116 protein-coding genes and 3 pseudogenes (1 of these 119 only partly in view) are annotated in these 110,988 nt (G+C 70.7%); 26 read left to right on the forward strand and 93 right to left on the reverse strand.

Translation table 11 applies throughout. From position 1 onward, the window contains the following. Window positions 1-214: 214 nt before the first annotated feature. Both ACZ5TL_RS33890 and ACZ5TL_RS33895 read right to left on the reverse strand, forming a co-directional pair. Window positions 215-1,918, reverse strand: a complete 1,704-nt coding sequence (locus ACZ5TL_RS33890) for an IS701 family transposase (RefSeq protein WP_468594643.1) — start codon at window positions 1,916-1,918, stop codon at window positions 215-217. Between the two features lie 40 nt (window positions 1,919-1,958). Further along, a complete protein-coding gene (locus ACZ5TL_RS33895) occupies window positions 1,959-2,411 on the reverse strand; it encodes a hypothetical protein (protein ID WP_468594644.1) in 453 nt (150 codons plus the stop codon). Between the two features lie 16 nt (window positions 2,412-2,427). Here ACZ5TL_RS33895 and ACZ5TL_RS33900 point away from each other — a divergent pair, with 16 nt between their 5' ends. After that, entirely contained in the window at window positions 2,428-3,081 is a 654-nt protein-coding gene (locus ACZ5TL_RS33900; RefSeq protein WP_468594645.1) for an LAETG motif-containing sortase-dependent surface protein, read from the forward strand. Window positions 3,082-3,173: 92 nt separating this feature from the next. Here the strand turns inward: ACZ5TL_RS33900 and ACZ5TL_RS33905 are convergent, their stop codons facing one another. From ACZ5TL_RS33905 to ACZ5TL_RS33940, 8 genes are all read right to left on the reverse strand, one after another. Beyond that, a complete protein-coding gene (locus tag ACZ5TL_RS33905; protein ID WP_468594646.1) occupies window positions 3,174-4,985 on the reverse strand; it encodes a GMC family oxidoreductase N-terminal domain-containing protein in 1,812 nt (603 codons plus the stop codon). A 75-nt stretch (window positions 4,986-5,060) separates the two neighbouring features. After that, window positions 5,061-6,719, reverse strand: coding sequence for a succinic semialdehyde dehydrogenase (locus tag ACZ5TL_RS33910; protein ID WP_468594647.1), 1,659 nt, complete (start codon window positions 6,717-6,719; stop codon window positions 5,061-5,063). 135 nt (window positions 6,720-6,854) lie between these two features. Then, complete coding sequence (locus ACZ5TL_RS33915) at window positions 6,855-8,603, reverse strand: serine/threonine-protein kinase (protein ID WP_468594648.1); 1,749 nt, start codon at window positions 8,601-8,603, stop codon at window positions 6,855-6,857. A gap of 61 nt (window positions 8,604-8,664) precedes the next feature. Beyond that, entirely contained in the window at window positions 8,665-10,341 is a 1,677-nt protein-coding gene (locus ACZ5TL_RS33920; RefSeq protein WP_468594649.1) for a serine/threonine-protein kinase, read from the reverse strand. A 117-nt stretch (window positions 10,342-10,458) separates the two neighbouring features. Next, complete coding sequence (locus ACZ5TL_RS33925; RefSeq protein ID WP_468594650.1) at window positions 10,459-11,598, reverse strand: serine/threonine-protein kinase; 1,140 nt, start codon at window positions 11,596-11,598, stop codon at window positions 10,459-10,461. A 130-nt stretch (window positions 11,599-11,728) separates the two neighbouring features. Further along, window positions 11,729-13,516 carry a serine/threonine-protein kinase gene (locus ACZ5TL_RS33930; protein ID WP_468594729.1) on the reverse strand — a complete coding sequence of 596 codons (1,788 nt, stop codon included), beginning with the start codon at window positions 13,514-13,516 and terminating at the stop codon, window positions 11,729-11,731. Window positions 13,517-13,763: 247 nt separating this feature from the next. Next, complete coding sequence (locus ACZ5TL_RS33935) at window positions 13,764-16,265, reverse strand: protein kinase (protein ID WP_468594651.1); 2,502 nt, start codon at window positions 16,263-16,265, stop codon at window positions 13,764-13,766. A gap of 153 nt (window positions 16,266-16,418) precedes the next feature. Further along, window positions 16,419-18,482, reverse strand: coding sequence for a serine/threonine-protein kinase (locus ACZ5TL_RS33940; protein ID WP_468594652.1), 2,064 nt, complete (start codon window positions 18,480-18,482; stop codon window positions 16,419-16,421). Between the two features lie 171 nt (window positions 18,483-18,653). On the opposite strand from ACZ5TL_RS33940, the gene ACZ5TL_RS33945 reads away from it, so the two are divergent. After that, window positions 18,654-19,697, forward strand: coding sequence for a serine hydrolase domain-containing protein (locus tag ACZ5TL_RS33945; RefSeq protein ID WP_468594653.1), 1,044 nt, complete (start codon window positions 18,654-18,656; stop codon window positions 19,695-19,697). A 58-nt stretch (window positions 19,698-19,755) separates the two neighbouring features. Here ACZ5TL_RS33945 and ACZ5TL_RS33950 read toward each other — a convergent pair whose 3' ends face one another. Beyond that, a complete protein-coding gene (locus ACZ5TL_RS33950) occupies window positions 19,756-21,462 on the reverse strand; it encodes a glycerol-3-phosphate dehydrogenase/oxidase (RefSeq protein WP_468594654.1) in 1,707 nt (568 codons plus the stop codon). A gap of 271 nt (window positions 21,463-21,733) precedes the next feature. On the opposite strand from ACZ5TL_RS33950, the gene ACZ5TL_RS33955 reads away from it, so the two are divergent. Further along, window positions 21,734-22,942: a nucleotide sugar dehydrogenase gene (locus ACZ5TL_RS33955; RefSeq protein ID WP_468594655.1), complete on the forward strand. Its 1,209-nt coding sequence runs from the start codon at window positions 21,734-21,736 to the stop codon at window positions 22,940-22,942. Between the two features lie 547 nt (window positions 22,943-23,489). On the opposite strand, the gene ACZ5TL_RS33960 is transcribed toward ACZ5TL_RS33955, so the two are convergent. From ACZ5TL_RS33960 to ACZ5TL_RS33975, 4 genes are all read right to left on the reverse strand, one after another. Then, a complete protein-coding gene (locus ACZ5TL_RS33960; RefSeq protein WP_468594656.1) occupies window positions 23,490-24,614 on the reverse strand; it encodes a GuaB3 family IMP dehydrogenase-related protein in 1,125 nt (374 codons plus the stop codon). A 104-nt stretch (window positions 24,615-24,718) separates the two neighbouring features. Beyond that, a complete protein-coding gene (guaB, locus tag ACZ5TL_RS33965) occupies window positions 24,719-26,224 on the reverse strand; it encodes an IMP dehydrogenase (RefSeq protein WP_468594657.1) in 1,506 nt (501 codons plus the stop codon). A 153-nt stretch (window positions 26,225-26,377) separates the two neighbouring features. Beyond that, a complete protein-coding gene (locus tag ACZ5TL_RS33970) occupies window positions 26,378-26,965 on the reverse strand; it encodes a sigma-70 family RNA polymerase sigma factor (protein ID WP_248505684.1) in 588 nt (195 codons plus the stop codon). Between the two features lie 482 nt (window positions 26,966-27,447). Then, complete coding sequence (locus ACZ5TL_RS33975) at window positions 27,448-28,059, reverse strand: response regulator (protein ID WP_468594658.1); 612 nt, start codon at window positions 28,057-28,059, stop codon at window positions 27,448-27,450. Window positions 28,060-28,439: 380 nt separating this feature from the next. On the opposite strand from ACZ5TL_RS33975, the gene ACZ5TL_RS33980 reads away from it, so the two are divergent. Next, entirely contained in the window at window positions 28,440-28,769 is a 330-nt protein-coding gene (locus tag ACZ5TL_RS33980; RefSeq protein ID WP_468594659.1) for a WhiB family transcriptional regulator, read from the forward strand. A 57-nt stretch (window positions 28,770-28,826) separates the two neighbouring features. Here ACZ5TL_RS33980 and ACZ5TL_RS33985 read toward each other — a convergent pair whose 3' ends face one another. After that, window positions 28,827-29,723 carry a LysR family transcriptional regulator gene (locus ACZ5TL_RS33985; protein ID WP_468594660.1) on the reverse strand — a complete coding sequence of 299 codons (897 nt, stop codon included), beginning with the start codon at window positions 29,721-29,723 and terminating at the stop codon, window positions 28,827-28,829. 90 nt (window positions 29,724-29,813) lie between these two features. On the opposite strand from ACZ5TL_RS33985, the gene ACZ5TL_RS33990 reads away from it, so the two are divergent. The 5 genes and pseudogenes from ACZ5TL_RS33990 to ACZ5TL_RS34010 form a co-directional block, all read left to right on the forward strand. After that, window positions 29,814-30,482, forward strand: a complete 669-nt coding sequence (locus ACZ5TL_RS33990; protein ID WP_468594661.1) for an MOSC domain-containing protein — start codon at window positions 29,814-29,816, stop codon at window positions 30,480-30,482. Window positions 30,483-30,576: 94 nt separating this feature from the next. After that, the gene (locus tag ACZ5TL_RS33995) at window positions 30,577-31,350 is read left to right on the forward strand and encodes an SDR family NAD(P)-dependent oxidoreductase (protein WP_468594662.1); all 774 of its coding nucleotides are present in this window, start codon (window positions 30,577-30,579) and stop codon (window positions 31,348-31,350) included. A 206-nt stretch (window positions 31,351-31,556) separates the two neighbouring features. Beyond that, window positions 31,557-32,264: an ester cyclase gene (locus ACZ5TL_RS34000; RefSeq protein ID WP_468594663.1), complete on the forward strand. Its 708-nt coding sequence runs from the start codon at window positions 31,557-31,559 to the stop codon at window positions 32,262-32,264. A gap of 87 nt (window positions 32,265-32,351) precedes the next feature. After that, window positions 32,352-32,597, forward strand: coding sequence for a hypothetical protein (locus tag ACZ5TL_RS34005; protein WP_468594732.1), 246 nt, complete (start codon window positions 32,352-32,354; stop codon window positions 32,595-32,597). Further along, a pseudogene (locus ACZ5TL_RS34010) lies at window positions 32,594-32,941 on the forward strand (DUF7008 domain-containing protein); the annotation flags it as partial. The gene ACZ5TL_RS34005 and the pseudogene ACZ5TL_RS34010, both read left to right, overlap by 4 nt. A gap of 183 nt (window positions 32,942-33,124) precedes the next feature. Here the strand turns inward: ACZ5TL_RS34010 and ACZ5TL_RS34015 are convergent. Continuing rightward, window positions 33,125-33,343, reverse strand: a pseudogene (locus ACZ5TL_RS34015) (transposase); the annotation flags it as partial. Between the two features lie 64 nt (window positions 33,344-33,407). Continuing rightward, window positions 33,408-33,569 (reverse strand): hypothetical protein, encoded by a 162-nt coding sequence (locus tag ACZ5TL_RS34020; protein ID WP_468594664.1) that lies wholly within the window; start codon window positions 33,567-33,569, stop codon window positions 33,408-33,410. A gap of 215 nt (window positions 33,570-33,784) precedes the next feature. On the opposite strand from ACZ5TL_RS34020, the gene ACZ5TL_RS34025 reads away from it, so the two are divergent. The 8 genes and pseudogenes from ACZ5TL_RS34025 (at window position 33,785) to ACZ5TL_RS34060 (ending at window position 39,421) form a co-directional block, all read left to right on the forward strand. Beyond that, window positions 33,785-34,723 carry a hypothetical protein gene (locus tag ACZ5TL_RS34025; RefSeq protein ID WP_468594665.1) on the forward strand — a complete coding sequence of 313 codons (939 nt, stop codon included), beginning with the start codon at window positions 33,785-33,787 and terminating at the stop codon, window positions 34,721-34,723. 137 nt (window positions 34,724-34,860) lie between these two features. Then, on the forward strand, window positions 34,861-35,751 hold the full coding sequence (locus ACZ5TL_RS34030) for a hypothetical protein (RefSeq protein WP_468594666.1): 891 nt from the start codon (window positions 34,861-34,863) through the stop codon (window positions 35,749-35,751). A gap of 91 nt (window positions 35,752-35,842) precedes the next feature. Then, window positions 35,843-36,619, forward strand: coding sequence for a hypothetical protein (locus ACZ5TL_RS34035; protein ID WP_468594667.1), 777 nt, complete (start codon window positions 35,843-35,845; stop codon window positions 36,617-36,619). 85 nt (window positions 36,620-36,704) lie between these two features. Further along, window positions 36,705-36,986, forward strand: a complete 282-nt coding sequence (locus ACZ5TL_RS34040) for a type II toxin-antitoxin system Phd/YefM family antitoxin (RefSeq protein WP_468594668.1) — start codon at window positions 36,705-36,707, stop codon at window positions 36,984-36,986. A 5-nt stretch (window positions 36,987-36,991) separates the two neighbouring features. Next, on the forward strand, window positions 36,992-37,273 hold the full coding sequence (locus ACZ5TL_RS34045) for a type II toxin-antitoxin system RelE family toxin (RefSeq protein WP_468594669.1): 282 nt from the start codon (window positions 36,992-36,994) through the stop codon (window positions 37,271-37,273). A gap of 143 nt (window positions 37,274-37,416) precedes the next feature. Continuing rightward, window positions 37,417-37,581, forward strand: a complete 165-nt coding sequence (locus ACZ5TL_RS34050; RefSeq protein ID WP_468594670.1) for a hypothetical protein — start codon at window positions 37,417-37,419, stop codon at window positions 37,579-37,581. A 109-nt stretch (window positions 37,582-37,690) separates the two neighbouring features. Next, a pseudogene (locus tag ACZ5TL_RS34055) lies at window positions 37,691-38,839 on the forward strand (DEAD/DEAH box helicase); the annotation flags it as partial. 132 nt (window positions 38,840-38,971) lie between these two features. Next, entirely contained in the window at window positions 38,972-39,421 is a 450-nt protein-coding gene (locus ACZ5TL_RS34060; RefSeq protein WP_468594671.1) for a hypothetical protein, read from the forward strand. A gap of 50 nt (window positions 39,422-39,471) precedes the next feature. On the opposite strand, the gene ACZ5TL_RS34065 is transcribed toward ACZ5TL_RS34060, so the two are convergent. The 5 genes from ACZ5TL_RS34065 to ACZ5TL_RS34085 all read right to left on the reverse strand — a co-directional run bounded on the left by ACZ5TL_RS34065 (window position 39,472) and on the right by ACZ5TL_RS34085 (window position 44,747). Then, window positions 39,472-40,524, reverse strand: a complete 1,053-nt coding sequence (locus tag ACZ5TL_RS34065; protein WP_468594672.1) for a hypothetical protein — start codon at window positions 40,522-40,524, stop codon at window positions 39,472-39,474. A 180-nt stretch (window positions 40,525-40,704) separates the two neighbouring features. Further along, a complete protein-coding gene (gene groL / locus ACZ5TL_RS34070; RefSeq protein WP_468594673.1) occupies window positions 40,705-42,330 on the reverse strand; it encodes a chaperonin GroEL in 1,626 nt (541 codons plus the stop codon). 116 nt (window positions 42,331-42,446) lie between these two features. Then, complete coding sequence (gene groES / locus ACZ5TL_RS34075; protein WP_003974211.1) at window positions 42,447-42,755, reverse strand: co-chaperone GroES; 309 nt, start codon at window positions 42,753-42,755, stop codon at window positions 42,447-42,449. 343 nt (window positions 42,756-43,098) lie between these two features. After that, window positions 43,099-43,824: a polysaccharide deacetylase family protein gene (locus ACZ5TL_RS34080; RefSeq protein ID WP_468594674.1), complete on the reverse strand. Its 726-nt coding sequence runs from the start codon at window positions 43,822-43,824 to the stop codon at window positions 43,099-43,101. Next, entirely contained in the window at window positions 43,821-44,747 is a 927-nt protein-coding gene (locus ACZ5TL_RS34085) for a polysaccharide deacetylase family protein (RefSeq protein WP_468594675.1), read from the reverse strand. Before ACZ5TL_RS34085 ends, ACZ5TL_RS34080 begins: the two co-directional genes overlap by 4 nt. Window positions 44,748-44,876: 129 nt before the next feature. On the opposite strand from ACZ5TL_RS34085, the gene ACZ5TL_RS34090 reads away from it, so the two are divergent. After that, window positions 44,877-46,040 (forward strand): THUMP-like domain-containing protein, encoded by a 1,164-nt coding sequence (locus ACZ5TL_RS34090; RefSeq protein WP_468594676.1) that lies wholly within the window; start codon window positions 44,877-44,879, stop codon window positions 46,038-46,040. Between the two features lie 3 nt (window positions 46,041-46,043). Here ACZ5TL_RS34090 and ACZ5TL_RS34095 read toward each other — a convergent pair whose 3' ends face one another. The 4 genes from ACZ5TL_RS34095 to ACZ5TL_RS34110 form a co-directional block, all read right to left on the reverse strand. Continuing rightward, window positions 46,044-47,324 carry an RNA polymerase sigma factor gene (locus tag ACZ5TL_RS34095; RefSeq protein ID WP_468594677.1) on the reverse strand — a complete coding sequence of 427 codons (1,281 nt, stop codon included), beginning with the start codon at window positions 47,322-47,324 and terminating at the stop codon, window positions 46,044-46,046. A gap of 47 nt (window positions 47,325-47,371) precedes the next feature. After that, complete coding sequence (locus ACZ5TL_RS34100; protein WP_468594678.1) at window positions 47,372-47,728, reverse strand: YciI family protein; 357 nt, start codon at window positions 47,726-47,728, stop codon at window positions 47,372-47,374. A 127-nt stretch (window positions 47,729-47,855) separates the two neighbouring features. Next, window positions 47,856-48,893 (reverse strand): LCP family protein, encoded by a 1,038-nt coding sequence (locus tag ACZ5TL_RS34105; RefSeq protein WP_468594679.1) that lies wholly within the window; start codon window positions 48,891-48,893, stop codon window positions 47,856-47,858. Between the two features lie 243 nt (window positions 48,894-49,136). Continuing rightward, window positions 49,137-50,201, reverse strand: a complete 1,065-nt coding sequence (locus ACZ5TL_RS34110; RefSeq protein WP_468594680.1) for a LacI family DNA-binding transcriptional regulator — start codon at window positions 50,199-50,201, stop codon at window positions 49,137-49,139. 183 nt (window positions 50,202-50,384) lie between these two features. Here ACZ5TL_RS34110 and ACZ5TL_RS34115 point away from each other — a divergent pair, with 183 nt between their 5' ends. Continuing rightward, window positions 50,385-52,694 carry a beta-xylosidase/alpha-l-arabinosidase gene (locus tag ACZ5TL_RS34115; RefSeq protein WP_468594681.1) on the forward strand — a complete coding sequence of 770 codons (2,310 nt, stop codon included), beginning with the start codon at window positions 50,385-50,387 and terminating at the stop codon, window positions 52,692-52,694. Between the two features lie 185 nt (window positions 52,695-52,879). On the opposite strand, the gene ACZ5TL_RS34120 is transcribed toward ACZ5TL_RS34115, so the two are convergent. From ACZ5TL_RS34120 to tsaB, 4 genes are read right to left on the reverse strand one after another with little or no spacing between them, the layout of a single operon-like run. Then, on the reverse strand, window positions 52,880-53,137 hold the full coding sequence (locus ACZ5TL_RS34120; RefSeq protein ID WP_468594682.1) for a hypothetical protein: 258 nt from the start codon (window positions 53,135-53,137) through the stop codon (window positions 52,880-52,882). Further along, window positions 53,134-54,243 carry a tRNA (adenosine(37)-N6)-threonylcarbamoyltransferase complex transferase subunit TsaD gene (gene tsaD, locus ACZ5TL_RS34125; RefSeq protein WP_468594683.1) on the reverse strand — a complete coding sequence of 370 codons (1,110 nt, stop codon included), beginning with the start codon at window positions 54,241-54,243 and terminating at the stop codon, window positions 53,134-53,136. Before tsaD ends, ACZ5TL_RS34120 begins: the two co-directional genes overlap by 4 nt. Continuing rightward, window positions 54,236-54,742, reverse strand: a complete 507-nt coding sequence (rimI, locus tag ACZ5TL_RS34130; RefSeq protein WP_468594684.1) for a ribosomal protein S18-alanine N-acetyltransferase — start codon at window positions 54,740-54,742, stop codon at window positions 54,236-54,238. Before rimI ends, tsaD begins: the two co-directional genes overlap by 8 nt. Next, window positions 54,739-55,392, reverse strand: coding sequence for a tRNA (adenosine(37)-N6)-threonylcarbamoyltransferase complex dimerization subunit type 1 TsaB (gene tsaB / locus ACZ5TL_RS34135; protein ID WP_468594685.1), 654 nt, complete (start codon window positions 55,390-55,392; stop codon window positions 54,739-54,741). The genes rimI and tsaB overlap by 4 nt, the downstream gene beginning before the upstream one ends. 112 nt (window positions 55,393-55,504) lie before the next feature. Here tsaB and ACZ5TL_RS34140 point away from each other — a divergent pair, with 112 nt between their 5' ends. Then, on the forward strand, window positions 55,505-56,065 hold the full coding sequence (locus ACZ5TL_RS34140) for a hypothetical protein (RefSeq protein WP_468594686.1): 561 nt from the start codon (window positions 55,505-55,507) through the stop codon (window positions 56,063-56,065). Between the two features lie 38 nt (window positions 56,066-56,103). Here the strand turns inward: ACZ5TL_RS34140 and ACZ5TL_RS34145 are convergent, their stop codons facing one another. The 5 genes from ACZ5TL_RS34145 to ACZ5TL_RS34165 all read right to left on the reverse strand — a co-directional run bounded on the left by ACZ5TL_RS34145 (window position 56,104) and on the right by ACZ5TL_RS34165 (window position 61,131). Beyond that, the gene (locus tag ACZ5TL_RS34145) at window positions 56,104-56,271 is read right to left on the reverse strand and encodes a hypothetical protein (protein ID WP_468594687.1); all 168 of its coding nucleotides are present in this window, start codon (window positions 56,269-56,271) and stop codon (window positions 56,104-56,106) included. A 145-nt stretch (window positions 56,272-56,416) separates the two neighbouring features. Then, window positions 56,417-56,935: a tRNA (adenosine(37)-N6)-threonylcarbamoyltransferase complex ATPase subunit type 1 TsaE gene (gene tsaE, locus ACZ5TL_RS34150; protein WP_468594688.1), complete on the reverse strand. Its 519-nt coding sequence runs from the start codon at window positions 56,933-56,935 to the stop codon at window positions 56,417-56,419. Continuing rightward, the gene (locus tag ACZ5TL_RS34155; RefSeq protein ID WP_468594689.1) at window positions 56,904-58,160 is read right to left on the reverse strand and encodes an alpha/beta fold hydrolase; all 1,257 of its coding nucleotides are present in this window, start codon (window positions 58,158-58,160) and stop codon (window positions 56,904-56,906) included. The genes tsaE and ACZ5TL_RS34155 overlap by 32 nt, the downstream gene beginning before the upstream one ends. Before the next feature lie 125 nt (window positions 58,161-58,285). Further along, window positions 58,286-59,455: an alanine racemase gene (gene alr, locus ACZ5TL_RS34160; RefSeq protein ID WP_468594690.1), complete on the reverse strand. Its 1,170-nt coding sequence runs from the start codon at window positions 59,453-59,455 to the stop codon at window positions 58,286-58,288. Window positions 59,456-59,682: 227 nt separating this feature from the next. Beyond that, entirely contained in the window at window positions 59,683-61,131 is a 1,449-nt protein-coding gene (locus tag ACZ5TL_RS34165) for an NAD(P)H-hydrate dehydratase (RefSeq protein ID WP_468594691.1), read from the reverse strand. A gap of 161 nt (window positions 61,132-61,292) precedes the next feature. Between ACZ5TL_RS34165 and ACZ5TL_RS34170 the strand changes: the two genes are divergently transcribed. Then, complete coding sequence (locus ACZ5TL_RS34170; protein WP_468594692.1) at window positions 61,293-62,447, forward strand: hypothetical protein; 1,155 nt, start codon at window positions 61,293-61,295, stop codon at window positions 62,445-62,447. A gap of 399 nt (window positions 62,448-62,846) precedes the next feature. On the opposite strand, the gene ACZ5TL_RS34175 is transcribed toward ACZ5TL_RS34170, so the two are convergent. From ACZ5TL_RS34175 to ACZ5TL_RS34190, 4 genes are all read right to left on the reverse strand, one after another. After that, window positions 62,847-63,218, reverse strand: a complete 372-nt coding sequence (locus ACZ5TL_RS34175) for a holo-ACP synthase (protein ID WP_468594693.1) — start codon at window positions 63,216-63,218, stop codon at window positions 62,847-62,849. Window positions 63,219-63,228: 10 nt separating this feature from the next. Further along, on the reverse strand, window positions 63,229-63,687 hold the full coding sequence (locus ACZ5TL_RS34180; protein WP_468594694.1) for a hypothetical protein: 459 nt from the start codon (window positions 63,685-63,687) through the stop codon (window positions 63,229-63,231). 3 nt (window positions 63,688-63,690) lie between these two features. Further along, window positions 63,691-64,656, reverse strand: a complete 966-nt coding sequence (locus ACZ5TL_RS34185; RefSeq protein ID WP_468594695.1) for an RpnC/YadD family protein — start codon at window positions 64,654-64,656, stop codon at window positions 63,691-63,693. A gap of 80 nt (window positions 64,657-64,736) precedes the next feature. Further along, window positions 64,737-65,156 (reverse strand): ATP-binding protein, encoded by a 420-nt coding sequence (locus tag ACZ5TL_RS34190; RefSeq protein ID WP_468594696.1) that lies wholly within the window; start codon window positions 65,154-65,156, stop codon window positions 64,737-64,739. 225 nt (window positions 65,157-65,381) lie between these two features. Here ACZ5TL_RS34190 and ACZ5TL_RS34195 point away from each other — a divergent pair, with 225 nt between their 5' ends. After that, entirely contained in the window at window positions 65,382-66,233 is an 852-nt protein-coding gene (locus ACZ5TL_RS34195) for a helix-turn-helix domain-containing protein (RefSeq protein WP_468594697.1), read from the forward strand. An 8-nt stretch (window positions 66,234-66,241) separates the two neighbouring features. Then, entirely contained in the window at window positions 66,242-66,463 is a 222-nt protein-coding gene (locus ACZ5TL_RS34200; RefSeq protein ID WP_468594698.1) for a DUF397 domain-containing protein, read from the forward strand. Here ACZ5TL_RS34200 and glmS read toward each other — a convergent pair. The 3 genes from glmS to ACZ5TL_RS34215 form a co-directional block, all read right to left on the reverse strand. Next, the gene (gene glmS / locus ACZ5TL_RS34205) at window positions 66,424-68,271 is read right to left on the reverse strand and encodes a glutamine--fructose-6-phosphate transaminase (isomerizing) (protein ID WP_468594699.1); all 1,848 of its coding nucleotides are present in this window, start codon (window positions 68,269-68,271) and stop codon (window positions 66,424-66,426) included. The genes ACZ5TL_RS34200 and glmS overlap by 40 nt on opposite strands. 139 nt (window positions 68,272-68,410) lie before the next feature. Further along, the gene (locus ACZ5TL_RS34210; protein ID WP_468594700.1) at window positions 68,411-69,220 is read right to left on the reverse strand and encodes an ABC transporter permease; all 810 of its coding nucleotides are present in this window, start codon (window positions 69,218-69,220) and stop codon (window positions 68,411-68,413) included. Beyond that, window positions 69,217-70,230, reverse strand: coding sequence for an ATP-binding cassette domain-containing protein (locus ACZ5TL_RS34215; protein ID WP_468594701.1), 1,014 nt, complete (start codon window positions 70,228-70,230; stop codon window positions 69,217-69,219). Before ACZ5TL_RS34215 ends, ACZ5TL_RS34210 begins: the two co-directional genes overlap by 4 nt. Window positions 70,231-70,434: 204 nt before the next feature. On the opposite strand from ACZ5TL_RS34215, the gene coaA reads away from it, so the two are divergent. Then, window positions 70,435-71,403, forward strand: a complete 969-nt coding sequence (coaA, locus tag ACZ5TL_RS34220; protein ID WP_468594730.1) for a type I pantothenate kinase — start codon at window positions 70,435-70,437, stop codon at window positions 71,401-71,403. A 102-nt stretch (window positions 71,404-71,505) separates the two neighbouring features. Here the strand turns inward: coaA and glmM are convergent, their stop codons facing one another. The 4 genes from glmM to ACZ5TL_RS34240 all read right to left on the reverse strand — a co-directional run bounded on the left by glmM (window position 71,506) and on the right by ACZ5TL_RS34240 (window position 74,557). After that, window positions 71,506-72,864 (reverse strand): phosphoglucosamine mutase, encoded by a 1,359-nt coding sequence (gene glmM, locus ACZ5TL_RS34225; protein WP_468594702.1) that lies wholly within the window; start codon window positions 72,862-72,864, stop codon window positions 71,506-71,508. 165 nt (window positions 72,865-73,029) lie between these two features. Next, entirely contained in the window at window positions 73,030-73,542 is a 513-nt protein-coding gene (gene rpsI, locus ACZ5TL_RS34230; RefSeq protein ID WP_384150796.1) for a 30S ribosomal protein S9, read from the reverse strand. A gap of 42 nt (window positions 73,543-73,584) precedes the next feature. Next, window positions 73,585-74,028, reverse strand: coding sequence for a 50S ribosomal protein L13 (rplM, locus tag ACZ5TL_RS34235; RefSeq protein ID WP_102912031.1), 444 nt, complete (start codon window positions 74,026-74,028; stop codon window positions 73,585-73,587). A gap of 217 nt (window positions 74,029-74,245) precedes the next feature. Continuing rightward, entirely contained in the window at window positions 74,246-74,557 is a 312-nt protein-coding gene (locus tag ACZ5TL_RS34240) for a hypothetical protein (protein ID WP_468594703.1), read from the reverse strand. Between the two features lie 74 nt (window positions 74,558-74,631). Here ACZ5TL_RS34240 and ACZ5TL_RS34245 point away from each other — a divergent pair, with 74 nt between their 5' ends. After that, window positions 74,632-75,498 carry a hypothetical protein gene (locus ACZ5TL_RS34245; protein ID WP_468594704.1) on the forward strand — a complete coding sequence of 289 codons (867 nt, stop codon included), beginning with the start codon at window positions 74,632-74,634 and terminating at the stop codon, window positions 75,496-75,498. Window positions 75,499-75,520: 22 nt separating this feature from the next. Here the strand turns inward: ACZ5TL_RS34245 and ACZ5TL_RS34250 are convergent, their stop codons facing one another. From ACZ5TL_RS34250 to ACZ5TL_RS34270, 5 genes are all read right to left on the reverse strand, one after another. Beyond that, the gene (locus tag ACZ5TL_RS34250; protein WP_468594705.1) at window positions 75,521-76,606 is read right to left on the reverse strand and encodes an NlpC/P60 family protein; all 1,086 of its coding nucleotides are present in this window, start codon (window positions 76,604-76,606) and stop codon (window positions 75,521-75,523) included. A 40-nt stretch (window positions 76,607-76,646) separates the two neighbouring features. Next, complete coding sequence (locus tag ACZ5TL_RS34255; RefSeq protein ID WP_020276280.1) at window positions 76,647-77,129, reverse strand: poly-gamma-glutamate biosynthesis protein PgsC/CapC; 483 nt, start codon at window positions 77,127-77,129, stop codon at window positions 76,647-76,649. An 87-nt stretch (window positions 77,130-77,216) separates the two neighbouring features. Then, window positions 77,217-78,710 (reverse strand): poly-gamma-glutamate synthase PgsB, encoded by a 1,494-nt coding sequence (gene pgsB / locus ACZ5TL_RS34260; protein WP_468594706.1) that lies wholly within the window; start codon window positions 78,708-78,710, stop codon window positions 77,217-77,219. Window positions 78,711-78,717: 7 nt separating this feature from the next. Continuing rightward, a complete protein-coding gene (locus ACZ5TL_RS34265) occupies window positions 78,718-80,964 on the reverse strand; it encodes a HAMP domain-containing protein (RefSeq protein ID WP_468594731.1) in 2,247 nt (748 codons plus the stop codon). 204 nt (window positions 80,965-81,168) lie between these two features. Then, window positions 81,169-82,326, reverse strand: a complete 1,158-nt coding sequence (locus tag ACZ5TL_RS34270) for a CapA family protein (protein ID WP_468594707.1) — start codon at window positions 82,324-82,326, stop codon at window positions 81,169-81,171. A gap of 110 nt (window positions 82,327-82,436) precedes the next feature. Between ACZ5TL_RS34270 and ACZ5TL_RS34275 the strand changes: the two genes are divergently transcribed. After that, on the forward strand, window positions 82,437-83,357 hold the full coding sequence (locus ACZ5TL_RS34275; protein ID WP_468594708.1) for a hypothetical protein: 921 nt from the start codon (window positions 82,437-82,439) through the stop codon (window positions 83,355-83,357). Window positions 83,358-83,373: 16 nt separating this feature from the next. Here the strand turns inward: ACZ5TL_RS34275 and truA are convergent, their stop codons facing one another. From truA to ACZ5TL_RS34480, 41 genes are all read right to left on the reverse strand, one after another. Beyond that, on the reverse strand, window positions 83,374-84,228 hold the full coding sequence (gene truA, locus ACZ5TL_RS34280) for a tRNA pseudouridine(38-40) synthase TruA (protein ID WP_468594709.1): 855 nt from the start codon (window positions 84,226-84,228) through the stop codon (window positions 83,374-83,376). 143 nt (window positions 84,229-84,371) lie between these two features. Further along, window positions 84,372-84,902, reverse strand: coding sequence for a 50S ribosomal protein L17 (gene rplQ / locus ACZ5TL_RS34285; protein WP_468594710.1), 531 nt, complete (start codon window positions 84,900-84,902; stop codon window positions 84,372-84,374). A 168-nt stretch (window positions 84,903-85,070) separates the two neighbouring features. Continuing rightward, on the reverse strand, window positions 85,071-86,093 hold the full coding sequence (locus tag ACZ5TL_RS34290; protein ID WP_003966937.1) for a DNA-directed RNA polymerase subunit alpha: 1,023 nt from the start codon (window positions 86,091-86,093) through the stop codon (window positions 85,071-85,073). Window positions 86,094-86,299: 206 nt separating this feature from the next. Then, window positions 86,300-86,704 (reverse strand): 30S ribosomal protein S11, encoded by a 405-nt coding sequence (rpsK, locus tag ACZ5TL_RS34295; protein WP_003956432.1) that lies wholly within the window; start codon window positions 86,702-86,704, stop codon window positions 86,300-86,302. A 66-nt stretch (window positions 86,705-86,770) separates the two neighbouring features. Further along, window positions 86,771-87,151, reverse strand: coding sequence for a 30S ribosomal protein S13 (gene rpsM / locus ACZ5TL_RS34300; RefSeq protein WP_003974244.1), 381 nt, complete (start codon window positions 87,149-87,151; stop codon window positions 86,771-86,773). 187 nt (window positions 87,152-87,338) lie between these two features. Continuing rightward, entirely contained in the window at window positions 87,339-87,452 is a 114-nt protein-coding gene (gene rpmJ, locus ACZ5TL_RS34305; protein WP_003974245.1) for a 50S ribosomal protein L36, read from the reverse strand. A 59-nt stretch (window positions 87,453-87,511) separates the two neighbouring features. After that, entirely contained in the window at window positions 87,512-87,733 is a 222-nt protein-coding gene (infA, locus tag ACZ5TL_RS34310; RefSeq protein ID WP_003948620.1) for a translation initiation factor IF-1, read from the reverse strand. Window positions 87,734-87,967: 234 nt separating this feature from the next. Next, window positions 87,968-88,804: a type I methionyl aminopeptidase gene (map, locus tag ACZ5TL_RS34315; RefSeq protein ID WP_468594711.1), complete on the reverse strand. Its 837-nt coding sequence runs from the start codon at window positions 88,802-88,804 to the stop codon at window positions 87,968-87,970. Window positions 88,805-88,938: 134 nt separating this feature from the next. Then, window positions 88,939-89,601, reverse strand: a complete 663-nt coding sequence (locus ACZ5TL_RS34320; RefSeq protein ID WP_468594712.1) for an adenylate kinase — start codon at window positions 89,599-89,601, stop codon at window positions 88,939-88,941. Further along, complete coding sequence (gene secY / locus ACZ5TL_RS34325) at window positions 89,601-90,914, reverse strand: preprotein translocase subunit SecY (RefSeq protein WP_468594713.1); 1,314 nt, start codon at window positions 90,912-90,914, stop codon at window positions 89,601-89,603. Before secY ends, ACZ5TL_RS34320 begins: the two co-directional genes overlap by 1 nt. Before the next feature lie 243 nt (window positions 90,915-91,157). After that, window positions 91,158-91,613 carry a 50S ribosomal protein L15 gene (rplO, locus tag ACZ5TL_RS34330; RefSeq protein ID WP_053846784.1) on the reverse strand — a complete coding sequence of 152 codons (456 nt, stop codon included), beginning with the start codon at window positions 91,611-91,613 and terminating at the stop codon, window positions 91,158-91,160. A gap of 2 nt (window positions 91,614-91,615) precedes the next feature. Beyond that, on the reverse strand, window positions 91,616-91,798 hold the full coding sequence (rpmD, locus tag ACZ5TL_RS34335; RefSeq protein WP_003974250.1) for a 50S ribosomal protein L30: 183 nt from the start codon (window positions 91,796-91,798) through the stop codon (window positions 91,616-91,618). A 2-nt stretch (window positions 91,799-91,800) separates the two neighbouring features. Further along, entirely contained in the window at window positions 91,801-92,406 is a 606-nt protein-coding gene (gene rpsE, locus ACZ5TL_RS34340) for a 30S ribosomal protein S5 (RefSeq protein WP_055622532.1), read from the reverse strand. 41 nt (window positions 92,407-92,447) lie between these two features. Beyond that, on the reverse strand, window positions 92,448-92,831 hold the full coding sequence (gene rplR / locus ACZ5TL_RS34345; protein ID WP_003992369.1) for a 50S ribosomal protein L18: 384 nt from the start codon (window positions 92,829-92,831) through the stop codon (window positions 92,448-92,450). A 3-nt stretch (window positions 92,832-92,834) separates the two neighbouring features. Beyond that, window positions 92,835-93,374, reverse strand: coding sequence for a 50S ribosomal protein L6 (gene rplF, locus ACZ5TL_RS34350; protein WP_030839651.1), 540 nt, complete (start codon window positions 93,372-93,374; stop codon window positions 92,835-92,837). A 24-nt stretch (window positions 93,375-93,398) separates the two neighbouring features. Continuing rightward, window positions 93,399-93,797, reverse strand: a complete 399-nt coding sequence (gene rpsH / locus ACZ5TL_RS34355; RefSeq protein ID WP_030839654.1) for a 30S ribosomal protein S8 — start codon at window positions 93,795-93,797, stop codon at window positions 93,399-93,401. A 213-nt stretch (window positions 93,798-94,010) separates the two neighbouring features. Further along, window positions 94,011-94,196: a type Z 30S ribosomal protein S14 gene (locus ACZ5TL_RS34360; protein WP_003948630.1), complete on the reverse strand. Its 186-nt coding sequence runs from the start codon at window positions 94,194-94,196 to the stop codon at window positions 94,011-94,013. 5 nt (window positions 94,197-94,201) lie between these two features. Further along, window positions 94,202-94,759: a 50S ribosomal protein L5 gene (gene rplE, locus ACZ5TL_RS34365; RefSeq protein WP_003992366.1), complete on the reverse strand. Its 558-nt coding sequence runs from the start codon at window positions 94,757-94,759 to the stop codon at window positions 94,202-94,204. Beyond that, window positions 94,759-95,082 carry a 50S ribosomal protein L24 gene (gene rplX / locus ACZ5TL_RS34370; protein ID WP_003992365.1) on the reverse strand — a complete coding sequence of 108 codons (324 nt, stop codon included), beginning with the start codon at window positions 95,080-95,082 and terminating at the stop codon, window positions 94,759-94,761. The genes rplE and rplX overlap by 1 nt, the downstream gene beginning before the upstream one ends. Before the next feature lie 2 nt (window positions 95,083-95,084). Beyond that, a complete protein-coding gene (rplN, locus tag ACZ5TL_RS34375; RefSeq protein WP_041985720.1) occupies window positions 95,085-95,453 on the reverse strand; it encodes a 50S ribosomal protein L14 in 369 nt (122 codons plus the stop codon). A gap of 102 nt (window positions 95,454-95,555) precedes the next feature. After that, window positions 95,556-95,843 (reverse strand): 30S ribosomal protein S17, encoded by a 288-nt coding sequence (gene rpsQ, locus ACZ5TL_RS34380; protein WP_010036717.1) that lies wholly within the window; start codon window positions 95,841-95,843, stop codon window positions 95,556-95,558. Further along, window positions 95,843-96,067, reverse strand: a complete 225-nt coding sequence (rpmC, locus tag ACZ5TL_RS34385; protein ID WP_003974259.1) for a 50S ribosomal protein L29 — start codon at window positions 96,065-96,067, stop codon at window positions 95,843-95,845. The genes rpsQ and rpmC overlap by 1 nt, the downstream gene beginning before the upstream one ends. Further along, complete coding sequence (rplP, locus tag ACZ5TL_RS34390) at window positions 96,067-96,486, reverse strand: 50S ribosomal protein L16 (RefSeq protein ID WP_059424836.1); 420 nt, start codon at window positions 96,484-96,486, stop codon at window positions 96,067-96,069. Before rplP ends, rpmC begins: the two co-directional genes overlap by 1 nt. Window positions 96,487-96,491: 5 nt before the next feature. Next, window positions 96,492-97,319, reverse strand: a complete 828-nt coding sequence (gene rpsC / locus ACZ5TL_RS34395; protein ID WP_037929573.1) for a 30S ribosomal protein S3 — start codon at window positions 97,317-97,319, stop codon at window positions 96,492-96,494. After that, window positions 97,319-97,666 (reverse strand): 50S ribosomal protein L22, encoded by a 348-nt coding sequence (gene rplV, locus ACZ5TL_RS34400; RefSeq protein WP_006130776.1) that lies wholly within the window; start codon window positions 97,664-97,666, stop codon window positions 97,319-97,321. Before rplV ends, rpsC begins: the two co-directional genes overlap by 1 nt. 44 nt (window positions 97,667-97,710) lie before the next feature. After that, complete coding sequence (gene rpsS, locus ACZ5TL_RS34405; RefSeq protein WP_003992359.1) at window positions 97,711-97,992, reverse strand: 30S ribosomal protein S19; 282 nt, start codon at window positions 97,990-97,992, stop codon at window positions 97,711-97,713. A 12-nt stretch (window positions 97,993-98,004) separates the two neighbouring features. After that, entirely contained in the window at window positions 98,005-98,841 is an 837-nt protein-coding gene (gene rplB / locus ACZ5TL_RS34410; protein WP_010036731.1) for a 50S ribosomal protein L2, read from the reverse strand. 38 nt (window positions 98,842-98,879) lie between these two features. After that, window positions 98,880-99,299, reverse strand: coding sequence for a 50S ribosomal protein L23 (gene rplW, locus ACZ5TL_RS34415; protein ID WP_468594714.1), 420 nt, complete (start codon window positions 99,297-99,299; stop codon window positions 98,880-98,882). Next, entirely contained in the window at window positions 99,299-99,967 is a 669-nt protein-coding gene (gene rplD / locus ACZ5TL_RS34420) for a 50S ribosomal protein L4 (RefSeq protein WP_468594715.1), read from the reverse strand. The genes rplW and rplD overlap by 1 nt, the downstream gene beginning before the upstream one ends. 4 nt (window positions 99,968-99,971) lie before the next feature. Continuing rightward, the gene (rplC, locus tag ACZ5TL_RS34425; RefSeq protein WP_086601018.1) at window positions 99,972-100,616 is read right to left on the reverse strand and encodes a 50S ribosomal protein L3; all 645 of its coding nucleotides are present in this window, start codon (window positions 100,614-100,616) and stop codon (window positions 99,972-99,974) included. Between the two features lie 17 nt (window positions 100,617-100,633). After that, window positions 100,634-100,942 (reverse strand): 30S ribosomal protein S10, encoded by a 309-nt coding sequence (rpsJ, locus tag ACZ5TL_RS34430; protein WP_003948644.1) that lies wholly within the window; start codon window positions 100,940-100,942, stop codon window positions 100,634-100,636. Between the two features lie 463 nt (window positions 100,943-101,405). Beyond that, window positions 101,406-101,918, reverse strand: coding sequence for a hypothetical protein (locus tag ACZ5TL_RS34435; protein ID WP_468594716.1), 513 nt, complete (start codon window positions 101,916-101,918; stop codon window positions 101,406-101,408). Next, window positions 101,906-102,847 carry an RHS repeat domain-containing protein gene (locus ACZ5TL_RS34440; RefSeq protein ID WP_468594717.1) on the reverse strand — a complete coding sequence of 314 codons (942 nt, stop codon included), beginning with the start codon at window positions 102,845-102,847 and terminating at the stop codon, window positions 101,906-101,908. The genes ACZ5TL_RS34435 and ACZ5TL_RS34440 overlap by 13 nt, the downstream gene beginning before the upstream one ends. A gap of 107 nt (window positions 102,848-102,954) precedes the next feature. After that, window positions 102,955-103,119, reverse strand: coding sequence for a hypothetical protein (locus ACZ5TL_RS34445; protein WP_468594733.1), 165 nt, complete (start codon window positions 103,117-103,119; stop codon window positions 102,955-102,957). A 162-nt stretch (window positions 103,120-103,281) separates the two neighbouring features. After that, the gene (locus ACZ5TL_RS34450; protein ID WP_468594718.1) at window positions 103,282-104,118 is read right to left on the reverse strand and encodes a carbohydrate ABC transporter permease; all 837 of its coding nucleotides are present in this window, start codon (window positions 104,116-104,118) and stop codon (window positions 103,282-103,284) included. A 2-nt stretch (window positions 104,119-104,120) separates the two neighbouring features. After that, window positions 104,121-105,110 (reverse strand): carbohydrate ABC transporter permease, encoded by a 990-nt coding sequence (locus tag ACZ5TL_RS34455; protein WP_468594719.1) that lies wholly within the window; start codon window positions 105,108-105,110, stop codon window positions 104,121-104,123. 77 nt (window positions 105,111-105,187) lie between these two features. After that, window positions 105,188-106,531 (reverse strand): ABC transporter substrate-binding protein, encoded by a 1,344-nt coding sequence (locus tag ACZ5TL_RS34460; protein ID WP_468594720.1) that lies wholly within the window; start codon window positions 106,529-106,531, stop codon window positions 105,188-105,190. Window positions 106,532-106,641: 110 nt separating this feature from the next. Next, window positions 106,642-108,156, reverse strand: coding sequence for a glycoside hydrolase family 32 protein (locus tag ACZ5TL_RS34465; RefSeq protein WP_468594721.1), 1,515 nt, complete (start codon window positions 108,154-108,156; stop codon window positions 106,642-106,644). A gap of 492 nt (window positions 108,157-108,648) precedes the next feature. Then, window positions 108,649-109,707, reverse strand: coding sequence for a LacI family DNA-binding transcriptional regulator (locus tag ACZ5TL_RS34470; RefSeq protein ID WP_468594722.1), 1,059 nt, complete (start codon window positions 109,705-109,707; stop codon window positions 108,649-108,651). Between the two features lie 216 nt (window positions 109,708-109,923). Continuing rightward, window positions 109,924-110,571 (reverse strand): hypothetical protein, encoded by a 648-nt coding sequence (locus ACZ5TL_RS34475; protein ID WP_468594723.1) that lies wholly within the window; start codon window positions 110,569-110,571, stop codon window positions 109,924-109,926. A gap of 139 nt (window positions 110,572-110,710) precedes the next feature. Further along, window positions 110,711-110,988, reverse strand: partial view of an MFS transporter gene (locus tag ACZ5TL_RS34480; RefSeq protein WP_468594724.1) — the final stretch only. It continues 1,012 nt past the right edge of the window; only the last 278 of its 1,290 coding nucleotides appear in the window; its start codon lies off the right edge, out of view — the gene reads right to left on this strand; its stop codon occupies window positions 110,711-110,713.

Genomic DNA, 110,988 nt, shown 5'->3' on the forward strand with positions numbered 1-110,988 from the left:
GGTGCCCGGAGACGGGCACGCCGGGTTCGGGAGGCGGCTCGGGGAAACCCACTGGTGGAAACATCAGCAGGGCGCCCCGAGTCGACCTCACCGACCGCGCGGTGTCGCTCGAGGCGGTTGATCCCCACTCGACCACGTGGCGCTCTTTGTAGTCAGCCGTGTCGAAATACCAGGGAGCACCAGCGCGGGTGCGCCAGCGTATGCCGAAAACACCCTAGGCCGAGCGGCGCCGGGCGGCCGACGCATACCCACCAAAACCTGCCGCGGCGAGCCCGTGTCCGCCGCCGCTCGTGAACGCGGGGGCGCCGGACCACACCCCGCCGACCACGGGCGTGCGGTCGGTCTGGCAGGCCTCGGATCGCCGGGCGTTGAGCGCGGCGGACGCGTGGGCGGCGGACGCGAGCGTGACGTGCCGGTGCCAGCCCTGGAACGAACGTCCCTCGAAGTCGCGCATGCCGACCCGGTCGGCTTGGTCGGTGGCGCCGCACTCGATGCGGCGGGACAGATGGGCGATCCGCATCAGCAGGGCCGGCGGGGCGGTGACCATGTCGGTCAGCCAGTACCGCTCGGGCCGTCGACGGGCATCCGTCCACTCGCCAACGAGCAACAGAGGCCTACGGGGCTGGGTGCGGCGGCGGGGCCCCGCCACGGGTTCGGGGAGGTCCACCCGGAGCACGGCGACGAATCCGGTGTGCACGGAACGGTCGGCCCGGTCCTCGTACCGCACCGGGCGCCGCAGCGCCCCGGCAACGTCGATGACGTGGCCGGCCGTGCTCACCTCGGCCGCCGCACCCGGCAGTTGGGGGTCGGTCACCTGGACCGGCGTATCCGGTCCGACCTCCATCAGGAACGGCATGCCGGCGGCGGCGAGATGGGAGGGGATGGTTCCGGCACCCCCCTCGACGGCGTCCACGACGACCGGCAGCCGCGGAAGGGTGCGGGTCTCGGCGAGGTCGAGCACCGCGCGGGCCGCGCAACCCGCGAGCGTGGTCTCGTCCGGCAGGTGCAGCGCCCAGCTGACCGGTACGCTCACGTCCTCCGAGACGGCCCACATACCGAAGGCCTGCTGCCCGGTGACCATGTGCCCCGACCCGGCGTCGAAGCGCCGCTCGACGCCCACCGAGTGCGCCCCGGACTTGGGGATGACCATGGGCTTGACGACCCACGCCTGGAGGTTGAGCAGCCCGTCGAGCTGAGCCGCGAGATTGACGCGCACCGGGCGCCAGTCCCAGGTGGAGCACGCTATGAAGTGATGCAGGCTCTGCTCCCCCGCGGGCATCCCGGCGTGCGCGGCGATGTTGCGCATGGTCTTGCGCCCCCGGGCCGTGAGGAGGCCACGCACGTACAACTCGGCCTTGCGCCGCTGATCGGCCCGCGGCAGCGGCTCGAACACCCCTTGGCACAGCGCGCTCACCGTGTCCCGGGCCGCCCGGCCGCTCTGCGGGCGCGTGAACTGTACGAGTTGCGGGCCCATGAGACCTCGCCCTCCCCCTGAGTCGGTGGCGTCCGTGTCTCGACGAGCCTCCCCCAACCCCGCGCACCCCACGAGGTCCCGCCGGCACACACCGCGCCCCGGGTGGCGGTGCCCCCACCACCACCCCCCGCCCAAATCCCCCTCGATCACCCCTGAATGCCCGCCGGAGAGTGTGCCCGGCCCACACTCCACCGCGCAAACCTGCACGGAAGCGGCGAACCACCCCTCGGAACCGTTGTCGGTGATGTCCGTGTCGGACAGGATGTTGTTCGCGGAGCCGGAGAACCGCCCCCGCAGCTTGCCGTCGGAGTCGATCAGCGGCATGGGCCGCCAGCCGGTCGGGGTGTCGCCGAACTCCGCGTTCTGGTTGGCGACCAGCACGCCCGGGTCGGTGGTCTTGGATCTCAGCCCGATCGGGATCTTCAGGCTTGTGATGCAGGACACATAAGAAGCCTGTTAGGTCCGGTACAACCATTCGCAGTCTTCACGGATCAAACACGGCGAACCACGGGCCACACCCGCGCCCCACACGCGGAGGCCTCCCCCAACGTTCGTACCGCAGCCCGCGGTACACCGGACTCTCCGAGGTCTTCATGAAGCTTCGCCGCGCCATGGCAGCAGCGGCCGCTACGGCGGTCATAGCCCCGGTGGCACTGCTCGCGGCACCGGTCGCGTACGCGACCGACGAAACGACGCCCAGCCCGAGCACGTCCGCGACCGAGTCCGCTCCCGAGACGTCGAGCTCCCCGAGCCCGTCCGCGAGCGAGTCCTCCCCCGAGACGTCGAGCTCCCCGAGCCCGTCCGCGAGCGAGTCCACTCCCGAGGCGTCCGCGTCCGCGTCGGCCAGCGCGTCCACCTCTCCCAGCCCGTCGACGTCTGCCTCCGCAGCGCCCAGCGAGTCCGCCGGTGATGACGACGAGGAGTTCCCGGTCTGCAAGGAGGCAAGCATCTCCGTGGGCCTCTCCGGCTTCCCGGAGAAGATCGTCGCGGGCAGCGGCTGGAAGACGTTCAAGTTCGACGTCAAGAACACCGGTGAGACGGACATCGAGTCCCTGCAGGTCATCGCCACTGCGTTCGTCACGTCGGACATGGACTCCGACGAGAACCAGCTCTTCGACAAGTACGCGCACTTCGAGTACCGCAACCCGAACACCGGCAAGTGGACCAACGACTTCGCGGACACGGGTATCAACAACGGCTTCTTCTTCGGCGAGTTCCCGCTCGACGCCGGCCAGAAGGTCACCATCGACCTGCGACTGAAGATCGACGCCGGTGCGCCCGTGGGTGACAGCCTGGCCATCGCCGCCGGCGGTTACGACACCGCGGATGGCGACTGCTTCGAGAACGGCGACCTGTACCCGTTCCAGATCCTCAAGTCGGGCTCCAGCCCGGGTGATGTGGACGACGCCAAGCCGTCCGGTCAGAAGCCGCCGAAGGACATCAAGCCGCAGGGTGAGGCCAAGCCGATCGAGGTCGAAGGCAATCTCGCCGAGACCGGCTCCAGCTCCGCCCTGCCGATGATCAGCCTCGTCGGCGGTGCCGCGGTCGTCGCCGGTGCCGGCGCGATCTTCGTGGTGCGTCGCCGTAAGGCCGGCGTGGAGGCGTAAGCCGTAGCGCCCGCGGGGCGCGACGCCAAGCAGAAGAGGGACCTGCGCTCGGAGGGGGGCGCAGGTCCCTCTTCTGTGTGGTCGGGCTCCGGCTACTTCTGGGTGGTCGGCTCCGTGTCCTTCTTCGGCGGTACCGCCGGCAGGCCCAGGAACGGCAGCCGCAGCGCGCCGAACGCCTCCGCCGGGACCGCCGGGGCCTTCGGCTCGACCGGCTGGAGACGCTCGTAGGCCGTGCCCTGCTCGGGGCGCTGGTCGGGCTCGCCCTTGTTGGGCCAGAACGACATCGCCCGTTCGGCCTGGGCCGTGATGGTCAGGGACGGGTTGACGCCCAGGTTGGCGGAGACCGCGGCGCCGTCGACGACGGAGATGCCGGGGTGGCCGTAGAGGCGGTGGTACGGGTCGATCACACCGGTCTCGCGGGAGTCGCCGATGGGGCAGCCGCCCAGGAAGTGGGCCGTGAGCGGGGTGCCCATCAGTTCACCGACGTTGGAGCCGGCGAAGCCGTTGATCTCGGCGGCGAGTGCCGACGCGCTCTCCGTGGCCGCCTTGATCTGCTTGGGGTTGGGAGCGCCGTGGCCCTGACGGGCGGTGAGCAGGCCCCGGCCGACGCCCGCCGGCTTCAGGTACGTGGTCAGGGAGTTGTCCAGCGACTGCATCACCAGGCCGATGATGGTCCGCTCCGACCAGCGGCGGTTGGACAGCGAACGCAGCACCAGCAGGGGGTGTTTCGCCGCGTGGGCGAGGAAGCCCAGGACCCGTGAGGTGCCCGAGTTCCGTCCGGCGTAGGGGACCTGGAGGATGGACAGCCCGCCCATGGAGTTGGAGCCCTTGCCGTAGCGGACCGGCTCGATGTGGGTGTTCGCGTCCGGGTGGATGGAGGACGTGATGGCCACGCCCCGCGTGAAGTCGGCCTTCGGCACGCCGTGAGCCTTGCGGTAGCGCCGGTCGTCGGTCTGGGCGCCGACCAGGGCCTCGGAGTTGGTGCGGGTCAGCTCGCCCAGCCGGTCCGAGAGGTGCGGCAACTGCCCGCCCGCCTTCATGCGGTGCAGCAGGGTCTGTGTGCCGTAGGTGCCGGCGGCGAGGACGACCTTGCGGGCCGTGTAGGTGCGGCCCTTCGCCTTGCGGCGGCCGTCGGTGGGCAGAGTGGCGACCGCGTATCCGCCGAGCGAGTCGTCGGTGACGGAGACGACCGTCGTCAGGGGGTGGACGACCGCGCCGGCCTTCTCGGCGAGGTGCAGGTAGTTCTCGTTGAGGGTGTTCTTCGCGCCGTGGCGGCAGCCGGTCATGCACTCGCCGCACTCCGCGCAGGCCTTGCGGGCCGGGCCCGCCCCGCCGAAGTACGGGTCGGGCACCTCCTCGCCCGGCTTCGCCTTCACCGTGCCGTCGGCGTCCTCGCCGTCGCCGAAGAAGACGCCGACGGGCGCGAGGTGGAAGGAGTCGCCGCAGCCCATCCGCTCCGCGGCGGCCTTCAGATGCACGTCGGAGGGGGTCATGGTCGGGTTGAGCCGGACGCCGAGCATGCGCCGCGCCTGGTCGTAGTACGGCTTCAGCTCCTCCTGCCAGTCGGTGATGTCACGCCACTGGGAATCCTCGAAGAACGGCTTCGGCGGGACGTAGAGGGTGTTGGCGTAGTTGAGGGAGCCGCCGCCCACGCCCGCTCCCGCCAGGACCATGACGTTGCCCAGCAGGTGGATGCGCTGGATGCCGTACATGCCGAGCTTCGGGGCCCAGAGGTAGTTCTTGAGGTTCCAGGAGTTCCTGGGCAGGGTTTCGCGGGTGAAGCGGCGGCCGGCCTCCAGGACGCCTACGCGGTAGCCCTTCTCGGTGAGGCGGAGGGCGGTCACCGAACCGCCGAATCCGGAACCCACGACGATGACGTCGTAGTCGTAAGCGTCCTGAGGCACGTGTTCTCCTCGTTGAGTGTCGCGTGCTGGTCTGGTCGTCAGTGGTGGGGCGCGGTTCCCCGCGCCCCTGGGGCATCACCGGAAGCGGAGTGCCTTCATCAGGCGGAGGCTGCGGCTCATGAACGCGGCGTACTTCTCGTCGTCCATGCCGAGCGACGGGGCCATCGGGAGCACCCGCTGGTGCGCCACCGTCTGGGCCTCCGTGTACTTGAGGATGCCCTCGGAGCCGTGGCGGCGGCCGAGGCCGGAGTCCTTCATGCCGCCCATCGGGGACTGGACGCTGCCGTAGGCGGGGGCGTAGCCCTCGTTGATGTTGACCGTGCCGGTGCGCAGGCGGGCGGCGACCTCCCGGCCGCGGCGGGCGTTCTTCGTCCAGACCGAGGAGTTGAGGCCGTACGCCGTGGCGTTGGCGCGCTCGATGACCTCGTCCTCGTCCGTGAAGCGGTAGACCGAGACGACCGGGCCGAAGGTCTCCTCCGCGCAGACGGACATGTCCGTGGCGACGCCGTCGAGGATCGTGGGTTCGAAGAAGTACGGGCCGATGTCCGGGCGCGCCGTACCGCCCGCGAGGACCTTCGCGCCCTTGGCGACGGCCTCCTCGACGTGCCGTGTGACGGTTTCGAGCTGGCGTTCCCCGACCAGGGAGCCCATGTCGGCGCCGTACGCCAGGGACGTGCCGAGGCGCATCGCCTTGGTGCGGGCGGCGAAGCGCTCCAGGAAGGCGTCCGCGACCGACGCGTGGACGTAGAGCCGCTCGATGGAGATGCAGAGCTGGCCGGCGGAGGAGAAGCAGGCGCGGACCGCTCCGGCCGCCGCCTTCTCGATGTCGGCGTCGTCCAGCACCAGCATGGCGTTCTTCCCGCCGAGTTCGAGGGAGACGCCGATCAGCCGGGCGGCGGCGCCCTGCGCGACCTGGCGGCCGGTGCGCGTGGAGCCGGTGAAGGAGACGTAGTCGGCGTGCCGGACGACCTCGGGGCCGACGACCGGGCCGTCACCGAGGACGACCTGGAAGACGTCGGCGGGCAGTCCGGCCTCGATGAGCAGGTCACGGGCCCACAGGGCGGTCAGGCAGGTCTCGGTGTCGGGCTTCATGACGACCGCGTTGCCCGCGACGAAGGCGGGGAGCGCGTCGCCGACGGACAGTTCCAGGGGGTAGTTCCAGGGCACGATCTGGCCTATGACACCGCGCGGGTGGCGCAGTTCGGTGACCTTCGTCAGGGTCGGCATGGCGCCGGCGTGCCGCTTGGGGCGGAGGTACGCGGAGGCCTTGCGGCCGTAGTGCCGGGCGGCGACCGCGACGGCCTGGACCTCCTCGTGGGCGTGCAGCCTTGCCTTGCCGGTCTCCAGCTGGATCAGGTCGAGCACCTCGGCCTGGCGCTCCAGCATCAGGTCGTGGAAGCGGAGCAGCACGGCGGCACGCTGCCGTACGGGGGTCCGCGCCCACACGGCCTGGGCGGTGCGGGCCAGTTCGAACGCCTCGGCCACGTCCTCGGGCGTCGCTTCGGGGAGGTCGGCCAGCTTCTCGCCGGTGAACGGCGTGTGGTTGGCGGTCCGGCCGGAGCCGACCACGCCCTTGGTGAGCTGGGCGACCAGCTCGGGGGTGACCACGTCGTCGGCGGTGCGGGCGCCCTCCGGGGCGGGGGCGAGGGGATTCGTGCCGGTTACTGGGAGGGGCGTACCGGTGAGTGCCGTCCCGGTCTCTTCCGTCTTCTCGGTGGCCTGCGCGTCCGTCATGACGCGCAGGGTATGCCGCGGCGGAGCCTTTGGGTACCCGTCGGTAATACGGCTTCACCGAGTGCACACACGACGCCAGTGGCTGCTGGCAACAAACAACCTGATCAGGGGGTTGGTCAGTGACGGTGCGGTGATTCAGCCTTTTACGATCCCGAGCCGGTCCCGGGCGCCCCGGAACAGCGACGTGCCCTCCTTCTCCTCCGGCGTGCCCCTGGGCATGTCGACGCGCAGCTCGTACATGCGGTCGTCGTCGGTGCGGATCAGGACGCGCATGACCCGCCTGGGGGTCTCGCCGGAGGTGTAGGTGGTGTCGGCGAGGGCGGCGTCGTAGCCCTGGACACGGGTCGGGGTGTACCGCGTGTGCGCCGTCCGCCCCCAGGCCCGGGGCGTCTTGCGGGCCTGGTCCATCGGGGCAACCGGGGCCTTGTCCCAGAGGAGGAGGCGGACCTGGATCGTGCCGCCCCGCTCGTCGCCGTAGAGCGTCGCGCGGGGCCGGCCGGCCGCGCCGCCGGTCCTGTCGAGGACCCGGTAGGGGCGCGGGAGGTGGAGCACGGCCGCCATGCCCGGTTCGCGGTGCGGGGTCCAGGTGTCCCCGGTACCCGGGACGGAACTGGTGCGGGCCGTCTGTTCCGCGCTCTCGGCGCTGCTCGTGTCAGCGAGGTGGGTGGCGGCGCCTACACCGCCGGCGAGCAGTGCGCTGAGGAGGGCGAGGGGGGCGGGGCGGAGGAGCGTGTGACGCTTCGGGGGCTCCGGGGGCTTCGGGGGCTCCATGGAGACGGCGGTGCTGGCTGTTTGCTCTCCGCTGAGGGCGGACTCCCCCTGCCGCGGCGTCTCCCCGGGGGGTGCTTTGGCGCCGGGGCCCTCAGCCGGCTCTTGTGTGACCGTGGGGTGCGCTCCGGTGCCAGGGGCCTCCGCCGGCTCTCGTGTCTCCCCCGCGCGCACTCCGATGCCGGGGGCCGCGGGCACCTGTTGCGCGACCGGCGGCCGTCCGGCCACCGCCTCCAGCGCCTTCTCGACCTCCTCGGCGTCCGGGCGCTGTTCGGGGTCCCGTGCCAGCAGCCGTGCGATCAGCGGCCCGAGCGGTCCGGCCCGCCGCGGTTCGGGCGGCTCCGCGGCGACGATCGCGGCGAGCACGGACTCGGGCGTGGCCCCGCGGAACGGGGACGAACCCTCGACGGCGGTGTACAGCAGGACGCCCAGGGACCACAGGTCGGAGGCGGGCCCCGCGATACGGCCGGACATCCGCTCGGGGGCGACGAACTGGACCGAGTCGGCGAACTCCCCGCTCGCGGTGAGGGACTCCTCGCCCTGCCCGTGGGCGATGCCGAAGTCGGTGAGGACGACCCGCTCGTGCGGACCGAGCAGCACATGGGCGGGTTTCACGTCCCGGTGCACGATGCCCACGGCGTGCGCGGCGCGCAGGGCGCCGAGGACGGCGAGGCCGATACGGGCCGCTTCCCGCGCGTCGACCGGGCCGCGCAGGAGTCTCTCGTGCAGGGACTCGCCCCGCACCAACTCCATGACGATCCACGGGAGTCCGTCCAGCAGCTCGGTGGCGTCGAGTTCGTCGGGGCCTTGCGGCCCGAGGCGTTCGCCCTGCTGCTCCGCCTCGACGACCACGTCGTGGATGGTGACGGCGGCGGGATGGTCGACCCGGGCGGCGGCCCGGGCCTCGCGGTGCAGGCGGTGGGCGGCCCGCCGGTGGCTCTCGCCCTCCGGGTCGCCCGGCAACCGGGGCTGTCTGACGGCGACTTCGCGCTGTACCAGCTCGTCGTCGGCCCGCCAGAGGGTGCCCGTCCCGCCGGAGCCGATGCGCTCGATCAGCCGGTACCGCCCGCCGACCAGCCGGCCCTGGGTGCCCGTCCCGCCCCCGTCGTTGCTCATGCCCCATCAGTACCCCGCGAGACGGGCGCTTGTCGACGCGGGGCGGGGGGCGTACGCCGGTTCAGGCCCCGTCGATGTCCAGGTTCGCGATCGCCGTGCTCGCCACCTCGCGCCCGCGGTCGGTGAAGTCGCCCTTGCCCGGGTAGCTGATGGTGAGCTTGTACATGTCGCCGCCGGAGGTTCTGTAGTAGAAGATCCGGAGCTCGCGAGGGCGGGGGTCCTCGCGGTCGTCGGTGTAGTAGGTGACGGTGTTCTCGGCGGCCTTCTCGTCCCGGTAGGTGGTCACCTCGGGGTCCGTCTTCTCCGGACTCTTCGCCATGTCCAGGTCGTAGCTGCCGCGCTCCTTGAACTTGCTGTCGTCGTCGTACATCTCGGCGGCCGCGGAGCCCGCGATGCCGCGTCCGGTGTCCTCGGCCTTCTTGTCGAGGGTCAGGCCGATCCAGATGCTGCCGCTCCAGTCGGTGTACGTGACCCAGTGCTTCTGGTCGGACTTCCGGTCAGGCACGGTCCGCTGGTAGTCGGCCGGGACCGCCAGCGACGCGGCGAGCCCCTTCTCCTGGCGCGTCTTCCAGCCCTCGGGCAGCGGCCCGGCTGTCGGGTCCGCGATCACCAGGTACGCCGTCACCGCCGCCGCGACGACCGCCGCTCCGAGTCCGATCCACACCGTGCGGCCGATCCGGATGCCCCGGCCCCCCTCACCCCGGCCGGTCGCCCGGACGACCTGCGTGGGCTGAGCGGAGGGCGGGTTCGCGGCCGATTCCAGCAGGTTCCGCACCTGCGCGGCGTTCGGGCGCCGGGCCGGGTCCTTGTGCAGCAGGCCGTTGATGGCCTCGGCGAGCGGGCCCCGGGCGGAGGCGGGCGGCGCGGGCGTGGCGTTGAGAACGGACTGGAGCGTGGCGGGGGTGTTGCTGCGGCGGAACGGCGAGACCCCCTCCGTCGCCGCGTACAGCACCACGCCGAGGGACCACAGGTCGCTGGCCGGACCCGGGCGCTGGCCCAGCACCCGCTCCGGCGCGATGTACTCGGGCGAGCCGACGAAGCCGCCGGTGTCGGTCAGACTGGTCTCGCCCTCGATCTGGGCGATGCCGAAGTCCGTGAGGACGACCCGGTCGTACCGGCCGAGCAGCACGTTGTCCGGTTTCACGTCACGGTGCAGGATGCCCGCCGCGTGCGCGGCCTCCAGTGCGCCGAGCACCTCCAGGCCGATCCGGGCGGCCTCGCGCGCGGACAGGGTGCCCTCCTGGAGCGCGGCGCCCAGCGAGCGTCCCCGCACCAGCTCCATGACGATCCAGGGCCGGCCCTCGACGACCGCGACGTCGTGGACGCCGACCACCGCCGGGTGGTCGAGCCGGGCGGCGGCACGGGCCTCGCGGCGCATGCGCTCGAAGACGTTGGCGCGTTCGCCTTCGGGAAGATGGCCGGGGACTCGGGGCTCCTTGACGGCGACCTCCCGGTCCACCGTCTCGTCCTTGGCCCGCCACACCGTGCCCATGCCGCCGTGCCCGAGCTTGCCGATCAGCCGGTAGCGCCCGGCGATGAGCCTCCCGGCGCCGGGATCCTCGGACGCCGGTTCCTCAGCCGGCGACCGGGGCGGCACGACCTGGGTGGGCGTCGCTGCGGGCGTCGCAGCCGGCGTCGCGTACGGATTGCCCGGTACCGGCGCCGGCGGGTTCGGAGGTTGCAGAACAAAACTCGTCGGCTCTTCGGCCTCGGATCGGGCTCCCCCGTTGTTGCTCATGGGTTCATCCCTATCGCGCCGGGCGCCTCCGTATCCACCACGGACGCGAGCCGGTCACAAACCCGTGACCCAGGGCCGTACTTATCTCCTCTTTGTGGCGGTTCGGGGCGTGGCCGGTCAGGGGGTGGGCGCGGGGGTGCTCGGAGAGGCGGGCCGGGTCGTGGGCGTCTTCGGAGCCGAACTCGTCGGCACGGGACCGCCGTCCCCGGTGCCCTCCTCCCCGAGCAGCGCCGCCGCGGACACCCCCGCCCCCGCCATCGCGGCGACCAGGAGCGCGGCCACGAGCACCCGCCGGGCGGGCTGCCTGAGGAACGGTTCCTCCCCTTGGTCCGGGTCCGGTGCGCCCACCGGCGGCGCGGACGGCCGCGGACCGGCGATGTCCTGCGGCCGTCCGCGCGGCGCGTCCCACGCCGTCGGCCCGTACCCGGGCGGCGGCGACGGCGTCCGGCCCGTTTCACGGAAGGCCCGCAGCATCCACTCCGCGCGGTCCGCGTCCAGCCGCCGGTCGGGGTCGCGCTCCAGCAGGCCGTGCACGACGGGCAGGAGCGGCCCGGCCTGTGCGGGCGGCTGGATGTCGCCGACGACGACCGCGTGCAGGACGCCCCCCAGCGAGTCGCGGTGGAAGGGGGATTCCCCGCTGAGGGCCGCGCACAGCAGCGCGCCCAGCGACCACAGGTCCGACTCGGGCCCGGTCCTGACGCCGGACATCCGCTCGGGCGCGGTGTACTCGGGCGAGCCGACGAAGGAGCCGTTCTCGGTGAGCGTGGGGGCGCCCGCGACCTGGGCGATGCCGAAGTCGGTGAGGACGACCCGGTCGGTGCCGGTCTCCAGCAGCACGTTGTCCGGTTTGAGGTCGCGGTGCAGCACCCCGGACGCGTGGGCGGCCCGCAGCGCGCCGAGCAGGTCGATGCCGATGCGAGCGGCCTCGGCGGCGTCGACCGGGCCACGGGTGGCGAGACGGTCGGCGAGTGAGCCGCCCTCGATCAGCTCCATCACGATGTACGGGCGTTCGTCGTCCGTGACGACATCGTGGACGATGACGATGTGCGGGTGGCTCAGCTGGGCGACCGCCCGGGCCTCGCGCAACGTACGGTCCCGCTGGTGGCGTGCCTCCGACGCGGAGAGCGACTCGTCGTAGGGGAGTTCCTTGACGGCCACGCCCCGGCCGAGCAGTTGGTCGGTCGCCCGCCAGACCACGCCCATGCCACCGCGCCCGAGCCGCTCCTCGAGCCGGTAACGGCCCGCGATGACACGCATGCTGTGCCCCTCGGTCCCCATACGACAATCATGCCCCGTTGGACGGAGCCGCTCCGGTGGGGCCGCCCGGGGTGGCCGAAACACACAGCCCCGGGTCAGGAGTCCCCGCCGGGGCAGAAGTCCCGCCGGGTCAGGCGGTCTTCTCCTGCCAGCCCTGCAGCAGCGCGGTGAACTGTTTGCGCGCCTTCGCCCAGTCCGTCGCGGGCGACGACATGTAGAGCGCGTACTCGGTGCCGTCGCGGGCGACGTACGTCTCCTCGATGGCCCGGCGCGGACCGGGGAAGTCCGTGTCCTTGGGCTGCGCGGTCCAGGTGTACTCCCACAGGGCGCCGTCCCGGTCGCGGTAGACGTTGCGCTCCAGCTTGGCCCGCTTGTAGTCGACCAGCCGCCGGAGCTGCTGCTCCAGATCGAGCTGGTGGGCGTACGGGTCGGCGAAGTCCGGGGAGGTGTCGACGGCGATCCGGACGAAGTGCCGTCCGCCGTCCGGCGTGTAGTCGATCTGCTTGAGCTCGCCCTGCTCGCTGTGGACCTTGCGCTTCCAGCCCTGGGGCAGGTAGAGGCTGAAACCCGCGGGGTCGTCGCGGCGCGTCCAGCCGGCCGGGACCGATCCGCCGGGTTTCTCCGTGGCCGAGGGGCCGGGCGAGCCGGAAGCGGCACGCGGCGTCTGCCGGCCTTCGTTCCACTGCTGCAGCACCACGGCCGTGCCTCCGCCGATGATGGCCGCTAGCGCGACGACGAGGGCGAGGGTGCGCAGCCGGCGGCGCCGTCCCGGGCCGGACGGCTGCGGGCCCGTCGCCGCCGAGCCGATGCTGGTGGCTCCGGTCGCGGGAGAGCCGGCTCCATGGGCTCCTGCCGCACGAGCACCGGCCGCATGGGCACCGGCCATACGAGCTCCGGCCGCATGGGCACCGGCCGTACGAGCTCCGGCCGCATGGGCACCGGCCATACGAGCACCAGCGGCATGGGCACCGGCCGGCCGTGTCCCGGTGGCCGGGGTGCCGGCCGGCGGCGGGAGCGGCGTCCGGGTGTGCGACCCCGGGCCGGTGCCGGACGGGCCCGTACTGACCGCGCCGGTACCGACCGGGCCGGTGCCGCTGCGGGCCTCCTGGTACGGCGGTGACCCCCCGTACTGCGTCGGCACATACGCCTGGGCCCCGTCCGGCCGCCGCCCCTCCGCCGCCTCGGCGAGCATCTGTTCGACCTCGGAGAGGTCGGGCCGGGTGGCCGGATCCTTGCGCAGCAGGGCGGTGATGACGGGGGCGAGGGGCCCGGCGTACCGGAGCTCGGCGGCCTCCTCCTCGACCACCGCCTGCATGGTGGTCAGGGGTGTGGTGCGGCGGAACGGCGACCGGCCCTCCACCGCCGTGTAGAGCGTCGCGCCGAGGGCCCACAGGTCGGAGGACGGGCCGGGGTCGTGGCCGCGCACGCGCTCGGGTGCCAGGTAGTCGACCGACCCGACGACCTCTCCGGTGCGCGTGATGGTCGTGTCGCCCTCGATCTGGGCGATGCCGAAGTCGGTGATCAGGACGCGTCCGTCCCGGCCGAGGAGGACGTTGCCCGGCTTGACGTCGCGGTGCAGGACGCCGGCGGTGTGCGCGGCGCGCAGGGCCCGCAGCACCCAGAGACCGATGCGCGCCGCCTCGCGCGGCTCGAGGCGCCCCTCCTCCTTGACCGCGTCGGCCAGCGAGCGGCCCTCGACCAGCTCCATCACGATCCAGGGGCGGCCGTCGTGCTCCAGCACGTCGTGCACGGTGACGACCGCGGTGTGGCTGATCCGCGCCGCCGCCCGGGCCTCCGCCCGGGTGCGGGCCAGCAGGATCGCCTGCTCGCTCTCGGAGACGTAGAGGGCGGCCGTCAACTCCTTGACGGCGACGGACCGGTGCAACACCTCGTCATGTGCACGCCATACCCGGCCCATGCCGCCACTGCCGATGGATTCGGCGAGCCGGTAGCGGCCCGCGACGAGCAGGCCCTGCGTCTGATTCACGTTGCCCCGCAATGGTCTTGACAGGGTCAGCGTAAGGACTTGCTCTCCGCCGGGGAACAAGCGGGGTGCCACGGTGACCGCACTGTGACGGTTGCAGCCTTCCGGGACAGGAGGGAACTGTGAGGTGAGCCCCAGCGGCCCGACGCGCCGACCAGTGCGCGGCAGTCGGGTCAGCAGGTCATTTCGTCGCCCGGTACGTCGCCGCCGCCTGCTCGTACAGCCGCGTCACCTCGTCCCGCTCGGACTCCGGGCCGCGCACCTGGACCACGTGGTAACGCCCGTCGACCAGCATCGCGAGGTTGCGCACGTACAGCTCGCCCCCGTCCTCGCCGGTCCACGTGAACTGTCCCTCGGCCATGGTCCGTCCGCCCACCTCGATCGTCTTCAGACCGGTGGAGGTGGCCCAGCTGGAGTCGCGGTACGGCTGCAACTCGCGCTCCCGCTCGCGCTGGTAGGCCATCGGATCACTGCCGTGCTCCGAGGCGCTGTCCCGGCCCGGTACGACGATGAGCTCGAAGTCACCCTTGGAGTAGACGACCTGGCCGCTGCCGTTGCGCGGCGCGCGGTCCCAGCCCTTGGCGACGGCGACCTGGAAACCGGCCGAGTCCTTGCGCAGGGTGAAGCCGTCGGCGGCGGCCGGGCCGGTGGTCTGCGTCTCGCTGGAGCCGGCCGACGTCGACGGGCTCTTCTCCGCCCCGGGCGACGTCTGGTCGGGCCGGGGCTCGCTGCTCGCGTCCCGGTCGGGCGCCTGGCTGACCTCTCCGGCGGCACCGGTGCGGTCTGCTCCTCCCGCGCCTTCGGTTCCCGACTTGGGCATGAAGAGCATGGCGTAGGCGATCGCGGCGGCCATCGCGAGCAGGACCAGCACGAGCAGGGTGCGGCCGAGCCGGTGCGGTGACCGGGACTCCTGCTTGGCCCGCTTGTGCCGCCCGTGGTGCGCGGGCAGCCCGGCCCGCCGCCTGCGCACGAGCTCGCCCCGGCGGCGTACGACGGGCAGCCGGCCGACGTCGACGGGCGGTGCCGGCACGACGTGCAGCCCGGCCTCCGGCTCGGGCGCCGAGCGCACCAGCGAACGCAGCCAGCCGCGCACCTCCTCGAAGTCGAGGCGCTCGGTGGGGTCCTGGCGCAGCAGCGACTCCACGACCGGCCGGAGCGGCCCGCACTCCTCGGCGTACGCCGGCGGTTCCGCGCACACCATCTGCACCAGCTCGGCCGTCGACTCCTCCGGGTAGGGCGCGTGCCCCTGTACGGCCCTGAAGAGCAGCGCGCCGAGCGCCCACAGGTCGGTCGCGGGCCCGATCGGCGCCGCCAGCTGCCAGTTCTCGTGCACGGGTCCGGCCTGCTCCGGCGCCCAGCGCTCCGTCACGGGTCCCACCACGGCCATCCGCGCCTGCCGCGCCCGCTCGGCGGCCAGCGCCGTGTCCGGGCCGCGCCGCGGTGCGGGGGTGTGCGCGATCAGGTCGCCCCACCGGGTGGGCTCGCCCGGGGCCGCGATGTCCGAGGCAGGCGGGAGAGCCGCCGGCTCCTGGCCCTGCGGCGACAGTGCGCCGCCGGTTCCCCCGCGGGGGGTCGCGCCGTGCCAGGCCGTCGTCCGGGGGGTGCCCCCCACGCCGTAGGGGTCGGCGACACGCCCCGGCGGGGGTGCGCCCTGCCCGGGGATGTACGGCGACTGCGCCGATCCGTTGCCGTAGGGCGCGGGCCGGCTGTCCGGGGCGGGCCGGGCACCGGGCAGCGCGGCCCGCCCGCTCTGCTGCGCCTCCTGGACCCGTGCCGCGGCCCGGGCACCCGCCCGGTAGGCCGCGATCGCCCCGGCCCGCGCGGACCGGGGGTCCCCGCTGTCGTCGACCGGCCTGCGCGCGGGAACGGCCGCGCCACCGCCCGCCGTGTTCTCCCCGGTCGCGGGCAGCCCCCTGGTCTCCCGCGCCTCTATGGCGGCCCGCCGCGCTGCCTCCGGATCTCCCGCTCCACCGGCGCCTCCCGGCCCGCCCGGGCCCCCGGCGCCGTCGGCCGGCGCGAAGGCACCGCCTTCCCGGCCGGGCCCCTGCCCGGACTCCTCGAAGGCCGGTTCCGGCACCGGGTCGTACCCGCACAACGCCTCTTCCGCCGCGCCCACCGCCAGCCCGGTCAGCATCACCCGGCCGTCGTCGCAGACGAGCACCGTGCGCGCGGTGATGTTCCGGTGCACCCAGCCGTGCGCGTGCAGCACCCGCAGTGCCATGAGGACGTCGGAGGCCACCTCGGCCGCCCGGTACGGCGTCAACGGCTTCTCGGCGAGCAGCGCGGCCAGCGGTCGCGCGGCCACCAGCTCACTGACGATCCACAGCGAACCGCCCTCGGCGAACACGTCGAAGACCTGGTCGAGCCGGGGGTGGTCGGGGATGGCGGCGGCGGCCTGCGCGGCCTCGACCGCGCGCCGAACCACCGGATCGGTGGGCCTGCGAGGGCCCGGACGGCCGCCGGGCCGCCGCGCTCCGCCGTCACGCGCCGTGAAACCGTCGGGCAGTCCTTCGGCGTCGAGGACCTCCGCCTCGACGACCTCCGGCAACGGCACCTGCCTGACGAGGACTTCCTGTCCGCTGTAGGTGTCGAAGGCCCGGGTCTCGGTGAGTTCGTACTCGTCGGACGGCGGCAGCGGCAGGCGGTAGCGGTCGGCGAGTACCCGGCCCGCATAGTCGTCCACGTTGCCTCCCCCGGCAGCCCGGTCGGTCACATCCGTTGGCCCCACGGTCCGTTCCGGCTGCGCACGGTCCGCAAACATTTACGATACGTGCCGCAGGCAACGCGCAACGCGGGGATGCCAGATCTCCCTCCCCAAACCCGGGACGGCTCATGCTCAGGACTTGGGTTCGAAGGTCTTCGTCAGCGTCCGCCAGGTCTCCTTGCGCAGCTTGCCGTCCCAGTCGGCCGCCTTCGCCGTGTACATCAGCGCGTACCCCTGCCGGTCGTCGACGACGAAACCGCGGTCGATCGTCCGGTACTTGGTGCCGCCCTCCGTGTAGGTGAACTCCCAGTCCGCCGTGTTCCAGCCCCGGTAGTCCACCTGTTCTATGCGGATCCTCTTGTACTGGGCGCGCTGCATGTAGCGCTCCTGGTTCTTCCAGTCCGCCACCGGGTCGCCCTTGGGCGTGGACGTCCAGGCGATGAGCAGTTTCTGCCCGTCGGGCCCGGTGAAGCGGTCACCGGCGGCGCCCGTCGACCGGTACTTCCACCCCTTCGGCAGTCCGATGGAGTACCCCTGGTTCCCCTGGTACGTCGACACCGCGGAGGTGCCCTTGTCCTCGGAGCCGTCCCCACCCGCACCCGCACCGGCACCGGCACCGGCACCGGACGAGCCACTCGGCGTCCTGTTCGAAGCGGTCCCGGAGGGCTCGGGCTGAGTCTGCGCGCTGTCCGTGCGCGTGCCGCCCTTCTCGTCGTCCTTGGTGTCGGTGCTGCCCGAAGCGGTGGCGACGGACTTGCCGCCGCCCTCGCCGGAGGCGCCCTTCGCACCGTCGTCGTCGCTGCTGAGCGCGATGGCGAGCACGGCGCCGATCACTGCGAGCAGCACGATCGCCGCGATGATCATCAGGGTCCGGCGCGGCACCACGTCGGTGAGCGGCGCCCGGGGTGCCGGTCGCGGCGGCAGGTCCGGCGGCGGCACCACGGGCCACCCCGAACTCCGGCCTCCGGAGGCCGTCTTCGCCCCCTGAGCACCCCGCTCACCAGCCCCGTCGGCCGCACCCGGGCCCGACGCCGCACCCGACTGGGCCGCGGACGCACCCGCACTCGCGCTCTTGGCCTCGGTCTCGGCCCCGGCCTCGGCCGCACCGCTGTCCGACGCGGAAGCCGTCGTCGCGGGCTCGGACTTGGCGTGGGCGGCGGCCGGTGCCGCGGCAGTGGCCTTGCGCACGGAACGCAGCGCCCCGCGCAGCCGCTCCCCGGCCTCCTCGCCCCGCTTGCTCCCGGCCGGACTCCCCTTGCGCGAGGACTTGTCCGGCTGGGGCGGCAGCGGCACGACCTTCGTCGCGTCCGGGGGCTCCGGCTCGGCCTTCTCGGGCGCGCGGATGACCGAGTTGAGCATCGCCCGGGCACCCGCGTCGTCGAGCCGCTTGGCCGGGTCCTTGGTGAGCAGCCCGTGGATGACGTCCTTCAGCGGGCCCGCGTTCTTCGGCTCCTCCAGCGGCTCGGTCATCACGGCCGTGAGAGTCGCTATGGCCGACCCCTTGTCGTACGGCGGAGCACCCTCCACCGCCGCGTACAGCAGCCCGCCGAGCGACCACAGGTCTGCGGCCGGGCCCGGCTTGTGCCCGCGGGCCCGCTCCGGGGAGATGTAGGAGGGCGCGCCGACGAGCATGCCGGTCGAGGTGAGGGACGGGTCGCCCTCGACCTGGGCGATGCCGAAGTCGGTGAGCACGACCCGGCCGTCCTCCGCGATCAGCACGTTCGACGGCTTCACGTCGCGGTGCAGGATGCCCTCGCGATGCGCGGACCGCAGCACGTCGAGGACGGCGAGTCCGACCTCCGCGGCGCGCTTCGGGTCGAGGAGGCCGTCCTCCCGGATGACCTCGGCGAGCGACTTGCCCTCGACGAGTTCCATCACGATCCAGGGCCGGTCGTCCTCCTGGACCACGTCGTAGACCGTCACGGCGCTGGTGTTGCGGATCCGCGCGATCGCCTTGGCCTCGCGCAGCGTCCGCGTGATCAGCCGCCGCTTCTCCTCCTCGTCGATGTTCGACGGGAACCGCAGCTCCTTGACGGCGACCGTCCGCCCGAGAGTCTCGTCCTGGGCCCGCCACACCGTGCCCATGCCGCCGCGGCCGAGCACTTTGCCCAGCCGGTAACGCCCCGCGAGGAGACGCTCCTTGTTGTCCTGACGAGTGTCCTGACGAGATGTGCCCGCCCGCTCCGCCTCCGACATGCGTCCCCTCATACAACCCGCCCTGACAGAGGCTCCATTGTCTCTCACCCGACAAGTGCCCAGCGCCCAGGGGCCCCCTGCCCCGCGCCCGGGGGCCCGCCCGGCCCGTACCCGGGCGCGGGACACCTCGCGCCGCCTTGCATGATGGGCCCCGAGCAGTGAGGAGTCCGCATGCCGCCGTTCCGGACCTTGCCGGCCCTGCCGGTGGCCGTCGCCCTCCTCGGCCTGCTCCCCTCCGACTCCTCCGCCCTCTCGGTCCCGCCCGCCGACACGGTGCTGCCGCTGCTGGTGACCCGGGGCGGAGCTCCCGCGGCGGCCCTGCTCGCCCAGGAGGGGACCACCACCCGCTATGCCCAGGCCGGGCGGGGAATCGCCCGGTCGGACCACTTCCGCGCCGGCAGCATCACGAAGACGTTCCTCGCGACGGTCGCGCTGCAACTGGCCGCCGAGCAACGGCTGTCGCTGTCCGACACCGTGGAGCAGCACCTGCCCGGCCTGGTGCGGGGAGCGGGCAACGACGGCCGCGCGCTGACCCTGCGCTCCCTGCTCACCCACACCAGCGGCCTGTACGACTACACCGCGGACACCGGCGGGACCGCACCCGTCACACCCCGTCAGGCCCTGAACCTCGCTCTCACCCACCCTCCGGCCCCACGTGGCCGCTTCTCCTACTCGAACACCAACTACGTCCTGCTCGGCCTGGTCATCGAGAAGGTGACCGGCCACTCCTACGCCACCGAGGCCGAGCGCCGCATCATCACTCCCCTGCGCCTGACGGGCACCTCCTTCCCCGGATCCCGTTCCTCGTTGCCCGCTCCGCACGGCCGCGCCTACGCCGCCGACGGAAGCGACGTCACCGCTCTCGACCCGCGGGTGGCCGGCGCCGCGGGCGAGTTGGTGACCACGCTCGCCGACCTGGACCGCTTCTACCCGGCCCTGCTCGGCGGGCGGCTGCTGCCCCCGCGCTGGCTGCGCGAGATGCTCGACACCCGTGCCGCACAGGGCGCGTACGGCATGGGGCTGTTTCCCGAGAGACTTCCGTGCGGCACCACGGTGTGGGGGCACAACGGGCACATATCCGGCAGCTACGTGCGCACCGCAGCCACCGTCGACGGCCGGCGTGTCCTCACTTTCCGCGTGAACACGGACGCGATAGCCGATCCCGGTCTCGAACCCGCGGTGCTCGCGGCCGAGTTCTGCCCCCGCACCTCGTAGAACGACCGGCCCCCGAACGAAGATCCCGCTCCCCGACACCCGTTCGGGTGACAGCGTCCTACAACGGCACGATGTCCGGTGCCCCCAGCCGCGCCGCGTCCGCAGTGAGGTCGTCCGGCTGTCGCTGCGACTCCCGCTCGGCCTCCACCCGCTTCTCGTAGTGCTGTACCTCGCGCTCGGTCTGGTCCTTGTCCCAGCCGAGCACCGGCGCCATCAACGCGGCCGCGTCGCGCGCACTGCGCGTCCCCCGGTCGAAGGTCTCGATCGAGATGCGCGTCCGCCGGGTCAGCACGTCGTCCAGATGCCGCGCCCCCTCGTGCGAGGCCGCGTACACGATCTCGGCGCGCAGATAGTCGTCGGCCGCCGGCAGGGGCTCACCCAGGGACGGGTCGTCGGCGATGAGCGCGAGGAGTTCCTCGGCCATCGTCCCGTACCGGTTCAGCAGGTGCTCCACCCGCACCACGTGCAGTCCGGTCCGGGCCGCGATCCGCGCCCGCGCGTTCCACAGCGCCCGGTAGCCCTCGGCGCCCAGCAGTGGCACGTCCTCGGTGACGCACTCGGCGACCCGCATGTCGAGCCCGTGCACCGCCGCGTCCACCGCGTCCTTGGCCATGACCCGGTAGGTGGTGTACTTGCCGCCCGCCACGACGACCAGTCCGGGCACCGGGTGCGCCACGGTGTGCTCGCGCGACAGCTTGCTGGTTGCGTCCGACTCACCGGCGAGCAGAGGCCGCAGGCCCGCGTACACGCCCTGGACGTCGTCCCTGGTGAGCGGCACCGCGAGCACCGAGTTCACATGCTCCAGCAGGTAGTCGATGTCCGCGCTGGACGCGGCCGGGTGGGCCTTGTCGAGGTCCCAGCCGGTGTCCGTGGTGCCGACGATCCAGTGCCGGCCCCAGGGGATGACGAACAGCACGGACTTCTCCGTGCGCAGGATCAGCCCGGTCGTGGAGTGGATCCGGTCGCGCGGCACGACCAGGTGGATGCCCTTGGACGCCCGGACGTGGAACTGGCCGCGCTCCCCGACCATCCCCTGGGTGTCGTCCGTCCACACGCCGGTGGCGTTGACGACCTGCTTGGCGCGGATCTCGTACTCGCCGCCGCCCTCGACGTCCTGCACCTTCGCTCCGACGACCCGCTCGCCCTCGCGCAGGAAGCCCGTCACCCGTGCGCGGTTGGCCGCCTTCGCGCCGTACGCCACCGCCGTGCGCACCAGCGTCGCCACGTACCGGGCGTCGTCCATCTGCGCGTCGTAGTACTGCAGCGCGCCGACCAGCGCGTCCTTCCTCAAGCAGGGGGCCACACGCAGGGCGTGACCGCGGGTCAGATGGCGGTGCATCGGCAGGCCCCGGCCGTGGCTTCGGGCCATGGACATGGCGTCGTACATCGCGACGCCCGACCCGGCGTACAGCCGCTCCCAGCCCTTGTGCTGCAACGGGTACAGGAACGGCACGGGCTTCACCAGATGCGGGGCGAGCCGCTCCAGCAGCAGGCCGCGCTCCTTCAAAGCCTCCCTGACCAGGGCGAAGTCGAGCATCTCCAGGTAGCGCAGGCCGCCGTGGATCAGTTTGCTGGACCGGCTGGAGGTGCCCGACGCCCAGTCCCGCGCCTCGACCAGGCCGGTGGACAAGCCCCTGGTCACGGCGTCGAGCGCGGTGCCCGCACCGACCACGCCTGCACCCACGACCAGCACGTCCAGCTCGCGCTCGGCCATAGATGCGAGTGACTCGGCGCGCTGCGCCGGTCCGAGTGTCGCTGTCCTCACCGCTGCCTCCCGCTCATCGGTCGCGCCGACCGCACCCGTCGGGTGCAGCCCCGTCCGTATCCCCCTGCCCAAATTCTGACCGCGCTGCCCGACTTCAGCCACCACGGACCCTCGGCCTGTGGACAACGCTCACGGAACACACACCGAAACCCGGGCGGACAATCCCGCATATCGGTCATATTTACTCCTAGTCTGACATTGCGCTCGCCCGTCCTGTCCACAGGGCTTGCGCGTCTGTCCCACTTCGGCTATCGGGAAGGACGGCCACGCCATGCCCGCAGATCTCGCCGTCATCGGACTCGGCCCGTACGGCCTGCCGCTGGCCCAGGCCGCCGTCGCCGCCGGCATCCCCACCCTCGGCTACCGGACCGGCCCCGAAGCCGGCTCCCTCAGCCCCGCCGCGCTGCGCCGGATGCTCTCGGGGGGCTTCCGGCCGACCACCGACCCTGCCGAGCTCGGCAGGGTGCGCACCGCGGTCATCTGCGCGCCGACCCCGCCGGGTGCCGACGGCGGGCTCGATCTCGGCCAGCTGGAGACCGCCGCCCGCACCCTGGCCGCCCACCTGCGCCCGCACACCACGGTGATCCTGGAGTCACCCGTGCCCCCGGGGACGACAGAGGAATTCCTGCGTCCGCTGCTCGAAGAGGGCTCCGGCCTGCGCGCGGGCCGCGACTTCCACCTCGCGTACTCCCCCAGCCGCGTCGACCCCGGCAACCGCGACGTCATGCCCGCCACCACCCCGAAGGTCATCGGCGGCCTCACCCCGGCCTGCACCGAGTCGGCCGCGGCCTTCTACGGACGGCTGACCGACAAGGTGGTACGCGCGCGTGGCCCCCGCGAAGCGGAGACCGTGCAGCTGCTGGAGACCAACTACCGGCACGTGAACATCGCCCTCGTCAACGAGATGGCCGTGCTCTGCCACGACCTGGGCGTCGACCTGTGGGACGTCATCCGCTGCGCGGAGACCAAGCCGTTCGGCTTCCAGTCCTTCCGCCCGGGCCCCGGCGTCGGCGGCCACAGCGTCCCGCAGGACCTGACCGCCCACGGCGGCCGCGGTCTGCGCATGGTGGAGCTGGCCCAGCAGGTCAACCGCCGCATGCCCGGCTACGTCGTCCAGCGCGCCGCCACGCTCCTCAACGAACACGGCAAGTCGGCCCGCGGTGCCCGCGTGCTCCTCCTCGGCGTCACCTACAAGCCCGACCTCGGCGACCTCCAGGGCACCCCGGCCCAGGAGATCGCCCTGCGCCTGATGGAACTGGGCGCCTCGGTCAGCTACCACGACCCCCACGTCCCCGCCTGGAGCGTCCTGGACCGCCCCGTCCCCAGGGCGGACTCCCTCTACGAGGCAGCCGCCGACGCGGACCTGACCATCCTGCTCCAGCAGCACCGCACGTACGACCTCCAGGGCCTGTCGGTGAAGGCACAGCTACTGCTGGACACGCGGGGGGCGGCGCCCACGGGGGTGGCGCATCGGTTGTGAAGGGGGCGCGTGGGGACGCTGAGTCTCCTGGGCTGGTGGCGCGGGGCCACCCCGCCGCCAGTACCTTGGGAGACGACTGAGCCCACCGCAGTGGCCACTGCGGCAGGCTCCTGGATGGATCACGGAGTGTCCGCCCCTAGGTCTCTTGGGGGCGGCCGCTCACCATCCGATTATCCGCAAGATCCACCTCCTCCGGCACTGCACCGTCCGAAGACGGAGTCGGTCCCAGCGGGTGGGCTTGCGGTGGCGTCCCATGGGCGCCCCCTTCCACGACGCCGCCCATCGACCCGGTAGGCGGCACGTCGGATTCGGGCCGGGCCCCGAGGGCCGGGGTCCGGAACCGTGTCCTTGGAAGGTGGCACCCAGAACAACCTGGGCGCCGATCACGGACACCAGCGCCTCGAAACCGCCCCCCACGAGCCCGAACGGCCCGAAGGCAACCGTGCGCCCCCGAGCGGCGACGCGCGCCCCGCTCACACCAGTTGGGCACGCGAAAGGGCCCGGCCACTCCCCCGAGTGACCAGGCCCTTCTCAGCGTCGGGACGGATTACCGCCGGTGCTGGGAGTCCGCCACCGTAACCTCGACCCGCTGGAACTCCTTCAGCTCGCTGTAGCCGGTCGTGGACATGGCCCGGCGCAGCGCGCCGAAGAGATTCATCGAGCCGTCGGGGGTGTGGGACGGGCCCGTGAGGATCTCCTCCAGGGTGCCTACCGTGCCGAGGTCGACCTTCTGGCCGCGCGGCAGCTCCTCGTTCACGGCCTCCATGCCCCAGTGGTTGCCCTTGCCCGGCCCGTCGGTCGCGCGGGCGAGCGGGGAGCCCATCATGACCGCGTCGGCGCCGCAGGCGATCGCCTTGGGCAGGTCGCCGGACCAGCCGACACCGCCGTCCGCGATCACGTGCACGTACCGGCCGCCGGACTCGTCCATGTAGTCACGGCGCGCCGCGGCCACGTCGGCGACCGCCGTCGCCATGGGGACCTGGATGCCCAGCACGTTGCGCGTGGTGTGCGCGGCGCCGCCACCGAACCCGACCAGGACGCCCGCCGCGCCGGTCCGCATCAGGTGCAGGGCCGCGGTGTAGGTGGCGCAGCCGCCGACGATCACGGGGACGTCCAGCTCGTAGATGAACTGCTTCAGGTTCAGCGGCTCGTGCGAACCGGAGACGTGCTCCGCCGAGACCGTCGTACCGCGGATCACGAAGATGTCCACGCCCGCGTCCACGACCGCCTTGGAGAACTGGGCCGTGCGCTGCGGGGAGAGCGCGGCGGCGGTGACGACGCCGGAGTCGCGCACCTCCTTGATGCGCTGCCCGATCAACTCCTCCTTGATGGGAGCCGCGTAGATCTCCTGCAAGCGGCGGGTCGCGGTCTCCGAGTCCAGTCCGGCGATCTCGTCGAGCAGCGGCTGCGGGTCCTCGTAGCGCGTCCACAAGCCTTCGAGGTTCAGGACGCCGAGGCCGCCCAGCTCGCCGATGCGGATGGCGGTGGCCGGGGAGACGACCGAGTCCATGGGGGCGGCCAGGAAGGGCAGCTCGAAGCGGTAGGCGTCGATCTGCCAGGCGATCGAGACCTCCTTCGGGTCCCGCGTACGGCGGCTGGGGACGACGGCGATGTCGTCGAAGGCGTACGCCCGGCGGCCGCGCTTGCCGCGCCCGATCTCGATCTCAGTCACGTCTGTGGCCTTTCCCTGATGCGTTGCAGCGTCTTCCAGTATCGCCGACGGGCACGACGAGGGCGGCCCCGGATGCTCCGGAGCCGCCCTCGGAAGGCCTGGCGCTACTTGCTGCGGCTGTAGTTCGGCGCTTCGACCGTCATCTGGATGTCGTGCGGGTGGCTCTCCTTGAGGCCCGCGGAGGTGATGCGGACGAAGCGGCCCTTGGACTCCATCTCCTCGATGGTGGCGGCGCCCACGTAGCCCATGGTCTGGCGCAGACCGCCGACGAGCTGGTGCAGCACGTTGGCCAGCGGGCCGCGGTAGGGCACCTGGCCCTCGATGCCCTCGGGCACGAGCTTGTCGTCGGAGGCGACCTCGGCCTGGAAGTAGCGGTCCTTGGAGTACGACCTGCCCTGGCCGCGGGACTGCATCGCGCCGAGCGAGCCCATGCCGCGGTACGACTTGAACTGCTTGCCGTTGATGAACTGGAGCTCGCCCGGGGACTCCTCACAGCCCGCGAGGAGGCTGCCCAGCATGACGGTGTCGGCGCCCGCGGCGAGCGCCTTTCCGATGTCGCCCGAGTACTGCAGACCGCCGTCGCCGATCAGCGGCACGCCGGCCGGGCGGGCGGCGAGGGACGCCTCGTAGATGGCGGTGACCTGCGGGACGCCGATTCCGGCGACGACCCGGGTGGTGCAGATCGAGCCGGGGCCGACGCCCACCTTGATGCCGTCGACACCGGCGTCGATGAGCGCCTGCGCGCCGTCGCGCGTGGCGACGTTGCCGCCGATCACGTCGACGCGCACGCTCGACTTGATCTTCGACATCCAGCTGAGGGCGTTGCTGCTGTGGCCGTGCGAGGTGTCGACGACCAGGAAGTCCACACCGGCCTCGGCGAGCGCCTGGGCCCGCTCCAGCGCCTCGGGGCTGGCGCCCACGGCGGCGCCGACGATCAGACGGCCCTCCGCGTCCTTGGCGGCGTTGGGGTACTGCTCCGCCTTGACGAAGTCCTTGACCGTGATGAGGCCCTTGAGGACACCCGCGTCGTCGACCAGCGGAAGCTTCTCGATCTTGTGGCGGCGCAGCAGCTCCATGGCGTCGGGGCCGGAGATGCCGACCTTGCCGGTCACCAGGGGCATGGGGGTCATGACCTCGCGCACCTGACGGGAGCGGTCGGTCTCGAAGGCCATGTCGCGGTTGGTGACGATGCCGAGCAGCTTGCCGTTGCCGTCGGTGACCGGGACGCCGCTGATGCGGAACTTGGCGCACAGGGAGTCCGCCTCGCCGAGCGTGGCGTCGGGGTGGACCGTGATCGGGTCGGTGACCATCCCGGACTCGGACCGCTTCACCAGGTCGACCTGGTTGACCTGGTCCTCGACGGAGAGGTTGCGGTGCAGGACGCCGACGCCGCCCTGGCGGGCCATGGCGATGGCCATGCGCGACTCGGTGACCTTGTCCATGGCGGCGGACAGCAGCGGGATGTTGACCCGGACGTTGCGGGAGATGCGGGACGAGGTGTCGACCGCGTTGGGGAGCACTTCGGATGCACCCGGCAGCAGCAGCACGTCGTCGTAGGTCAGCCCGAGTGTCGCGAATTTACCGGGCACTCCGTCGACGTTGGCAGTCATGACACCTTCCCCAAATGGCCTTGATCGGTGCGGATGTCCATGCTAACGGGAAGCGCGGCTGTCTCATTCCACGGTTCCGCCTGGCTCCGGGCTTCGTATGTTCGTACGGAAACGGTGCGCCGCCTGTTCAACAGAGGGGTTGTTCAAGCAGGGCTACTGCTCGGCCAGCGCCCGCAGCCGGCTCAGTGCCCTGTGCTGCGCCACCCGGACCGCACCGGGTGACATTCCCAACATCTGGCCGGTCTCCTCGGCCGTGAGTCCCACCGCGATCCGCAGCAGCAGCAGCTCCCGCTGGTTCTCGGGCAGGTTGGCCAGCAGTTTCTTGGCCCACTCCGCGTCGCTGCTGAGCAGGGCGCGCTCCTCCGGCCCGAGGGAGTCGTCCGGGCGCTCGGGCATCTCGTCGGACGGGATGGCCGTCGAGCCGGGGTGACGCATCGCCGCGCGCTGCAGGTCGGCGACCTTGTGGGCGGCGATGGCGAAGACGAACGCCTCGAAGGGGCGTCCGGTGTCCCGGTAGCGGGGCAGGGCGAGGAGCACCGCCACGCAGACCTCCTGGGCGAGGTCCTCCACGAAGTGCCGGGCGTCGCCCGGGAGGCGGGACAGCCGGGTGCGGCAGTAGCGCAGAGCCAGGGGGTGGACATGGGCGAGCAGGTCGTGCGTGGCCTGCTCGTCCCCGTCGACGGCGCGGTGGACGAGCGCACCGATCGCGCCCTGGGCATGGGCCGCCTCGTCGTCGCGCATCGGTCCATGGTGCCTTGCGGTCGCCGGGTCCGCGGCACCGCGCCCGTTGTTGTGCACCGAAGCGTTATGAGCAGGTGCGCCGGAACTCATCCTTTGCGCCCTCCCCTTCCGCTCGACCGACTCGTCCCCGAGGAACTCCACACCTTCAAGGATGCGGCATCCGCGGCGAAACGAGCAGCGGGCATCCGGCGGACCCCCGGCCCGCCCCCGCCCACCTGGCATTCCGTGCCCTCACTACGACGGCTGCGACCTGCGGGGCCGCTTCTGGGGCCTGCCGTTCGGATCGTCCCGGGGACGTGGGTCCGCGCGTGCACCCTCCCGAGCTCTCGACGTCGCTCGGGCGGGGAGAGGTAACCCCCACCGCGCTGCCGTCGGCTCCCGCACGCGCGTGTGCGGCCCGCGCGGGGGCATCCGCGTGCCCCCGCTCACCGGCACTGACAAGGTGCCGTCGGATTCCTGCGGCCTGATCCAAACGACAGGCCCTAGCGCACCAGGCCCCACCGGAAGCCGAGCGCCACGGCGTGGGCCCGGTCCGACGCGCCGAGCTTCTTGAACAGGCGCCGGGCGTGCGTCTTGACGGTGTCCTCGGAAAGGAACAGCTCGCGGCCGATCTCCGCGTTGGAGCGGCCGTGGCTCATGCCTTCGAGTACCTGGATCTCGCGCGCCGTGAGCGTGGGCGCGGCGCCCATCTCGACCGAGCGCAGCCGGCGCGGGGCGAGCCGCCAGGTCGGGTCGGCCAGGGCCTGCGTCACCGTCGCGCGCAGTTCCGCGCGGGAGGCGTCCTTGTGCAGATAGCCGCGGGCACCGGCGGCCACGGCGAGCGCCACACCGTCCAGGTCCTCGGCGACGGTGAGCATGATGATGCGCGCACCGGGGTCGGCGGACAGCAGCCGCCGGACCGTCTCGACGCCGCCCAGTCCGGGCATGCGTACGTCCATCAGAATCAGGTCCGAGCGGTCGGCCCCCCAGCGGCGGAGGACTTCCTCGCCGTTGGCCGCCGTCGTCACGCGCTCTACGCCGGGCACGGTCGCCACCGCACGACGGAGCGCCTCTCGGGCAAGCGGGGAGTCGTCGCAGACGAGGACGGAAGTCATGACCGCCCTCCGCAGCTGATGCGCGTCACCTTGAGCCTCCAGGCTGGTACGAAATCGTCACCTGTGCGGTCGACCGTCTCGGACGCCTGCCCGAGCGCTTGTTCCTTCAACCGCCTCGCACTCTCAACGACGGTCACTCGAAAGAGTTACGGGTGCGGCTGCCCTCTTCGGCACTCTACGTGAGGGGGCGGACACGGTGCCGATATGCGCAACAGACCCTCGAACTTTCATCACAACCTATGCCCCATTCAGACCTATTTCTTCCGCTTTGCCAGTGTCTGGAGCTAGATTCGCAATGAGTCATATTTTCATCTCCTTAGATCGTAGTTGTACGGTCGTAGACACCGGATCCGCCCAGAACGGCAACAAGGGGTCACGTAATGGCAGATTTCTCCCGCCTTCCCGGACCGAACGCGGACCTGTGGGACTGGCAGCTGCTGGCTGCCTGTCGCGGGGTGGACAGCTCGCTCTTCTTCCATCCGGAGGGCGAGCGGGGTGCGGCGCGGAGTGCTCGCGAGAACTCGGCCAAAGAGGTCTGCATGAGGTGCCCGGTACGCGCCGAGTGCGCCGCCCACGCACTGGCGGTGCGTGAGCCGTACGGCGTGTGGGGCGGGCTGACCGAGGACGAGCGCGAAGAGCTGATGGGGCGGGCACGCAACCGGCTGGTGTCGGCGTCGGCATCCGGCGGGCACACTGCCCCGGACAACTGAAGGAACGTTTCTTCGAACGGGCACGCGCACGCGTGCCGTTGGTTTTTGGCGCCGGCGCTAACGGTGGGCGGCCCGTGCCAGCTGGTCGAGTGTCGCCGCAACCGCCGGGACCTGGGCGAGGTCGGGCAGGGTGAGCGCGACGATCTCCCGCCGTACCGCCGGTTCCAGCGTCACGGTGCGCACCCCCCGGGGCCGGACCGACTCGACCGCCAGCTGGGGCAGCACGGCCACGCCGAGGCCGGCGCCGACGAGGCCGACCACCGCCGGGTAGTCGTCGGTCGCGAAGTCGATGCGCGGGGTGAAGCCGGCGGCCGCGCACACCTCGGTCAGCTGGCCGCGGCAGCGCGGGCAGCCCGCGATCCACGGTTCCCCGGCGAGTTCGCCGATCGCGACGGACGCCGCACCGGCGAGCCGGTGCCGCTCGGGCACGAGCGCGACGAGCCGGTCCGACAGCAGCGGACGTACGACGAGGTCGTCCCACTCCTCGGCGCCCGCAGCCCCCTCGTAGCGGAAGGCGAGGGCCACGTCGCAGTCGCCCTCGCGCAGCAGGCCGACGGACGCTGGGGGTTCGGCCTCCTCCAGGGAGACCCGGGTGCCGGGGTGCGCCGCGCGCAGGGCGGCGAGGGCCGTGGGGACGAGTGTGGAGCTGCCGCTCGGGAAGGACACGAGCCGGACCCGGCCGGCGCGCAGCCCGGCGATGGCGGCGACCTCCTCCTCCGCGGCCGTCAGCCCGGCGAGGATCCCGGCGGCGTGCCGCACCAGTGCCTCACCGGCCTGGGTCAGGCGCATCTCGCGTCCGGTGCGGATCAGCAGAGGGGTGCCGACGGATGTCTCCAGGGCCTTCATCTGCTGACTGACGGCGGGCTGGGTGCAGCCCAGTTCCCGCCCGGCGGCGGAGAAGGAGCCGGTGGCCGCGACGGCGCGCAGGACGCGGAGATGACGAGCTTCGATCACCCTTCGAGGATAAGCGAGGATAAGCGAACCTTTGACCGCGCTGTGAATAATGCGTCGACGCTTTGGGGTCAGGTCCCTTACCGTGCGGGCATGAAGCTTCTGTCAGTGAACCTGGGCCGTGCCAGGGCTGTGGCGTACACGGACAACCCGGAGGGCGTGACCGGCATCGACAAGCGCCCGGCGGACGGGCCGGTGCGGGTGTCCGCGCCGGGGCCGAAGGGCATCGGCGGGAGCGGGCTGGCCGGGGACGCGGTGTGCAAGCTGGAGCACCACGGCGGCGACGACCAGGCCGTGTACGCGATGGCGCGCGAGGACCTGGACGAGTGGGAGCGCGAGCTGGGCAGGACTCTGGCCGACGGTGCGTTCGGCGAGAACCTCACCACCCAGGGCCTGGACGTGTCCGGCGCGCTGATCGGCGAGCGCTGGCGCGTCGGGCCCGAGGTGGTGCTGGAGATCACCTCCGGCCGGATCCCGTGCCGCACCTTCCAGGGCCACATGGACGAGAAGGGCTGGGTGAAGCGGTTCACGCGGCGGGGCGCGCCGGGGGCGTACCTGCGGGTGATCGAGCCCGGGGAGATCCGCGCGGGCGACGCCGTCGAGATCGTGCACCGGCCGGGCCATGACGTGACGGTGGCCTTGCAGTTCCGGGCGGTGACGACCGAGCGGACACTGCTGCCGCGCCTGCTGGCGGCGGGTGAGGCACTGCACCCCGAGCTGCTGAGGACGGCGCGGGAGTACCAGGAGAAGTACGGGGCCTGATGACGGCTCACCACGCCGGTCTCCACCGACTCTTCACCTCGGAAGGCCCTCCGGGGAAGCGGATGCACGCGGTCCGGGTCACTAACCTTCTGCCATGACAACGGCTCTGATTACGGGATCGACGGCAGGCATCGGGGCCGCGTTCGCGCGGCGACTGGGGGCCGACGGGCACAACCTGGTGCTGGTGGCCCGCGACACCAAGCGGCTTCGGGAGCAGGCGACCGAACTGCACGACCGGCACGGCATCGAGGCGGAGGTGCTGACGGCCGATCTGGCGGAGGACAGGGGCATCGAGTCGGTGGCCGAGCGCCTCGGCGACCGCAGGAACCCCGTCGACCTGCTGGTCAACAACGCCGGGTTCGGCAACAAGGGCCGCTTCCTCGACGTCTCCATGGCCGATGAGCTGCGGATGCTGAAGGTGCACTGCGAGGCGGTGCTGCGGCTGACGTCGGCGGCGACGGAGGCCATGCGGGAGCGCGGCCGCGGCGGTGTCGTCAACGTCGCCTCAGTGGCCGCGTTCGTCCCGCGGGGCACCTACGGTGCCTCCAAGGCCTGGGTCGTGCAGTTCACCCAGGGTGCGGCGCGCGACCTGGCAGGCAGCGGCGTACGGCTGATGGCGCTGTGCCCCGGGTTCGTCCGCACCGAGTTCCACGACCGGGCCGGCATGGGCACGGACAACATCCCCGGCTGGATGTGGCTCGACGCGGACAAGCTGGTGGCTGCGGCGCTGCAGGATCTGGCGCGCGGCAAGACGCTGTCCGTTCCGGACCCGCGCTACAAGGCGCTGATGGGGGTAACGAAGCTGGTGCCGCGCGGGATGCTCGGGGCGGTGTCGTCGAAGACGGGGCGGAAGTACGGCCCGCAGTAGCGGACGTACGGCCCGCGGTAAGGGAAACGGACGGCCCAGCCGTACGCGACGCGGTCGGCCCAGCCGCGCGCGGCGTGGTCGGCCCAGCCGTGCGCGACGTGGTCGGCCCGGTCGGCCCCGCCCGCCGGAGCCGGGAGGCATCCGGGCGCCCCGCTTGGGATGATGGAGCTGTTCCACCGGACACAGGGGGGCCCGGAGGCGAGGCCATGACCTTCGTACAGCTCATCGAATGCAGGACCAGCCGGCTCGACGAGGTGAACCGGCTGATGGACAGGTGGGTCGAACAGACCAAGGGGAAGCGGACCGCGACGCACAGCGTGGTGGCGAAGGACCGGGCCGACTCCTCTCACATCATCGAGATCGTGGAGTTCCCGTCGTACGAGGAGGCGATGCGCAACTCCGGGCTCCCGGAGACCGACCGGATCTTCCAGGACATGCTGGCGATCTGCGACGAGGAGCCCACCTTCACGGACCTGGACGTGGTCCGGGACGAGCAGCTGAACGCGGCCACCGCGCGCAGGTTCTTCGAGCTGGCGCCCGGCCAGGGAGCGGCGCCCGCGTTCAACGACGTGTTCATCGAGGACTACCACGACCACGATCCCGCCAATGTTCAGGACGTCATCGGGCTGGACGCGGCGCGGCGTGAGGTCGAGGAGTGGCGGAGCGGGTTCGACTTCTCGTTCACCATCGAGGACCAGATGGCCGAGGGCGACCGGGTGTGCACCCGGTGGACCTTCCACGGCCGGCACAAGGGCGACTTCCTCGGGATTCCGCCGACCGGGCGGGACGTCACCATGACGGGGACGACCGTCCACCGCTGCACACCGGACGGCAAGATCGCCGAGGGCTGGTGGCAGTACGACCGGCTGGGGCTGATGCAGCAGCTCGGGGCGCTGGAGCCTACGGAGCTCTGACCTCGCGGGGCTCCTTCGGTCAGCCGATACGGCCGGCGATGGTACGCGGCGGCGGTCGCACGCAGCCGGGCCGAGGACATGTCGTTCGTGATCGATGGACTGACGGGCCGACGACGGACGAAGGTGCTGTCCTACGCGATCGGCACGGCCCGGATCGGCATCGCCGGGTACTCGATGGGAGGCTCGGCCGCCGCCGCAGCGAACATGGCTGGCGACCACCGTGTCCGGGCCGTGGCCGACCTGGACGGCGACACTGTCCCGGGCCTGCCACGGCACGGCTCGGCCGGCGGCTGTTTCGCGCTCGACAGCGAGTCAGCCCTGGCAGCGCGATGAGCGACTGGTCCGAGGCACGGCCGCACCCCTTCCTCGACCTCCACCTGCGGTGGCATGCCGCAATTCCTCCGGGAGGGCTCCGTGGCCACGTATCTCGAGGTCGAGTCCCGGCAGCCGGGACCGGGCGAGCCGCTGATCGCCGTGTCAAGGACGACCCCCGTTTCGTACCGCTCCTCGCCGGTCTGCGCGAGGTTCTGCCCTGGGTGCACCAGTGGTACGGCGAGTACGACGAGGAGTGGGAGGGCAACCCCGCCGAAGAGTTCCAGGCCGCCCTCGACACCGGCCGCGCGGAGCGTGAGCTGTCCGAGGCGGATCTCGTCAACTGGCGTCCCGAGAAGAAGGTGCGCGGTCGTACTGGCGCAGAGCACTTGTTCCGCGGCTGCCGTATTCCTAGGCAAGGAGCTCAGGCAGCTGTCCCTACGTGGCCCTACAAACCCGGGGAAATCGCTGGCCGGGCCAGCCTCCCGCGTTCGTGGCCCACCTTTTTTCAAGATTTCGATCGTCTTCTGCTGCTCGGCGTTCTGCCTGCGCAGCTGCCTGAGCTCCTCGCGCTCGGCGCTGGTCAGCTCGCCTGCCCCGCCCTGCCCGCGGTCGATCCGGTCACGCTTGACCCAGCCGCGCAGGCTCTCCGGACTCACGCCCAGATCCCGCGCGACCTCCGTGATCGTCTTGTCGGAGGAGCGGGCCAACCCGATCGCGTCCCGCTTGAACTCCTCCGAATACCGCTTGGAGTACTGACTACCCACCTGGCACTACTTCCTCTGGAACCTCATGTCCCAGTCTCCAGGTGTCCAGTCACAAGGGGAAGCTTCACATGGGTGCATCCCCGAGTTCGTGGACCTCCAGTTCGTGCTCGTTCCGGAGGAGGGTGCGGCACGCACCGGCCCCACGGCTCTCCCGTGTGAAGCTGTTGACCAGTGCGCCGCCACCCGGCAGCCTCATCGAGTCGCGCAGTTGTGCGGTGATCGACATGGGCCGAAGGCAGCGGGCCCTACTGACAGGGCGATCGCCCTCACCCGAAAGCTTTCTTCACTCAACGCGTCGATCCACGCACGGAGCGTGCGGTAGCGTCGCCTCGACATCACGTCTTCCGCGTGCCACGCCGGGCGCGGAACGAAGACGGCCCCCGCGACGGTTGCAGCCGTCCGCGAGGGCCTGAACCACCAGTGGAAGTAAGGGCTCCCACCGTGATTTACCGGCACCATATCGCGCCCCCGCGCGCCTTCACGCAGTTCTCCCACGACCTCATCCGGCACCCCCGGCTGTCCTCCGACGCCGTGCGGCTGCTGACCTGGCAGCTCTCGCTCCCGGAGGGGGCGCGCGAGTCGTTGTCCCGTACCGCCGAGCGCGCCCGCATCGGGGCGTGCGCCTTCACGCGGGCCAAGCGGCAGCTGAAGGAGGAGGGCTTTGTGCACGAGCGGCGGGTCCAGGGGCCCGGCGGTCGCTGGGTGACCCAACAGCTTGTCTCTAACGTGCCGTTGAGCGAGGCCGAGGCCGCCAAGATCCTCGCCCGGATGCCCGTACACGTGCCCGACGCCCCCGCGTCGCGCCAGCTCGCCCCGAGTGCCCGCGTTCCGGCCGTCGGTGCTCCGACCCGTCCGCCCACCGACGGTCATCCAAAGAAAGACCCCGGGAAAAACACCTCCCACCGTCCCGCCCGGCCGGAGTCGGAGGCGAGGGCAGAGCCCGCCCCGGACCCAGCCGAGATCCCCGAAACCGCCCGCGCCCTCGTCACCGCGCTCCCCCACCTCTCCCCCGACCTCCGCCGCATCCCCCAAGGCATGCACGACGAGCTGGCCCGGCTCGTCTCCCGCTGGCTCTCGGCCGGTCACACCCCCACCGCCATCCGCACGCACATCCTGCGCGGCCTCCCCGCCGACGGCACCCCCGTCCACCGCCCCGGCGGCCTCCTGCGCTACCTGCTCCGGGACATCCCACCCGCGCCCACCCCGACCAGCAGCGTTCCGACCTCCGAACCACCCGCCTCCACACGCCCCTCCAGCCGCCTCGCCGCCCTCCGTGAATGCGAGGGCACCCACGTACAGGCGACCCTCTTCCGCCCGACCGGCGACGAAACCCTCTGCCGCCGCTGCCTCACCTCACCACCCACCGGTCAATGGGTCTGACGGAGCCGGGGACGGCCCCGGACGGCTACCGGAAGGCCGGCCGCAAAATCTGAGGCCCGTCCCAGTCCGATTGCTACGCGGAGTCGGATAGTTCAAGCCGCCCACACCACTTCCCCGGCTGCTGTAGGTTCCCGACCATGGCCGCGAGCAAAGAGATCGAGAACCCGGAGTCGCGCTTCTCCGCAGTGCTGGCCAGTGCCGCCAGGCTTCCGGGTGTGCGTATCCACAGGGAGGAATACCTCCGAAAGGCGCTGACCCGCTATTGCTCCGAGGACGAGATCCGGAGGGCGATCGAGGAGACCCCCGCAGCGGCAGGCATCTCTCTCGATGTTCTGAACAAAGCGGCCAACGACTCCATCAACTACGAAGCCGCCAAGGCCAGTGCCCTCTCCGCGGCTGCCGGGATACCCGGCTTCATCGCCCTTCCCGCCACTGTGCCCGCCGATACGGCCCAGTACTTCGGCCACATGCTGCGCATCGCGCAGAAGCTGGCCTACCTCTACAGCTGGCCCGATCTGTTCTCCGACGACAGCGACGACCTCGACGACGCGACCAAGGGGGTGCTCACGCTCTTCTTCGGCGTCATGTTCGGCACCCAGTCGGCGAACGCCGCCGTGGGGAAGGTCGCGGGGATGATGTCGAAGCAGGTCGCCAAGAAACTCCCGCAGAAGGCACTCACCCAGGGCGTCATCTACCCCATCGTGAAGAAAGTCGCGGGCTACCTCGGCGTTCAGATGACGAAGCAGACCTTCGCGAAGTCCGTCTCCAAGGCCATCCCCGTCGTCGGGGCCGTTGTCTCCGGCGGGCTCACTCTCGCGACCTACCTCCCCATGGCCAAGAGGCTGAAGAAGCACCTCTCCAGCCTGGAGCTGACGAAGCCGGCGCACCGGGTCGTCGACGAGGAGGTCATGGACGGGGAGGTCGTAGACGGGGAAGTCGTGGAAGGGCACGAGTCCTCCGCCACGATCCCTGAGCAGCACGACGCGGACGACACCGCCGTCAAGCTGGAGAAACCGCACTCGTCCTAGGGGGTGTCCGCCCGTAGGAGAAAAAGCATCGGCCCGGAGCGGCCGGGGCGCGCGTCCGGCGTCGTCAGTGACGCCTGACAGGATGCCCGCCATGGCATCGCGAGGCGACAGTGACGAGGCGTACGTTGTCGGCCTGTGCAACCGGGTCCTCGGCGAAGAGGCCCTGACCCAGCACAAGTTCGACTGGCTGCTGGGCGACCCGGGGACCGGGGGCCGACAGGTCAGGTTGCCGGTCGACGCGTACTGGCCCGGTCACCGACTCGTGGTCGAGTACCGGGAGCGCCAGCACGACCAGCCGGTGCCACACTTCGACAAGCCGGACCGGCTCACCGTGAGCGGTGTGCACCGGGGCGAGCAGCGGGCTCTGTACGACGCCCGCCGCGACACCGAGATTCCCGCTCACGGACTGCGGCTGATCGTGGTCCGGCCCGCCGACCTCGACGCGGACGGGCGCGGGCGGCTGCGGCGCAACGAGGAGGCCGACCTGGCGGCGCTGCGGAAGATCCTGACCCGGGACAGCGACGAGGACCGGGTCACCGACGCCTTCCGTGCCTGGCTGCTCGGTGAGGGGTGGACACCCGTCGAGCCCACGGACCGCTGGACCGACCTCGAAGCCGTGCGCGGCGAGGAGCGGCTGATCTGCGAGGCCAAGGGCCGCACCAAGGAGAAGGGCATCGACGCGGACATCGCCTACGGGCAGTTGCTGCGCCGCATGACCAGGCAGGACGCACGGATACGGTACGCACTCGTCGTGCCGTCCTCGTCCGTCAAGGCCGCCGAGCGGGTTCCGGCGCCCGTCCGTGAGCTGCTGCGGATCGACGTGTACGAGGTGACGGACGACAACGGGGTGCGCCGGCTGCCCGCGTGATGTGCGCCGAGCCGACGGACCTCAGTGCCCGTCGGTCGGCCGCCGGAAACCCGATGCCTTCATGTACATCTGCTACATTCGTGACATGAGCGAACCGGTAGTCGAGTCCATGGCCGAGGTCCGCAGTCACCTCGCCGACGTCATCGACCGCGCCCGCCGCGACGAGACACCGACGATCATCACCCGGCGCGGCAAGCAGGAAGCCGTCGTGATCGACATCGAGGAGTACCAGCGGCTGCGCCAACTCGCCGAGGACGCCGAAGAGGCATGGCTCAACCGGCTGGCCGACGAAGCCGAGTCCGAAGGCACCGACGGGTCGGTCTCGCTCGAAGAGATGGCAGCCCTGCTCCGCGACCGGCGGGACTGACGAGCATGGGGTACGTCACGCGCTTCACCCCGCACGCCCAACGGGACATGCTCAAGATCCCGCGCCCCGACGCCCTGCGCATCCTGCACCGGCTGACCGAACTCCAGAAGGCGATGGACGCGGGTGACACGGCGGCGTTCGACGTGAAGGCCCTCCGAGGGCACAATTCCCGGTGGCGACTCAGGGTCGGTGACTACCGGGTCGTCTACACCGTCGAGGACGGCCGACTCGTCGTGTGGGTCCTGACCGTGGGCAACCGGCGGGAGGTCTACCGCCAGATTCTCTGAGGCGTCAGCGCCTCGCACGGTCCGCGCCGGACTGCCCGGAGGTCACCCCCGACAAGCCCGACGCCGTCACCCCTCGCCCCGACAGACAACCGCCGTAGGGGCGTCGTCTGGTGGGCAGGGGTGTGGGCGCGGGATCTTCAGGCATGACCACTTCCCCCCGCCAGGAGCGGCGGTCCGCGCTGCCGCCGTTCCCGCTCGCCGATCAGACGGTGTTCTCGTTCCGCTTCACCGCGTCCCCGCGCGGTGCCCGGCTCGCCCGCCGGCTCGCGTCCTGCCAGATGGACGGCGTCGAGACGTACAGCGGATGAGTGGGGCGCACCGCCGAGCTGTGGCACGGCGACATCGCCTCCACCCGGCGCCGCCGCATCCTCGCGCAGCGCCCGGACGTGCTGCTGACCACGCCCGAGTCGCTGGAAGCGGGTGATCCAGCTCGACGCCCCGGCGACGGTCGCTTCGTTCCTGCAACGGCTCGGCCGCACCGGGCGCCGCCCCGGCACTCGGCGAAACTGCCTTTTCCTGGCCCTGAGCGACGAGGGTTTCCTGGCCGCCGCGGCTCTGCTGCTGGCCTGGTCGCGCGGCTGGGTGGAGCCGGTGACCGCGCCTCCCGAGCCGCGGCATCTGGTGGCCCAGCAGCTGCTCGCGCTGTGCCTCCAGGAGCACCGGGTAGGGGAGAACCTGTGGCAGGAGTGGTGGGGCGGCCTCGGAGTGTTCGGCACCGCCGCCGAACCCGTCGTGCGACACCTGGTGGAACAGGGCTACCTGGAGCGTGACTCGGGCACCCTGTTCATCGGGCCGGAAGCCGAACGGCGTTTTGGGCGGCGGCACTTCATGAACCTGACGGCCTCCTTCACCGCGCCGCCCGAGTTCACCGTGCTCAGCGGACGGACGGAGATCGGCCGCACCGACCCGGACCTGCTGACCGAGGAGACCGACGGCCCGCGCAAGCTGCTGCTGGCGGGCCGCAGCTGGCTGGTGACGTACATCGACTGGCGGCGCAGGCGCTGCTTCGTGGAACCCGTGGACCAAGGCGGGCGCGCCAAGTGGAGCGGCTTCGGGGCACATCGCGTCCGGTCGTTCACGCTGGCCCGTGCCGTACGGGACGTCCTGCTCGGCGGGGACCCGCCCGTGTCTCTGACCCGCCGGGCGGAGGCGAAGCTCGCGGCGGCCCGGGAGAGGTATCTGGACGTGGTGCATCCGGCCGGCACCGTCATCACCCGCCGGGGCGACAGCGACGTGCGCTGGTGGACCTGGGCCGGGCACCGGGCGAACGCGACCCTGGCCGCTTCGCTTCCCTCGGTCGTCCTGCGGCACCGGCTCCTCGACGACCGCTTCATCCGGCTGCGCGACGACGTCACCCCGCAGTCGTGGCGGACGGCGGTGGCGGACGCCGCTACGGGCCTGACGCTGCCGGACGTGGACCCGCACGCCGTGCGCGGTCTGAAGTTCGCGGAGGCACTGCCCGTGCGGCTCGCGGGGGCCACGCTCGCCGCGCGCCTGGGGGACGCTGACTTGGCACGGGCGGCGTTGGCGGAGCCGGTCCGGTTTCTGCTGAGTCGGGACGGCTGAAGAGGCCGCCGAGGCGCCTGCCTTCCGTCCTCCCTGCCGACACCCGTCAACCGTCAACGCGCATGTCGCACCAAAAGGGTTTATACATGTCATTAACCGTCAAAGGGGCAGGCTATGAGGAGACCCGGTGTTGTGGCCGCCTGTGTGGCAGTGGTCATGGTGGGCGGACTCGTCGTCGCCGGTTGTGCAGCCGAGGACGACAGCTCCGCTCCCGTCCCGGACAAGGGCACCCCGACCGCGGAGAAGGCCGAAGGGCAGGGCGAGGAGCCGCAGGGCGGACGGTCGGAGGCCGCGGGCATCGAACGCGACGACCTCGTCAGCTTCGAGATCGACGACCGCTCGCAGGCTGGATTCGAAGACATCTGGGTCACCTGGACGATCAGAAACCGGAGTTCGGAGAAGTCGGACTACACCTGGGAATGGGAAGCCGTGGCCTCGGACGGCAACAGGCTTTACAACTCCACCGAGTTCGCCACCGATGTACAGCCAGGACAGACGGCCAAGGGTGAATCCCCCACCACGCTCAAGACTCCGAACGTGAAGATCAACGTCACGGAGTTCGACCGTAGCAAGTCCTGGTGAGCCGCCGGGCGAAGGTCTCAGGACGCGGAAGGGGTAGGGCCGCCGGACGGCTAGTCGCCTCCGCCACCGCCCCCTCCGTCCCCACCGCCGCCGTCACTGCCGCCCCCGCCCCCGTCACCCCCGTCCCCGCCGTCGCTGCCCCAGCCGTCGCCGCCACCGGGTTCGTTGTCGTCGCGGTCCCTGCCGAGGTTGCTGAACCAGGGGTGGTCCCAGGTGTCCTCGTCCGTGTCCCGGCGGCGTTTCACGGCGCGGAATCTGGCCAGGCCCGTCGTGTCGCCGAGGCCGAAGGACACCGCGACCGCGTGGGCCATGACGGCGTCCAGGGGGTCGGGGCTCTCGTGGTGCACGTCGGCCAGCGGCAGCAGCACCGAGCCCGGCGGGGGGCCGGGCCACCGCGAGGGGCGGGTCAGCAGCGCGACCCGCTGGTCGTCGCGCAGCAGCCACGAACTCTCGGCGTTCTCGCGACGCAGGGTCCAGAGCCGGTCCGGCAGGCGGATCTCGACCTTGCTCTTGGACTTGCGCACCTTCTTGCGCAGTTCGAGCCGTGCGGTGGTGTCACCGATGGTCATGACCAGGCCATTGGCCCGGTCGGCGGTGTCGGGGCGGTAGCCGTACGGTGCCCACAGGCGCACGGCGGGGGCGTGCGGGCCCCAGACGTCCACGCGTACCGAGCGCCGGTCCACGGCGACGGTCACCCGTCCTGCGGGGCCGGGCGCGTGGCGGCGCGCGATCCACAGCGGTACGCCCTCCGCCCGCGCCCGTGCGGCGAGGTCGGCCACGTGGTCCGGCCCGCCGCACCCGCGCACCGCCAGTTCGCCCAGCGCGCGGGCGAAGTCGGCAGCCTGACGGGCCTTCAGGGGAGTGGTGGTGCCGGTCACACGGGTGACCGGGACGACGCCGGGGCCCTGGGGCAGCCTCCCCAGGGGGCGCTCGGTGCCCCCGCCGCCGAGCCAGCAGCCCCGCAGGAACGCTTCTGCCATGGCGGCGAGGTTCAGCTCGTCCAGCGGGGTCGTCCTGCCGCCCCTGCGCAGTCCGTCCTCGGTGAGCCGCACCGTCCGCGCCAGCGGGTTGCGGGACCGTTCCCCGTAGAGCACCTGGTTCATCCCTACCCCCTTGTGATCCGCCTGCTCTGCGGGGAGACCGTCGCCGGCCCCTGCGCGGTTCCCGACCGGCGGAGAACGGCATACGGCGAAGGCCCGGCAGCCCCGTCTCCGGGGTGCCGGGCCTTCGCTCGGGCTCGGGCGAGCTGACGCCGTCAGCCCTCAGCCGTCATGCCTCATGCGTCAGTGGGCGTGGCCGTGGCCGTGGCCCGCGGCGGCCGGCTCCTCCTCTTCCTTCTTCTCGACGACCAGGGTCTCGGTCGTGAGAAGGAGGGAGGCGATGGAGGCGGCGTTCTCCAGGGCGGAGCGGGTGACCTTGACCGGGTCGATGACGCCGGCCTTGACCAGGTCGCCGTACTCGCCGGTGGCGGCGTTGAAGCCCTGGCCCTTGTCGAGCTCGGCGACCTTGGAGGTGATGACGTAACCCTCCAGGCCGGCGTTCTCGGCGATCCAGCGCAGCGGCTCGACGGCGGCCTTGCGCACGACGGCGACACCGGTGGCCTCGTCGCCGGTCTTGCCGAGGTTGCCCTCGAGGACCTTCACGGCGTGGACGAGCGCGGAGCCACCACCGGAGACGATGCCCTCCTCGACCGCGGCGCGGGTCGCGGAGATGGCGTCCTCCAGACGGTGCTTGCGCTCCTTGAGCTCGACCTCGGTGGCCGCACCCACACGGATGACGCACACGCCGCCGGCCAGCTTCGCGAGGCGCTCCTGGAGCTTCTCGCGGTCCCAGTCGGAGTCGGTGGACTCGATCTCGGCCTTGATCTGGGCGACGCGGCCCTGCACGTCGTCCTTGTTGCCGGCGCCGTCGACGACCGTGGTGTCGTCCTTGGTGACGGTGACGCGGCGGGCGGAGCCGAGGACGTCCAGGCCGACCTGGTCGAGCTTGAGGCCGACCTCCTCGGAGACGACCGTGGCGCCGGTGAGGACCGCCAGGTCCTGCAGCATCGCCTTGCGGCGGTCGCCGAAGCCGGGGGCCTTCACCGCGACGGCGTTGAAGGTGCCGCGGATCTTGTTCACGACGAGGGTGGACAGGGCCTCGCCCTCGACGTCCTCCGCGATGATCAGCAGCGGCTTGGAGGCGTTGGACTGGATGACCTTCTCCAGCAGCGGCAGGAGGTCCGCGATGGCGGAGATCTTGCCCTGCGTGATCAGGATGTACGGGTCGTCCAGGACGGCTTCCATGCGCTCCTGGTCCGTCACGAAGTACGGCGACAGGTAGCCCTTGTCGAAGGCCATGCCCTCGGTGAAGTCCAGCTCCAGACCGAAGGTGTTGGACTCCTCGACGGTGATGACACCGTCCTTGCCGACCTTGTCCATCGCCTCGGCGATGAGTTCGCCGACCTGCTGGTCCTGGGCGGACAGACCGGCGACGGCGGCGATGTCGGACTTCTCGTCGATCGGGCGGGCCGACGCGAGCAGCTCCTCGGAAACAGCGGCGACGGCGGCGTCGATGCCCTTCTTCAGGGCGGCCGGGGAGGCACCGGCGGCGACGTTCTTCAGGCCCTCGCGCACGAGCGCCTGGGCGAGCACGGTCGCGGTGGTCGTACCGTCACCCGCGATGTCGTTGGTCTTGGTCGCCACCTCCTTGACCAGCTGGGCACCGAGGTTCTCGTACGGGTCCTCGATCTCGACCTCGCGGGCGATCGTGACACCGTCGTTGGTGATGGTGGGGGCGCCGAACTTCTTGTCGATGACGACGTTGCGGCCCTTGGGGCCGATCGTCACCTTCACCGTGTCGGCAAGCTTGTTGACGCCGCGCTCGAGGGCGCGACGGGCGTCCTCGTCGAACTTCAGGATCTTCGCCATGGGAGCGTGAGCCCTCTTCCGGAATCTGGGTTAACGGCACTGCGCCCCGGGCGCCCGGCTTCTTATCGATCGCGGGGGGCCAGGGGCGCAGCTCAAAGCAGTGTGCTTGGGGTGAATTACTTCTCGACGATCGCGAGCACGTCGCGGGCCGAGAGGACGAGGTACTCCTCGCCGTTGTACTTCACCTCGGTGCCGCCGTACTTGCTGTAGAGCACGACGTCGCCGACGGAGACGTCGAGCGGAAGACGGTTGCCGTCCTCGAAGCGGCCCGGGCCCACGGCCAGGACGACGCCCTCCTGGGGCTTCTCCTTGGCGGTGTCCGGGATGACCAGGCCAGAGGCGGTGGTCTGCTCGGCGTCGAGCGGCTGGACCACGATGCGGTCCTCGAGCGGCTTGATGGCAACCTTGGAGCTGGTGGTCGTCACGATCCGACCTCCCCCTTCGGAGATCTCACGGGGTTAACTGTCTGAGGTGGCGACCAGGTGGATCCGTCGTCGCGGGTGCCGGACCTGCCCGTCGCTGTGTTGGCACTCTCCTGTGTCGAGTGCCAGAGCCGAGACTATGACCGCGATTAGCACTCGGTCAAGCGGAGTGCCAATTGCCGACGGCGCGTCGGCCGGATCCCGGTGTCGGAGTGCGTCCCTGCGGTGCTCGGCATTGGTGCCCTGGCCCTCTGGGGGCTGCCGCTCCCAGACCCCCGCTTCGGCCTGGACGGCCTCGTCCTCAAGCGCCGGACGGGCTGGGTTTTCGCCGCTCGGCACCAAGACGTCAGAGGTAGTCCTCCAGCCGTCCCACCCGCAGCCCCCGGTCCTCGATCTCGCGCAGCAGCCGTAGCGTCCGTTCCGTCAGGGTCAGGGACCCGGTCGCGCCGGACGGCACCGAGACGATGTCGCCGGGGCGCAGGCCGGGGCTGCCCCGGGTGTAGGTCAGGTCGCCGTCGGTGGTCAGGGAAGCGCGCCACAGGACGACCGCCGTGATGCCGCAGTCGGCGGCGGCACGCAGGGTCGTGGTGTCGTACCGGCCGTAGGGCGGGCGGAGGAGACGGGGGCGGATGCCGAAGCGGGAGTGGAGTTTGTGCTGCTGGCCGCAGATCTCGGCGCGCTGGCCGGCGTAGGGCAGGCCGCGCAGGGCGGGGTGGTCGAGGGTGTGGTTCTGCAGGGACGCGCCGACCGCGCGGAGCCGGGCGAAGTGTCCGTAGCCGGGGCCCACGACGCTGTCCGTGAGGAACATGCTGACCGGGAGCCGCCGTTCGCGGACGAGGCCGACGAAGCGGGGGTCGCGTTCGGCGCCGTCGTCGTAGGTGAGGAAGACGACCGGATCGCGGGTGGCGACGTGGTCGACGACGGGTGGGAGGGGGCGGCGGTGGCTCGCGGCGCGCGCGGGGTCCTGGGCCCGGCCGTCGGCCGTTCCCGGCCGCTGACCCGCCCCCTGGGCGCAGCCGGTCAGCAGGACCACGCCCGCGCACAGCGCGGCGGCGACCGGCCGCCGCCTCACAGGTAGTCCTCCAGCCGCCCCACCGCGTACCCCTCGGCCGTGACCTTGTTCAGGAAGCGGCGGATCATGTCCGGCATCGTGCCCTTCCACTGGTCGCGGCCCCGGAAGTGGGTGAGGACGATGTCGCCCGGGCGCAGCTTCCGGTCCCCCTCGCGGTACTCCCAGCGGTCGGCGAAGACCTCCGCGTTCCAGAGCGGGACATACGCGATGCCGCAGGCCTTGGCGGCGCGCAGGGTCGCCCGGTTGTAGCTGCCGAAGGGCGGGCGGAAGAGGGTGGGGCGCTTGCCGAAGCGCTTCTCCATGTAGCGCTGCATGCCGCAGATCTCGCGTTTCTGCGCGCGGTAGGACAGGCCCGGCAGGTAAGGGTGGTGGAGGGTGTGGTTGTTGAGGACCACACCCCTGGCCTGCATCTTCCGGAAGTAGCGGGGGTTGTCCTTCACCAGGTAGCCGCTGAGGAACGCGGTGTAGGGGACGTCCAGGTCGCTCATCATCCGCAGGAACGAGCGGTCCTTCTCGGCGCCGTCGTCGATGGTGAGGAAGACGACCTTGTCCCGGGTGGGGACCGTGGTGAACACGGGCGGGAGGCCCGACGCGCGGTGGCCGTCCACCTCGAAGCCCTCGCGGGTCTTGATCCTGGGCTTGTGCGCGGGGGCCTGCGGGGCGGGCAGCGGGACCCTCTTCAGCTCCCAGCGGTGCGCCGCGGCGACCCGGGCGGCGTGCGCGGCGCGCAGCCTGGTGGCGTAGGAGTCGAGCGCGCGGGCCGGAGGCTGGTCGAGGGGCTGCTGGCCGCCGGCCGGGGTGACCTGGTCGCTGCCGCCGCCCTGCGTGCAGCCCAAGGCGATGGCGGCGAGGGTGAGCACGACGAGGCCGATCCGCACACCGCCAGATGCCCGACTCTTGTCATTTTGTACGACTGCTCGCATGGTGCCGGATCCTCGCAGCCCGCCCCCGCGAACCCGCCCCGACACCGCGGCCGACGGCCCACCGTCCACCGACTGGCCCACACACCTCCCGCACGACGCGGCGGCCGGCCCGTGGCCGACAATGATCCGGTGAACGACCTCGCCCTCCTCCTGACTCCCGAAGGCCGCGCCCTCCTCGACGAGGTGCGGGACACCGACCCGGCGCGGGAGCTGGCCGTCGCGACCCGGCTGCGCCGCGAGCACTCCGCGGAGCTGGTGTCGGCGGCGCTGGGGCAGGCGCGGCTGCGGCAGCGGGCGGCGGTGAAGTTCGGGGCCGAGGACGCGGGGCGGATGTTCTTCACGCCGAACGGGGTGGAGCAGTCGACCCGGGCGAGCGTGGCGGCCTACCGGGCGCGGCGTATGGCGGAGTCGGGCGTGATCTCCGTGGCCGACCTGTGCTGCGGCATCGGCGGTGACGCCATCGCGCTGGCCCGGGCCGGGATCCGGGTGCTGGCCGTGGACCGGGACCCGCACACGGCCGCCGCGGCCCGGGCGAACGCCGACGCGCTGGGGCTGGCCGGCCTGATCGAGGTGCGGGAGGCGGACGTCTCGGACGTGGACACGGCCGGCTACGACGCCGTCTTCGTCGACCCGGCCCGACGCGGCGGCCGGGGCCGGATCTTCGACCCCGAGGCCTACTCGCCGCCCCTGTCCTGGGCCGTCGCCGCCGCCCGCCGGGCCCCCCGCGCCGCCGCGCTGAAGATCGCCCCCGGCATCCCGCACGAGGCGGTCCCCGAGGACGCCGAGGCCGAGTGGATCTCGGCCGCCGGGGACGTGAAGGAGGCGGTGCTCTGGTTCGGCACCGATCCGGGCGCGGTCCGGGCCACCCTGCTGCCGGGACCCCGCACCCTGCTCTCCCGCGGCCTGCCCGACCCACAGGTCCGCCCGCCCGGCCGCTACCTGTACGAGCCCGACGGCGCCGTGATCCGCGCCCATCTGGTCGCCGAGGTGGCCGACCAGGTCGGCGGCGGCCTCCTCGACGCGACCATCGCGTACGTGACGGCCGACGCCCTGCGGCCGACGCCGTACGCCACCGCCTACGAGATCACCGACCATCTCCCCTTCAACGTCAAGAAGCTGAAGGCGCTGCTGCGGGAGCGGCGGGTCGGCACGCTGACCGTGAAGAAGCGGGGCTCGGCGGTCGAGCCGGAGGAACTCCGCAAGAAGGTCAAGCCCCAGGGGCCGCACGCGGCGACGGTGTTCCTGACCCGGGTCGCGGGAGCGCCGGCGATGCTCGTCGGGCGCCCGGCCTGACGGTCAGGGCTGTTCCGCCGCGCGCCGCAGCAGCAGGCCCCGCTCCCGTTCGTTGCGCGTGAGGGACGCCGCCCGTTCGAACTCGGCCCGGGCCTCCGTGGTACGGCCGAGGCGGGCGAGGAGGTCACCGCGGACGCTGGGCAGCAGGTGGTAGTCCCGCAGGGCGGGGTCGTCGCCCAGAGCGTCGATGAGGGGCAGGGCCGCCTCGGGGCCCTCGGCCATCGAGACGGCCACCGCGCGGTTCAGCTCCACCACCGGCGACGGGGAGCGGGAGGCCAGGAGGCCGTAGAGGGTGGCGATGCGGGGCCAGTCGGTCTCCTCGTAGGTGTACGCGTGGGCGTGGCAGGCGGCGATGGCGGCCTGGAGGAGGTACGAGCCCGGGGCGCCGGAGGAGGCGGCCTCCGCCCTGCCCAGTGCGGCGACGCCGCGGGCGATGAGCATGCGGTTCCAGCGGGAGCGGTTCTGGTCCTTGAGGAGGACCGGTTCGCCGGAGGGGCCCGTGCGGGCCGCCGTACGGGACGCCTGGAACTCCAGGAGGGCGGTCAGGCCGTGCACCTCCGGCTCCTTGGGCATGAGCGCGGAGAGCACGCGGGCCAGGCGCAGGGCGTCCTCGCACAGGGCCGGGCGGAGCCAGTCGTCGCCGGCCGTGGCGGCGTACCCCTCGTTGAAGACGAGGTAGATGACGTCGAGGACGGAGCCGAGGCGGGCCTCACGGTCGGGGCCGTAGGGCACCTCGAAGGCGATGTTCCTCGTGGCCAGGGTGCGCTTCGCGCGGACGATGCGCTGCGCGACGGTCGGCTCGGGGACCAGGAAGGCGCGGGCGATCTCGGCCGTCGTCAGGCCACCGAGCAGGCGCAGGGTGAGGGCCGTGCGGGCCTCGGTCGACAGCACCGGGTGGCAGGCGGTGAAGACCAGGCGCAGCAGGTCGTCGTCGATGTCGTCGGGGTCGGCGGGCTCCTCCGGGGGCGCGACGGCCGGCAGGTCGCGGCCGATCTCCGCGAGCTTGCGGGCGTAGTTCTCCCGGCGGCGGACCAGGTCGACGGCCCGGTTGCGGGCGGTGGCCATGAGCCAGGCGCCCGGATTGCCGGGCACCCCCTCCCGCGGCCACTGCTCCAGGGCCGCGACCAGCGCGTCCTGCGCGAGTTCCTCGGCGATGCCGACGTCCCGGACGATCCGGGCGACGCCGGCGATGATCCGGGGCGACTCCATGCGGAAGACGGTCTCGACGATCTCGGTGGCCCCGTCGGGGCGGGGCGCCGGGGAGGCGGGGGGCTGCGGTGTCACAGCCCACCATCAGACACCCGAGGCGCCGCCCCGCCAAGGCGGACCGGTCAGCCCTCGGCGATCTGCCGGACCTCCGCGGTGATCGTCCAGTACTCCTCGTGCAGCGACAGGAAACGCTTGGTCCACTCGATCGCCTCGGCCTTGTCCTTGCACTGGCTGATCGAGTAGCCGCCGATGACCTCCTTGGTCTCGGTGAACGGCCCGTCGGTGACGGACAGCTGCCCGCCGTCCCAGGTCACCCGGCTGCCGTCCGAGGTCGGCGTGAGCCCGGCCGTGTCGAGCATGACCCCGGCCTTGGTGATCTCCTCCAGAAGCTTGCCCATCCGCTCCTGGAGCTCGGGGCTCGGGCCCTCGGCGGGGGCGTTCTTCTCGTCGATGCGGATCAGGGTCAGAAAGCGCGGCATGGTGACTCCTCGGGTTCCCGGAGCGGGTTCCTGTCCCGCTCTCACCCCTGCGTCGATCGGGAGACCGCCGGATCGACACACTCGCCGGATTTTTCTCCGCGAATTTCCCGGAGCGCGTCTTCGCAGGTCAGCGCAGCGACTCCCACAGCTTCCGCGCCTCGGGCTCTTCGGCCACCACCCGGTTGGGGTCCGACGGGGCCCGGACCACCGGCATCGTCACCGTCCGCACCCCGCTCGCCGACAGGCCTTGCAGGCTCTGGCCGAGGCGGGTCAGCTCGGTGAGGGAGTCGAGGCCGGTGTCGGTGGTGAGGCCGGCGGTCACCGCGTCGACGACACGGTAGAGCTTCGCCGGGTCGGTGAGCAGGTTCTGGGCGGCGATCTGCTCCAGCAGGGCCGTCACCAGCTTCTGCTGGAGGCCTATGCGGCCGAGGTCGCTGCCGTCGCCGATGCCGTGCCGGGTGCGGGCCAGCGCGAGCGCCCGGGTGCCGTCCAGGTGGTGGGTGCCCGCCTTCAGGTGCAGGTGGCTGTCGTCGTCGGCGATGTCCTCGTCCGTGGTGACGGTGACGCCGCCGAGGGCGTCGACCAGCCTGGCGAAGCCGGAGAAGTCGATCTCGAGGTAGTGGTCCATGCGGACGTTCGTCATCGACTCGACCGTCTTCACCGCGCAGACCGGACCGCCCACCGCGTAGGCGCTGTTGAACATCGACCGGTGGGCGACCGCCGTCGACCCGCCGGAAGGGCGCGGGCAGGACGGGCGGGTGACCAGGGTGTCGCGCGGGATGCTCACCACCGTCGCGGCGGTCCGCCCGGCGTCGAGGTGGACGACCATCGCCGTGTCGGAGCGGGCCCCGGAGCTGTCGCCGCCGCCGAGCTTCCGGTTCTGCTCGCCGCTGCGCGAGTCCGAGCCGAGGACCAGGATGTTGAGGGCTCCGCCGGGCAGGGCGGAGGCCGAGGGCGACGGCGTGCTCAGCGGCCTGTGCGGGCGGTCGTCACCGAGCGCGTTGTCGATGTCGACGCCGGTGATGTTGCTCTCGAGATGCCGGTAGGCCCAGCCCGCCGCTCCCGCGCCCAGCACCAGCACACCTGCCAGGGTGAGGCCGGCGGTCTTCAGCGCTGTCGATCGCCGGCCCACTGCGTGGCCCTCGTCCCCGTCGCGTCCCGTCACGGGCAGGAACGTAAGTCCGAATTATTACGGGCAGGGAGCCCAGGGCGCCTTTTCTTCGGAAATTCTCAGATTCGGGGCCGACTTGAACCGGACTCACCGCAGCACTTCATGGCGTTGCTGGGGGTGAGCCAGTTGAACTCGCGTCCGGTGACGGCGGCGTCTGCGGGTGCCGCCGAAACTTTCGACGGTACAACCGATTGGCTTCGGTGGAGTGTGGAGACATCCGCCCCACCCGCCAATACGTCATCCTCCGGTCACGGGCGCCGCGGTACTGCTGCGCACCACCAGGCTGGTCGCCAGTTCCACGCGCGTCGCCGCCGCCCCCTCGTCCCGCCCGAGGTCGAGCACCAGCCTGGCCGCCGCCTCGGCCATCTCCGTCAGCGGCTGCCGTACGGTCGTCAGCGGCGGCCCGACCCAGGGGGCCACCGGCAGGTCGTCGAAGCCGACCACGCTCAGGTCCTCGGGGATGCGCAGCCCCAGCTCCCGGGCGGCCTCGTACAGTCCGAGCGCCTGCAGGTCGTTCCCGGCGAAGACGGCGGTCGGCCGGTCCGGGCGGCGCAGCAGTTCGAGGCCCTTGCGGTGGCCGGTCTCGTGGTGGAAGTCCCCGGCCGCGATCAGCGACGGGTCCACCGGCAGTCCGGCCGTCTCCAGCGCGGCCCGGTACCCGTCGACACGGGCGCGGCTGCACATCATCTGCGACGGGCCGCTGATCGCCCCGATCCGGCGATGCCCCAGCTCCACCAGGTGCCGGGTGGCCGCGAGCCCGCCCTGCCAGTTGGTCGCGCCGATCGAGGGCACGTCGGCGCCCGGGTCACCGGCCGGGTCCATCACCACGAACGGGATCGAGCGGCTGGTCAGCAGCGCCCGCTGCGACGCGTCGAGCCCGGACAGCACGAGGATCACGCCGTGCGGCCGGCGCGCGGCGACCTGGTCGGCCCAGGTCCGCCCGGGGGTGAGCCGCCCCGCGCTCTCCGAGAGCACGACGCTGAGCCCGGCGTCCCGAGCCACGTTCTCCACGCCCCGGATGACCTCCATCGCCCAGGCGCTCTCGAGTTCGTGGAAGACCAGGTCGAGCAGGGGGGAGCGGGTCGCCTCGGCCCGCCGGCGCCGGTAGCCGTGGGCGCGCAGCAGTTCCTCGACGCGGGCCCGGGTGGCCGGGGCGACGTCGGCCCGGCCGTTGAGGACCTTCGAAACAGTCGGCGCCGACACACCAGCCTCACGGGCGATCTCGGCGAGCGTCGCGGCCCGCGCGGTGCGCCCCCGCGTCCGGGTCTGCGTCCCGCTTTCAACGGGCTCCGGGGATGTCATGGCGGCGATCGTATCCCTGCGGGCCCCCTTGACGAAGCCCTCGGGGCACCATAGGTTCCCGGAACATTCGGCGTAGATATCGAAACATTCGGAGAAGCGGGTGCGGGAACCGCTGGTCAGCATCGTTCGCGCGCTCGTCAGCACCGTTCGAGAGGGCCGTCCCGTCCACCCGACAGGAGCTTCATGACCACCGCGCCCTGGCGTGACCCCGCGCTGCCCGCCACCGCCCGCGTCGACGACCTGCTCTCCCGGATGACCCTGGAGGAGAAGACCGCCCAGCTGTACGGCGTGTGGGTGGGCGCCGCCACGGACGGCGACGGGGTCGCTCCGTACCAGCACGACATGACCGTCGACTACGAGTGGGACGAGCTGATCACCCACGGCCTGGGCCAGCTCACCCGCTCCTTCGGCACCGCACCCGTGGACCCGGCGCTCGGCGCGCGAGCCCTGGCCCGCGCCCAGCGGCGGATCGCCGGGGCCGGCCGCTTCGGCATCCCGGCGATGGCGCACGAGGAGTGCCTGGCCGGCTTCACCGCCTGGCAGGCCACGGCCTACCCGGTCCCGCTGGCCTGGGGCGCGACCTGGGACCCGCCGCTGGTCGAGGAGATGGCCCGCCGCATCGGCGACGACCTGCGCGCGGCCGGCGTCCACCAGGGCCTCGCGCCCGTCCTGGACGTCGTACGCGATCCCCGCTGGGGCCGCGTGGAGGAGACCATCGGCGAGGACCCGTACCTGGTCGGCACGGTCGGCACCGCGTACGTGCGGGGCCTGGAGGCGGCCGGGGTCGTCGCCACGCTCAAGCACTTCGCCGGGTACGCCTCCTCGGCCGGTGCCCGCAATCTGGCCCCCGTGCGGGCGGGCATCCGCGAGTTCGCCGACATCACCCTGCCGCCCTTCGAGATGGCACTGCGCGAGGGCGGGGCCCGTTCGGTGATGGCCGCCTACACCGAGACGGACGGCGTCCCGGCCTCCGCGGACCCCGAGCTGCTGACCCGGCTGCTGCGCGAGGAGTGGGGCTTCACCGGCACGGTCGTCGCCGACTACTTCGGCATCGGCTTCCTGCAGACCCTCCACCGCGTCGCCGGCACCCCGGCCGAGGCGGCCCACGCGGCCCTCGCCGCCGGCATCGACGTCGAGCTGCCCACCCTCAAGTGCTACGGCCGGCCGCTCCTGGACGCCGTCCGGTCGGGCCAGGTCCCCGAGGAACTCGTGGACCGCGCGGCCCGCCGCGTCCTGCTGCAGAAGTGCGAACTGGGCCTGCTCGACGAGGACTGGGCACCCGAGCCCACGGCTTCGGTCAACCTGGACTCCACGGGCAACCGCGTCCTGGCCCGCCGCCTGGCCGAGGAGTCGGTGGTCCTCCTCGACAACCCCGACGGCCTGCTGCCGCTGGCCCCCGGCACCCGGATCGCGGTGGTCGGCCCCCGGGCTGCCGACGCCCTGGCCATGCTGGGCTGCTACTCCTTCCCCTCCCACGTCCTCACCCACCACCCCGACGTGCCGGCCGGCATCGAGATCCCTACGGTCCTCGACGCCCTGCGCGCCGAACTCCCCGACGCCAAGGTGACGTTCGCCGAGGGCTGCGACGTGACCGACCCGGACACCGCGGGCTTCGAGGAGGCCATCGCCCGCACCGCCGAGGCCGACGTCTGCGTGGCGGTGCTCGGCGACCGGGCGGGCCTGTTCGGCCGCGGCACCTCCGGCGAGGGCTGCGACGCGACGGACCTCGGCCTGCCGGGCGCCCAGGGGGCACTGCTGGACGCGCTGGTCGCCACCGGCGTCCCCGTGGTGCTGGTCCTGCTGACCGGCCGCCCGTACGCCCTCGGCCGCTGGGGCGGCCGCCTGGGCGCGGTCGTCCAGGCCTTCTTCCCGGGCGAGGAGGGCGGCCCGGCGGTCGCGGGCGTCCTGTCGGGCCGTGTGAACCCCTCGGGCCGCCTCCCCGTGAGCGTCCCCCGGGACCCCGGCGGCCAGCCCTGGACCTACCTCCAGCCGCCCCTCGGCCTCGCGGGCGAGGTCAGCAACCTCGATCCGACCCCACTCCACGCCTTCGGCCACGGCCGCTCGTACACGGCGTTCACCTGGGAGGACTGCTCCACGGCCGAGCCGTCCGAGATCGGCACGGACGGCTCCTGCGACCTGTCCGTGACCGTCCGCAACATCGGCGACCGCGAGGGCGCCGAGGTCGTGCAGCTGTACCTGCACGACCCGGTGGCGTCGGTGACCCGCCCCGACATGCGGCTGATCGGCTACCAGCGGGTGGAGCTGGCCCCCGGCGAGGCGGCCCGGGTCACGTTCCGCTTCCACACGGACCTCTCGGCGTTCACCGACCGTTCGGGCCGCAAGGTGGTCGAACCGGGCGCCCTGGACCTCCGGTTGGCGGCGTCCAGCACGGACGTACGCCACACGGCACACCTCACCCTGACGGGTCCGGTCCGGGTCGCCGGAGCCGGCCGGCGGCTGCGGTGCGAGACGGAGGTGTCGGGGGTGGGATGAGCCTCCGCGCGGGGGACACGGGGGACGCCGTGAGCCCCCGCGCGGGGGACACAGGGGACGCCGTGAGCCTCCGCGCGGGGGATACGAGGGGCGGGGCCCAGGTCGCGGCGCCGCCCGCGGGGAGGGAGGGCACGGCCTGCTGCCATGGCGGGGCCACGTCGAGAGCAGGCCGTGGGAGCTCTCGGTCAGCCGGCGCCCATCGACTCGAACCGCCACCGGTGCACGGCCCGCGTGACCAACTCCCCGTCCGGCTCGGGAAGTTCCGGCAGCTCGGCGTCGTAGGGTGCGTCCCACCAGGTGATGACGAGGACGCGGTCCTGGGGAGCGCGCAGGGTCTCGCGGCGCAGCGGCTCACGCGGCAGCTCCTGGCCACGGGCCCAGGCGAGCAGGTCCGCGCCCCGCCCGGGCACGGCCCGCGCCTCCCACATCAGGGCGACCGTCACGAGTAGAGGTTCTCCTTGCTGACCTCGTGCACACGGTCGTGGTCCTGGTCGTGGTCGTGGTCGTGGCCCGGGACGTGCGGCTCGGTGACCGGCAGGGACGAGTCCGCCGACAGGTCCCAGCTCGACGCGGCACGGTTCCGGGCGACCATCTCGGCGCCGAGCGCGGCGACCATCGCGCCGTTGTCCGTGCACAGCTTGGGCCGCGGCACCCGCAGCCGGATCCCGGCCGCCTCGCAGCGCTCCTGGGCCAGGACGCGCAGCCGGGAGTTGGCGGCCACGCCGCCGCCGATCATCAGGTGGTCGACGCCCTCGTCCTTGCAGGCCCGGACGGCCTTGCGGGTCAGCACGTCCACGACCGCCTCCTGGAAGGAGGCCGCCACGTCCCGCACCGGGACCTCCTCCCCCGCCGCCCGCTTCGCCTCGATCCAGCGCGCCACGGCCGTCTTCAGCCCCGAGAAGGAGAAGTCGTAGGCCGGGTCGCGCGGGCCGGTCAGGCCCCGCGGGAACGCGATCGCGTCCGGATCGCCCTCCCTCGCGTACCGGTCGATGACCGGGCCGCCCGGGAAGCCGAGGTTCAGTACCCGGGCGATCTTGTCGAAGGCCTCGCCGGCCGCGTCGTCGATGGTCGCGCCCATCGGGCGGACGTCGGAGGTGATGTCCGAGGACAGCAGCAGCGAGGAGTGGCCGCCGGAGACCAGCAGCGCCATCGTCGGCTCGGGCAGCGCGCCGTGCTCCAGCTGGTCGACGCAGATGTGCGAGGCGAGGTGGTTCACGCCGTAGAGGGGCTTGCCGAGGGCGTACGCGTACGCCTTCGCCGCGGAGACGCCGACCAGCAGGGCACCGGCGAGACCGGGACCCGCGGTGACGGCGATGCCGTCGAGGTCGCGGGCGCTGACGCCCGCCTCCTTCAGCGCGCGGTCGATGGTGGGGACCATCGCCTCCAGGTGGGCCCGGCTCGCGACCTCCGGGACGACGCCGCCGAAGCGGGCGTGCTCGTCGACGCTCGAGGCGATGGCGTCGGCCAGCAGGGTCGTGCCGCGCACGATGCCGACGCCGGTCTCGTCGCAGGAGGTCTCGATTCCCAGAACGAGGGGTTCGTCAGCCATTGATCTCGGTTCCTTGTACGGATTTCTCGGGGGTGGTCAGGCGCATCACCAGGGCGTCCACGTTCCCCGGCTGGTAGTAGCCGCGCCGGACACCGATGGGCTCGAAGCCGAACCGCTCGTACAGCTTCTGCGCGCGGACGTTGTCCACACGGCACTCCAGCATCACCTCGGCGCACTCGAAGGCCGTGGCCGCACTCAGCAGTTCGGCGAGCAGGCGCCCGCCGAGACCGGTGCCCCACAGCTCGCGGGCGACGGCGATGGTCTGCACGTCCGCCTGCTCACCGGAGGCGACGAGACCGGCGTACCCGACGATGCGGGAGCCGGACTCGGCGACCACGTACCTCCGGTTGGCCTCCGGCCCGCGCGCGTGGGCCAGTTCGGACCAGAACATGCCCCGGGACCAGGCGTCCTCGGGGAACAGGTTCCGCTCCAGCTCCAGCACGGGGTCGATGTCCCACCAGCGCATCTCGCGCAGCGCACACGTCACGGGTTCGGTCACTTGGGGGTGACCACCTTGTAGTTCTTGGGGACCTGGGCGTCGGGGCGGCGCAGGTACAGCGGCCGGGGCGCGGGGAGTTCCTCGCCCGCCGCGAGCTTCTCCGCGGCCAGCCGGGCGAGGGCGGCGGCGGAGACATGCTCCGGCTCGTGCGCCTGGGGGAAGGTGTCCGGGTACAGCAGCGCGCCCGCGCCGACCGCGGGCAGCCCCTTCACCTGCTCGGCGATGTCGGCGGGCCGGTCGACGGCCGGGCCGGTGACGCGAGTGCGGGAGTCGGCGTAGCGCGCCCAGTACACCTCCTTGCGGCGGGCGTCGGTCGCCACCACGAACGGGCCATCGAGGTCGGCGGAGTACGCGAGGCCGTCCAGCGTGCACACGCCGTGCACGGGGACGCCGAGCGCGAGCCCGAAGGTGTCCGCGGTCATCAGACCGACGCGCAGCCCGGTGTACGGGCCCGGGCCGGTCCCGGCGACGATCCCGGTGACGGCGTCGAGCCGCAGACCGGCCTCGGCGAGCACCCGGTCGATCGCCGGCAGCAGCAGTTCCCCGTGCCGCCGCGCGTCCACCTGACTCGACGAGGCGACGACGTCGCGCCCGTCGTGCAGCGCGACGGTGACGGCGGGTGTGGCGGTATCCAGAGCGAGCAAGAGCACGCAAACAGCCTACGGCTCCCCGGAGCCCGTGTCGGACGCACCTGCCGGGCCGTCACCTGCTGCTACCGTCACCTTCCGTCACGACAGGGACGTACGACGTGAGGTGGATGCCGTGGCAGTCAGCAGCTCGGGAATCGTGGCCGGGCTCACCGCCGCGGCCCTCGCGACGGTCGGCTACCTCGCCCACCAGGCGGCACAGACCGTCCCGGCCGGCCAGGGCAGGACGGCGCCGCCGGGCGCCGCACCGGCGGCCGGTACGTCGAAGGCGCCGCAGGTCAAGAGGGACCCCACGGCGCTGCCGAGCGGGTCCGGCGAGGGCGCCCGGGTCGTGTACTCGCTGCGCGGTGACCGGGTGTGGCTGGTCGGCCGGAACGGCAAGGTCGCCCGGACGTTCGAGGTCGACCCCAGTGCGGTGGACCCCGCCCCGGGCAGTTACGCGGTGACGTCCCGCTCGAACGCGGTCACCGGTTCCGACGGCATCCCCGTCGAGCACGTCGTTCGCTTCACCAGCGTGGACGGCGTGGTGGTCGGCTTCAGCGCGGCCGTGGCCGGCTCGGCGGCCCCCGCGCCCGACCCGAAGCTCCGCACGGGCGGCATCCGGGAGTCCCGCGCGGACGGCGAGGCGATGTGGACCTTCGCGACGATCGGCCGCAAGGTCGTGGTCGTCCGCTAGCGGGCTCTGAGCAGGGCGGGCCCCGAGCAGAGCAGGCCCTAGGCGGCCTCGCGGTGGTCCGTCACCGGCTCCGGGAAGTCCGGCTCGGGGGCGCGCGGCGGTGTGGAGATCAGCGCCGCCGCCTCGCCCGCCGACAGCAGGTCGCGCATGGACAGCCCGGCGACCGCGAACGGCAGCGGCCGCCCCTTGCTCTCTGTAGCCGACATGGACGCCTCCTGAAAGGCCGGGGGCGGACGTAGTTAGGCACACCTAACTACGGACTGGATACCATGTGACCACGCACAAGACGCCGAACGCAACATCTTGCCGACGTCTTGTCGGAACGTTCATCAAAAGACCGCAAGACGGGACCTACGCCGCCAGCACGCTCAGGTCGGCCGACGCCCAGCGCTCCCCCACACCGGTGATCGTCATCTGCCGGACCTCGTCGGTCGTGTCGCCCACGGCCCGGTGGATCGCGACCTGGAGCCGGTCCTCGGTCAGCTCCTCGACCTTGCCCTCGCCCCACTCGACGACGACCACGGACTCCGGCAGCGAGACGTCGAGGTCGAGGTCCTCCATCTCGTCCAGCCCGCCGGAGAGCCGGTAGGCGTCGACATGGACCAGCGGCGGCCCGTCGCCCAGCGAGGGATGCACGCGGGCGATCACGAACGTCGGCGAGGTGACGGCCCCGCGCACGCCGAGCCCCTCGCCCAGCCCACGGGTCAGCGTCGTCTTGCCCGCCCCGAGCTCCCCGCTCAGCATCACCAGGTCACCCGCGCGCAGCAGTTTCGCGAGCCGGCGGCCCAGCTCCCGCATCTGCTCGGGGGACGTGACGACGATCTGGACGGAACCGGGCTCAGCCGGGCTGTGCGGTGCTGGTGCTTCCATAGCCCTTCACGGTAGCTCCTGCGGGCACGGCACCCGTGCGGGTGAGCAGGTCGGCGAGGCGGTCGGTGACCACTTCCGGGTGTTCCAGCATCACCAGGTGCCCCGCGTCCGGTACCAGCACCATCTCGGCGTCCGGCAGCACATCGGCGATGGCCTCGCTGTGCTCACTCGGCGTGACCAGGTCCTGCACGCCCGCCAGCACGAGCACCGGCAGGTCCGCGAAGCAGGGGAGCGCCTCGGTCTTGTCGTGGTCGTTGAACGCCGGGTAGTACTCGGCGACCACGTCGATCGGCGTGCTCTCGATCATCCGCTCGGCGAACCGGGCGATGGCGGGGTCGACGTCCCGGGACGCGAACGAGTACCGCTTGATGACCCCGGCGAACAGGTCCGCGGTCGCCCGGCGCCCCTTCTCCACCAGCTCCGCCCGCTGCCCCAGCAACTTCAGCACCCCGGGCAGCACCCGCCGCACCGCGTTGACCCCGGCGACCGGAAGGCCGTAGTTGACCTCGCCGAGCCGCCCCGACGACGTCCCGACGAAGGCGACCCCGACCACCCGCTCGCGGATCAGCTCCGGGTACTGGTCGGCCAGTGCCATCACCGTCATGCCGCCCATGGAGTGCCCGACCAGCACGATCGGCCCCTCGGGGACGGTCGCGTCGATGACGGCCTTCAGGTCACGGCCCAGCTGCTCGATGGTGACCGGCTCGTCGTCCCGTACCTGCGCCACGCCCCGCCCGGACCGGCCGTGGCTGCGCTGGTCCCAGTGCACGGTCCGTACGACGCCCCGCAGGGCCGCCCGCTGGAAGTGCCAGGAGTCCTGGCTGAGGCAGTAGCCGTGACTGAAGACGACGGTGACGGGCGCGGGTGCCTTGCGGCCGAAGAGCCTACGGCGGCGCGAGCCGGTGGCCGGTGCGGGCTCCGGGTCGAGGTCGTCGACCTCGTAGTACAGCTCCGTGCCGTCGTCTGCGAACGCCTTGCCGGGCATGCCGCGCAGCGAACCGTAGGGCCCCGCCGAGTCCAGGGCGAGCCGGGCCTTCTGGCGCATACCCCGGCCGACCGTCATCCGCTCCAGGGCGACACCGGCGGCCGCGCCCGTGGCCACCACGCCTATCGCCACGCCGGCGATACCGGTCGCCCGGCGCCAGCCTCCCGCCGCCCCCGCGGCGGAGGCCGCGACGGCCGCGGAGGCGACGTCCGCGACGACCTCCGCGCTGCTCTCGCTCACGTACCGCTCCTCTTCGCCGGGCTGCTGACCGGGTGACTCGCTGAATCGGATGATTCGATGACTCGGATGATGCTGGTGGTGCCGGAGTGCCTGTCGTTCCTCGCGTGACCGGTCTCCTGTGCGAGTTACCCGTCCTGTTCCTCATTCACATAGACGCGTGGAACGCGCGTTCCGATCCGGGTCACGATCTCGTAGGCGATGGTTCCGGCCGCCTGGGCCCAGTCCTCGGCGGTGGGCTCCCCGCGGTCCCCGGGCCCGAAGAGGACCGCCTCGGCTCCCGGCTCGGGCGCGTCACCGCCCAGATCCACCACGAACTGGTCCATGGCGACCCGCCCGGCGATCGTGCGCCACTTGCCCTCGACCAGGACCGGCCCGGCCGAGGAGGCGTGCCGCGGGATGCCGTCCGCGTAGCCCAGCGGCACGAGGCCCAGGGTGGTCGCGCCGGGTGTCACGTACCGGTGGCCGTAGCTGACGCCGTGCCCGCCCGGGACGTGCTTGACCAGGGCCAGCGAGGCGGACAGCGTCATCACCGGGCGCAGTCCGAAGTCGGCCGGGGTACCGAGCTCGGGGCTGGGCGAGATGCCGTAGGTGGCGATGCCGGTGCGGACCAGGTCGAAGTGGCTCTCGGGGAGGGTGAGCGTGGCCGGCGAGTTGGCGATGTGCCGGACCTCGGGCCGGACGCCCTGCCCCTCGGCGTACGCGACCATGTCCCGGAACACGCTGAGCTGGGCGGCGACGGAGGGGTGCCCGGGTTCGTCGGCACAGGCGAAGTGCGACCACAGTCCGGTGACGCGCAGCAGCCCCTCGGCCTCGGCCCGCAGCGCCTGCCGGACGAGCGCGGTCCAGTCCTGACCGGGCGGGCAGCCGTTGCGCCCGAGGCCGGTGTCGGCCTTGAGCTGCACGCGAGCGGGCCGGTCGGTGCCGCGGGCCGCCGCGATGACCTCCTCCAGCGCCCACATCCCGCTGACGGACACGTCGAGGCCGGCCTCGATCGCCTCCCGCCAGGGCCCGCCGGGCGTCCACAGCCAGCACATGATGCGGCCCGGCAGCCCGGCGGCACGCAGGGCGAGGGCCTCCTCGGGCGTGGCCGTGCCCAGCCAGGACGCCCCCGCGGCGACGGCGGCGCGGGCGCACGGCACAGCCCCGTGGCCGTACGCCTCGGACTTCACCACGGCCATCACGGCCGCGCCCGGGGCGTGGGCACGCAGGGCCCGCACATTGGCCCGCAGGGCGGCCAGGTCGATCTCGGCGCGGGCCCGCAGGGGCGCGGTCCGCGGGGCTGTTCTCTCGCTCATCGCGCCCAGTGTCTCAGAGGGCCCCGGCACCCTCCGGGGCAGCGGCCCCGCCGGCACTGGTGACAGCGGCCGGCAGGAGGGCGAGGACACGGCCTGCGGTACGTCTGCGAGTCATGCGGATCAGACAAACGCCGGGCCGGAGCGGACAAGGCGCGCCGCGCGGCACGGGTCACCCGGAGGCATCAGCCCCGGCTGTACGGCGGAACAGACGACTTCCGGGCCCCAGCTCACCCCAGAACATTCCGCCAGGCCTCCGGAATGGCCGCGGCCACATCGTGCGCCCCCGCCGGCGCCCCGTCCGCCGCCAGCCTCCCGGCCAGCCCGTGCACATACGCCCCCGCACTCCCCGCGTCCACCGCGGAAAGCCCCGCCGCCAGCAACGACCCGGCGAGCCCCGACAGCACGTCCCCGCTCCCCGCCGTGGCCAGCCACCCGGTCCCGGTCGCGTTCACCCGCACCGCCCCACCGCCCGAGTCGGCCACCAGTGTCGTGGACCCTTTCAGCAACACGGTCGCCGCATACCGCCGGGCCAGCTCCCGCGCCGCGGCCAGCCGGCCCTCCTCCACCTCGCCCCGCTCCACACCCAGCAGCGCCGCCGCCTCTCCCGCATGGGGCGTCAGCAGCGTCGGTGCCCGGCGCGCCCGCACGACGTCCGCGTCCGCCAGCCGCAACCCGTCCGCGTCGACCAGCACCGGCACATCCGCCGCCAGCACCTGCCCCACCGTCGCCGCGTCGTCCCCGGCCCCCGGTCCGACCACCCACGCCTGCACCCGCCCGGCGTGCTTCGGCCCCTGATCCGACACCAGCGTCTCGGGGAACCGCGCGATGACCGCGTGTCCGGCCGGCCCGACGTACCGCACGGCCCCGGCCCCGCCCCGCAGCGCCCCCGAGACGGCCAGCACGGCGGCCCCCGGATACCGCGCCGACCCGGCGGCGATCCCGACGACCCCCCGCCGGTACTTGTCGCTCTCGGCCCGCGGCACCGGCAGCAGCTCCGCCACGTCCGCGTGCTGCAGCGCCTCCAGCTCCGGCTCGACCGGCAGCTCCAGCCCGATGCCGACCAGCCGCACCGACCCCGCGTACTCCCGCGCCGGGTCGATCAGCAGCCCCGGCTTGTGCGTCCCGAACGTCACGGTCAGATCGGCCCGGACGGCGACGCCCCGCACCTCCCCGGTGCCGGCGTCCACGCCACTGGGCAGATCGACCGCGACCACGGCCCCCCGGGACCGCTCGGCGGCAGCGGCCAACGGCACCGCCTCCGGCCGCAACCCGCCTTTCCCGCCGATCCCGACGATGCCGTCGACGACGAGATCGGCCCTCTCGACCAACGCCTCGGCCCCACCCGCCCCGACGGCCTCACCGACCCCCACGGCCCGTCCCCCGGCCCGCCGCAACGCCGCGAGCCCCGCCGCGTGCGCCCGCTCCGGCGCGAGCAGCACCGCCGTGACCCCGGCCCCGCGCCGGGCCAGCCGGGCCCCGGCGAACAGCGCGTCACCTCCGTTGTCGCCGCTGCCGACCAGCAGCACGACCCTGCTCCCGTACACCCGCCCCAGCAGATCGGCGCAGGCCGCGGCGAGCCCGGCGGCGGCGCGTTGCATCAGCGCCCCCTCCGGCAGCCGCGCCATCAGCTCCCGTTCGGCGGTCCTGACCGTCTCCACGCTGTACGCAGTACGCATGCGGTCGAGTTTCCCGTACGACCGCCCGGTCACTCCCGTGCGTCCGGGGCGACTCCTTTCCGTGTCGCGTCCATTGACGCTCTGCCGTCCCTTTGCAAGACTCCCGGCCGCGCAGAAAGCGCTTGCACACCCCCCCACGTTCGACGAAACCGAGGCCCCCCATGGGACGCAGAGCCGCATTACTCGCCGCCGCCGGTGCCACCGTCCTCCTGACCGCCGCCGGCACCCTGTCCGCCCCCGCCACGGCCACCCCCACGCGTGCGCTGGCCTGCGGAGACGGCTCCTTCCGGGCCGAGGCCGTGCAGAGCGGCAGCAGCTGGACCGCCCGGCGCGGCGGCAGCACGGTCTACACCGGCACCGACATGCGCGCCGCGGTCCAGGCGGCCGTCAACAGCCTCACGTCGGGCCGCACGTCGAAGGAACGGGTCGTGGTCCGCGGCTCGGGCTCGATCTCGGCGGGCTCACGCATCTCGCTGCCGAGCTACACCGTCCTCGACGTCTGCGGCACCATCAACGTCACCGGCAGCGGCTCGGGCGACCAGGCGCCGGTCTACTCGCGCGGCACCCGTGACGTCGAGGTCCAGAACCTCAAGCTCACCGGCACCCCGCTCTACGGCATCTTCCTGCGCAACGTCCAGAACGTCGTGCTCGGCCAGATCGACATGCGCCTCTCCCGCGGCCTGGGCGTCCGCATCGACAACCGCGGCAACACCAGCCAGTGGACGCGCAATGTCCGCATCGACAACGTCTACGTCTCCGGTGCGTCCAGCCACGCGGTCGAGACGTACGGCGTCGACGGCCTCACCATCGGCACGGTGACGGCCCGCAACGTCGGCGAATCGGGCCTCCTCCTCAACCAGACCATCAACGCCAACGTCACCAGGGTCGACGCGGAGAACGCGGGCACGGGCACCGGCTACGCGGCCTTCCGCATGGCCAACCGCAACGGCCGGGTCGGCAGCGGCTACCCGACCAACATCCGGGTCGGCGAGGTCGTCGCGCGCGGCGGCGGACGCGGTGTGTTCTGCGTGTCGGAGAGCGGCGGGGCCGTCATCAACAAGGTGACGCTCTCCAACACGGGCAACAACTCGGTCCTGATCGAGAACTGCTACAACGTCAGCCTCGCGGCCCAGAGCGGCACGATCACGGGCGGCGGAGAACTGCGCCTGGCCGCCCGCTCGGAGTTCCCGAACAACAAGGACATCACCATCCAGAACCTGACGGTCACCAACTCGGCCATCAGGGAGAGCCCGTGCGGCGAGAACACGACGTTCCGCAACATCACGCGCGTGAACAGCAGCCAGTCCATCTGCTGACACCCACGCCCCTCGAAGCCCGCGCCCTCACCCGATGCTGTGGGTGAATGCGGCGGACGGCGGGCAGGCGGACAGTCGACGAGTGGTGCGAGAGTCCCAGCGACACGCCGTGCACGCGGCGTGTCGCTGGGACCGTGCGGACACTTGGCTCCCGGCGGTGGCTTCACCGCCGGGCAGCTCAGCGCCTTCCTGGCCTCGCGTCCGATGCGCGCGACGTCGCTGAGGACGGCGCCTACCGTCTGAGGCACTGCCTCCTGGGCGCGCCTCCGCCGGACCGACGAGGCAGGCCTCACGCGGACCGCATGTGCACAGCGCCGACGGACACGACCCTCGGCGCCGTGGGCTTCATCCACACGGCCACGCTCCTGTGGTTCATGGCGTGGTTCCCCGGCCCCCGGGTCACCCCTCCGCGATCACAACAGCCGAGGCGACACCCGCGTCATGACTCAGCGACAGATGCCAGGACCGCACCCCGAGCTCGGCGGCCCGCGTGGCCACGGTCCCGGTCACCCGCAGCCAGGGCTGCCCACTGTCCTCGACACACACCTCGGCATCGGTCCACAGCAGCCCGGGCGGAGCCCCGAGCGCCTTGGCCAGGGCCTCCTTGGCGGCGAACCGGGCAGCGAGGGAGGCGACACCCCGGCGCTCCCCACTGGGCAGCAGCAACTCCCGCTCCACGAACAGCCGCTCGGCCAGCGCGGGCGTCCGCTCCAGCGACGCCGCGAACCGCTCGATCTCGGCGACATCGATCCCGACCCCGATGATGCTCATGCGCAGCACCCTACGGGCCGTCCGGCGCCCGCGGACCCGGCTCCCCGGCGACCACGTCGGCTTCGTGAGTCGCGGTGACGGCACGGTCGAGAAAGCGAGTGAGCCTGTCCGCGTCGGAGCACAGGTGAAGACCGCGGTGGAGGTGCTTCGAGAACTCGACACCGCGCGTCTCCAGGACACGCAGGACCGCTGCGGCCCAGGCCGAGTGGTACCCGGCGGTGAAACCCGCCGCCCACCGCTCGGGGTGTTCGTCCTCGCCCGCCGCGCGTGCGTGCACGAGGGCCAGGTCCTCCAAGGGGACGACTCCGCGCTGTCTGAGCCCCTCCAGCCCGAACCGGAAATCCCCGGCCACCTTGTACGGGGGGATGCCCAGCGCAAGGCACACAGCCGTGAACCTGTACAGGTCGAGCAGCTCTGAGGGCCCGTCCGGCTGACTGTCCTGCTGCTGACTGTCCTGCTCGTCGGCCAACGCTCAGACCCGTCCGGATCCGGCCCCCGGGACCTCCGGGTCCTCGACGAACAGGTCCTCCGCGCGCGCGACGGTGCGGGAACGCTCCAGCCACGCGTCGAGATGCTCCAGGTCCGTGCAGGTCGTGATGCGCTCGCGCACGGAGTCCGGTACGGGGATACCGCGCACCTCCAGTACGTACAGGATGCCCTTGGCCTCCCCCTCGGCCTTGCCTTCTGCCTTGCCTTCTGCCTTGCCTTCTGCCTTGCCTTCTGCCTTGCCTTCGAGGTAGGCCGTCTCACGGACCGTCCCCCGGCCGGGGAAGTAGTTGACGAATGACATGATTTCCTTCAGTTTCTTTCCGGCTGGGCTGTTGCCCAGGCTGATTTCCAGGAAGTCGTAGAAGTAGTCGGCGGTTTCAGGGTCCGTTTTGCGCGTCTCATGTAGGGCGGTTGTCAGCGCCTTCAGTATGGCGTCGGAGTCGGCACTGCGGGCGTGCGCCAGGGCGGAGAGTACGGCCAGCGCGAGGTTCTTCGCCGCGGTCCGGGCGTCGGTGATCACCGGCAGGTTCTCCGGCCCGACGACCAGTGGGTGGGTTCGCTGTGCCGTCCAGCCCCGCGTGCCGCAGTCGAAGGGACCGGCCGCCCACTTGGCTGTGACTCTGTCCTGGCAGACCACGAGAAGCAGGACGGGCAGGCCGTACTTCGCCTGGAGAAAGGCGACGTAATACGCCCAGCTCCGCTCCTTGCCGGCGACCTTGCCCGACTGCGACTCGATGGCGAGCAGGAAGTCCTCGCCATCGGACGGGCCGACTCGCAGCACGGTGTCCACACGCCGCTCCAACGGCCGGGCCTCCGTCACGTCGGTCGTGACAGCGTCCACGGTCGCCTTCGCGGAGAACGGGACACCCAATACCCCGAACACGGGAGCCAGGATCTCGGGCCGCTCCTGGAAGATGCGGTGCATGCCCTCGTGAGCTGATGTGACCATGTGTGCAACCTAGAGAGACCAAGAGGCGGTTTGCCTGGGCAAAGGGGATGGGTTCACTCTTTCGAGGGTCGAGAAAACGTTCATGCCGCCGAGGTCAGCTCGCACCACACGTACTTGCCGCGATTGCCGTCCCTCGTCAGCGGCTGCCAGCCCCACAGATCTGAACAGGCCCGGACCAGCGCGAGCCCCCGCCCCTCCTCCAGCTCGGCATCCCGCTCGAACGGCCTTGGCGGCTCGGGCGGCTCCGGGTCGGCATCCCACGCACCGACCCGCAACACCCCGGCGGACCAGCGCACTCGCAGGGCGGCAGGCCCCTTGGTGTGGCGTACGGCGTTGGAGACCAGCTCGGTCGCGAGCAGTTCGGCGGTGTCGACGAGCCCGACCAGCCCGTGCATGGTGAGGATCAGACGGAGAGTACGGCGACTGACCGTGACGGCACGCAGGTCGTTCGGGATGTACAGGGTGTACTCCCAGGGCTCGCTGGACTCGCATTCGGGCATGCGTGAACTCCCGTTCGACGGTGTGAGGTTGAGGTCATCGGGCGGTGTCATTGCCGCAGCCGTCATGACAGGACGGGGCGGTGCACTTCCGAACTCCCGACGTTTCCGCAGCGTGTTCGCCACATCACTGACGGTAGGGCTAACCTGTCATACCGAGCAAGTCGATCGCGTAATCTGACCCCGAAAGAGTCGCGCCGACAGGCGTGCCGAACGGAGGAGCAATCGATGGTCCTGCGGCGCGAACCAACGGCACGTCAGGTGCGCCTGGGAGCCGAGTTGCGCAGACTCCGCGAGGCGGCGGGACTCACCGCTCGGGAGGCGGCAGCCCTGCTCGGAACGGGCCGGGTACAGATGAGCCACATCGAATCCGGCCTCGCGGGTGTGAGCGAGCAACGGCTGCGTCGCCTCGCGGCCCACTACATGTGCACAGACGAGGCGCTCATCGAAGCACTCGTCGCCATGGCAACCGATAGGACACAGGGCTGGTGGGAGGAGTATCGGGGCCTGCTACCCACACCGTTCCTCGACCTCGCCGAACTGGAGCATCACGCCACGTCCCTGCGAGAAGTCCAGTTCCTGCACATCCCCGGTCCGCTCCAGACGGAGGAGTACGCCCGCGCCATCTTCTCCGACAGGATTCCTGTCCTACCCGAAGACGAGCTTGAGCTGCGTGTCCGGCACCGGATGCAACGCAAGGTGGTCATCGAAGCCCCTGCCTCCACCTCGTACCGAGCAGTCCTCCATGAGGCGGCGCTGCGCATCCGGGTCGGCGACCGTGCCACCTCACGGGCTCAGTTGGTCCACCTGGTGGAGGTTGGCGAAGCAGACAATGTCACCCTGCGAGTCATCCCCTTCGACCTGGACGGCCTCGGGGGCTCCTGGACCGCGATGATGCTGGCGGGCGGTTCCGTATCCAGGCTGGACACGGCTGTGAGCGATGCACCTCACTCGGCCACGTTCGTCGATTCCGAGGCTCAACTCGGCGTCCTTCGCGCACTTTTCCGTAGAGTAGAGGCGGTGTCATTCGACCCCGAGCGGTCGCGCGACTTCATCCACAAACTGGCCGAAGATCTGTGAGGCAACCCATGGACTCCCCCGGAAACTGGCGTAAGTCCTCGCACTCCGGCGCCGGCGACGGCAACTCCTGCGTCGAGATCGCAACCGCCCCCACCCACATATCCATCCGTGACTCAAAAGCCCCGGCCAGAGCAACCCTCACCGTCCCGGCCGGAGCCTTCACCGCCTTCGTCGACGCGCTGAAGGGCGGCTACTCCACCGTCACCGACTTCGCCAGGTTCCGGGGCTGATCCACCTCGTTCCCCCGGGCCGTCGCCAGCTCGCAAGCGAACACCTGGAGCGGCACCGTCGCGACGAGCGGCTGCAGCAGAGTCGGTGTGACGGGAATCCGGATCAGATGGTCGGCGTACGGCACCACCGCCTCGTCCCCCTCCTCCGCGATCACGATCGTCCGCGCCCCCCGCGCCCGGATCTCCTGGATGTTGGACACGATCTTGTCGTACAGCACCGACCGCCCGCGCGGCGACGGCACGACCACGACCACGGGCAGGTCCTCCTCGATCAGCGCGATCGGCCCGTGCTTCAACTCCCCCGCCGCGAACCCCTCGGCGTGCATGTACGCCAGCTCCTTGAGCTTCAACGCGCCCTCCAGCGCCACCGGATACCCCACATGCCGGCCGAGGAACAGCACCGTGTTCTTCGAGGCGAGCGTGCGCGCCAGTTGCCGCACCGGCTCCATCGTCCCCAGCACCTGCTCCACCGCACCGGCGATCGAGGACAGGTCGCGGATCACCGCCCGGATCTCGTCGCCCCACTTGGTGCCCCGCACCTGGCCCAGATACAGCGCGACCAGATAGCACGCGACGAGCTGCGTCAGGAACGCCTTGGTGGAGGCGACGGCCACCTCCGGCCCGGCGTGCGTGTACAGCACCGCGTCCGACTCGCGCGGGATCGTCGAGCCGTTGGTGTTGCAGATCGCCAGGACTCTGGAGCCCTGCTCACGGGCATGGCGGAGCGCCATCAGCGTGTCCATGGTCTCGCCGGACTGGGAGATGGCGATGACCAGGGTCTGCGCGTCCAGGATCGGGTCCCGGTAGCGGAACTCGCTGGCCAGCTCCACCTCGCAGGGGATCCGCGTCCAGTGCTCGATGGCGTACTTGGCGATCATCCCGGCGTGGAAGGCCGTACCGCACGCGACGATGACGACCTTGTTGATCTCCCGCAGCACCCGTGGGGAGATCCGCACCTCGTCCAGGGTCAGCGAACCGGAGCCGTCGATACGGCCCAGCAGCGTGTCGGCGACCGCCTTGGGCTGCTCGGCGATCTCCTTGAGCATGAAGTAGTCGTAGCCGCCCTTCTCCGCGGCCGACGCGTCCCAGTCGACGTGGTACGAACGGACGTCGGCCGGGCGGCCGTCGAAGCCCGTCACCGTCACGCCGTCCCGGCGCAGCTCCACCACCTGGTCCTGCCCCAGCTCGACCGCGGACCGCGTGTGGGCGATGAACGCGGCGACGTCCGAGGCGAGGAATGCCTCCCCTTCTCCGACGCCCACCACCAGCGGCGAGTTCCGCCGGGCGCCCACCACCACGTCCGGTTCGTCGGCGTGCGCCGCGACCAGCGTGAACGCGCCCTCCAGCCGCCGGCACACCAGCCGCATCGCCTCGGCGAGATCCGCGCAGGACGAGAACTCCTCGGCCAGCAGGTGCGCCACGACCTCGGTGTCGGTCTCGGAGGTCAGCTCGTGGCCGCGCTCCTCCAGCTCGGACCGCAGCAGGGCGAAGTTCTCGATGATGCCGTTGTGGACGACCGCGACCCGTCCCGCGTTGTCGATGTGCGGGTGGGCGTTGGTGTCGGTCGGGCCGCCGTGTGTGGCCCACCGGGTGTGGCCGATGCCCGTCGTGCCCGTCGGCAGCGGTCTGCCGTCCAGTTCCTTCTCCAGGTTGAGGAGTTTGCCGGCCTTCTTGGCGGCCGCCAGCCCGCCGTCGGCCAGGACGGCGATGCCCGCCGAGTCGTAGCCCCGGTACTCCAGCCGCTGCAGCCCGGCCATCACGACATCGAGCGCCGACTGCGGCCCCACGTATCCCACGATTCCACACATGTGCGGCAGCTTAGGGTCGATTTCCGCGCCGAACCGGCCTCAGCGTGCCCGAAATCGGAAATTCCCACCGGGGCACGAAGGGCTGCACACGAAGGGCCGTGCACGAGCGGCCGAGCCCGCGGTGCCGGGCCCTCCGCCCTCACACCTTCGCCCGATAAGCCCGCATGGCCAGCGGATAGAACACGACCGCGATCCCCGCCGCCCACACCAGCGACCACAGCACCGGCTCCGTCACCGGCCCGCCGAGCAGCAGCCCTCGGAACGCGTCGGACAGGTGCGTGACCGGGTTGACGTCGCTCCACGCCTGGAGCCAGCCGGGCATGGTGTCGACGATGACGAACGCGCTGCTGGTGAAGGTGATCGGGAAGATCAGGCTGAAGGCGAACGCCTGCACCTTCTCCGCGTCGCCGGCCAGCATCCCGATCAGCACCGCGCTCCAGGAGACGGCCGCGGCGAACACCACCACCAGCAGCAGCCCGAGCAGGAACCCGCCGAAGCCGCCGGTGACGCGGAAGCCGAGGGCGAGTCCGAGGCCGATCATCAGCAGCATCGCCCACACGTGCTTGGCGAGGTCCGCGGTGATCCGCCCGATGAGCGGCGCCGAGCGGGCGATGGGCAGGCTGCGCAGCCGGTCGAAGACGCCCTTGGTGAGGTCGGTGTTGAGCGCCATCGCCGTGTACATCGTCATGAACAGGGTGTTCTGCACGATGATCCCGGGCAGCGCGTACTTCAGATACGCCTCGGGCGAGCCGGCCATCTGCCCGCCCAGCACGTAGGTGAACAGGAACACGAACATGATCGGCGTGATGCTGTAGTCGACCAGTTCGAGCGGGTTGTGCTTGACGGCGACCAGGCTCCGCCAGGCCATGGTGAAGGTCTGCCGCACCCCGGCCAGGGCCGGCACCCTGCCCGACGAGGTGACCGGTGCCGTGAGGGTGGTGGCGGTCATGAGCGGCTCACCGCCTCCTCCAGCTCGCCGTCGTCCCGGACGGCCGCGGCACCGCCCTCGCCTTCCTCGGGTCCGCCCGGTTCGGCGCGGTGGCCGGTCAGGGCGAGGAACACCTCGTCGAGCGAGGAGCGGCGCAAGGCCAGCTCCCCCACCGCTATCCCCTCCCGGTCGAGCGCGCGCACGACGGCCGGCATCAGCTCGGGATCCTTCACCGGCGCGGTGACCGTCTCGCCCTCGATCCGCGCCTCGGGCCCGGCGGCCCCCGCCACCAGCGCGTGCGCCCGTACGAGGTCCTGTGCGAGGATCGGCCGCAGCTCCAGCACCTGCCCACCGACCTGCGCCTTCAGCCGGTCGGGCGGGCCCTCGGCGATCACCCGGCCCTTGTCGATCACCACGATGTCATCGGCGAGCACATCGGCCTCGTTCAGGTACTGCGTGGTCAGCAGGGCGGTCGCCCCGTCCGCGACCAGGCCGCGCAGCAGGTCCCACAGCTCACCACGGCTGCGCGGGTCCAGACCGGTGGTCGGCTCGTCGAGGAAGAGGATGCTGGGCCGTCCGACGAGGCTGGCCGCGAGGTCCAGGCGCCGCCGCATGCCGCCGGAGAACGTCTTGACGGCCCGCCCGGCGGCGTGGGTCAGCTGGAAGCGCTCCAGCAGCTCACCCGCCCGCGCCTTGGCCTCCCGCCTCGGCAGGCCCAGCAGCCGGCCGATGAGCAGCAGGTTCTCGGTGCCGGTCAGGTTCTCGTCGACCGCCGCATACTGCCCGGTGAGCCCGACGAGGGAGCGGACGACCCCCGCCTCCCGGACCACGTCGTGGCCCGCCACCCGGGCCCTGCCTCCGTCGGGCCGGAGCAGCGTCGCGAAGATCCGCACCGCCGTCGTCTTGCCCGCGCCGTTGGGGCCCAGCAGCCCGAGCACCGTGCCCTTACGGGCCGCCAGGTCGACACCCGCCAGCGCCTCGGTATCCCTGAACCGTTTGACCAGGCCTTCCGCCTCTATCGCATACGTCATGGGGCACCCCTGGGGTTCGTGGACCCCGGCTTGGGCCCACCCTCCCCACAACTGTGACGCACGCCACTGACATTCCTCCCCTTGGCCGGACTTCTCCCCAATGGGGCGGCAGCGGAGCGGCGTGCAGGGCGCGCGTGACGGATCCCACCTCACCGTCCGTTCGTACGCCCGTCACAATGGACTGTGATCTCTCCGGCCTCCTCGATGCCCCGGAGCGCCCACCGGCCCCGCCCGGAGGCGACTCCCTACGTCGACCTCACCCGAGCCGAGTGGAGCGCGCTGCGTGACAAGACGCCGCTGCCGCTGACGGCCGAGGAGGTCGAGAAGCTGCGCGGTCTCGGCGACGTGATCGACCTGGACGAGGTGCGGGACATCTACCTCCCGCTGTCCCGGCTTCTCAACCTCTACGTCGGCGCCACGCACGGCCTCAGAGGCGCGCTCAACACCTTCCTCGGCGAGCAGGGCTCCCAGTCGGGCACCCCCTTCGTCATAGGGGTCGCCGGCTCGGTCGCCGTGGGCAAGTCGACGGTCGCCCGCCTCCTGCAGGCCCTGCTCTCCCGCTGGCCCGAGCACCCGCGCGTCGAACTGGTCACCACCGACGGCTTCCTGCTCCCCACTCAGGAGCTCCAGGATCGCGGCCTGATGTCGCGCAAGGGCTTCCCGGAGTCCTACGACCGCCGCGCCCTGACCCGCTTCGTCGCCGACATCAAGGCCGGCAAGGACGAGGTCACGGCACCGGTCTACTCCCACCTGATCTACGACATCGTCCCCGACAAGCGGCTCACCGTCCGCCGCCCCGACATCCTGATCGTCGAGGGGCTGAACGTCCTCCAGCCCGCCCTGCCCGGCAAGGACGGCCGCACCCGGGTCGGCCTCGCCGACTACTTCGACTTCAGCGTGTACGTCGACGCCCGCGTCGAGGACATCGAGCGCTGGTACCTCAACCGCTTCCGCAAGCTGCGCGCGACCGCCTTCCAGAACCCGTCCTCGTACTTCCGCAAGTACACCCAGGTCTCGGAGGAGGAGGCCCTCGACTACGCCCGGACGATGTGGCGCACGATCAACCGCCCCAACCTGGTCGAGAACATCGCCCCCACCCGCGGCCGCGCCGCCCTCGTCCTGCGCAAGGGCCCGGACCACAAGGTGCAGCGCCTGAGCCTGCGCAAGCTGTGATGTGCCGGGCGGCATTCCTCAGGGGCGCGGGGAACTACGCGCAGGGCCGCGTTCGACCCGCGGCCCGCCGTCAACCTCAGTCCCCGCCCCCGGCCCGGTTCCTCAGCCGAGCGCGGACTTCACCGCATCGGCCAGCCGCCCGGCGACAGACCGGGCCTGCTCGATATCGGCGGCCTCGACCATCACCCGAACCAGCGGCTCGGTCCCGGAAGACCGCAGCAGCACCCGCCCGGTCGACCCGAGCTCCCGCTCCGCGTCGGCGACGGCCGACGCGAGCTCCGCGGACGTCTTCACGCGGGACTTGTCCACGTCCGGCACGTTGATCAGCACCTGCGGCAGCCGCTTCATGACGGCGGCCAGCTCCCGCAGCGGACGCCCGCTGCCGGCGACCCGGGCCGCCAGCAGCAGCCCGGTCAGCGTCCCGTCCCCGGTCGTCGCGTGGTCGAGGATGATCACATGCCCGGACTGCTCGCCGCCGAGGGCGAACCCGTGCTCCTTCATCTCCTCCAGCACGTACCGGTCACCCACCGCGGTCTGCACCAGCCGGATGCCCTCCCGCTCCATGGCGAGCTTGAACCCGAGGTTGGACATCACGGTGGCCACGACCGTCTCGGACCGCAGCGTGGAGCGCTCCCGCATGGCCAGGGCGAGCACGGCGAGGATCTGGTCGCCGTCCACCTCCTCGCCCGTGTGGTCCACGGCGAGGCACCGGTCGGCGTCGCCGTCGTGCGCGATGCCGAGATCCGCCCCGTGCTCGACGACGGCGGCCTTGAGCTTGTCGAGGTGGGTGGAGCCGCACCCGTCGTTGATGTTGAGCCCGTCGGGATCGGCCCCGATGGTGACGACCTCGGCACCGGCCCGCTGGAACGCCTCGGGCGAGACCCGGGCGGCGGCGCCGTGCGCCTCGTCGAGGACGACCTTCAGCCCCTCGAGCCGGTTCGGCAGGGCACCCAGCAGATGCGTGACGTAGCGCTCGAGGCCCTCGCCGTACTCGCGCACGCGGCCCACCCCGGCGCCGGTCGGCCGGTCCCACGGGGCGCCGGTGCGGTGCTCCTCGTAGACGGACTCGATCCGGTCCTCCAGCTCGTCGGCGAGCTTGTGCCCGCCGCGGGCGAAGAACTTGATGCCGTTGTCGGGCATGGCGTTGTGGCTCGCGGAGAGCATCACGCCGAGGTCGGCGCCGAGTTCCCCGGTCAGGAACGCCACGGCGGGCGTCGGCAGCACACCGACCCTCAGGACGTCCACGCCGGCGCTGGCCAGGCCCGCGACCACGGCGGCTTCCAGGAACTCCCCGGACGCGCGCGGGTCACGCCCGACGACCGCGGTCGGCCGGTGCCCCTCGAACGTGCCCGCCTCGGCCAGTACGTGCGCCGCGGCGACGGAGAGGCCCAGCGCCATCTCCGCAGTCAGATCCGCGTTGGCGACACCGCGCACGCCGTCCGTGCCGAAGAGTCGTCCCACTGTGCTGTCCTCCGAAATTGCTGAAGAGAGTGCGGCTCACGTCCCCAAGTACATCCCTGAGACTGTCCGGGGTGACAGGGGGTGTGTAAACGAACCGCCCCGGCAGCACAGTCCGTGCCGCCGGGGCGATCGTTGCGAAGCCAGTCGCAAGGACAGGCGACGCGATTAGCGCTTGCTGTACTGCGGGGCCTTGCGGGCCTTCTTCAGACCGGCCTTCTTGCGCTCGACCGCACGGTCGTCGCGCTTGAGGAAGCCGGCCTTCTTCAGCGGGCCGCGGTTGTTGTCGACGTCCGCCTCGTTCAGCGCGCGGGCGACACCGAGACGGAGCGCACCGGCCTGGCCGGAGACACCGCCACCGGAGATGCGGGCGACGACGTCGTAACGGCCCTCGAGCTCGAGAACCTTGAACGGCTCGTTGACTTCCTGCTGGTGCACCTTGTTCGGGAAGTAGTCCTCAAGGGTGCGACCGTTGATCTTCCACTTGCCGGTGCCCGGGACGATCCGGACGCGGGCGATGGCGTTCTTGCGACGGCCCAGGCCGGCGGCCGGCTGGGGCTCGCCGAAGCGGGAGGCCATGGACTCCGAGGTGTACTCACCCTCGACGGGGACCTCGGACTCGGTGGTGTAGCTGTCGATGTCGATCTCTTCGAGCGGCTGCTCGGCAGTGGTCTCGGCCACGATGCTCCTCAGATTCTCTTCAGTCTTAGGGGGTGGCCGGACTTACTGCGCGACCTGGGTGATCTCGAACGGCTGCGGCTGCTGCGCGCCGTGCGGGTGCTGGTCACCCTTGTAGACCTTCAGCTTCGAGAGCATCTGACGGCCCAGCGTGTTCTTGGGGAGCATGCCCTTGATGGCCTTCTCGACGGCCTTCTCGGGGTTCTTGTCCAGCAGCTCGTCGTAACGGACCGAGCGCAGACCACCCGGGTAGCCGGAGTGGCGGTACGCCATCTTCTGGGTCCGCTTGTTGCCGGAGAGGTGCACCTTGTCGGCGTTGATGATGATGACGAAGTCACCAGCGTCGACGTGCGGCGCGTAGATCGGCTTGTGCTTGCCCCGGAGGAGCGTCGCGGCAGTGGTGGCGAGACGGCCCAGGACAACGTCCTGAGCGTCAATGACGTGCCACTGGCGCGTCACATCGCCGGGCTTGGGGCTGTACGTACGCACGGTTCGTAGCCTTCGCTTCGAGTGAATGGTCCATAACTGGTCACCGAAACGATCACGACAGCCTGGACCGCACGGCGGCGACGCATACCGCGTACGTGGGGTCGCTGGTCATCGGCCCGGTGGACCGGTGTAAGGGCCCGTCCCGTGAGAATGAGCAAGCCAATACACAACGAACCAGCAGGATACCGGGGCTCAGCACAGGGGTCAAAACGCGGGATCAGCACCGCCGGGCGCGTCTCTGCGCGCACAGGGCGGCACACACCGTGACGGCTCTCCACAGGGCCCGCCGCCGGACCGGCCGCACAGCCGGGAACACGGTCGAGAGCAGCACCTCGACCGCCGTCCCGGCGCACCAGCGCACGACCGAACCGCCACCGCGCGGTCGCCGGCAGGCCCGCACCGCCCCGACCACGACGGACGGCCAGAGGCCGGCCCCGAGCAAGGGCCCGGAGAGCAGGAACAGCAGCAGCACCACGGCCGGCAGCGCTCGCCCCAACCACCCGCAAATGTCGCCTTTGCCCGTCCGCATGGGAGGAACGCTAGGGGTTCCAGGGCCCGTCCAGGCGGACCAGCACACCCCTTGTCCCGTCTAAGATGCGCCCCATGAGCTTTGGGCAGGGGGGACCTCAGTCACAGTGGGATCCCTGGAAACCGCAGTCGCAGCAGCCTTGGAACAGCGGGGGCGGCCACTCTCCGGACTGGGCGGCGCTCGCTGAAGCCTCCGAGGCCCGCAACAGACGCCGTCGGCTGCTGCTGATCGGCGGCGGGGCGTTCGCCACCGTCGCGATCGGCACCGCCGTCGCCGTGGCCGTCGTCTCGGCGGGCGGCGACAAGCGGGGCACCCCTGCCTCCCTGCCGTCGACCGACATCCCGAGCCAGTCCGCCTCGGCCCCGTCGTTCGCGCCGACCAGCGCCCCGCCCCCGCTGGACCCCAAGGACTTCATCGCCAGCGCGAAGAAGGACAAGGCCCCGCTCGGCCCGGAGACGCTCTTCTCGGGCACCCAGCTGACCATGGGCGGGACGGTGTACAAGAAGGGTCCCACGGCCGACACGAGGAACTGCGCCTCGGCGGCCGGCGGCACGCTCCCCAAGGCCCTCACCGCGAACGACTGCACACGCCTGATACGCGCCACCTACGTCAAGGACGGCATCGCGGTGACGGTCGGCGTGGCCGTCTTCGACACCGAGGCCCAGGCCCTCAAGGCCAAGGGCGCGGCCGACAAGAAGAGCTTCGTCAGGTCGCTCTCGGGCGGCGGCGTGAAGGGCTTCTGCGAGTCCGGGGTCTGCCGCACGACCAGCAACTCCTACGGCCGCTACGCCTACTTCACGAACGCCGGCTTCACCAGTGGCAAGGACGTGACGACAAAGGACACCGCGGTCTTCAAGACCGGCAACGACCTGGCCCAGTTCACGGCCGACCAGATCCACCGCCGCGGTCAGGCCCAGGCGTCGGCGGCGGCCAACGGGTGACCGGCCGCCGCCGCGCGCCCGGTCACAGCCTCTTCGCGCTGCGCAGCGTCTTGGCGTAGTAGCCGTTGCCGTCCAGCCGGGACACTCCGCCGACATCACCGATGGTCGGTCCGTTGACCTCCTCGCGGCTGGAGACGAACAGCAGGTGGCCCTCGGTGTCGTAGCCGAGCACCATGCCCACGTGGTCCAGGCGCTGCTCGGTGCGGGCGTCGAGCTTGAAGAAGACGAGGTCCCCGGGCTGGAGCTGGTCGATGCCGGAGGGCCGGTCCTTGGGCGAGACGCCGGTGAGCGGCAGGATGTCGGCACCCTCCTCGGAGCGGGCCATGCCGTTGGCGGTGCGCGGCAGGCCGTCGCCCGACTTGTCCGAGGACATGAGCGGGTAGCGGGCGCGGTAGCCGAACACCATCCGCATGTAGCCCGAGCAGTCGATCGACCGGGCGCGCGCGGTCTCCGGCTGCCCGGTCACGCCGTCGCGGAAGGGGTACGGGAGGCCGAGGTAGTCGTAGAAGTCGGACTGCTCCAGGCGCAGGTCGCCGCCCTCGGCCCCGCTCGTGTTGAGGGGGCCGAAGTTGGCGTCACCGGCGTAGACGGTGCCCTGCTCGTCCTTCTTCTGCTTGGCGCCCGCGACGTACTGGAAGGCGATGGCCAGCAGGTCGTCCTCCTTGCCGGTCTCGTGCTCCGCGTACCAGTCCTTGAACCACTTCTGCTTCTCCGCGCCCTTCTTCCAGGGCTCGGGCATGAGGCGGACCCAGTCGGTCGTGGAGACCTTTGAGCTCGTCGACGAGGGCTCGGCGAAGGTACGGGCCGGTCCGGTCAGGGTCGCGGTGCGCGCCCCGTCGGTGAACACCGCCCTGACCTGGCCGTCGGACCCGCGCAGCACGGAGCGGGCGGGGTTCTCCAGCCGGGACCAGCTCTCGGCGCCCTTGTCCCGGGCCTTCGTCGCGCCGCCGGCCCGGTCCGAGCCGTCCAGCACGCCGACGTTCGTGATCTCCGGGACGCCCTTGTCCTCCTGCTTGCGGAGCTCGACGGTGAGGTAGCCGGAGGTCGCGACGAGCGCCAGCACCACGAGGCCGGAGAGGACCGGCCGCGATTTCTTCTTCCCTGCCATGTGTTGTCTCCTGGGTTCTCGGTCGCCGGGACGCCGGTGCTCAGACGGTGGGCATGATGCCGAGCAGCAGTCCGGCGGCGACGACGATGTAGGCCATGAGCGAGACGGTGCCGGTCGCCAGCAGCGTCGCCCCCTTGGGCTGGCGGACCATCTGGTACGCGATCAGGCCGGGCACGATGAAGCCGAGGGTCTGGTTGCCGTAAAGCAGCGGGAACTCGATCGAGAGCACGATCATCACGGTGGCCTGGAGCAGCACGCCCAGCAGGACCACCGCGGCGAACAGCCGCTTGCCGTAGAGGATCACCAGCCGCTGCATGACCTTGGTGCCCGCGTAGGTGAGGGCGGTGACGCCGACCACCATGGCCGCCCGCTGGAGGTCCTCGATGAGGGTCAGGGCGAGCCAGCCCGGCGTGATCATGCCGCCGGGCGACAGGTTGGTGGTCAGGTAGCACAGCAACGAGAAGAACAGGCCGATGGCGATGCCGAGGGCGGCCATCTCGGGGGTCAGGGCTGCGGTGGTCAACGAGGTCTCCGGGCACGGGATACGGGTGCGGGTTCGGTGCGGGGCGATCGGCGGTCCTGCGGGCGGCGCCCGCCCCGCCCGTGGACGTCAGGAACGGGGAGGCTGTCCCCCGTCGTCGGCCGGGGCGTACCCGTAGGGCTCGTCGGCGTACTGCCACGTCTGCTGGGCCTCAGCGGCGTACGGTCCCTGCTGGTGGGGAGCCGGGCCGGGGTGTCCGGCGCCGGCGTACGGCCCCGACGGCTGGGCGGGGATGCGGACCACCGGGATCTCCTGGGTCTGGGAGGCCTGGTAGCGCTCCTCATAGGCCATGGGGTACGAGGCGTAGGGGTCCAGGCGCGCCGGCTGGGCCGGCACGGCCGGGTCCGAGGACCGCGCGGCGTCGGCGTCGGCGGGGGCCAACTCGTCCGCCGGGAGTTCGGCCAGGTACTCCAGCAGTTCCTCGCCCTGGCCGTGGATGTTGCCGATGGCGACCAGGGAGGAGTCGGCGGCCAGGCGGTCCAGCAGGGCGGGCATGAACTCCTCGGCCGACCGCCGTTCGCCCCCGAGGTCGATCGCGCGGTCGCGCCACTCGGCGGGGATGGCGTCGATCGCGCTCTTGGACGGGTGCCCGATGACGAAGACGTGGTCCGGCTGGAGGTCGGGGATGATCTCGCCCATCTGCCCGTTGCGCTCCACGCGGTCGGGCCGGCAGTTGATCACGACGTTCAGCGGCCGGTGGATGGCTCCGAGGTCGAGCAGCTGGTTGATGTTCATCAGCGTCGACTCGGGGTCGTTGGCCGCGAAGACGTTGGCGAAGGCGAGCCGCTTACCCTCGGGCGTCGCGTAGCGCTCGACGGACAGCACGCCCGGGTCCGGCGGGGCGTCGTACATGCCCTGCAGGGCGACCCGCCGCTCCACGCCGAGCAGTTCGGCGACGACGAGGGCGATAGCGACGTTCTCCTTGAAGGTGAACCAGCTGAAGCCGCGCAGTTCCTCGTCGGTGACGGTCTCCGGGTCGGCGTAGACCAACTGGCAGTTACGGGCGTCGGCCTCCTCCTGAAGGATGTGGAAGCGCTCCTTCTCGGCGGTGACGCAGATGCCGTCCTCCGGCATGGAGCGGCACAGCGAGCGGGCCACGTCGTCGAGGGTGGGTCCCATCTCGGCGAGGTGGTCCTCGCGGACGTTGCACAGCACGCCGATCGTGGAGCGGATCAGCTTGCTCTGGTTCACCTCCTGCAGGGCCGGCATGACGGCCATGCACTCGATGACGAGGGCGTCGGGCCGGTAGGTGGCGGCCCGGCGCACGATGCCGATCTGCTCCACAACGTTGGCGATGCCGAACTTGCGGTACACCGGTTCCTCGGTGGCGTCCGGGTGGATGAACCGGGCCGCCGTACCCGTGGTCTTCGCCACGGTGACCAGGTCGCCGCCGCGCAGCGCCCCGGCGCACAGCCGGGTGATGGAGGACTTGCCGCGGATGCCGTTCACGAGCACGCGCGACGGGATGCTGTGCAGGCTGGCGTAGTGCCGGCGCTGTTCCACGATGCCCGCCACCAGCAGCAGCACACTGCCGGTGAGCAGGACGAAGTACAGATAGAGCACGGCTGGGTCACCTTCCCCGAACGCCGGCCTCCGGCTCCGCGAGCCGGCGCGCCTGGGTCTGCTTACGGGCCTGGAGTTGCTGGCGCAGCAGTTCGAGGCTGCGTACGACCGCGCCGACCTCGTCCTGGTAGCGGGGGTACTGCACGGACTTGAGGTCGCCGTCGGCCAGCTTCTCCGCGCTGGCCGCGAGGGCCCGCATCGGCCGGGCCACGACCAGGTACACCCAGCCGAGGCAGACGACGATCAGGGCCAGACCGAGCAGTCCGGCCAGGACGCTGCGGTCCTCGCGCTGGTACGGAGTGATCTGGAAGTCCTTGGCGTTCTGCCAGCTGACCACGGTCCAGCCGAGGTCGGCCGCCACGCCGCCGCCGGAGAACGGGGCGGCCGCGGCGACCGTGGTCCCGCGGCCTTCGCGGATCAGCAGCCCGTTCTCGACGGGACCGGCGCCGACGTGGACGCTGCCGGCCCGGACGAGGTCGGCGAGCGCGTCGCGCGGCAGTTCCTCGAAGGCCAGGAAGCCGTCGCTGGCGGCGAGGGTCTCCGCCTTGGCGTCCACCACGCGGACCTCGCCGAGTCCGGGCCGCTTCAGCAGCGAGTTGAGGAACTCGATCCGGACCTCGCCGACCAGGGTCATGCCCTTGTGGTCCGGCAGGGGCGCCCCGGCCTGGACGACCGGCTTCCTGCCGCCCTTGCCGCCGACGCGGACCAGCGGCTGCTCGTCCGTGTCGGCGAACCCGGCGCGCGGCTCCTCGCCGGCGCGGGCGACGACCTCGCCGTCCTCGTCGAGGAGGTACAGCGCCTGATAGCGGGTGTGCTCGCGCAGGGTCTTCTCGAGCAGCGCCCGGCCGGAGCCGGCGTCGTCCGGGTCGATCAGCCGGGACGTGGAGACCAGGTCCGCCTGCGCCTCGTTGAGCGCCCGGCGCACCCGGTCGGCGACCAGGTCGGTGCGGTCGCGCTGGTCCGCGACCATGCTGGCCGGGATGCTGACGGAGTCGTCGGTGCGGTTCAGCAGGAGGCCGACGGGCACGCACCACAGCAGCAGCAGCACGGCGGTCAGCGCGAGCGGCCCGCGCACCCCGAACCGCCCCTTGACGCGCTGACGCCCGCCGGAATCAACGGCCCGGCCGCCCAGCTGGGCGCGCAGCTTCTCCAGTGCGGAGCCGACGCGCGCGGCCTCTCCCCAGCGGGGCACGTCCACCGGGCGGGTGAGGTCGCCCCGGGCCAGTCGGCGGGACTCCAGGAACAGCCGCAGCAATGGCCGCTGCACGGTCGCCCACAGCACGCCCGCGGCGAGCAGTCCGAGCACCACCAGGGCTCCGGCCGCCAGCAGTCCGTACAGCTCCCGGCCCGGAGCGGTGGCCTGCTGCTGGACCACGGGCAGCAGGGCGACGACGGTGAGCCCGAGGCCCGCGCCGACGCTCTTCTTCTCCTCCGGGTCGGCGGAGGAGAGGGAGGCGTAACCGGCCGTGGCGATACGGCCGTTGTAGGTCCCGCCGACCAGGGACCCGCTCACACCGGGGTAGCCGCGGGAGCCCGGCTCCCTGGCGCTGACCGGGTCCTGCTCGGTCTCGCGTGCCGCCTGGGCGGACAGCCCGCTCATCTGCTTCTGGAGGAAGCCCAGCTCCTTGCGCTCCTGGTCGGAGTTGAGCGCCTCGGACTGTTCGAAGCCGGCCGTGGCGAGGATCTCCCCGCCGGTGGCGACGACCGCCATGGAGCGGAACTGGCCCAGGTTGATGGCGGGCACGGACAGGCTGTTGGAGGCGAGCAGCAGTTGCTGCGGCCGGTCCTCGAAGTCGAGGACCGCCATGGTCATCAGGCGTACGTCGCCGGTCTCCAGCCGCACCATGCGGGGCTTGAGAGCCGTTTCCCCGGTGAGGACGTCCTTGTCCAGCCATCCGAGGGGAATCGTTTCACCCCTGGCGGCCAGCACTTTGCCGCTCTCCAGGTCCAGGACCGTGGTGCCCGTCCACTTCTGGTAGGTCTTCCCCAGGTCGGACAGGACGCGCTCGGGCTTCACCGGTGACCCCGCGTTCAGCGCGGCGGCGGTGCGGTTCAGGTCGGTGACCCGCTCGTCGATCGAGGCGCGCAGGGCGATGGCGCCGTCCTCCGCGAAGTGCCGCTGCGAGGAGAGCACCGCCTGCGGTACGGCCTGCTCGCCGGCGGGGCCGAGCACCTGGGCGGTGAGGCCCGCGAGGGCCAGCACCAGCACGCACAGCAGCGCGATCGGGGGACGGACGCCGCCCAGCAGCGGCATGTCCGCGCGTCTCCGGCTGCGCCGCCGTCCTCCCTTCACGGGGCGCACGGCGCGGGTGGGTGTCACCGGTGGTCTCCTCCGGCCTCTCTGGGTGAAGAACGGCCGCGCAGAACACCGCTCCCGGGGGAGGGGCACGGACCGCCGTATACAAGACTGTCGGGGAGGGCCGAGGTTGTGCCGCTCGCCCCCCTGTGCGCTGTGGCGCTAGTCACGCTGCAGCGTGAGCTCCTTCAGGCCGTCGCCTCCCGGCGCCCCGCGGTTGTAGAGGAAGCCACGTGTACGGTCGGCCGCCAGCCGGTAGCGGGCGAGCCGCTCCTCGGAGAGGTCGCCCGGCGCGTCGAGCGCCCGCCGCACGTCCACCACCCGGTGGTCCTCGACCGCGCCGGCGGGCGGCTTCTCACCGGCCTCCACCTCGGGCGGGATGTCCACCAGCGTCGTGGCGTAGCGGGCGGAGACGTCCCAGCCGTCGGTCGCCTCGCGGAACTCGAACCAGCCGATCACGCCCTCCTCGGTGAGCCCGGTGGGCGAGGAGTGACGGGCGACCTGGTTGCCCAGGCTGTAGGCGACCCAGGTGCCGTTCACCTTCTGGATCGGCTGCACCACATGGGCGTGGTGCCCGATCACCAGGTCGACCCCGGTCTCCGTGGTGAGCCGCTCCGTCAACTGCAGCTGGGGAACACTCGGTTCGTTGTAGTGCTCGAGCCCCCAGTGGACCGAGAGGACGACCACCTCGGCGCCCTTCTCGCGGGCCCGGGCCTCAGCGTCCTTGATCGCGTCCGTGCCGAGCTGGTTGAACGCCCACTTCTCCTTCTCCGGCGTCGGATTCAGGAACGACATCCAGGAGAACGAGAGGTGAGCGACCTTGACGCCGTTGACGTCACGGATGCTGATCCGTTCCGCCTCCTCGGGCGTGCGGGCGGAGCCGGTGTGCCCGAGGCCGGCCTTGTCCATGGCGTTCAGGGTGCGCCGCACGGCCCCCAGGCCGTGGTCGTAGGTGTGGTTGGAGGCCGTCGAGCAGGTGTCGTAGCCCACGTCCTTGAGCGTCGTCAGGATCTGCGGCGGGACGAGGAACTCCGGGTACCCCTCGAAGGGACCCTGCGGCTTTCCGACGGGCGTCTCCATGTGACAGATGGCCAGATCGGCCTTGCTGACGACCGGCTTCACCCCGGCGAGCAGCGGCCCGAAGTCCAGCCCGGCCTCTCCTTCACCGGTCTTCTTGGCATCCTTGGCAGCCTGGTCGACCAGCTCGGGGTGGATCAGCACGTCACCGGCGGCGGCGACGGTGAACGAGCGCCCGTCCGGCTTCACCTGCGGCGCCGAGGCCGCGGAGGTGCACGCGGTCGCCACGGCGACGGTGGCCACGAAAGCGGTTGCCGTCCGGGCGCCCCGGAGAGGATTACGAAGTGTCACCGCATCATATTCACATGAAGCACACAAGCACCACGGCCGTTACCGTCACAAGACAGTCACACTTGACGCGTATTCTGGTCCAATTCGGACTTGTTCTCGCCTTGTTCGGCTGTCAGTCGGCACCAGACCGGTCAACGGACGACCCCACCCCGCACGCCCGGCAGCTGGTGGACCTCCGCGACAGGATCCTCACGTACACGGCCGGCCTGAAGCCTGACGCCGCGTACACCCCACCGGACGACACCCAGCGTGAGCGCGTCGCCGAGAGCGTCGGCCACCTCCTGGACGGCGACGCCGCGCAGGCCGAACGACTGCTCACCCCCCTCGGCCTCAGGCTCACCCGCCTCACCGACACCGAGTCCGGCCGCAGGTACGACGAGATCGCCGCCGCCCGCCCGGGCCGGGCCGCACGCTGGGGACGCCTCTACCTGACCGCCGACTCCGATGTCCGCTGGAACGCCCAGGTACCGCACCCGGTCTCCGACCGGCACACCGAACACCTCGGCGTGCGGCTCCTGGAGGACAACCCCGGCGGCTCGCTGGTCGTGGCCGGCGCGCACCGCAGAGCGGGCCGGGGCGACGCCGCCGACGTCGCCCACCGGGAGGACAGCCTCTTCCACGCCATCGTCGTGGAGCTCCAGAAACGCGACGTCCCCGGCGTGCAACTGCACGGCTTCGGCAAGGACTCGGACCATCCCTACGAGGCCGTCCTCTCCACCGGAGCCGCGCGGAGCACCCTCACCGAGGCCGCCGCCCTGGCCGACGGCATGCAGGCCGACGGGCTGCGGGTCTGCCGGGGCTGGTCGGCCCGCTGCCCCCTGGAAGGCACCACGAACGTCCAGGGCAAGGCCGCGGAGCGCCACCACGCCACGTTCCTCCACGTGGAACTCTCCCCTGACGCACGCGGCGACGGCTCCGACGCCGACGCCGCCGCCACGGCCCTCTCGGGGCTGGTCGCCACCTGGAACTCGGCCCGCCGCTGAGGACGGTGAGAGCCCGTCAGCAGCACCCCGCCGACGGCAGGGACCGCTTGTTCCGCGCCTCCTTGCTGCGCGCGGCGAGCAGTTCGTCGGCCGGGTAGCCGACCTCCTCCAGCGTCAGCCCGTGCGGCCGTACGACGTGCACGGCCGAGTCCCGTACGCCCGCCGCCAGCACCTTCGCGGGCCAGTCGGGCGGCCGGTGCCCGTCCCCCACGAACAACAGCGCCCCGATCAGCGAGCGCACCATGTTGTGGCAGAAGGCGTCGGCCCGCACGGTCGCGGTGATGATCCCGTCGTCGCCCTTCACGAGACTCAGCTCCTGGAGCGTACGGATCGTCGTCGCGCCCTCCCGCTTCTTGCAGTAGGCGGCGAAGTCGTGCTCGCCGAGCAGCCGCCGCGCGGCCTCGCTCATGGCGTCGACGTCCAGGGGCCAGTCATGCCACAGCACATGGTTCCGCAGCAGCGGGTCGACGCCCCCGGGGTTGTCGGTGACCCGGTACGCGTACCGCCTCCAGACCGCCGAGAAGCGCGCGTTGAACCCACTGGGCGCCTCCCTGAGTGCCCAGACCCGCACGTCCCTGGGCAGCCGGCCGGCGAGCCGCTTGAGCAGCTTCTGGCTGTGCTCGGCCCACACCTCACGCGGCAGGTCGACATGCGCCACCTGCCCCCGCGCGTGCACCCCGGCATCGGTACGCCCCGCCACGGTCAGCTCGTACGTCTTGCCCGACCGCGTCACGGTGCGCAGGGCGTCCTCGATCTCCCCCTGCACGGTCCGCCGCCCCCCGGCCTGCTTGGCCCACCCGGAGAACTCGCTCCCGTCGTACAACAGATCGAGCCGGACCCGGACGTGGCCGGCCTCTACTTCGTCACTCACCCCAGGATCCTCTCACCCACGCAAAAGGCGGGCCCGCCCCTGGAAGGGAACGGACCCGCCAACGCCCTCTCAGGGGGCGCGGGGGAACTGCGCGACAAGCCACGACGGGCCGCAGCCGCCGACGAGCAGCCCCCGGTGAACGCTTACGCGTCCTTCGACTCCTCGGCGGAAGCCTCGGCGGCCTCGTCGGCCGGCTTGGCGTCCTCGGCGGCCTCGTCGGACTTGGCCTCGACGGCCTCGTCCTTCTTGAGGGCGTCTTCCTTGACCGCACGCTTCGTCGCGGCCTCGGCCTCGCCGGTCGCCTCCTGCGCCACGGTCAGCCCCTCGACCAGCTCGATGACAGCCATGGGCGCGTTGTCGCCCCGGCGGTTACCGATCTTGGTGATGCGGGTGTAGCCACCCGGGCGGTTCTCGTAGCGCGGGCCGATCTCGGTGAAGAGCGTGTGGACGACGCTCTTGTCCGTGATGACCTGGAGCACCTGACGGCGGTTGTGAAGGTCGCCCTTCTTCGCCTTGGTGACCAGACGCTCGGCGTACGGGCGCAGCTTGCGCGCCTTCGCCTCGGTGGTGGTGATCCGGCCGTGCTCGAACAGCGCCTTCGCCAGGTTCGCGAGGAGCAGCTTCTCGTGCGCGGCGCTGCCGCCCATACGGGCACCCTTGGTGGGCTTCGGCATGGTGTTTCTCCTAGGTGTCTGCCCCGGCCGTATCAGGTACCGGGGTCAGTATCCGAGCGAGCGGTTGCCCGTCGGAGATCCGGGAGCCCTTTCGGACTCCCGGAGGGACCGCGCCCCGAAAGGGGCGCGGGGAACTGCGCGACCAGCCACGACGGACCGGCAGCCGAATCAGTACTGCTCGGTCTCCACGAAACCGGCGTCAGCGTCGTCATCGGCACCGAACGCGTCGGCGGCAGCCGTCGGGTCGAATCCGGGCGGGCTGTCCTTCAGGGCCAGGCCCATGCCGGCCAGCTTCGCCTTGACCTCGTCGATCGACTTCGCACCGAAGTTGCGAATGTCGAGGAGGTCGGCCTCGGAACGCGCCACGAGCTCACCCACGGAGTGGATGCCCTCGCGCTTGAGGCAGTTGTACGACCGAACGGTGAGCTCGAGCTCCTCGATCGGCAGCGCCAGGTCGGCGGCCAGGGCGGCGTCCGTGGGGGACGGGCCCATGTCGATGCCCTCGGCGTCGATGTTCAGCTCGCGGGCGAGACCGAACAGCTCGACCAGGGTCTTACCGGCGGACGCCATGGCGTCACGCGGCCGCATGGCCTGCTTGGTCTCGACGTCGACGATCAGCTTGTCGAAGTCGGTCCGCTGCTCGACACGCGTGGCCTCGACCTTGTACGTGACCTTGAGCACCGGCGAGTAGATCGAGTCGACCGGGATCCGGCCGATCTCCTGGCCGACCTGCTTGTTCTGCACGGCGGAGACGTAACCGCGGCCACGCTCGACCGTGAGCTCCATCTCCAGCTTGCCCTTGCCGTTGAGCGTGGCGAGGACCAGGTCGGGGTTGTGCACCTCGACACCGGCCGGCGGCGCGATGTCGGCGGCGGTGACCAGACCCGGACCCTGCTTGCGCAGGTACATCACGACCGGCTCGTCGTGCTCCGAGGAGACGACCAGCTGCTTGATGTTGAGGATCAGGTCGGTGACGTCCTCCTTGACGCCCGGCACGGTGGTGAACTCGTGCAGGACACCGTCGATGCGGATGGACGTGACCGCCGCACCCGGGATCGAGGAGAGGAGGGTCCGGCGCAGGGAGTTGCCGAGGGTGTAACCGAAGCCCGGCTCCAGCGGCTCGATCACGAACCGGGAGCGGAATTCGTCGACGACCTCTTCGGTCAACGAGGGACGCTGAGCGATCAGCATGTGTGGATCAGATCCTTCAGTCGTGGGCGCCCGCTATTTGACGCCCGACGGGAACCGCCCCCGACACGAAGAGGCGGGTACTGCAAGGGTACGGGCGATACGGCCCTTTTACGGAGCCGTACCGCCCGGCTGTTACATGTGGGGGACAACCCCCACACCCCCGGCCGGAAAGACCGGAGGCACAGCAAGCCCTGGAAGCGCTCGCGTCAGACGCGGCGGCGCTTCGGCGGACGGCAGCCGTTGTGCGGGGTCGGGGTGACGTCCTGGATGGAGCCGACCTCGAGGCCCGTGGCCTGCAGGGAGCGGATCGCGGTCTCACGACCGGAACCCGGGCCCTTCACGAACACGTCGACCTTGCGCATGCCGTGCTCCTGGGCGCGGCGGGCGGCCGACTCGGCGGCCATCTGCGCGGCGAACGGCGTGGACTTCCGGGAGCCCTTGAAGCCGACGTGGCCGGCGGAGGCCCAGGAGATCACGTTGCCGGACGGGTCCGTGATCGAGACGATCGTGTTGTTGAACGTGCTCTTGATGTGCGCGTGGCCGTGAGCGACGTTCTTCTTTTCCTTGCGGCGCACCTTCTTGGCAGCGCCCTGACGACCCTTGGGGGGCATCTATAACTCCTACGGGAGGTGGTCGGTCCTACAGCGAAGACCGCTGGACGGCGAGTCCGCTGCGGACTACTTCTTGCCCGGCTTCTTCTTGCCGGCGATGGCGCGACGCGGGCCCTTGCGGGTACGGGCGTTCGTGCTGGTGCGCTGACCGCGGACGGGCAGGCCGCGACGGTGACGCAGACCCTGGTACGTACCGATCTCGACCTTGCGGCGGATGTCGGCCTGGACCTCGCGACGGAGGTCACCCTCGGTCTTGATGTTGTTGTCGACGTACTCGCGGATCGCGACGAGCTGCTCCTCGGAGAGGTCGCGAACGCGGGTGTTCGGGTCGACGCCGGTGGCGGCCAGCGTCTGCTGCGAGAGGGTCCGGCCGATGCCGAACACATAGGTGAGGGCGATCTCCACGCGCTTTTCGCGCGGGATGTCAACACCGGAAACGCGTGCCATTCAATGGCTCCAGTTGCTTGACGGAGGTCTTCCGCAGAACCGACTCCCAGCCGCCGTACGAGGTACGAACCGGGTCCCCGGCCTCCGACCGGGGGTGTCAGACCCGAGGGTCCGGGCTCTGCGTATGAACATATTCAGCTTGCGTCGCGCGAATCCCTGCGAGGAATGCAGAGGGATCGGTCGTGCGTCAGCCCTGGCGCTGCTTGTGGCGCGGGTTGTCGCAGATGACCATGACCCGGCCGTGACGGCGGATCACCCTGCACTTGTCGCAGATCTTCTTGACGCTCGGCTTGACCTTCATTGGGTGAGGTTCTCCGGGTCAGTGCCACCACCCCGCCGGAAGCGGGATGCGGGCAAGATCTACTTGTAGCGGTAGACGATCCGGCCACGCGTCAGGTCGTACGGAGACAGCTCCACCACGACCCGGTCGTCAGGGAGGATGCGGATGTAGTGCATGCGCATCTTGCCGCTGATGTGTGCCAGGACCTGGTGGCCGTTCTGGAGCTCGACCTTGAACATGGCGTTCGGAAGAGACTCGACGACAGTGCCCTCGATCTCGATGGCACCTTGCTTCTTGGCCACGCTTCGCCCTTCGAATCGACTACCTTGATCGACTCCGTGCGGGCGCATGCAGGCATGCGGGTACACAAGAGCCGACGAGTCAGTCTACGTCAGAGCCCTCGGAAACACGAATCGAGAAGTCTGCCCCAGCGCGGAGATCCTTAAGCGCCCTGTCAGGGGCGCGGGGAACCGCGCGACCGGGCTCCCACGGCCCGCAAGCCGCCGACCGTCGCGACCGGGCTCCAAGGAAGGCGCTCAGCCCAGCGGATCGGGAGCTGCTGTGATGCCCAGCTCCGCGAGCTTCGCCTTGCCCCCGTCGGGAGACGTCAGCACCAGCAAGCCCTCTTCCGTCAGGGCCACGGAGTGCTCCCAGTGGGACGACCAGGTGCCGTCCGTGGTGACGACCGTCCAGTCGTCCTCCAGGACCTCCGTCTTCGGCGTCCCCAGGGAGACCATCGGCTCGATCGCCAGGCAGAACCCGGGCACCAGCTTGGGGCCCTTGCCGCGCCGCCGCTCGACGTAGTTCAGCAGGTGCGGGTCCATGTGCATCTCGGTACCGATGCCGTGGCCGCCGTAGTCCTCGACGATCCCGTAGCGGCCGCCGCCGGGCTTGGGCTGGCGGCGGATGTACGTCTCGATCGCCCGGGAGACGTCGACCAGCCGGTTGCCCTGCTTCATGGCCGCGATGCCGGCCCACATCGACTCCTCGGTCACCCGGGAGAGCTCGACCAGCTCCGGGGCGTGGCCGGAGCCGACGAAGGCCGTGTAGGCGGCGTCGCCGTGCCAGCCGTCGATGATCGCGCCGCAGTCGATGGAGATGACGTCCCCGTCCTTGAGGACGACGTCGTCCGACGGGATGCCGTGGACGACGACCTCGTTCACCGAGGTGCAGATGGTCGCGGGGAAGCCGCCGTAGCCGAGGAAGTTCGACTTGGCGTCGTGCTCGGCGAGCACCTTGCGGGCGACCTGGTCCAGATCCCTCGTCGTGGCCCCGGGCACGGCGGCCTCGCGGGTCGCCGCGTGAATGGCGGCGACGACCAGCCCCGCCTCACGCATCCTGGCGATCTGCTCGGGGGTCTTGATCTGCACCATGGGGGCTACGGCCTTTCTGGACCGGAGGGTGTACGGACGCCTTCAACGATACGGGGCCGTTCGGCCGGCCCCGCCCACACAGCGGCCGCGGCTCCCCCCGGGGGGAACCGCGGCCGGTAGCTGCGTACGGACGACTACTTGTCGTCCTCGCCACGCTTCAGCGCCTCCATGGCGCGGGTCGTGACGTCCTCCACCTTGCCGAGCGCCGAGATCGTGACCACCAGGCCCTGGGCCTTGTAGTAGTCGATGATCGGCTCGGTCTGGGTGTGGTAGACCTCCAGCCGCTTGCGGACGGTCTCCTCGGAGTCGTCGTCGCGCTGGTAGAGCTCGCCGCCGCAGACGTCGCAGACGCCCTCCTTGGCCGGCGGCTTGTACGTCACGTGGAACACGTGCGCCGACTCGTTGCGGCAGACACGGCGGCCGGCGATCCGCTTGACCACCTCGTCCTCGGGGACCTCCAGGTCCAGCACCGCGTCGAGCTGCATGCTCTCGGTCTCGAGCAGCTCGTCGAGCGCCTCGGCCTGGGAGACGTTGCGGGGGAAGCCGTCCAGCAGGAAACCGTTCTCGGCGTCCGGCTGCTCCATGCGGTCCTTCGCCATCGCGATGGTGACCTCGTCGGGCACCAGATTGCCCGCGTCCATGTAGGACTTCGCCAGTTTGCCGAGTTCCGTCTGCCGGCTGATGTTGGCCCGGAACAGGTCGCCCGTGGAGATGTGCGGGATCGACAGGTTCTTGGCCAGGAACGCGGCCTGCGTTCCCTTACCGGCACCCGGCGGCCCGACGAGGACGATACGCATCAGCGGAGGAACCCTTCGTAATTGCGCTGCTGGAGCTGGCTCTCGATCTGCTTCACCGTCTCGAGACCGACACCCACGATGATCAGGATGCTGGTCCCGCCGAACGGGAAGTTCTGGTCTGCCCCGAAACCAGCCAACGCCATCGTCGGCACGAGAGCGATCAGCCCCAAGTACAGCGAACCCGGCCAGGTGATCCGGTTGAGCACGTACGACAGGTACTCAGCGGTCGGTCGGCCAGCCCGGATGCCCGGGATGAAGCCACCATACTTCTTCATGTTGTCGGCGACTTCTTCGGGGTTGAAGGAGATGGCCACGTAGAAGAAGGCGAAGAAAATGATCAGGAGGAAGTAGAGGACGATGTGCATCGGGGCGCTCGGAAGCGCGAGATTCTTCTCGATCCAGATCTTCCAGCCGGAGTTTCCACCGGCGAACTGCGCGATCAGCGCCGGGATGTAGAGCAGCGACGAGGCGAAGATCACAGGGATGATGCCGGCCTGGTTGACCTTCAGCGGAATGTACGTCGACGTACCGCCGTAGGACCGGCGGCCGATCATGCGCTTCGCGTACTGGACCGGGATGCGGCGCTGGGCCTGCTCGACGAAGACCACCAGGCCGATCACGACGAGACCGACCGCGATGACGGTGCCGAACTCGATCCAGCCGCCGGCCAGGGAGCCCTGCGACTTGATGGCCCACAGGGCGGACGGGAAGGTGGCGGCGATCGAGATGAACATCAGGATCGACATGCCGTTGCCGATGCCGCGGTCGGTGATGAGCTCGCCGAGCCACATCACGGTCGCCGTACCGGCGGTCATGGTGATGACCATGGTGACGGTGACGAAGATCGACTGGTCAGGGACGATCTGGCTGGCCACCGGGCAGTTCTGGAACAGGGCGCCGCTGCGGGCGGTGGCGACGAGGCCGGTGCCCTGGAGGATGGCGAGGGCGATCGTCAGGTACCGGGTGTACTGGGTGATCTTCGCCGTACCGGCCTGGCCCTCCTTCTTCAGGGCTTCCAGACGCGGGATCACCACGGTCAGCAGCTGCAGAATGATGCTCGCCGTGATGTACGGCATGATGCCCAGTGCGAAGATCGTGATCTGCAGCAGCGCGCCGCCGCTGAACATGTTGACCAGACCGAAGAGGCCTTGGTTCGCCTCGGCTTGGTCGATGCAGGTCTGGACGTTCCGGTAGTCGACGCCCGGGATCGGGACGTGCGTACCCACCCGGTAGACCACGATGATGAAGAGCGTGAAGAGCAGCTTCTTGCGCAGGTCGGGCGTCTTGAACGCCCGGGCGAACGCGGTGAGCACGGTGCCTCCTGCGACCCCCGCGCAACTGCGTCAAGGGTGACGTCTTGAGAGTCCAATGGAACAACGACATAGGTAACGGTCAACTGCCGCTCAGAGTGCCCGAAGTGAAGCACCCTGTGAAAGTGGGCAGTGCAGGCCACCTTACCGGCGAGACTGCCGCCCTAGGAACGACCAACCGGGGATACCCCATATGTGGGGTATCCCCGGTCGGGATCGCTCAGGTCATCGAGACGCCTGTCGAGTTCAGACGAGCTCGGTGACGGTACCGCCGGCGGCGGTGATCTTCTCCTTGGCGGAGCCGGAGACGGCGTCGACCGTCACCTGCAGCGCCACGGAGATCTCGCCCTGGCCGAGGACCTTGACGAGGCTGTTCTTGCGAACGGCCCCCTTGGCCACCAGCCCCTCGACGGTGACCTCGCCACCCTCGGGGTAGAGCGAGGCCAGCTTGTCGAGGTTCACGACCTGGTACTCGGTCTTGAACGGGTTCTTGAAGCCCTTCAGCTTCGGGAGACGCATGTGGAGGGGCATCTGGCCACCCTCGAAGCGCTCCGGAACCTGGTAGCGGGCCTTCGTGCCCTTCGTACCACGACCGGCCGTCTTACCCTTCGACGCCTCACCACGACCCACACGGGTCTTGGCGGTCTTGGCGCCCGGGGCGGGACGGAGGTTGTGGATCTTGAGCGGGTTGTTCTCCGCCATGATCAGTCGACCTCCTCGACCGTCACGAGGTGGCGGACGGTGTGCACCATGCCGCGGAACTCGGGGCGGTCCTCCTTGACGACCTGCGTGTTGATGCCCTTGAGACCAAGGGAGCGCAGGGTGTCACGGTGGTTCTGCTTGCTGCCGATGTAGGACTTGACCTGCGTAATCTTGAGCTGCGCCATGATTACGCACCCGCCCCGGCACGCGCACGGAGAAGAGCCGCGGGGGCGACGTCCTCGAGCGGCAGACCACGGCGGGCCGCGATCTCCTCGGGACGCTGCAGGCCCTTCAGGGCCTCCACGGTCGCGTGCACGATGTTGATGGCGTTGTCGGAGCCGAGCGACTTCGACAGCACGTCGTGGATACCGGCGCACTCGAGCACGGCACGCACCGGTCCACCGGCGATCACACCGGTACCGGGCGACGCGGGCTTGAGCAGCACGACGCCGGCAGCCTTCTCACCCTGGATGGGGTGCGGGATGGTGCCCTGGATCCGGGGGACCTTGAAGAAGTGCTTCTTGGCCTCCTCAACACCCTTGGCGATGGCGGCCGGCACCTCCTTGGCCTTGCCGTATCCGACACCCACGGTGCCGTCACCGTCGCCCACCACGACCAGCGCGGTGAAGCTGAAGCGACGACCACCCTTCACAACCTTGGCGACGCGGTTGATCGCGACAACGCGCTCAACGTACGCGGTCTTCTCGGCGGCGGCGTTGCCACCGTCGCGACCCTTCCGGTCCCGCCGCTCGCCGCCACCGGCACCGCCACCGCGGCGCTGGGGTCCAGCCATTGGAATTACCTCTCTCTGTTTCCGCTAGCTACGGAACCGACTCAGAACTTGAGTCCGGCCTCGCGGGCGGCGTCCGCCAGGGCGGCGATGCGCCCCGCGTACTGGTTACCACCACGGTCGAACACGACGGCCTCGACACCGGCGGCCTTGGCGCGCTCGGCGACCAGGGCGCCGACCTGCTTGGCCTGCGCGGACTTGTCGCCCTCGCCGCCGCGGATCGAGCTGTCCAGGGTGGACGCCGACGCAAGGGTGTGACCCTTGATGTCGTCGATCACCTGGGCCACGATGTGGCGGTTCGAGCGGGTAACGACCAGACGCGGACGCTCCGCCGTACCGTTGATGTGCTTACGGATCCGGATGTGGCGGCGCTTGATCGCGGCGCGCTTGTAGGCGTCGCCCTTAAGGATCTTCTGTCCGTATGCCATGGCTTACTTACCCGCCTTTCCGACCTTGCGGCGGATGACTTCGCCCTCGTACTTGACGCCCTTGGCCTTGTACGGGTCGGGCTTGCGCAGCTTGCGGATATTGGCCGCAACCTCGCCGACCTTCTGCTTGTCGATGCCCTCGACCGAGAAACGGGTCGGGGACTCCACCTTGAAGGTGATGCCCTCGGGGGCCTCGACCAGGATCGGGTGGCTGTAGCCCAGGGAGAACTCCAGGTTGGAGCCCTTGGCCACGACACGGTAACCGACACCGCTGATTTCGAGCTTCTTGACGTATCCCGTGGTCACACCGGTGATCATGTTCGCCACCAGCGTGCGGGACAGGCCGTGCAGGGCCTTGCTCTGCCGCTCGTCGTTGGGCCGGAGCACCTGAAGGGTGCCGTCCTCGGCCTTGGCGATGTCGATCGGCGCGATGACGGTGTGGGTCAGTTCGCCCTTGGGGCCCTTGACCGCGACCGTACGGCCGTCGATGGTGACGTCCACGCCGGCGGGAACCGGGATGGGGAGCTTGCCGATACGCGACATTGCTGTCTCTCCTCCGTTCCCGAATTACCAGACGTAGGCGAGGACTTCCCCACCCACGCCCTTCTTCTGCGCCTGCTTGTCGGTCAGGAGCCCGTGCGACGTGGAGATGATGGCCACGCCCAGGCCGCCCAGAACCTTCGGCAGGTTGGTGGACTTCGCGTACACCCGGAGACCGGGCTTGGAGATCCGCTTGATGCCCGCGATGGAGCGCTCACGGTTGGGGCCGAACTTCAGCTCCAGGACGAGGTTCTTGCCGACCTCGGCGTCCTCGACCTTCCAGCCCGTGATGAAGCCCTCCTGCTGGAGGATCTCCGCGATGTGCGACTTGATCTTCGATGCCGGCATCGTCACGGAGTCGTGGTATGCCGAGTTCGCGTTCCGCAGACGGGTCAGCATGTCTGCGATCGGATCAGTCATGGTCATGAATTGGCCTTCGGCCTCTCTCGCCGGGGTTTCCTGGTGCGCCATCCCTCTCCCCGATCCGAGACGGGACGGGTGCGGCGCGGTGGACCTACGGCGTAGTAAGTCGTAAGGGCGGCGGCAGACGCCCAACCCCACAAGCCTAAGGCATGTGAGCTGGACGTCCTGCCGCCCCAGATGCTTACCGAGAGCCCTGCGAATCCCTTGTTAGGGGGATTACCAGGAGCTCTTGGTCACGCCCGGCAGCTCGCCACGGTGAGCCATCTCACGAAGGCACACGCGGCAGAGGCCGAACTTGCGGTACACGGAGTGCGGGCGGCCGCAGCGCTGGCAGCGGGTGTAGCCACGCACACCGAACTTGGGCTTGCGAGCAGCCTTAGCGATCAGAGCCTTCTTCGCCATCTCGCTCACGCCTCCTTGAAGGGGAAGCCGAGGTGACGAAGGAGCGCGCGGCCCTCAGCGTCGTTGGTCGCCGTGGTCACCACGGTGATGTCCATACCCCGGGTGCGGTCGATCTTGTCCTGGTCGATCTCGTGGAACATGACCTGCTCCGTGAGACCGAAGGTGTAGTTGCCACGGCCGTCGAACTGCTTGGGGGACAGGCCGCGGAAGTCGCGGATGCGCGGCAGCGCGAGCGACAGGGTGCGGTCCAGGAACTCCCACATGCGGTCGCCACGGAGCGTGACGTGGGCACCGATCGGCTGGCCCTCACGCAGCTTGAACTGCGCGATGGACTTGCGGGCCTTGGTGACGGCCGGCTTCTGACCGGTGATCGTGGTGAGGTCCTTGATGGCACCCTCGATCAGCTTGGAGTCGCGGGCGGCGTCACCCACACCCATGTTGACCACGATCTTGACGAGACCGGGGATCTGCATGACGTTCTCGTACTTGAACTCGTCACGCAGCTTGCCCGTGATCTCCTCACGGTACTTCTGCTTCAGACGCGGGCTGGTGGTGGTCGTCATCAGATGTCCTCACCCGTCCGCTTGGCAACGCGGATCTTGTTGCCTTCGTCGTCGAAGCGGTAACCGACGCGGGTCACGACCTTGTTGCCGTCCTTCTCCACGACCAGCTGGACGTTGGAGACGTGGATCGGCGCCTCGGTGGTGACGATGCCGCCGGCCTGCGAACCGCGAGCCGTCGGACCGGCCTTGGTGTGCTTCTTGACCCGGTTGACACCCTCGACCAGGACGCGGTCCTCGCGGGGGAAGGCCGCGATGACCTTGCCCTGCTTGCCCTTGTCCTTGCCGGTGATGACCTGGACCAGGTCGCCCTTCTTGATCTTCATGCTCACAGCACCTCCGGCGCGAGGGAGATGATCTTCATGAACTTCTTCTCGCGCAGCTCACGGCCGACCGGGCCGAAGATACGGGTGCCACGAGGGTCGCCGTCGTTCTTGAGAATGACGGCGGCGTTCTCGTCGAAGCGGATGTACGAGCCGTCCGGACGGCGGCGCTCCTTGACGGTGCGAACGATGACCGCCTTGACGACGTCACCCTTCTTCACGTTGCCACCGGGGATCGCGTCCTTGACGGTGGCGACGATGACGTCACCGACACCCGCGTAGCGGCGACCAGAGCCACCGAGCACACGGATGCAAAGGATCTCCTTAGCACCAGTGTTGTCGGCGACACGCAGTCGCGACTCCTGCTGGATCACGTCTATCTCCTGATTGTCTGCCGGTTCCCGGGGCGGGTGCGACAGTTGCACACCCACCCCGAGCCTGGCGGAACGGTGCCTAGGGGGTCCCCCTAGGAGGGATTACTTGGCCTTCTCGAGGATCTCGACGACGCGCCAGCGCTTGGTCGCGGACAGCGGCCGGGTCTCCATGAGGAGGACGCGGTCGCCGACACCCGCGGCGTTCTGCTCGTCGTGGGCCTTGAGCTTGTTCGTACGGCGGATGACCTTGCCGTACAGCGCGTGCTTGACGCGGTCCTCGACGGCGACGACGACGGTCTTGTCCATCTTGTCGCTGACGACCAGACCCTCACGGGTCTTGCGGAAACCGCGGTCCGTCTTGGTCTCTTCAGTCACGTTGCTCTCGCTCATCAGGCACTCTCCACCGTCTCGATGCCCAGCTCGCGCTCACGCATCAGGGTGTAGATCCGCGCGATGTCCTTGCGGACGGCCTTGAGCCGACCGTGGTTCTCGAGCTGACCCGTCGCCGCCTGGAAGCGGAGGTTGAACAGCTCTTCCTTGGCCTCGCGGAGCTTCGCCAGAAGCTCCTCGTTGCCCAGCTCGCGCAGCTCCGACGCCTTGGTACCGGCCGACATCACGCTTCACCTGCCTCGCGCTTGACGATCTTGCACTTCATCGGCAGCTTGTGAGCCGCACGGGTCAGGGCCTCGCGCGCGATCTTCTCGTTGGGGTACGACAGCTCGAACATCACGCGTCCGGGCTTGACGTTGGCCACCCACCACTCCGGCGAACCCTTACCGGAACCCATGCGGGTCTCGGCCGGCTTCTTGGTGAGGGGGCGGTCCGGGTAGATGTTGATCCAGACCTTGCCACCACGCTTGATGTGACGCGTCATGGCGATACGAGCGGCCTCGATCTGGCGGTTCGTCACATAGGCCGGGGTCAGCGCCTGGATGCCGTACTCGCCGAACGCAACCTGCGTGCCACCCTTGGACATGCCGCTGCGCTTGGGGTGGTGCTGCTTGCGGTGCTTGACCCTACGGGGGATCAGCATGTCGGTCAGGCCTCCGTTCCGGTGCTCTCAGCCGGAGCGGCGGCGGGAGCCTCGGCCTTGGGGGCCTCGGCAGCCGGAGCCTGCTGCGGCTTACGACCGCGCCCGCCACGCTCGCCACCACGGCCACCACGGGCCGGGCGGTCAGCGCCACCACGGGCCGGGCGGTTACCCGCACGGGCGGCGGCGTTCTCGGCGCGGACCTCGGCGATGTTCTTGACGTCGCCCTTGTAGATCCAGACCTTCACACCGATGCGGCCGAAGGTCGTCTTGGCCTCGAAGAAGCCGTAGTCCACGTTCGCGCGGAGCGTGTGCAGGGGCACACGGCCCTCGCGGTAGAACTCCGAGCGGGACATCTCGGCGCCACCGAGGCGGCCACCGCACTGGATCTTGATGCCCTTGGCGCCGGCCTTCATCGTGCCCTGCATGCTCTTACGCATGGCGCGACGGAAGGAGACGCGGGAGGAGAGCTGCTCGGCGACGGCCTGGGCAACCAGCTGAGCGTCCGTCTCGGGGCTCTTGACCTCGAGGATGTTCAGCTGGACCTGCTTGCCGGTGAGCTTCTCGAGGTCACCGCGGATGCGGTCGGCCTCGGCGCCGCGGCGGCCGATCACGATGCCCGGACGCGCGGTGTGGATGTCCACACGCACACGGTCACGGGTGCGCTCGATCTCGACCTTGGAGATGCCGGCGCGCTCCATGCCGGACGTCATCATCCGACGGATGGCGACGTCTTCCTTGACGTAGTCCTTGTACAGCTTGTCGGCGTACCAACGCGACTTGAAGTCGGTCGTGACACCGAGCCGGAACCCGTGCGGGTTTACCTTCTGGCCCATTACCGGGTTCCTTCCTTGCTGCTGACGACCACGGTGATGTGGCTGGTCCGCTTGCGGATCCGGTAGGCACGGCCCTGGGCGCGCGGCCGGAACCGCTTCAGGGTCGGGCCCTCGTCGACGTAGGCCTCGGAAATGAAGAGGCTGTCGACATCGGTGTGGTCGTAGTTGTGCGCGGCGTTGGCGATGGCGCTGTCCAGCACCTTGCCGACCGGCACGCTCGCGGCCTGCGGGGCGAAACGCAGGACCGCCTGAGCCTCCGTGGCATCCATGCCACGGATGAGGTCCACCACGCGGCGGGCCTTCATGGGCGTGACGCGGATGTACCGCGCCTGGGCCCTGGCTTCCATGGTTGTCCCTTCAGTGTCTGTCATGGTCGATTGCACCCCGCCGACTAGCGGCGCTTCGACTTCCGGTCGTCCTTGACGTGGCCCCGGAAGGTGCGGGTCGGCGAGAACTCGCCGAGCTTGTGGCCGACCATCGACTCGGTGACAAACACCGGGATGTGGGTCTTGCCGTTGTGCACCGCGAGCGTGTGGCCGAGCATGGCCGGCACGATCATCGAGCGACGGGACCAGGTCTTGATGACGTTCTTGGTGCCGGCTTCGTTCTGGGCGTCCACCTTCTTGATCAGGTGGTCGTCGACGAAGGGCCCCTTCTTCAAGCTACGAGGCATCTCAACCCGTCCTTAGCGCTTCTTGTTCGTCTTGCGGCGGCGGACGATGTACTTGTTCGACGCCTTCTTGGGCGAACGAGTACGGCCTTCCTTCTTGCCCCAGGGGGACACCGGGTGGCGACCACCCGAGGTACGGCCTTCGCCACCACCGTGCGGGTGGTCCACCGGGTTCATGACCACACCACGCACGGTCGGGCGAACGCCCAGCCAGCGCTTACGGCCCGCCTTACCCCAGTTGATGTTGCTCTGCTCGGCGTTGCCGACCTCGCCCACAGTGGCGCGGCAGCGGACGTCGACCAGGCGGATCTCACCGGACGGCATGCGCAGGTGGGCCATGGAGCCCTCCTTCGCGAGCAGCTGCACGGAGGCGCCGGCGGAGCGGGCGAACTTCGCGCCGCCGCCCGGACGCAGCTCGATGGCGTGCAGCGTGGTACCGACCGGGATGTTGCGCAGGGCAAGGTTGTTGCCCGGCTTGATGTCGGCCCCGGGACCGTTCTCGACGCGGTCGCCCTGGCTCAGGCCACGCGGCGCGAGGATGTAGCGCTTCTCGCCGTCCGCGTAGTGCAGGAGCGCGATGCGCGCGGTGCGGTTGGGGTCGTACTCGATGTGCGCGACCTTCGCCGGCACGCCGTCCTTGTCGTGACGACGGAAGTCGATCACTCGGTAGGCGCGCTTGTGGCCACCACCCTGGTGGCGGACGGTCACACGACCGGAGTTGTTACGGCCACCCTTGCTGTGCAGGGGGCGGACCAACGACTTCTCCGGCGTGGACCGCGTGACCTCGACGAAGTCGGCGACGCTGGAACCACGACGGCCCGGCGTAGTCGGCTTGTACTTGCGGATTCCCATTTCTCAGTCCTCGTCCGATATCGGACGATCCGACCCGCTTACGCGGTCGGACCGCCGAAGATGTCGATACGGTCGCCCTCGGCGAGGGTCACGATCGCGCGCTTGGTGGACGCACGCTGGCCGAAGCCCGTGCGGGTCCGCTTGCGCTTGCCCTGGCGGTTGATCGTGTTGACCCCGGTGACCTTGACCGAGAAGACCGCCTGGACGGCCTGCTTGATCTGGGTCTTGTTGGCGCTCGGGGCGACGATGAACGTGTACTTGCCCTCGTCGAGGAGCGCATAGCTCTTCTCGGAGACGACCGGCTTGAGCAGCACGTCACGGGGGTCCGTGAAGGACTTGCTCTGCGGGGTCTCGACCGTGTTCTTGCCCTCGGCGGCGTGACGGCGCGCCTTGGCGACGCGCGCGGCCTTGGCCTTCTTCGCCGCCTTGGAGGCGATTGCGGGGTGACGGATAGCCATCAGACCTCGCTCCCTTCGGTGTCATTGATCCGCTCGGCACTAGGCGTGCCGGACACGAAGGACTCGAAGGCGGCCTTGGTGAAGACCACGTCGTCCGAGACGAGAACGTCGTACGTGTTCAGCTGGCCCGGCTCCAGGATGTGGACCTGGGGCAGGTTGCGGGCGGACAGCCACGCGGCCTCGTCGGCGCGGTCGACGACCAGGAGCAGGTTCTTGCGCTCGCTGATCTTGCCGAACAGGCTCTTGGCGGCCTTGGTGGACGGGGTCTCGCCCTCGACCACGCCGGAGACGACGTGGATGCGGTTGTGGCGGGCCCGGTCGGTGAGGGCGTGACGCAGAGCGGCAGCCTTCATCTTCTTCGGGGTCCGCTGCGAGTAGTCACGCGGCTGCGGGCCGTGGACGACGCCACCGCCGGCGAACTGCGGCGCGCGGGTCGAACCCTGACGGGCGCGACCGGTGCCCTTCTGGCGGTACGGCTTCTTGCCACCGCCGCGGACCTCGCCACGGGTCTTGGTCTTGTGCGTGCCCTGGCGGGCAGCGGCCAGCTGTGCGACGACGACCTGGTGGATCAGCGGAATGCTGACCTTCTCGACGTCGAAGATCTCCGCGGGGAGCTCGACGGAACCGGCCTTGTCGCCCGCCGGCGAAAGGATGTCAACAGTGCTCATTACCTCAGGCCCCCTTGGCCGCGGTGCGGACCAGGACGAGGCCGCCGTTCGGACCGGGAACCGCGCCCTTGATGAGCAGCAGACCCTTCTCCGCGTCAACGGCGTGGACGGTCAGGTTCTGGGTGGTGACCCGCTCGTTGCCCATGCGACCCGCCATGCGGAGGCCCTTGAACACACGGCCCGGGGTGGCGCAGCCACCGATGGAACCGGGAGAGCGGTGCTTGCGCTGGGTGCCGTGTCCGGCGCCGAGGCCCTTGAAGTTGTGACGCTTCATGACACCGGCGAAGCCCTTGCCCTTGCTCTTGCCGGTCACGTCGACCTTCACGCCGGCCTCGAACACCTCAGCGGTGATCTCCTGGCCCAGCGTGTACTCGGAGGCGTCCGCGGTGCGGATCTCGACGAGGTGGCGACGGGGAGTGACGTCGGCCTTGGCGAAGTGGCCCTTGAGGGGCTTGTTCACCTTGCGCGGGTCGATCTCGCCGAAGGCGATCTGGACGGACTCGTAGCCGTCGACATCGTTCGTACGGACCTGGGTGACGACGTTGGGCCCGGCCTTGACGACGGTGACGGGGACGACGCGGTTGTTCGCGTCCCACACCTGCGTCATACCGAGCTTCTCGCCCAGGATGCCCTTGATCTGCTTAGCCATCTCTCAGATCACCGGCCTCAGAGCTTGATCTCGATGTCGACACCGGCCGGGAGGTCGAGTCGCATCAGAGAGTCAACGGTCTTGGGGGTGGGGTCGAGGATGTCGATCAGGCGCTTGTGGGTGCGCATCTCGAAGTGCTCGCGCGAGTCCTTGTACTTGTGCGGCGACTTGATGACGCAGTACACGTTCTTCTCAGTGGGCAGCGGCACCGGGCCCGCGACCGACGCACCAGTACGCGTCACCGTCTCGACGATCTTCTTCGCCGAGGAGTCGATGACCTCGTGGTCGTAGGCCTTGAGCCGGATGCGGATCTTCTGTCCCGCCATGGCTACTCAGCAGTCCTGTCTCTCGTAACGCTCTGGAACCCGGCGTTCCAGCCCTTCTGTCCGACCCACGCGGTCGGGCGTGTCGCTCTTCCGCTGACACAGATGTCCCTTGTTCGAACATCCCTGCAGGGAATGCGCACGGCCCCTCCGGAACCGCAGACCGGGACCTAGAAGGCCACCGGGTGCCTGGCCAGTGCCGCACTGACGCTTCCCGAAAGATTCCCGTACGTCCGCCCCAGCGCTGCCGTGTGGCAGTTGGGACGACGAGTACTGTGGGACTCGCTTCCGGTCCTCCCGGCGGGAGGCGCGCAGCATCAACACTCGACCGAGCAACTCGGACAGTCTGCCATACGGGGCAGGGGCGACGCCAATTGAGCCGGAGAGAATACCCGGAGGGTGACGTAGGTCAAACACAAGGCCGGGCGCCCCCTTCGGAGCCGCCACAGGATGCCCGCTGGGCGCGTCAGAGCCACTCCCCGTCTTCATCCTCCTCGCCCGCGCCGTATGCACGCACCACGACCACCAGCTGAACCGGTGCCTCGGTGTCGTCATGCTTGACGCCGGCCAGGAGGACCTTGTCCGAAATCCGCCACGCGATGTGGTCGATGTAGTCGGCCCCGCCCGTCAGGTCCTCGTCGACTGTCTCGAGTCGCGCCCCGAGCGCTCCGGATTCCAACTGGTCGACAACGCGAGGGAGCTCGGCGGAAGCCGCGCCGTACAACTGGTCGATGTAGGTGTCCGGGTCCGGCCATTCGTCTTCGACCTCCCGGTACCAGAGCGTGAACTCCACCTCCACGGGGCCGTCGCCCTGGATCCACGCGTGCGCGTCGTCGCGACGCCACGTCGTCGCCCATTCCTTGGCCGGATTCCTGCGTTCACCCTCCCAGCCCGAGGCGTCGAGAACGGCGGCCGCCGCCGGGCCGGTGAGTTCGTCGAGTTCGGACAGCTGACCCAATTCCGCACTTACGTCAACCATTTACTCATTCCGCTCATACCATTGCCGGGCACATGAAAGACCGACAGCGTACCATTTGTCATCGCTTCCGGAAAATGAGTTCCGAGCACTTCTCGGAAATGGGCCGCGCCCGCCTCGTTCGAAATTGCGTAGCGCACGCCCTTCCCGCCCAGCTCCTCATTCATTTGCAGAAGCTTGGCGGCCTGATCGGTGATCTTCTTCTCGTTATAGAGAGAGCTCTCGGGATTGTAGGCGGACTTGGCCCACTCACTCTCCCGCCCTCCGGTGAACTTGGCTTCCATGATCCAACCGTTCGTGGGGCCGCCGTCCATGTGCACGGCCCGGCCGTCGGAGAGCTTCCAGATCTGTTCGTAGTCCACGCCGGACACGACCCGCTGGTACCTGAACGAGGGACGCTTCAGCATCTTGTCGGTCAGCCAGGCGAGCCCCTTGAAGGTGGGGCAGGACTGGAGCCCCAGAGGGTCGGACCAGACCAGGGGGTTGACCACGTACGCGTAGTGATCGGGACCGGCCGTGAGCCCCAGCGGGTCGGGCGAGATGTATCGGGCCGAGTACGGATCGTAATAGCGGAAGCAGTTGTAATGGAGTTCACTCTCGGCATCGAAATACTGGCCGGGAAATCGAAGACGGCAGTCTTCTTCCGCTGTCTGCGCACCGCCTTGCGCGCCCCACAAGTGCGACCTGTTCTTCCAGGTCGTCCCGCCGTCCGGCGAGAGCATTTCAAGCGGGCTTCCCGCGAGATCGCTCACTATGAGCCGGAATCTTCGGTCGACCTCGTCCTGCGGCACATCACGAAGCCACTCACGACGGCTCTGGGCTATCGCGCGGTGACTGTCGGGCGAGTACTCCCAGGTGACGGTGATGCGGTCACCGGACCCGGAGTGGCGTATTTCCTCCGCCAGCCGAGTGCCGTCCCAGACGAAGAACACGGCCTCGACGACTTCTCCGGACGAGTCAAGGTGCTCCTTGGAGATCCGGCGTCCGAGGGGGTCGTAGGTGTAGCGCCAGATCGTTCCGTCCGGGGTGACGAGGGTGGTCAGCCGGTCGTCGGCGTTCCCTTGACCAGACGCAACGCGTCGGAGACATCGTCGGCGAAGTCGTGCAAGTGCTTCGCGAGTGTGCGCACGCGCTGCGGGTCGCCCGGGGTCGGGTCCTTGTCCAAGTCCAGGACATGCCAGTCCGTCGGCCTGTGACCCGCCATACCGCAACCCCCGTCACGCGCACATCCACGTCAACAACCGTATGCACACGTGAACTTACAGGGCACAGGCATTCGATGGAGCGCGGGATCCCACGTCACGGAGCGTGCCTGCGCGCGACCGGTTTCCCGCTCCCCGAGTAGCGAGCCCTTGGTGAAACAGGTTCAGCCCTTGACCGCCGAGCTCGCGACGCCCTGGACGAACCACCGCTGGAAGAACGCGAAGACGATCAGCACGGGGAGGACCAGCAGGACGCCGAAGGCGAGGACCTGGCCCCAGTCCACCGGCTGCTGGCCCTGGAAGACGCTCATCTGCAGGGGCAGGGGGCGTACGGAGGGGTCGGAGACCATGAGGACCGGCCAGAGGAAGGAGCTCCACTGGATGAGGAAGGTCAGGATCGCGACCGAGGCGTACACCGGCTTGGACATCGGGACGATGATCGCGAAGAAGGTGCGCCAGGGGCCGGCGCCGTCGATGCGGGCGGCTTCCTCGATGCTGGGCGGGATCGCGCGGAAGAAGGTGGCGAACTGGTAGATGGAGAAGGCGTTGGCGATGAAGGGGAGGGCCTGGATGTAGATGGTGTTGCGCTGGTCGTTGAGCATGTAGAACAGCGGGACGGCCACCGCTTCGAACGGGACCATCATGAGCAGCAGGACGAGAGTGAAGACGGTGCCCTGGCCACGCCACCGCAGTCGGGAAAGCCCGTACGCGGCCATGGAGTTGATGATCAGGCCGCCGAAAACCACGACGGTCGACAGCAGCACCGAGATGCCCATGAAGCGCCAGAAGTAGCCGGTGGCGTCGGAGTTGAAGGTACTCAGGACGGCGCTGTAGTTGTCCAGGGACAGGTGGGTGGGCAGGAAGCCGGTCAGGCCGCTGAGCACTTCGTCGGAGGGCTTGAAGCTGCCGAGGACCAGGTAGAGGACGGGCAGCACGAAGATGAAGGCCAGCACGCTCAGGACGGCGTAGTCGAGGAAGCGGCGCAGGGGTGTGCGGGTCATGGTCAGTCCTCGTTGCCGGTGCGGACGACGCGGCGCTGGATGAGGGTCAGGGCGACGACGATCAGGAAGAAGACGACGGTGATCGCGGACGCCTGGCCGATGTTGTTCTGGTCGAAGGCGGTGGTGACGGCCTGGTACATCACGGTGCGGGTGGCGCCCTCGTCGAGTCCGCCGCCCTTGACGAGGATGTAGACCTGGTCGAAGACGCGGAAGGACAGCACCGAGGTGAGCGTGGCGACGAAGACGAGGGTGCCGCGGATGCCGGGCAGGGTGACGTGGCGGAACTGCTGCCAGCGGGAGGCCCGGTCGAGCTGGGCGGCCTCGTAGAGTTCGCCGGGTATCTGCTGGAGTCCGGCGAGGAGGATGACCATCTGGAAGCCGACGCCCTGCCAGATGGACAGCACGATGATCGAGGCCATGGCGGTGAGTGAGTCGCCGAGCCAGTCGAAGGCGCCCCAGTTGCCGAAGCTCACGGCGTCGAGTGCGGAGTTGAGGAGGCCGTCGCCGCTGCGGGCCAGGATGAGCCGCCAGATGACGGCGACCAGGGCCATGGGGAAGATGACCGGCATGAAGAACAGGGACCTGAACAGGCCGATGGCCTTCAGCTTGCGGTTCAGCAGGATCGCCAGCGCCAGTGCCAGGCCGGTCTGCACGGGGACCACGACCGCGGCGAAGGTCAGGTTGTTCAGCAGGGCCCGCAGGAACGGGCCGGACAGGTCGGGGTCGGTGAACAGGCGCCGGTACTGTTCCAGGCCGAAGAAGGTGGGCTCCAGCGGGGAGCCGAGCCGGACGTTGTAGAAGGAGAGCACGACCGCGTAGACGAACGGCACGCCGACGAAGGCGATGAGGCCGCCGAGGGCGGGTGCGGACATCAGCAGTCCGTGCACCCAGTCGCGGTTCCGGTACCCGGACCGTTTGGGCTTGGCGGAGGTCGGTGGCGGGGACGGCTCCCGCCCGGCGGGCGTGGCGGGTGCGGGGTTCACGGTGGTCACGGTAGGAGTCCTCTTCCCGGCCGGGAGGGACGGGCATGGTCAGGGTGTGCCCGTCCCTCCCGGCTGCTGGATGCCGGCTACGGCAGCTTGTAACCGGCGTTGTCCGAGAAGTCCTGGTCGATGGCGCGTGCGGCCTTCTCCAGGGCGGTCTGCGGGTCGGCCCCGCCGTAGATGTCGCTCAGCGCCTGGCTGAACTTGGCGGTGACCGTGGGGTATCCAGCGGTGACCGGGCGGGTCACGGCCACGCAGGACTTGTCGATCGTGCTGTCGCCGCAGGGCTTGGCGAGCTGGTCGGCGAAGAGCTGGAGCGGGCTGCCCTGCTTGTACAGCTCACTCTTGGCGAGCACGGACTTGGTCCCGGGAGGGGCACCGTTGGCCTTGGTCATCGCGGCGACGTTGGTGTCGTTCAGGAGGGTGTCGAGGAAGGCGCCGGCGGCCTTGGCGTTCTTGGTGTTGGCGCCGATGCCCCACTGCCAGGAGCCCTGGCCGGTCTTGGGACCGTTGCCGAAGTCGGGCAGGGGCAGCACGACGAGGTCCTTGCCGAGGGCCTTGCTGTACGTGGGGTACATCCAGTGCCCGACCCAGCTCAGCGCCACGCGGCCCTTGGCGAAGGCGTTTCCGTCGGTGTTGGGGTCGGTGTACTTCTTCCAGCCCTGGAAGGTCTTCAGCGCCGACGCCACCTCCGGGGTGTCCAGGTGGCCTTCGGCCTTGCCCTTCTCCAGGAGCGAGCCGCCGGCCGACCAGACGACCGGGGCGAAGCCGTAGGTGCCCCACTCGGTGGCGTAGCCGTTGTTCTCCTGCAGGTCCAGGCTCTTGCCGTCGGAGTCCTCGGCGGCCAGCTTCTTCACGGCCGCGGTGAACTCCTCCGCGGTCCAGGCGTCCGACACGCTGGTGGGGTACTTCACCCCGGCCGCGTCCAGCAGCTTCTTGTTGCCGTAGATGCCGAGCCCGGAGTCGAACATGCCCAGCCCGTAGTGCCGGCCGTCGATCTCGCCCTGCGCCTTGATGGCGTCCGTGGCGTTGGCCAGGGTCTTGCTGGAGACGTAGTCGTCCACCGGGGCGAGCTTCTTGTTGTAGACGAAGTTCGCCATGGTCGGGCCGTCGAACTCCATGACGTCCGGCAGCTTGGAGGCGTCGGTGGTGGTGATGGTCTTGGTGTAGTCGTTGTCGGGGATCAGGGTCAGCTCGGCCTTGATCTTGTCCTGCGAGGAGTTGAAGGACTTCACCGCGCTCTGCATGGCGGCGGCCTCGCTCGCCTGACCCTGGTGGGCCCAGACCGTGATGGTGCCCGTACCGCTGCCTTCCTCGGCGGAGGTGTCGGTGGTGCCACCTCCCCCACAGGCGGCCAGCGCGGCCAGGGGAAGGACGAGGGCCAGGGATATCGAGAGGGTCCGGCGGGACCTTCTGCTTCCGGCGTTCATGGTGGGTGCCTCCGGTATGTGGTGCGGGTGAGGGTGGGTGGTGCGGAGGTGCATTGGGGGGATTCGGGATCGCCACGGGCCTTGGCCACGGCGGCGTGGCGATGGATCCGTCATGTGGACTGCCCTCGCGGCAGTTCGGTGCCGGTGCTCGGCTCGTCGACCGTGAGAGGCAGCAGCTCCCAGACGTCGACCGCGTAGCCCAGGGGCGCGTCGGTCGCGCTGCGGGCCTGCAGCCGCCACGGGCCACCGCCCGTCGGGTAGAAGCGCAGGGTGAGCACCTGTCCGGTGGTGGTGAGGAAGACTTCGGCGATGGAGTGGTCGACGATCACGCGCAGCTCCACCGGCTGACCGGAGGGGCAGGGCATACGGTAGGAGCCGCCCTGGGCGCGCGGGTCCAGCGAGGCGTGGTCGCGGTCGACGACCAGTTCGCCGACGGCGGCGTCGAGCCGGATGTCGAGGTACTCGGAGCCGTCCGGGGTGGTCAGCAGCCGCAGACCGGCCTCCGTGGTCGGCTCCAGACGGGCCGTCAGGTCGAAGGCGCGGCCCACGCTGCCGAGTTCCACCGGTTCCGGGCCGTGGGCGACGCCCGCGGCGTGGACGGTGTGTTCGCCGCGCAGGGCGAGCAGTTCGGCGGCGGGCTGCTGCCGCAGCGTGCTGCCGCTGGCGCTGCCGACGTAGCCGGCTCCGTCGCCGTCGCCGTCGCCGACGGAGATCTCGCGGGGAAGGGTGAGCACGCCGGCCCATCCGTCCGCCACCGCCCAGGATTCCTCGCGGGCTTCCGGGGCCCAGCCCCACAGCAGCCACCGGCCGTCCGGTGCGGGCAGCAGCGCGGGGGCGTAGCACTCGGGGCCGTGGTCGGCGAAGACGGGCGGGCCCGCCTTGAAGGTGTTGCCCTGTTCCTCGCCGATCAGGGCGGTGACGCAGCGGGCGCCCTCGTGATCGTTCCACGCACTGAAGATGAGGGCCCCGGGCCGTCCGGACTGCGCCGGGAGGTACTGGGGGCACTCCCAGCCCTCACCGGTGTGCAGGTCGGTACCGCCGACCGGCTCCTGCTCGCGGGCGTCGAAGAGACCCAGGTAGGTCCAGGTCTCCAGGTCGGCCGACTCGTACAGCAGAGCCGCGCCGCGGCCGTCCGCGAGGGCGGCGCCGACCAGCATCCGCCAGCCGTCGCCGTCCTGCCAGACGTACGGGTCGCGGTACATGGTGCAGTCCTCGGGCCACTCGGGGATGAGCAGGTCCCCGCGCGAGGTGAAGGTCCGGCCGCCGTCGAGGGAGGTGGCGGTGGTGACCGGCTGGTGCTGGGGCGAGCGGTCCCAGCGGTTCGCGGAGTAGAAGGCGATCAGCCGGTCGCCGTCGGATACGGCGTTGCCGGAGAAGCAGCCGTCGGCGTCCTCGCCGCCCGGGGCGGGGGACAGCGCGATCGGCAGCGGTTCCCAGCTCAGCAGGTCGGGGCTGCGGAAATGGCCCCAGTGCATGTTCGCGTGGGTCGCACCGTAGGGGTTGTACTGGTAGAAGACGTGGTAATGGCCATCGTGGAAGACCAGCCCGTTGGGGTCGTTGATCCAGTTGCGGGGCGGGCGCAGGTGCGCGACGGGCCGGTACGGATCACGGGGCGCGGTGGACACACACGTGCCTTTCGGTATGTACGGAGAGCGTGCGAAGGGCCGTCGGCGGACGGCGCCGGTCGCGATTCCCTCGTGGGAGAAGGTGGCCTCCACCGGTACTCGCGGCGCGCACGGTGGATGGAGCCCGTGGACCCGATCGCGATCACATGACGACGGGAGCACGGTCCGGCGCGAGGCCGGCGGCGCGCTGCGGCAGCGGCTCGGTGACGGGCGCGGCCGTCGTCCGGCCGGTGAGGAGGCGCGGCTCAGCGCCCTCGCACCGAAGAGGCCAGGGAGGTGGTGGAGCCGGAGGAACGCGCGGAGGCAGGCTCGCCCGCGCCCACCCGTCCGGCAGAGGCGCCGGCGGATATCAGCAGGCCGGGGCGGCTCGACGGCTCATTGAAAATCTCAGGGGACATGTGTGTACCCTCACTGTGTTCCAAGTACTGACAGGGATGACGACCGGTCGCAACGGTCGCCTGTCATGGTGTGAATTGCTTCGCCGTCCCGGGGTCAGAGCCGGGGCGGCGGAGCGACCGATGCCCGCGCCACCAGCGGGCAAAGCAGCATCTCGTGATTGTCCGGGCCCGGTGGCCGGCCCGGAGGCTTGGTGAGCGCGAGCAACCGGGCCACGGCCCGTGCCCCCATCTCGTAGTGCGGAAGCTGGACTGTGCTCAGCGCGGGGTAGACGGACTCGCAGACCAGCTCCTGGTTGTCGAACCCGATGACCGACAGGTCGCCGGGTATGGACAGCCCCAGCTCGGCGGCGGCCCGATAAGCACCGGCGGCCATCCGGTCGTTGAAGCAGAACAACGCCGTCGGGCGGTGCTCCGCCGCCAGCAGACGCCGCGCGGCCCGGTAGCCCGTCTCCACGTCACCCGGGGTCGTGCCGAAGGGCACCGCCGTCTCGGCGGCGACCAGGGACGGGTCGTAGGGGACACCGACCTCGGCCAGCGCCTTGCGGTAGCCCTCCAGGCGGCCCTGCCGGGCGGGAAGGTCGACGGTCTGCACGGTCACGCCGATCCTGCGGTGGCCGTGGTCGGTCAGCGCCCGTACGGCCGTGTAGCCGCCCTGGACCTCGTCGGGCACGACGCACGGGATGGCGGGGTCCTCCGAGCGCGCGTCCAGCAGCACGGTGGGAGTCGAGCTCAGGCTCTCCGGCAGGCGCACGGTGCGGTGGTACATCGCCGCGTACAGCACGCCGTCCACCTGCCGCTGGAGCAGCATCTCGATGCTCGTGCGCTCCAGTTCGGCATCACCGCTGGTGTTGACCAGCAGCAGCACCAGGCCCTCGGCCGCGGCGGCCTCCTGGGCACCCAGGATCATCCGGCCGGCGTGGGGGGTGGTGGCGATCTCGTCGCTGACGAAGCCGATGGTCTGCGACCGCTGCAACCTCAGTCCGCGGGCCAGGCCGTTCGGCGCGTACCCGAGTTCCTCGGCGACCTGCAGAACGCGCTGCCGCGTCTCCGCGCTGGCCCGCTTGCCCTCGACGCCGTTCAGGATGTGCGACACGGTCGCGGTCGACACACCTGCCGCCGCGGCCACGTCCTTGATCCCGATCCGGCGCGCCATTGACCCTGCCCAAAGTAGGAGATTCGGGGTTGGTAAATCGTTTAGCCAACCGTGTGCACACGAGAGTGCCCATGGCCGAAGCTCCTGTCAATGGCTCGTTACAAACTCTTAGCCGTCGCGTGTCGCCTGCCAGGGACCGCGCATCAGCACACGCGCCTGTGCGCGGCACTGACCATCTGTCAGACCGGCGACGGGCCGCCCTCCCGGAGAGGGAGATCAACCCGTGAAGCGGAACGTCGACGTGATCGCGTCGAAGATGTCGAAGAAGGAGTCCGCGAGGTCGAGCACCTGGCTGCTGCCCGCCACCAGGGCCACCTTGCCCTCCTGACCCGGCACGGGAATGAACGTCTGCACCAGCACGGCCCGGATGGTGCGGTTGAGCGCGTCGCCGGGTACGGCGATGTCCTCGATGCCGTACGTCCGCGCGGCCGGGCCGACTCCGGGGATGTCGACGGTCGTCACCTTCCGCCAGGAGTCGCCCTCCCGCTTGGCCTCCTTGACGGCGAGCTGGCTTGCGATGACGGCCGGGTCGTTCGACAGTGGCTCACCGCGCTCGTTGCGGCCGCCGACCAGGGAGACGGTCACCGAGCCGGTGATCGGCGTGTCCCCGCCGAAGTTCTCCGCCATGCAGCCGCAGTACAGCGCGCCCGACTTCCACGCGTCCGCGGCGGCCTTCCTGAGGAAGTCGACGTACGTGTCCCGGTACTGCTCCAACTCCGGCCGCTGCCGCACCCGTTCGTTCACCATCCGCCGGATCGAGTCGTCCCGCGACTCCGGCCGTACGTCGAACTCCCACCACGACTCCGGCACCTTGATCCGGAAACCGCCTCGCTCGACGGTCAGTGCCTCCATGTAGCGGGCCATGAGGCCGGCCTCCCCGTTCACTCGGTCACTCGGTCACTCGTGCGGACATCGTGCCACTGCGCCGTGTGCCGCCGCCGTCCCGGGGGCCGCTCCGCTCGCTCCTCCAGCAGCAGCAGCAGCAGCAGCAGCAGCCTGAGCCTCAGGCAGGTGTGTGCGCTGGTTCGTGGTGCTGCGGCAGGTCGTGTTCGCGGCGCATCGGGCTCATGACGAGGATGAGCCAGGAGAGCGCGACGACACCCGTCATGATCCACATGGCCGGCCGGTACCCGACCGCGTCACCGATCACGCCGCCGAGCAGGGATCCGAGCGGGATGGTGCTGTGGTTGATCATCATGGCCGTCGCCACGACCCGGCCGAGCATGTGCGGCGGGCAGTAGGTCTGCCGGAAGCTGCCGACCACGACGTTGGCCACGGTGA

It is taken from the genome of Streptomyces sp. NPDC033136, from assembly GCF_055578235.1.

Excerpts from the sequence above, each read along its gene's own strand:
- ACZ5TL_RS33910 (WP_468594647.1), bottom strand. The coding sequence starts at position 6,719 with ATGACGGACGCGCAGGCCACCGAGAAGACGGAAGAGACCGGGACGGCA.
- ACZ5TL_RS33915 (WP_468594648.1), bottom strand. The coding sequence starts at position 8,603 with ATGAGCAACGACGGGGGCGGGACGGGCACCCAGGGCCGGCTGGTCGGC.
- ACZ5TL_RS33920 (WP_468594649.1), bottom strand. The coding sequence starts at position 10,341 with ATGAGCAACAACGGGGGAGCCCGATCCGAGGCCGAAGAGCCGACGAGT.
- ACZ5TL_RS33925 (WP_468594650.1), bottom strand. The coding sequence starts at position 11,598 with ATGCGTGTCATCGCGGGCCGTTACCGGCTCGAGGAGCGGCTCGGGCGC.
- ACZ5TL_RS33930 (WP_468594729.1), bottom strand. The coding sequence starts at position 13,516 with ATGGGCCGGGTATGGCGTGCACATGACGAGGTGTTGCACCGGTCCGTC.
- ACZ5TL_RS33940 (WP_468594652.1), bottom strand. The coding sequence starts at position 18,482 with ATGTCGGAGGCGGAGCGGGCGGGCACATCTCGTCAGGACACTCGTCAG.
- ACZ5TL_RS33945 (WP_468594653.1), top strand. The coding sequence starts at position 18,654 with ATGCCGCCGTTCCGGACCTTGCCGGCCCTGCCGGTGGCCGTCGCCCTC.
- ACZ5TL_RS33955 (WP_468594655.1), top strand. The coding sequence starts at position 21,734 with ATGCCCGCAGATCTCGCCGTCATCGGACTCGGCCCGTACGGCCTGCCG.
- guaB (WP_468594657.1), bottom strand. The coding sequence starts at position 26,224 with ATGACTGCCAACGTCGACGGAGTGCCCGGTAAATTCGCGACACTCGGG.
- ACZ5TL_RS33970 (WP_248505684.1), bottom strand. The coding sequence starts at position 26,965 with ATGCGCGACGACGAGGCGGCCCATGCCCAGGGCGCGATCGGTGCGCTC.
- ACZ5TL_RS33975 (WP_468594658.1), bottom strand. The coding sequence starts at position 28,059 with ATGACTTCCGTCCTCGTCTGCGACGACTCCCCGCTTGCCCGAGAGGCG.
- ACZ5TL_RS33980 (WP_468594659.1), top strand. The coding sequence starts at position 28,440 with ATGGCAGATTTCTCCCGCCTTCCCGGACCGAACGCGGACCTGTGGGAC.
- ACZ5TL_RS33990 (WP_468594661.1), top strand. The coding sequence starts at position 29,814 with ATGAAGCTTCTGTCAGTGAACCTGGGCCGTGCCAGGGCTGTGGCGTAC.
- ACZ5TL_RS33995 (WP_468594662.1), top strand. The coding sequence starts at position 30,577 with ATGACAACGGCTCTGATTACGGGATCGACGGCAGGCATCGGGGCCGCG.
- ACZ5TL_RS34000 (WP_468594663.1), top strand. The coding sequence starts at position 31,557 with ATGACCTTCGTACAGCTCATCGAATGCAGGACCAGCCGGCTCGACGAG.
- ACZ5TL_RS34020 (WP_468594664.1), bottom strand. The coding sequence starts at position 33,569 with ATGTCGATCACCGCACAACTGCGCGACTCGATGAGGCTGCCGGGTGGC.
- ACZ5TL_RS34030 (WP_468594666.1), top strand. The coding sequence starts at position 34,861 with ATGGCCGCGAGCAAAGAGATCGAGAACCCGGAGTCGCGCTTCTCCGCA.
- ACZ5TL_RS34035 (WP_468594667.1), top strand. The coding sequence starts at position 35,843 with ATGGCATCGCGAGGCGACAGTGACGAGGCGTACGTTGTCGGCCTGTGC.
- ACZ5TL_RS34040 (WP_468594668.1), top strand. The coding sequence starts at position 36,705 with ATGAGCGAACCGGTAGTCGAGTCCATGGCCGAGGTCCGCAGTCACCTC.
- ACZ5TL_RS34045 (WP_468594669.1), top strand. The coding sequence starts at position 36,992 with ATGGGGTACGTCACGCGCTTCACCCCGCACGCCCAACGGGACATGCTC.
- ACZ5TL_RS34050 (WP_468594670.1), top strand. The coding sequence starts at position 37,417 with ATGACCACTTCCCCCCGCCAGGAGCGGCGGTCCGCGCTGCCGCCGTTC.
- ACZ5TL_RS34065 (WP_468594672.1), bottom strand. The coding sequence starts at position 40,524 with ATGAACCAGGTGCTCTACGGGGAACGGTCCCGCAACCCGCTGGCGCGG.
- groL (WP_468594673.1), bottom strand. The coding sequence starts at position 42,330 with ATGGCGAAGATCCTGAAGTTCGACGAGGACGCCCGTCGCGCCCTCGAG.
- ACZ5TL_RS34085 (WP_468594675.1), bottom strand. The coding sequence starts at position 44,747 with ATGCGAGCAGTCGTACAAAATGACAAGAGTCGGGCATCTGGCGGTGTG.
- ACZ5TL_RS34100 (WP_468594678.1), bottom strand. The coding sequence starts at position 47,728 with ATGCCGCGCTTTCTGACCCTGATCCGCATCGACGAGAAGAACGCCCCC.
- ACZ5TL_RS34110 (WP_468594680.1), bottom strand. The coding sequence starts at position 50,201 with ATGACATCCCCGGAGCCCGTTGAAAGCGGGACGCAGACCCGGACGCGG.
- ACZ5TL_RS34115 (WP_468594681.1), top strand. The coding sequence starts at position 50,385 with ATGACCACCGCGCCCTGGCGTGACCCCGCGCTGCCCGCCACCGCCCGC.
- tsaD (WP_468594683.1), bottom strand. The coding sequence starts at position 54,243 with ATGGCTGACGAACCCCTCGTTCTGGGAATCGAGACCTCCTGCGACGAG.
- ACZ5TL_RS34145 (WP_468594687.1), bottom strand. The coding sequence starts at position 56,271 with ATGTCGGCTACAGAGAGCAAGGGGCGGCCGCTGCCGTTCGCGGTCGCC.
- tsaE (WP_468594688.1), bottom strand. The coding sequence starts at position 56,935 with ATGGAAGCACCAGCACCGCACAGCCCGGCTGAGCCCGGTTCCGTCCAG.
- alr (WP_468594690.1), bottom strand. The coding sequence starts at position 59,455 with ATGAGCGAGAGAACAGCCCCGCGGACCGCGCCCCTGCGGGCCCGCGCC.
- ACZ5TL_RS34165 (WP_468594691.1), bottom strand. The coding sequence starts at position 61,131 with ATGCGTACTGCGTACAGCGTGGAGACGGTCAGGACCGCCGAACGGGAG.
- ACZ5TL_RS34170 (WP_468594692.1), top strand. The coding sequence starts at position 61,293 with ATGGGACGCAGAGCCGCATTACTCGCCGCCGCCGGTGCCACCGTCCTC.
- ACZ5TL_RS34175 (WP_468594693.1), bottom strand. The coding sequence starts at position 63,218 with ATGAGCATCATCGGGGTCGGGATCGATGTCGCCGAGATCGAGCGGTTC.
- ACZ5TL_RS34185 (WP_468594695.1), bottom strand. The coding sequence starts at position 64,656 with ATGGTCACATCAGCTCACGAGGGCATGCACCGCATCTTCCAGGAGCGG.
- ACZ5TL_RS34190 (WP_468594696.1), bottom strand. The coding sequence starts at position 65,156 with ATGCCCGAATGCGAGTCCAGCGAGCCCTGGGAGTACACCCTGTACATC.
- ACZ5TL_RS34195 (WP_468594697.1), top strand. The coding sequence starts at position 65,382 with ATGGTCCTGCGGCGCGAACCAACGGCACGTCAGGTGCGCCTGGGAGCC.
- ACZ5TL_RS34200 (WP_468594698.1), top strand. The coding sequence starts at position 66,242 with ATGGACTCCCCCGGAAACTGGCGTAAGTCCTCGCACTCCGGCGCCGGC.
- glmS (WP_468594699.1), bottom strand. The coding sequence starts at position 68,271 with ATGTGTGGAATCGTGGGATACGTGGGGCCGCAGTCGGCGCTCGATGTC.
- ACZ5TL_RS34210 (WP_468594700.1), bottom strand. The coding sequence starts at position 69,220 with ATGACCGCCACCACCCTCACGGCACCGGTCACCTCGTCGGGCAGGGTG.
- ACZ5TL_RS34215 (WP_468594701.1), bottom strand. The coding sequence starts at position 70,230 with ATGACGTATGCGATAGAGGCGGAAGGCCTGGTCAAACGGTTCAGGGAT.
- coaA (WP_468594730.1), top strand. The coding sequence starts at position 70,435 with ATGCCCCGGAGCGCCCACCGGCCCCGCCCGGAGGCGACTCCCTACGTC.
- ACZ5TL_RS34240 (WP_468594703.1), bottom strand. The coding sequence starts at position 74,557 with ATGCGGACGGGCAAAGGCGACATTTGCGGGTGGTTGGGGCGAGCGCTG.
- ACZ5TL_RS34245 (WP_468594704.1), top strand. The coding sequence starts at position 74,632 with ATGAGCTTTGGGCAGGGGGGACCTCAGTCACAGTGGGATCCCTGGAAA.
- ACZ5TL_RS34250 (WP_468594705.1), bottom strand. The coding sequence starts at position 76,606 with ATGGCAGGGAAGAAGAAATCGCGGCCGGTCCTCTCCGGCCTCGTGGTG.
- ACZ5TL_RS34265 (WP_468594731.1), bottom strand. The coding sequence starts at position 80,964 with ATGCCGCTGCTGGGCGGCGTCCGTCCCCCGATCGCGCTGCTGTGCGTG.
- rplQ (WP_468594710.1), bottom strand. The coding sequence starts at position 84,902 with ATGCCGAAGCCCACCAAGGGTGCCCGTATGGGCGGCAGCGCCGCGCAC.
- ACZ5TL_RS34290 (WP_003966937.1), bottom strand. The coding sequence starts at position 86,093 with ATGCTGATCGCTCAGCGTCCCTCGTTGACCGAAGAGGTCGTCGACGAA.
- rpsK (WP_003956432.1), bottom strand. The coding sequence starts at position 86,704 with ATGCCCCCCAAGGGTCGTCAGGGCGCTGCCAAGAAGGTGCGCCGCAAG.
- rpsM (WP_003974244.1), bottom strand. The coding sequence starts at position 87,151 with ATGGCACGCGTTTCCGGTGTTGACATCCCGCGCGAAAAGCGCGTGGAG.
- rpmJ (WP_003974245.1), bottom strand. The coding sequence starts at position 87,452 with ATGAAGGTCAAGCCGAGCGTCAAGAAGATCTGCGACAAGTGCAGGGTG.
- map (WP_468594711.1), bottom strand. The coding sequence starts at position 88,804 with ATGGTGCAGATCAAGACCCCCGAGCAGATCGCCAGGATGCGTGAGGCG.
- ACZ5TL_RS34320 (WP_468594712.1), bottom strand. The coding sequence starts at position 89,601 with ATGCGTATCGTCCTCGTCGGGCCGCCGGGTGCCGGTAAGGGAACGCAG.
- rplO (WP_053846784.1), bottom strand. The coding sequence starts at position 91,613 with ATGGCGGAGAACAACCCGCTCAAGATCCACAACCTCCGTCCCGCCCCG.
- rpmD (WP_003974250.1), bottom strand. The coding sequence starts at position 91,798 with ATGGCGCAGCTCAAGATTACGCAGGTCAAGTCCTACATCGGCAGCAAG.
- rpsE (WP_055622532.1), bottom strand. The coding sequence starts at position 92,406 with ATGGCTGGACCCCAGCGCCGCGGTGGCGGTGCCGGTGGCGGCGAGCGG.
- rplR (WP_003992369.1), bottom strand. The coding sequence starts at position 92,831 with ATGGCATACGGACAGAAGATCCTTAAGGGCGACGCCTACAAGCGCGCC.
- rplF (WP_030839651.1), bottom strand. The coding sequence starts at position 93,374 with ATGTCGCGTATCGGCAAGCTCCCCATCCCGGTTCCCGCCGGCGTGGAC.
- rpsH (WP_030839654.1), bottom strand. The coding sequence starts at position 93,797 with ATGACCATGACTGATCCGATCGCAGACATGCTGACCCGTCTGCGGAAC.
- ACZ5TL_RS34360 (WP_003948630.1), bottom strand. The coding sequence starts at position 94,196 with ATGGCGAAGAAGGCTCTGATCGCTAAGGCTGCTCGCAAGCCCAAGTTC.
- rplE (WP_003992366.1), bottom strand. The coding sequence starts at position 94,759 with ATGACGACCACCACCAGCCCGCGTCTGAAGCAGAAGTACCGTGAGGAG.
- rplX (WP_003992365.1), bottom strand. The coding sequence starts at position 95,082 with ATGAAGATCAAGAAGGGCGACCTGGTCCAGGTCATCACCGGCAAGGAC.
- rpsQ (WP_010036717.1), bottom strand. The coding sequence starts at position 95,843 with ATGAGCGAGAGCAACGTGACTGAAGAGACCAAGACGGACCGCGGTTTC.
- rpmC (WP_003974259.1), bottom strand. The coding sequence starts at position 96,067 with ATGTCGGCCGGTACCAAGGCGTCGGAGCTGCGCGAGCTGGGCAACGAG.
- rplP (WP_059424836.1), bottom strand. The coding sequence starts at position 96,486 with ATGCTGATCCCCCGTAGGGTCAAGCACCGCAAGCAGCACCACCCCAAG.
- rpsC (WP_037929573.1), bottom strand. The coding sequence starts at position 97,319 with ATGGGCCAGAAGGTAAACCCGCACGGGTTCCGGCTCGGTGTCACGACC.
- rplV (WP_006130776.1), bottom strand. The coding sequence starts at position 97,666 with ATGGAAGCCAGGGCCCAGGCGCGGTACATCCGCGTCACGCCCATGAAG.
- rpsS (WP_003992359.1), bottom strand. The coding sequence starts at position 97,992 with ATGCCTCGTAGCTTGAAGAAGGGGCCCTTCGTCGACGACCACCTGATC.
- rplB (WP_010036731.1), bottom strand. The coding sequence starts at position 98,841 with ATGGGAATCCGCAAGTACAAGCCGACTACGCCGGGCCGTCGTGGTTCC.
- rplW (WP_468594714.1), bottom strand. The coding sequence starts at position 99,299 with ATGGCTATCCGTCACCCCGCAATCGCCTCCAAGGCGGCGAAGAAGGCC.
- rplD (WP_468594715.1), bottom strand. The coding sequence starts at position 99,967 with ATGAGCACTGTTGACATCCTTTCGCCGGCGGGCGACAAGGCCGGTTCC.
- rplC (WP_086601018.1), bottom strand. The coding sequence starts at position 100,616 with ATGGCTAAGCAGATCAAGGGCATCCTGGGCGAGAAGCTCGGTATGACG.
- rpsJ (WP_003948644.1), bottom strand. The coding sequence starts at position 100,942 with ATGGCGGGACAGAAGATCCGCATCCGGCTCAAGGCCTACGACCACGAG.
- ACZ5TL_RS34435 (WP_468594716.1), bottom strand. The coding sequence starts at position 101,918 with ATGGTTGACGTAAGTGCGGAATTGGGTCAGCTGTCCGAACTCGACGAA.
- ACZ5TL_RS34445 (WP_468594733.1), bottom strand. The coding sequence starts at position 103,119 with ATGGCGGGTCACAGGCCGACGGACTGGCATGTCCTGGACTTGGACAAG.
- ACZ5TL_RS34450 (WP_468594718.1), bottom strand. The coding sequence starts at position 104,118 with ATGACCCGCACACCCCTGCGCCGCTTCCTCGACTACGCCGTCCTGAGC.
- ACZ5TL_RS34460 (WP_468594720.1), bottom strand. The coding sequence starts at position 106,531 with ATGAACGCCGGAAGCAGAAGGTCCCGCCGGACCCTCTCGATATCCCTG.
- ACZ5TL_RS34470 (WP_468594722.1), bottom strand. The coding sequence starts at position 109,707 with ATGGCGCGCCGGATCGGGATCAAGGACGTGGCCGCGGCGGCAGGTGTG.
- ACZ5TL_RS34475 (WP_468594723.1), bottom strand. The coding sequence starts at position 110,571 with ATGGCCCGCTACATGGAGGCACTGACCGTCGAGCGAGGCGGTTTCCGG.